We start from the raw sequence: 112,589 nt of genomic DNA, 5'->3' as shown, positions 1-112,589 counted from the left end.
TTCGCCGCCAGCGCGCCGGGGATCTTGGTGCCGCCGCCATTCGGCTTCATCCACTTCCAGAAATGGATGTGGTTGAAGTGCTGGCCGGCATTGTTGAAGAGGCCGGCATTCTTGCCGAAGCTCTCCTTCACCACATCCTCGAGCGACTTGCCCTCAAGGCCGGAGTCCTTCAGCAGGTTGTTGCCGTTGGTCACATAGGCCTGATGGTGCTTGTCGTGGTGATACTCGAGCGTCTCGGCGGACATGTAGGGGCCAAGCGCGTCGTAGGCGTAGGGCAGGTCCGGGAGTTCAAAAGCCATGAAGTCGTCCTCCGGGTGGGGGGCGCAGGGGATGGAACCGGCGAAGGAGACGACGGCCGGGCGGGAAATGCCCGGTGTCGCCGTTGCCGCGATCGCCCGCGCGGTTGTAGGGCACATGTCCGGCAGCCTCGTGACAGCCGGTCATTCTGTCGGCACCGCGCGGCCGAGAGCCGTCGGCGCCTGTCACAAAAGGCAAAATAGGCACGCGATCTTCAATCGGCAACGGGCTGGCGGGCGATTTCCCCTCAAAGCGCCGCCCGCACCCGCGTTTCGATGCGGGGCGCGGCGAGCATGCGGCCGCCCGATCCGACGGTCAGGTTCAGGCGAGCGCCAGCAGCCCCTCCAGATCGGCAAGCACGGCAACCGGCGGCAGGTCGGCATATTCATCGGCAGCGCCGGCCCGGTTGATCCACACGCTGCGGAAGCCGAAGGCGGTGGCGCCGGCAATGTCCCAGCGGTTGGACGACTGGAAGGAGACCGCTTCGGGATAGATGCGGAAATGGTTGGTGACCAGTTCGTAGACATCCTGCCGCGTCTTGTAGGTCTTCAAAAGGTCGGTGGAGAAGACCTCGTCGAGCAGGTCGTCGATGCCGGCGGCGCGCGCGGCCGACTCCAGCATGGCCGGCGAGCCGTTGGACAGGATCGCCACCCGGTTGCCGTCGTCCTTCAGCCGCTTGAGGACCGTCGGCACCTCCTGGTAGCAGTCGAGCTTCCAGTAAGCGTCGAGAAGGCGCTGGCGAAGGCCGGCATCGGTCTTGCCGGTGATCGCCATCGCCGTGTCGAGTGCCTGCTCGGTCAGGGTCCAGAAGTCGAGGTAGCGGCCCATCAGCGCCCGCGTCCACGAATATTCGAGCTGCTTCTCGCGCCAGAGCGCCGAAAGCCGCGTTGCCTCGGCGCCAAGATCGCCGGCGTGCCGGCGTACGGCCGCATGCACGTCGAACAAGGTGCCGTAGGCGTCAAAGACATAGGCGGAGACGGGCTTGGAGCTGGACAGCGACATGGGAAGGCCTTCTCGGAACTGCCGTTTTTTTATTCACCTGCCAAGCAAACAGCCATAACACCTCAAGGTCAATGTTTTTGTGCAGCGCACAAGAAGCGGCCCGTTGGAGCTCTCCGGCAATTCGCCGGCCAGCCGGCAAGAACGGCCGCCTTCCCGCCGCCGTCCTGCTTGCCGCGTTCACGCCCCGGGCGGCGGCAGCACCATCCGGCCCGTCTCGTCGAGCGGCCAGCCGGGATTGTGGGCGAGTTCCAGCAGGTGACCGCCCGGAATGCGCACATAGCCCGAATAGCCGCCCCAGAAGGCTTCCTCCGGCGGCTTGACCGGCTCGGCACCGGCGGCAACCGCCCGGGCAAAGGCCGCGTCCACCTCCGCGCGCGTGCGTCCGTTCCATGCAACCGACGTCGCCGGGAAGGCGCCGCCATCGTCGGCGACACCCGCGTCATGGGCCAGGGCTCCGCGCCCGAACAGGCCGAGCGCACAGGTTCCGCAATCGAAGAAGGCAACTTCGTCGCTGTCGAATTCCGCCGCCCGCCAGCCGAGCCCGTCCTCGAAAAACCGGCGCGCCGCCGCCACGTCCGGAACGCCAAGCGTCACCAGTGTCAGTCTCTGTTCCATTGCGTCTTCTCCATCGTGTTGTCCGCCGCGTGGTTTTCCGGTGCTTGGTTTTCCGGTGCTTGGTTTTCCGCCGCGTGGGTTTCCAGCAAAGGTCCGCAGGCAAACATCGCCCCTTGCCGCCGCCGCCCGGCCCTTTCAGCCTCATGCAAGAAAAGAACATAAAGTGAACATCATGTCAGCCGAAATTTTCTGCCCGCGAATCCTTCGCGGTCGCGCCCGCGAAAGAAAAATTCCAAAAATCCGCGACTTGCAACCGAACGGCATCGGCAAACAAGGCTTTGCAGAACAATCCGGTCCTTTTGACGCGCATGCCGGCCAAGGTCTTGACCTTCGGGAGCGAAGGGCGTTCGATCCGGTCAATTCGCGCATAACGCCGGACACGCAAAAGGATCGGGGAGATCGACATGGCCGAGTGGTCGCAGACCTGGAACTGGATCGAGGGGGAATGGATCGAGGGCAACGCCCCGATCATGGGCACGCGCAGCCACGCGGCCTGGCTCGGCTCTTCCGTCTTCGACGGCGCGCGTGCCTTCGAGGGCGTCACCCCCGATCTCGACCTGCATTGCCAGCGGCTCAACGATTCGGCGCTTGCCCTCGGCCTCAAGCCGGTGATGAAGGCCGGCGAGATGATGGAGCTGACGCAGGACGGCCTGTCGCGGTTCGCCCCCGGAACCCCCGTCTACATCAAGCCGATGTATTGGGGCGAGGGCGAGGGCATCGGCACCATCGCTCCCGATCCGGAAACGACGCGCTTCGCGCTCTGCCTGTTCGAGGCGGGGCTGGCGCCGAAGGACGCGGCGATCACGCTGACGCTCTCCCCCTTCCGCCGCCCGACGCTGGAGACCATGCCGGTCAACGCCAAGGCCGGCTGCCTTTATCCCAACAACGCGCGTGCCATCGTCGAGGCCAAGTCGCGCGGCTTCGACAACGCCATCGTGCTCGACATGCTCGGCAATGTCGCCGAACTGACGACGGCCAACGTCTTCATGGTCAAGGACGGCGCGGTGCACACGCCCGCCTGGAACGGCACGTTCCTCAACGGCATCACCCGCCAGCGCATCATCAGGCTGCTGCGCGATGCCGGCACCGAGGTCCATGAGCGCACGCTCGGCTATGGCGACTTCCTCGACGCCGACGAGATCTTTTCCTCGGGCAACTACAACAAGGTGGTGCCGGTGAAGCGGATCGAGGACCGTGAATTGCAGCCGGGCCCGGTCGCCGCCCGCGCCCGCGATCTCTACTGGGCCTATGCCCACGGCTGAGGCCCACGGCTGAACCGGGGTTTCGCCCGATTGCGAAAGAGCCACGAACCGGAGACCGGTTCGCGGCTCTTTTCATGGCGTGGCGCCGCCCTCGTCCCGCCCCGCGAAAAGCCCGACCAGCAGGGCGGCGGCGACAAGCAGGGCGGCGGCGGCCATCGAGGGCCAGTAGAAACTGCCCGTGGCATCGGCGATCAGCCCGGCCAGCGTCGGGCCAACCATCTGGCCGAGACCGAAACACGCCGTCATCAGCGCCAGCACCTTGCGCGGATCGCCGCCGGACAGCCGCCGCGCCTCGATCAGGCCGAGCGAGGTGATGCCCATGAAGGTGCCGCCAAGCAGCACGGCGGCAAGGCCGAGCCCGGCCATGCCGGTGAAGGTGACGCTCGCCGCCACGCCGACCGCCTCGAGCGCGCAGGCAAGCGCGAAAGCCCTGGCGCCGCCGATCCGCGCCGCGACACGGCTCCACAGCCAGACCGAGACCGCCGCCGAAAGGCCCACCGCCGCCCAGGCCGGCGCCTCGAAGGGGGCCAGCCGTTCGGAGGCGCGCAGGATGCTGGTCAGGAAGGTCGCCGTCACCACATAGCCGATGCCGAAGAGCGCGTAGGCAATGGCAAGGCGTACCAAGGCCGGCGACAGGCCGGCGCGGCGCCGGGAGGGGCTTGCGGGAGGGTTCGAGGTGGCAGGGTTCGAGGTGGAAGCGGCAGCCCCCGCCCCTGCCCGCGTGCCGCTCGGGCGCACGAGAAGAGCGGCCCCGGCGCAGAGCAGGGCCGAAACAATGCCGCAGGCAAGCCAGAGCCCCTGCCAGCTGCTGCCCTCGCGCGCCAGCCAGCCGACGGTCAGGGCGGAGAGGGCAATGCCGATGCCGACACCGGAAAAATGCAGGCTGGCAAGCCCGCCGCGCCCGGCCTTTGCCAGACGCTCCAGCACCAGGGTCGAGGAAAAGACCAGCACGCCGGCACTCGCCACGCCGCCGGCGAAGCGCACCAGCGCCAGCCAGGCAAGGCCGCCGTCGATGGCCATCGCGGCGGAGGTCGCGGCGCTCGCCGCAAGCGCGGCGAGAAAGCCTGAAGCCAGCCGCGACGGCGGCAGGGCGGCCGCGCCCAGCGCGCCAACCAGATAGCCGAGGAAATTGGCCGAGGCGATCAGCCCGCCCTCGGAGGCGCTCAAGGGGATCGCCTCGCTCATGTAGGGCAGCACGGGGGTCAGGGCGAAACGGCCGATCCCCATGGCGGCGGCAAGCGCCAGCAACCCGCCCAGCGCCAGCGCCAGCGGCCGTTCGGTGGCGGGCGCGCTCATGTCCGCTCCCCGCCCGGGCCGGCGGATCGCGCCAGTTGCCGTGTCGGTTGCCGTGTCAGGAACAGTGGCGGGCAGCAGCGCTTCACGCAAGGTGGCGGGCATGTTCGGGCGGAGAAATCCGGCATCGGCGGGCAGGTCCTTGCCGGCAGGGCGGAGGGCATCCGCTCCCGGCCGGCGGCAACAGGCGGGCGGGTTTTCGGGGCGAGCTTAGCGCGGCCGGGCAATGCGCGGGAGGGCAAAACGGCAGGCCCCGCGACAAAGACGTGACCAGGCGGTAACCCGGACAATGCGCATGCCGCCCGCACTTCAGCGAATCTCGTAGGGGATCAGCCGGCGGTCGTTGCTGTCGATGGAGATCGCCCGGTTGAGCGGCGGCACCGAGCGCTGCGGGCAGGTCAGCCGCTCGCAGATGCGGCAGGACACGCCGATCGGCTCGAAGGCGGCCTCGCGGGCAAGGTCGAGATCGTCGCAATAGACGATGTCGCGGGCATGGGCGATCTCGGTGCCGAGCGCGATGGCATAGTGCAGCACCGGCCCGCTATGACCGCCGGACTTCTTGATCACATGGGCGGCGAGCGAGATGTAGCGCGAGCCGTCCGGCGTTTCGGCAAGCTGGCGGATGATCGTGCCGTGGCTCTCGAAGGCGCGATGCACGTTCCACAAGGGACAGGCGGCGCCGAAGCGGGCGAATTGCAGCTTGGTCGCCGAATGCCGCTTGGTGATGTTTCCGGCCCGGTCGACCCGGGCGAAGAAGAAGGGAATGCCCTTCAGCCGCGGCCGTTGCAGGGTCGACAGCCGGTGCGCCACCTGCTCGAGGCTCGCGCCGAAGCGGTCCGCGATCAGGTCGAGGTCGTGGCGGGTCTCCTGGGCGGTCGTCAGAAAGGCGCGATAGGGCAGGACCAGCGCACCGGCAAAGGCATTGGCAAGGCCGATGCGGGCGACCTGCGCCCCGTCGGCGGACTGGAAGCGGGCCCGCGCCAGCACCGCGTCGGCGATGTCGCCCGCCTCCATCAGCGCGACCTGGTGGGCGAGCTGGAAGACGATGGTCGATTCCGGCAGGGCCTCGTTCAGCGCCAGCCGCCGGGTGGCGGGATCGTAGCGGCGGATCACCCCTGCGCCGGCCTCGCCGCGCCGCCGCTCGACGGTGATGCCGTGGCGCTCCTCCAGATGCTGGGCAAGATCCCGGGCGAAGAGCCGGCCGGTTCGCGAGAGGCGCACCGACAGCTCCTCGGCGGCCAGGTCGAGATCGTGGACATAGTTGTTCTCGAAGTGAAAGAAGTCGCGGACTTCCTCGTAGGGGGTCGGCCGCGCCAGTCCCTCGTCGCGCACCAGCCGGTCGTCGAACCGGGCAAGCTGCTCGCCCATCTGCCGGTAGGCCTGATGCAGGCGCACCAGGGCGTGGGCGAAATCCGGGGCGTTCTGGCTGACCATCTTGAAATCCTGCAGGCCCGGCCGCGACCCGGCGAAAACCGGGTCGGCGAAAACCTCCTGCAAGGCGGCGATCAGCCGGTCATTGTCGTCCACCGACAGGGAGGCAAGGTCGAGGCCGAAATGCTCGCCGAGCGACAGGAGCACCGGCGCGGAGACCGGCCGCTGGTTGTTCTCCAGCTGGTTGACATAGCTGGTCGACAGGCCGAGCCGCTCCGCGAAATCGCGTTGCGTCAGTTGCGCGTTCTCGCGCAAACTGCGGATCTGGCGTCCGAGAAACAGCTTCTTCATGCCGGTCCGCTTCCGGTAGCGTGGGAAAGTTTGCAAATTTGCAAAAACGAATTTGCAAATAGATTAAATTCGCTTTGCGGCTTTTTCAACACTCCCGTGATGGCGGGAAAAGGAGTAGCCAACAGGCTGGCATTGCAGCGCAACATGACGCGCTGGCGAAACAAGACGTTCAGGAGGAACCGCCATGTTCGACACGGCCACCGCATCCACCCCCGCCCGCCGCCTTGCGCGCGGCCTCGCGCTCGCCTTCGCCGGCTCGCTGCTGCTGACGGCCTCCGCCAAGGTCAGCGTGCCGTTCTATCCGGTGCCGATGACGCTGCAGACGCTGGCGCTGCTGGTGCTCGGCTTCACGCTCGGCCCGCGTCTCGGCGCGCTTTCCGTCATCCTGTACCTGGCGCAGGGCGCCGCCGGCCTGCCGGTCTTCGCCGACACGCCCGCCAAGGGCATCGGCCTTGCCTACATGACGGGCCCGACGGGCGGCTACCTCCTCGGCTTCATCGCCTCGGCCTGGCTTGCAGGCATCTTCGCCGCGCGCGGCTGGACCCGCAGCCTGTGGCGCGCCCTGCCCGCCTCGCTTCTCGCCCAGGCCGTCGTCTTCGTCCCCGGCCTTCTCTGGCTCGGCGCCGTCATCGGCTTCGACAAGCCGGTCCTTGCCCTGGGGCTTTATCCCTTCATCATTGGCGGTATCGTGAAGTCGGCGCTCGCCGCGGCCATCGCCGTTGCGCTGGTGCGCGCCCGCGCCCGCTGATCGCGACACGACGAAAACGTCACCAGAGCCTGAAAGGCCGGCCATGCAGGAAATTTTGCAGGAACTGGAAAACCGCCGTGCCGCCGCGCGCCTGGCCGGCGGCACCCGCCGCATCGAGGCCCAGCATGCCAAGGGCAAGCTGACGGCCCGCGAACGCGTCGAGGTCTTCCTCGACGAGGGATCGTTCGAGGAATACGACATGTTTGTCACGCATCGCTGCGTGGATTTCGGCATGCAGGACACCTCGATGCCGGGCGACGGCGTGATCACCGGCTGGGGCACGGTGAACGGGCGCATGGTCTATGTGTTCTCGCAGGACTTCACCGTCTTCGGCGGCTCGCTGTCCGAGACTCATGCCCAGAAGATCTGCAAGATCATGGACATGGCGATGAAGAACGGCGCCCCCGTGATCGGCCTCAACGACAGTGGCGGCGCCCGCATCCAGGAAGGCGTCGCCTCGCTCGCCGGCTATGCGGACGTTTTCCAGCGCAACATCATGGCCTCGGGCGTGGTGCCGCAGATCTCGATGATCATGGGCCCTTGCGCGGGCGGCGCGGTCTATTCGCCGGCGATGACCGACTTCATCTTCATGGTCCGCGACACGTCCTACATGTTCGTCACCGGCCCGGATGTGGTGAAGACGGTGACCAACGAGGTGGTGACGGCCGAGGAGCTCGGCGGCGCCAAGACCCATACCAGCAAGTCCTCGGTCGCGGACGGGGCCTTCGACAATGACGTGGAAGCGCTGATCGCGCTGCGCCGCTTCATCGACTTCCTGCCCGCCAACAACCGCGAGAAACCTCCGGTGCGGCCGTTCTTCGACGACCCGGCCCGCGTCGACAACTCGCTCGACACGCTGATCCCGGACAATCCGAACAAGCCCTACGACATGAAGGAGCTGATCGCGAAGATCGCCGACGAGGGCGACTTCTTCGAGATCCAGGAGGCCTATGCCGGCAACATCGTCACCGGCTTCATCCGCATCGAGGGCCAGAGCGTCGGCGTCGTCGCCAACCAGCCGATGGTGCTGGCCGGCGTGCTCGACATCAATTCCTCGCGCAAGGCCGCGCGCTTCGTGCGCTTCTGCGATTGCTTCAACATCCCGATCCTGACCCTCGTCGACGTGCCCGGCTTCCTGCCCGGCACGACCCAGGAATATGGCGGCGTCATCAAGCACGGCGCCAAGCTGCTCTTCGCCTATGGCGAGGCGACCGTGCCGAAGGTCACCGTCATCACCCGCAAGGCCTATGGCGGCGCCTATGACGTGATGTCGTCGAAGCATATCCGCGGCGACATCAACTACGCCTGGCCGACGGCCGAGATCGCGGTGATGGGCGCCAAGGGGGCGACCGAGATCCTCTATCGCTCCGAGCTTGGCGATGCGGAGAAGATCGCGGCGCGCACGAAAGAGTACGAGGACCGCTTCGCCAACCCGTTCGTCGCGGCGGAAAAGGGCTTCATCGACGACGTGATCATGCCGCACTCGACCAGGCGGCGGGTCGCACGGGCACTGGCGACGCTGCGCAACAAGCAGCTCTCCAATCCCTGGAAGAAGCACGACAACATTCCGCTGTAACGGCGGCGCCGGCGCAAGGGGGAGCGACACCGGTCGGCATTTCTGGAGGCGTGGGATGACCACTTTGGACATTGACGAAAAGCAGCTTCAGGTCGCCGATGTCGACGTCACCGAGGCAACGATCGTCTTCAGGATGGCCGACGGGCGCCGCATCGAGGCGCCGCTGTGGTGGTATCCAAGGCTTCATGCCGCAACGCCGGAGCAGCGCCGCAACTGGCAGATCCTGCCCTTCGGCGATGCGGTCGGCTGGGAAGAGATTGACGAATATATCAGCGCCAAGGCCCTGATCATTGGCGGGGCCGCCCCCGGCGCCAGACCTCCTGCGGAGGCGGCGGAGTGAAGGCCTACTGCTCCCTTCCCATTCTCACCATTCTCCTTCCGGCCATCAGAGCTGCGTAGCAAGACGCCACGAACAGGACCGACAGAAACAATGATCAAGAAAATCCTGATCGCCAATCGCGGCGAGATCGCCTGCCGGGTCATCAAGACGGCGAAGAAGATGGGCATCGCCACGGTTGCCGTCTATTCCGACGCCGACCGGGACGCGCTGCATGTGAAGATGGCCGACGAGGCGATCCATATCGGCCCGCCGCCGGCCAACCAGTCCTACATCGTCATCGACAGGATCATGGACGCGATCCGCGCATCCGGCGCCGATGCGGTGCATCCGGGCTACGGTTTCCTCTCCGAGCGCGCCGAGTTCGCCGAACGGCTTGCAAAGGAAGGCGTCGCCTTCATCGGCCCGCCGGCCTCGGCCATCGAGGCGATGGGCGACAAGATCACCTCGAAGAAGCTGGCGGCGGAAGCCGGCGTTTCCACCGTGCCGGGCTACATGGGCCTGATCGCCGATGCGGACGAGGCGGTGAAGATCGCGGCGGAAGTCGGCTATCCGGTGATGATCAAGGCCTCCGCCGGCGGCGGCGGCAAGGGCATGCGCATCGCCTGGAACGAGGCGGAGACGCGCGAGGGCTTCCAGTCGTCGAAGAACGAGGCGAAATCCTCCTTCGGCGATGATCGCATCTTCATCGAGAAGTTCGTCACCCAGCCGCGCCATATCGAGATCCAGGTGCTGGCCGACAGCCACGGCAACGCGATTTATCTCGGCGAGCGCGAATGCTCGATCCAGCGCCGCAACCAGAAGGTCATCGAGGAGGCGCCCTCGCCCTTCCTCGACGCGGCGACCCGCAAGGCCATGGGCGAGCAGGCCGTGGCGCTGTCGAAGGCCGTCAACTACGCCTCCGCCGGCACGGTCGAGTTCATCGTCGATGGCGACCGCAATTTCTACTTCCTGGAGATGAACACCCGCCTGCAGGTGGAGCATCCCGTGACCGAGCTGATCACCGGCATCGACCTCGTCGAGCAGATGATCCGCGTCGCCGCCGGCGAGACGCTGTCGATCGCGCAGGACGACGTGAAGCTGAACGGCTGGGCGATGGAAAGCCGTCTCTATGCCGAGGATCCCTATCGCAACTTCCTGCCCTCCATCGGCCGCCTGACCCGCTACCGGCCGCCGCAGGAGGGGACGAATGCCGACGGCATCGTCGTGCGCAACGACACCGGCGTCTTCGAGGGCGGCGAGATCTCGATGTTCTACGACCCGATGATCGCCAAGCTGTGCACCTGGGCGCCGGAGCGCATTGAGGCCATCGACGCCATGGCCGATGCGCTCGACCGGTTCGAGGTGGAAGGCATCGGCCACAACCTGCCGTTCCTTTCCGCCGTGATGGACCATGCCCGCTTCCGCAGCGGCGCCATCACCACGGCCTTCATCGCCGAGGAATATCCGGACGGTTTCGCCGGCGTGATGCCGGACGGTGCGGATCTGGAGGCGCTGGTCGCGGTGGCTGCCGCCTGCACCCATTTCTCCGAGACGCGCGCGACCCATATATCGGGAGCGATGGACAATCACCGCCGTGTCGTCGGCGCCGACTGGACCGTGCTTGTCGACAAGGCCGAATATCCGGTCAGCGTCGAGCGGCAAGGCGAGGACAGCTATGTCGTCGGCCCGCGCGCGGCGGAAGGCGGGCTGGCGCTTTCCGGCGGGCTTGACGTTTCGCTCGGCGGCTGGCGGCCCGGTGCGGCCCTGATCGAGGCAACCGTCGGCGGACGCCCGGTGGCGATCAAGATCGAGCGCACCAACAAGGGCTACCGCATGCGCCGCCGGGGCGCCGACGTGACGCTCTCCTGCCTCACCCCGCGCCAGGCGATGGCGGCACGGCTGATGCCGGAGAAGATCCCGGCCGACACCTCGAAGATGCTGCTCTGCCCGATGCCGGGCCTCGTCGTCTCCATCGCGGTGGAGGAAGGCCAGACCGTCGAGGCGGGCCAGACGCTCGCCACCGTCGAGGCGATGAAGATGGAGAACGTGCTGAAGGCCGAGCGCAAGGGCGTGGTCAGGACCATCGCCGCCAAGCCGGGCGACAGCCTCGCCGTCGACGAGATCATCATGGAATTCGAATAGGGAGCGGGATCATGGCCGAGAAGAACACCGTTCGCGACTGGATGGACCTTGCCTCGAAGGAGCTGAAGGGCACCGACCCCGAGGCACTCGTCTGGCAGACGCCGGAGGGCATCCCGGTCAAGCCGCTCTACACCGAGAAGGATCTTGAGGGGATCGGTCACCTGGGCACGCTGCCCGGCTTCGAGCCGTTCCTGCGCGGCCCGCGCGCGACCATGTATACCGGCCGCCCCTGGACGATCCGCCAGTATGCGGGCTTCTCCACGGCCGAGGCCTCCAACGCCTTTTATCGCAAGGCGCTCGCCGCCGGCCAGCAGGGCGTCTCGGTCGCCTTCGACCTTGCCACCCATCGCGGCTATGACAGCGACCACCCGCGCGTCGAGGGCGATGTCGGCAAGGCGGGCGTCGCCATCGACAGCGTCGAGGACATGAAGATCCTGTTCGACGGCATCCCGCTGGAAAAGATCTCCGTCTCCATGACCATGAACGGCGCGGTGATCCCGATCCTCGCCAATTTCATCGTCGCCGGCGAGGAACAGGGCGTGCCGCGCGCGCAGCTGTCCGGGACCATCCAGAACGACATCCTCAAGGAGTTCATGGTCCGCAACACCTATATCTACCCGCCCGAGCCCTCGATGCGGATCATCGCCGACATCATCGAGTACACGGCGACGGAGATGCCGAAGTTCAACTCCATCTCGATCTCCGGCTATCACATGCAGGAGGCCGGCGCGACGCTGGTGCAGGAGCTCGCCTTCACGCTGGCGGACGGGCGCGAATATGTGCGCGCCGCGCTGAACAAGGGGCTCGATGTCGACGCCTTCGCCGGCCGCCTCTCCTTCTTCTTCGCCATCGGCATGAACTTCTTCATGGAGGCCGCCAAGCTGCGCGCCGCGCGTCTCCTGTGGTCGCGGATCATGAAGGAGTTCGAGCCGAAGAAGGCCTCCTCCCTGATGCTGCGCACCCATTGCCAGACCTCCGGCGTGTCGCTGGCCGAGCAGGATCCCTACAACAACATCGTGCGCACCGCCTTCGAGGCAATGTCGGCGGCGCTCGGCGGCACCCAGTCGCTGCACACCAACTCCTTCGACGAGGCGATCGCCCTGCCGACCGAGTTCTCCGCCCGCATCGCCCGCAACACCCAGCTGATCCTGCAGCACGAGACCGGCGTCACCCGCGTCGTCGACCCGCTCGCCGGCTCCTATTATGTGGAGAGCCTGACCAACGAGCTTGCCGAGAAGGCCTGGGCGCTGATCGGGGAAGTCGAGGCGATGGGCGGCATGACCAAGGCCGTCAATGACGGCCTGCCCAAGCGCCTCATCGAGGAGGCGGCCACCCGCCGGCAGGCCGCCGTCGACCGGGCCGACGAGGTCATTGTCGGCGTCAACAAGTACCGGCTGGAGACCGAGGACGACATCGACATCCTCGACATCGACAACAAGGCCGTGCGCCTGTCCCAGATCGCCCGCATCGAGCGGACCCGGCGCCAGCGCGACCCGCAGCGGACGGAAGAGACGCTGGCCGCGCTTCGCGAGGTCGCCCGCACGGGCCAGGGCAACATCCTGGAGGCGGCGGTGGAGGCGGCGCGCGCGCGCGCCACGCTCGGCGAGATTTCCGACGCCCTGCGCGAGGCCTTTGGCGACCATGCCGCCGTTCCGGAAGTGGTCAGCGACGTCTACGGGCCGGCCTACGAGGGCGAGCCGGAATACGAGACGCTGGTCCAGCGTCTCGACGATTTTGCCCGTTCCATCGGCGAGACGCCGCGCCTTCTGGTCGCCAAGCTCGGCCAGGACGGCCATGACCGGGGCGCCAAGGTGATCGCCTCCGCCTTCGGCGATATCGGCTTCGACGTGATCGCCGGGCCGCTGTTCCAGACGCCGGAGGAGGCGGCCGAGCTTGCGGTGAAGAACAAGGTGCATGTCATCGGCATGTCCTCGCTCGCCGCCGGCCACAAGACGCTCGCCCCGCAGCTGGTCGAAGCGCTGAAGGCGCGCGGCGCCTCCGACATCATCGTCATCGTCGGCGGCGTCATCCCGCGCCAGGACTACCAGTTCCTCAAGGATGCCGGCGTCGCGGCGGTGTTCGGTCCGGGCTCCAACGTGCTCGACGCCGCCCGCTCGGTGCTGGACCTCATCGCCGGCCGCCGCCGCAACGTGGCGTGAGGGGGGTGACAGCCTGCGTGCGGGCAGCGGCCTGAGGCCAAGGTGACGGCTGCGAGCCGTGGTCAGGAGCGAACCGACCGCCCGAGGGTGGAGGGTGACCGAGTGTCGGCCACGCCGCAACCCGCCCTGATTCTTCAGCACCACCGGCAACACGCCGGCCTTGCCTTCTTCTCGGACGTCATCCCGGCCGGAGCGAAGCGGAGAGCCGGGAACCATTGGCAACCCCGGCAGGCGCGACGGCTCTCAGCGGTCGCGGCAGGCGCGGAGCCCTTTGCCGCCCGTGCGTCGGAGTGCTGTGCAGCCTCCCGCGATCCTCACCGCCCCCGCTCTGGCGACGAATGGGCCTCGGGTCGCGCGATGCTTGCCCGGGGTGGCGACCGAGTGTCGGGTCCAGGCCGCACAGGCGACATCCGAAGCCTGCGGCGGTCGAGACGCGCCCCTCGCCTACCCCACCTCCGCGAAACGCACTTGGCCCCCGTTGAGGAAACAGGTCTTGCTGAACAAGGAAAGGTCGAGCGGGTTGGGAAGGCGGATGTCGGACAGGGCCGGCAGCGGCTTCACGGCCGGATCGTAGGAGCGGTCGATCTGCGAGACGAAGACGAGGATCGCGCCCGAGCGGCGCGCGAAGGATGCCAGTTCACGCATCTGCGTCTCGAGGTCGGGCGTGTCGCGGCGCTGGTCGAGGATCTGCAGGTAGTCGATCACCGCCAGCGTGCCGGACGGCATCGTCGCCAGCCGGGCAATGACATGCGCCGCGCAGATGCCGTCCGAGGCGTCGAGTTCGAAGCGCCCGCCAAAGCTGCCCGCGTCGGCGCCGATGGCGCTGAACCGCGCGGCGACGTCACGCTCGACATATTCCAGCGTGAAGAGGACGCTGCGCCCGCCCGCCTTCATTGCCTCGACGCCAAGTTCCAGCGCCAGCAGGGTCTTGCCCTCGCCGGGCCGCGCACCGACCAGCAACATGTCGCCGGGCGAAAGGCGGGGAAAGAGCCGCGCGGCCGGCGAGACGGACGCCGCCTGGCGCGCCAGCAGGCTCCAGCTTCGAAAGCCCTCGCGCGCGGCGATCCGGTCGAGCGCCGTGTGAAGGGGAATGTCCTGCTGCCGGGAGAGAAGCCGGGCCTCGCGCTTCAGGCGATAGAGAGGGGCGGACAGATGCATGTCGAAACCTCCTGTCACGAGCGGATCGCGCAGTCCCTCCTTGTGCCGTCACTCGTACAGTCGGTTGACATGTGAAGTCGCGCGCGCCCCGCATGCATGATGCTTCCCCGTCTGGAGGGAGGAGGCGCGGGCCACGCCGGAATCGCAGTCTAGCGCAGGAAGGCCTGCGCCCGGAAGCGCCATCGCCGTCTTCCCCTGAAAACACGAAGGGCGCGGGCCGCTCTCGCCGCCCGCGCCCGTTCTGGTGTTCCCGGCCGGCCTTGTCCGGCGGCCCCGCGCCCTGCCGGGCACAGGGCGGCTCGACCTAGAGCCGGATCTGGCCGTAGCGCAGCGCCTCGACCACCGTGTGGGTCTTGTTCGAGGCATTGAGCTTGGCGCTGGCGTTCTGCAGATGCGCATGCACGGTGCGCTGCGAGATCTCCAGCAGGCCGGCAATGTCGCTGGCCGTCTTGCCGAGCGCGGTCAGTTCCAGCACCCGGCGCTCGCGCGCCGACAGGTCGCCCGGACGCTGCACCGACAAGACGCCAAGCTCGATCAGCCGGCGGAAGGCGGTGTTGCAGATCAGCTCCAGATTGGACAGATCCACCGAGCTTGCCTCCAGATGCACGCCGCCGCCAAGCACCAAAGCCTGGAAGGGATGCGTCTCGGTCACCGGCGCGACGACGACGCGGGTGTCGGCGCCAAGCGAGGCAAACAGCTCGGAATGGCCGATATCGCCCGCCGTGACATCCCACAGGAACGCCCGGTTGCGCATCAGGCCGAGCATCAGGGCGCTGTCCTCGACGTCGATCTCGGCGCGCTCGATCCCGCCGGCGCGGTCGTCGGCCCAGCGGAAGCGATGCACGAGACCGTTGATCGGCCGGTTCGGCATCGGCAGGCCGGTGACGAGAATATGTGTCGCGCCCAGTCGCCTGAGCTGTGCCTCGACAATGTCGAGTACATGCTTGCTCGTCTGCGCTTCGGCGATCGCCGAAGCCTTAGACTGCATCTCCATCGGGTCGGCCATCTGTCCTGCCTTTCGTCCTGCCCGGCACCCAACCTCGGTCGGCTCGCCATCTTCGGTTGTCGTATCGTCCGCAACTTTCGCGACACCCGGGATGCCATTCGCGAAACCGGCCGAAACCGGCTTTCACGATCATGCAAAAACCCGGATGCACTCCTGCGTACGCGGTGCCCCCACCCCTGTTGAAAACCGTTAGGTCGCGCGCTTCAGTGATGCGCCGACCCACCGGCCTCCCTTTGCCGACCGTACGGTTTCACTCACCAATCGTTCGAATTCCGCCGATTCAGGCAAGCGCCGCAAAGCCGTCCCCCCGCAATCTCACCACGGAAGACATGACTTCTGCAACCCTCTGTTACCAATAGTTTTTACTGCAACGAAACAAAATGGGGGACAGAACGCGAATTCAGTGCCGTCCAGACGTTTCTTCAGTCGCTGCGCGACACAACGGGAGGACAATCCGCCTAAATCTCAGGTTGTCCTTGATTGGTATTATAGTCACGGTTCCAATTGACAGTAGAAATGATTCACAGCGCGCGCGCCGCGCCTTGCCGGGATTTGCCTCGCGGGCTTTCTCCCCCGTCGCAGGAATGCTATTGCGCTCAACGCAAGGTGCCGCGCCCGGCTGTTCGGCGCGGCTGTTCGGCCGCCAAGGGACCCAGAGACAAGATGACAGTGCACGCACGCCTCCTCCCCTCCCTGTTTGTCGCCGCCATGGTCGCCGCGTCCTGCTCGCCGACCGTCGATGGCGGCCCGGTGGCGGCGGTGCGCACCTCCAACGTGACGCTGGTGCAGATCACCGAGAGCGGCGCCGGCGGGCTAGGCGACGACACGCCCTATTCGGAAAAGGCCGTCGTGGCGGCACTTCCCGGCTTTACCGCCGAGGGCTTCCAGGCGGCGACCGAGGACAGGACGGAATGGGCGATCGGCGCCTTCAACTCCGACGGCTTCCAGGTGCTGCATGTCTACAAGGGCGACAGCGGCCGTATCCGCGAGGTGCACGGCGTCACCCATCACCTGCAGGGTCCCAATGGCGAGCGCATCGGCATGACCTTCGCCGAGATCGGCACGGCCCGCGGCGACTGCCGCGTCGGCCGCAACCTGTGGCGCGGCATGGCGATCTGCAAGGCACGCGGCAGCGAGCGCGTGACGCTGGTCTACGCGGTCTCGCAGTATCAGGGTCCGTTCGACCGCCTGCCGCCGGACGACCAGCTGCGCAAGGCGTCCATCCAGCGGATCATCTGGAAAGCCTCCTGAACCGCCTCTCCCCGACACCCGCCTGAGCCGGCACCGCCGTCCCGTTTCGGGACACAGGCGCCGGCATGCCCTTTGCGTTCCCCTCCTGATCGGGAGAGTGGATGGGCATGAAACGGGACTGGCAAACGTCGAAACTGATCCTGCCGGCGGCGCGGCGGCTGACACGCCGGGCGCTGTTCGGCGGAGGTCTGGCCAGTGGCGGCCTGGCGCTTGCCGGTCTCGTTTCCTCCCCACTCGGCCTTCGTCCCGCCGCCGCGGCCGTGCGCGTCGCCGACCTGCGCGGCACGATCGACGCGGCCGAGTTCGGCATCCGCCCGGGTGCCGCCGACGACCAGAGCAGCCTCATGCAGCAGGCGATCGACGCGGCCGCAAGCCGCGGACGGGCGCTGTTCCTGCCGGGCGGACGCTATACGGTCGCCAATCTCCGCCTGCCGTCGGGCGCAAGGCTTGTCGGCCTGCCGGGGCAGACCCGCTTCGACTACCAGGGCGGCGGCCATCTGGTCTTCTCCGAGGGCGCCAAGTCGGTCGGCATGGAGGGCATCATTTCGACGGCGACAACAAGCTGCTTGGCGAGTACACCCCGGCGCTGATGCATTTCGCCGATGTCGACGACCTCCTGATCGAGGGCTGTACCATTTCGGGCAGTTCCAAGACGGGACTGGCGCTCGACCGCTGCGCCGGCCGGATCACCGGCAACATCATCTCCGGCGCGCGCGGCGCGGGCCTGCGTTCCATCGAGGCGCGCGGCCTTTCCCTCACCGACAATCACGTGCGCGACTGCGCCAATGCCGGCATTCTCGTCTATCGCTGGTCGGAGGGCGAGGACGGCACCATCGTCACCGGCAACCGGGTCGAGCGGATCGCCGCGCGTGACGGCGGCACGGGTCAGAACGGCAACGGCATCAACATTTTCCGCGCCCATGGCGTCGTCGTGCGCGGCAACCGCATCGCCGATTGCGCGTTCTCGGCCATCCGCTCCAACTCCGGCTCTAACATCGTCATCGAAGGCAACTCGTGCCTGCGCTCCGGCGAGACGGCGATCTACTCGGAATTCGCCTTCCAGGGCGCGGTGATCGCCGGCAACCTTGTCGACGGCGGCGCCATCGGCATCTCGATCGCCAATTTCCTCGATGGCGGGCGGCTCGCGACCTGTTCAGGCAACGTGGTGCGCAATATCGCCGACACCGGCCCCTACCCGGCCGAGGTGCAGGGTTTCGGCATCGGCATCGCGGTCGAGGCCGACACGGCGCTCACCGGCAATGTGGTGGAAAAGGCCGCGCGCATCGGGCTGCACATGGGCTGGGGACCCTATCTGCGCGATGTCGCGGCGACCTCCAACGTCATCCGTGATTGCCCGATCGGCACCGCCGTGACGGTTGTCGAGGGGGCGGGGCCGGCGCTGATTTCCGGCAATCTTTATTCCGGCGCGACGCGCGGGGCCATTGTCGGCCACCGCTGGAAGGAGGCAGCCACCGGCGACCTGACGGCGCCGGGCGCGGCCGAGGCCTTCTCCCATCTCGCCATTCAGGGAAACATGGTGCGGTAGGGCAAGACCGAAGCCTCAGCCGGCAATGCCCCGCAGGGGCGCGAAGGCATCCGCGACGGCGCGGATGTCGCCGACATGGCGGCCTGTCCAGTTGCTCAGACGCGGCGCCAGCCAGGGTGCGAGGCCGGCGGTCTCGTCCTCGTCCTTGTCGATCAGCGCGTCGATGAGCGCCGCCATCATGGTTTCGGCCGCACGGGTCGCCCCGTCCTCGCATTTCAGCGCGATGCCGATGCCCTTTTCCGGGATCGAACAGGTGAAGACGCCCTCGGCCCCGGTCTTGACGAAGACGCGTCCCCGGAAGGTCCGCATCACCTCGGTGCAGAAGCGCTCGCTGCCGGCGACCATGAAGGCGTTGTCGACACAGGCATTGTAGAGGCGTTCAACCGCCTCGGCCCGCAGCGGGGAAAGGCCCTCGCCGGTGCCAAGCCGGGCAAAGGCAAGGGCTGCCGCCTCCAGCGGCATCGCATAGGTGGGGATCGAGCAGCCGTCGGTGCCGCGCGCCATGTCCTTCAGCGAGACGCCGGCCATTTCCTCGATGGCGGCCCTCACCTCGATCTGCACCGGATGGTCGGGCTCGACATAGCCGCGCGTCGGCGCACCAAGGGTCCGGGCAAGGCCCAGAAAACCGGCATGCTTGCCGGAGCAGTTGTTGTGCAGCGGGCACGGGGTGGCATCAGTCCGGTGAATGGCGGCGACATCCTGCATGCGCGCGGGCCACTGGCTGCCGCATTCCAGCGCGTCTTCCTCCAGCCCCGCCTTCAGCAGCATCACCCGCGCGGCGTTGACATGGATTTCCTCGCCATTGTGCGAGGCGCAGGCCAGCGCCAGCTCGGCCGGGTCGAGATCAAGCGCGTCGGCGGCGCCCGATTCGACCAGCGGCAGCGCCTGCAGGGCCTTGATCGCCGAGCGCGGAAAGACCGGACGGGCGGTGTCGCCCAGACCCGCGACCTTGCGGCCCGCGGCATCGACGATGGCGATGGCGCCGCGATGACGGCTCTCGACCGCATCGCCGCGCAGCACCTCGACCAGAACCGGATTGTCCATGGTCAGGCTCCTTCCGCCACGGCCTGGAGGGCAGGCCGGCGCGCGGCGATGAAGGCGGCAAGCCGCTCCAGCGCCACGTCAAGCACCTCGTCCTTCTTGCAGAAGCAGAAGCGGACGAAATTGGTCGGCGCATCAGTGACATAGAAGGCGGAGACGGGAACGGCGGCGACGCCCGCCTCCTCGACAAGCTGCCGGCAGATGTCGGCATCGGTGCCTTCGAGCCCCAGCGTGGAAACATCGCAGGTGAGGAAGTAGGTGCCCTCGCAGGGCAGCACGCCGAAGCCCAGCGCCGCCAGCCCGCCGGCGAAGCGGTCGCGCTTGGCCTGCATCTCGTCGCGCAGGCCGGCGAAATAGCCGTCGTCCTTGCCGAGCCCGTAGGCAACCGCCTTCTGCAGGTTCGGCGGGGTGGTGAAGGTGACGAACTGGTGCGCCTTGGCGATCGGGTCGAGCAGGTTCGGCGCCGCCGTGACATAGCCGACCTTCCAGCCGGTCAGCGAAAAGGTCTTGCCGGCCGAACCGATGCGCACCGCACGCTCGCGCATGCCGGGGAACGCGATCAGCGGCATGTGCCGGCGGCCGTCGAACAAAAGGTGCTCGTAGACCTCGTCGCAGATCGCATAGACGCCGTGCTCGTTGCACAGCCGCGCGATCGCCGCGAGTTCCTCTTCCTGGAACACCTTGCCGGCCGGGTTCATCGGATTGTTGATGAGGATCGCCTTGGTGTTCTCGGTAAAGGCGTCGGCAAGCGCGTTGAGGTCGAGCCGCCATTGCGGCGGCGTCACGCGCAGGCGCACCGGAATGCCGCCGGCGCGCTTCACCAGCGGCAGGTAGCAGTCGTAGAGCGGCTCGATGAGGATCACCTCGTCGCCGGGCTCAAGCAGGGCCAGCAGCACGTCGGCGAGCGCTTCCGTCGCCCCCGAGGTGACCATCACCTCGCTCTGCCAGTCGACGTCCAGATCGTAGAAGCGCTTGGCCGAGGCGGCCACCGCCTGGCGCAGTTCCGGCAGGCCGAGCATCGGCGGATACTGGTTGGGACCCGCCATCAGCGCATCGGCCGCCACCTGGCGCACATCCGAGGGCCCGTCCACGTCCGGAAAGCCCTGGCCGAGATTGATCGCCCCGCGGGCGATGGCCAGCCGCGACATGGTCTCGAAGATGGTGGTCGGAAGACCGGTAAAAACGGGATTGGTCGGCTTCATGATCTTCGTGCGTCCCCACATCACGGCAATTCTCCGGCCTTAGTATCTATTCCCTGACGCTGCGTCGAGTGCGGAAGCGCCCCCGCCCTCCCGAAGGGCTGAACCACGGGCGGGCGGAGGCGCATCGTCAATGCAGCCGACATCGGACGCGTTCCGGATTCACCGCACCAGGATGTTGCGGAACTGCCAGGGATCGCTTTCGTCGAGATCCTCGGCAAAGAAGCCCGGCCGCCCGTCAAGCGGCGTCCAGTCGGTGTAGTAGCCCTTCACCGGACCGAGATAGGGCCGCTGCACCTCGAGGCAGCGGCGATAATCCATCTCGTCGGCCTCGACGATGCCCTCGGCCGGGTTCTCGAGAGCCCAGACCATGCCGGCCAGCACGGCCGAGGTCACCTGCAGGCCGGTGGCGTTCTGGTAGGGCGCGATCTCGCGGGTTTCCTCGACGGAGAGCTGCGAGCCGAACCAGTAGGCGTTCTTCTCGTGGCCGTAGAGCAGCACGCCGAGCTCGTCGATGCCGTCGATGATCTCGTCCTCGGCCAGCACATGCAGGGTCTCCTGCATCTTGCCGGCGGCGCCGAACAGCTCGTGCAGCGACAGCACGGCGTCATTGGCCGGGTGGTAGGCGTAGTGGCAGGTCGGCCGGTAGACGACCTTGCCGTCCTCCTTCACCGTGAAATAGTCGGCGATGGAGATGGACTCGTTGTGGGTGACGAGGAAACCGTACTGGGCGCCCGGCGTCGGGCACCAGGTGCGCACGCGGGTGTTGGCGCCCGGCTGCTCCAGGTAGATCGCCGCCTTGCAGCCCTTCTTGTGCTTGCGGGCGTTCTTCGGCATCCACTTCTCGTGCGTGCCCCAGCCGAGCTCGGACGGCTGGAAGCCCTCGGAGAGGAAGCCCTCGACCGACCAGGTGTTCCAGAAGGCGCCCATGGGCTTCGGCTTCCTGGCGCGCTGGGTGTCGCGCTCGGCGATATGGACGCCCTTGACGCCGACCTTCTTCATCAGCTTGGCCCAGCCCTTGCGGCTGTTCGGCTCCTCGAACTTCGTGCCCGTGTCGCGGGCGATGTCGACCAGCCCCTGCTTGACGAACCAGGAGACCATGCCGGGATTGGCGCCGCAGCAGGAAACCGCCGTCGTGCCGCCCGGGTTCTTCTTCTTCTCCCGGCGCACGGTCTCGCGCAGCGCGTAGTTGGTGCGCGAGGCGCTGTCGGCGTCCTCGTCGAAATAGAAGCCCAGCCACGGCTCGACGACCGTGTCGATGTAGAGCACGCCCAGTTCGCGGCAGAGCTTCATCAGGTCCAGCGAGGACGTGTCGACGGAAAGGTTGACGCAGAAGCCCTGCCCCTCGCCCTCGGTCAGCAGCGGAGACAGCACCTCGCGGTAGTTGTCCGGGGTGATCGCGACCTTCTCGAACCTGTAGCCGCGATCATCGACGAGCTTGCGGTCGGCATCGACCGGGTCGATGACGGTGACGCGGGAGGCGTCGAAGCGGAAATGCCGCTCGATCAAGGGCAGCGTGCCCTTGCCGATGGAGCCGAAGCCGATCATCACGATGGGGCCGGAGATCGTGCCGTGCACGGGCCAGGACTTGGCGGCGGCGGCCGGAGCCGGAGCGGCGGCCGGCGCGGCGGCGGCCTTGGCCCTTGTGGTCTTCTTGCGTGCCGCCGGCGTCTTCGCTTCGGTCATGGCGGATGTCCTTCTGTCTGGGAAAAGCCTGCATGGGCGCGCTCGATGACGGGCCCACGCGAGAGCATAACGCCGGCCGGCCGCTTTCGCGACCGGCCGGCCCGGTTTCTATCTATGGGCGATCGGGGATGACCGTCAGATGACGTAGGAGCGCAGCGGCTCGAAGCCGTTGAACGCGACCGCCGAATAGGTGGTCGTGTAGGCGCCGCAGGCCTCGATCAGCACCTTGTCGCCGATCGACAGGCTGACGGGCAGCTCGTAGGGAGCCTTCTCGTAGAGCACGTCGACGCTGTCGCAGGTCGGGCCGGCGAGCACGCAAGGGGTCTTGCGGTCATCGTCCTTGTCCGTGCGGATCGGGTAGCGGATCGCCTCGTCCATGGTCTCGGCCAGGCCGTTGAACTTGCCGATGTCGAGGTAAACCCAGCGGATCTCGTCCTCGGCATCCGACTTCTTCGAGATCAGGACGACTTCCGCCTCGATCATGCCGGCATCGCCGACCATGCCGCGGCCCGGCTCGATGATGGTCTGCGGGATGCGGTTGCCGAAATGCTTGGACAGCCCGCGCAGGATCGCCTCGCCGTAGCGCGGCACGCCCGGAACGTCCTTGAGGTAGCGTGCCGGGAAGCCGCCGCCGAGGTTGACCATCGCGAGGTTGATGCCGCGCTCGGCCATCTCGCGGAAGATCCACGCGGCCGAGGCGAGCGCAATGTCCCAAGCCTCGACATTGGCCTGCTGCGAACCGACATGGAACGACACGCCATGGGCGACAAGGCCGAGGCGATGGCCGTGCTCGAGCACGCGCGGCGCCATTTCCGGCGCGCAGCCGAACTTGCGCGACAGCGGCCAGTCGGCGCCGGCGCCGTCGCACAGGATGCGACAGAAGATCTGGGCGCCCGGCGCGGCGCGGCCGACCTTCTCGACCTCCGCCTCGCAGTCGACCGCGAACAGGCGAACGCCGAGCTCGAAGGCCCGCGCGATGTCGCGCTCCTTCTTGATCGTGTTGCCGAAGGAAATGCGCTCCGGGCCGGCGCCGGCAGCCAGCGCCATCTCGACTTCGGCCACGGAGGCGCAGTCGAAGGAGGAGCCGAGGCTGGCGAGCAGGGCCAGCACTTCAGGAGCCGGATTGGCCTTCACCGCGTAGAAGACGCGGGTGTCCGGCAATGCCCGCTCGAAGGCGAGATAGTTATCCTGGACGATGTCCAGATCGACGACAACGCAAGGCCCGTCGCCTCGTCGCTGGCGGAGAAAGTTCTTGATACGCTCCGTCATGGCAGTCACCCGATGTTCCGAATTCCGGTCGCAAGCTTGCAGATGCGGAAACGCGTCCCACCCGCTTTGGAGACGGGAGAATGCGGACTGCATATGCAACGGTCGGGCATCGGACCCCCGTAGAATACGGGTCGTCGTTCGCCGTTCCGCGATTGCTGCCTTGGATTGGATCGGGGACCCCGAACCGCACGGCCGGCAATGATGTAACAAGTGCCTCTTCAGTGACCCCGGGACTTGGAAACCCGGCAGAGACCAAAAAAGCCCTCTTACGTCGTTGCTTTAAGCCGTCCGTTTTGCCGCTCTATTCCGGACTAGTCCGGGCCCTATTGAGCGGCTGCCACCTTTCGGTTGGACGACCACGGGCACGTGCGAATTTGGGCAAGCGACATATGAATCAAGCCGCCATCATAATCAAGAGAAAATTCGCATCCGGGAGCGCATTTTTTGCGCCTTGACGCGCATGCCCCCTTTTCGCCTCGCAAGTTCTGCCGATTGCGGCCGGCCTCACGGAACGATGATCGCATTTTTGTGAGGAAAGCCGGACGGCGGGACAAAAGGTCCCGCCGTCCGGCCTGCCAGGGCAATGAGGTCGATGCGGGGAAGCCGCGCCTCAGTTGCTGTCGTTGCCGCGCTTGCCGTGCTCGCCGCGACCTTCACCGCGCTCACCGCGATTCTTCTGGCCGTGCCAGCGCTTGCCGTCATGGCCGCCCATGCCGCGGCGCGGGCGGTCCTCGACCGACAGCGCGCCGTCCTTGTTGCGGTCCATGCGGGCGACGAGGCCGGCGAGCGGACGGGTTGCCTCGTCCTTCGTCACGGCGAGATCGCCGTCACGGTCGAGGCGCTGGAAGCCGCGCACCATGCGCGTGTCGGCGCGTTCCGCCCAGATCGTGGCGAACTCCTCGAGCGTCAGCGCCTTGTCGCCATCCGCGTCGGCGGCCGCGAAACTCGCGGCACGGCCCTGGCGGACCTCGTCGGCCGTGACGTTGCCGTCGCCGTCGGCATCGAAGCGCTCCATCATCCGGCCATGGCCCCGGCGACCGCCGCGGCGCTTGTCGCTGTCGTCATCACCGGCCCGCTCCATGCGTTCCAGCATGCGCTCGGCGCGGCGGTTGAACTCGTCTTCCGTCACCTTGCCGTCGCCATCGCGGTCGAGGCGCTGGAACCCGCGCACCCGCCGCTCGGAGAACTCCGTCGCATAGGCGACCTTGAATTCCTCCAGCGTGACGCTGCCATTGCCGTCGGCATCGGCGCCGGTGAACATGGCGTCCGCCTTGGCGTCGATCTCTTCCTGGGTCACCTTGCCGTCGCGGTCGGTGTCGAAGCGCTCCATGAACATGCGCACCATCTGGCCGCGACGCCCGTGATGGCCGCCGCGCTTGCCGGCATGCTTGCCCCAGTGCCCGCCCTGGGACGCCTGGTGCCAGCCGTGCTTGCCGCCACCTTCTCCGCGACCGCCACGATCGGCGAAGGCCGGCATTGCGGTGGTGCCGACGAGCGTTGCGGCAAGGGCGGCAAGGGCAATCTTCTTCAACATGGTCATCGCCAGGTCTCCTCTTGGGTTCAAATGCGATGACACCGAAATAGGGATCGCTTGTCGCAGAACTATGCCGGCCCGGGGGTGTTTGTGTCGCAAGCTGTGGCGGGCTCGCGACCGGTTACACCTCGATACAATTGCCGTTTCCGGTTCCGGCGCGCGGGCGATAAGACAGAATGAGGCTGAGCTGAAGGACCGGGCGGAACCCATGAGCGAGAACGGGGCACATATTCTTGTCGTCGACGATCACCGCGACATTCGCGAATCGCTGGCGCGCTACCTGCGCAAGAACGGGCTGCGCTCGTCCGTCGCCGATAGCGCCGCGCAGGCGCGCAAGTTCCTCAAGGCGGCGGCCGTCGACCTCATCGTCCTCGACATCATGATGCCGGGCGAGGACGGGTTGTCGCTCTGCCGGTCGCTGGTGGAAAGCGGCACCGTGCCGGTGATCCTGCTCACCGCCATGGCCGAGGACACCGACCGCATCGTCGGCCTGGAGATCGGCGCCGACGACTATGTGACCAAGCCTTTCAACCCGCGCGAGTTGCTGGCGCGCATCCGCGCCGTGCTGCGCCGCTCCTCGCAGGTGCCCAGGGACCGCGATCCGGTGGAGGCGGAAACGCTCGGCTTTTCCGGATGGCGGCTCGACGTGCCCAAGCGCCTGCTCACCGGCGCCGACGGCGTGGCGGTGCCGCTGTCGACCGGCGAGTTCCAGTTGCTCATCGCCTTCCTGAAGCGCCCGCGCATGGTCCTGTCGCGCGACCAGCTTCTCGATCTGACGTCGGGACGCAGTCCCGGTGTTTTCGACCGCTCCATCGACAACCAGGTCAGCCGGCTGAGGCGCAAGATCGAACCCGATCCCAAGTCGCCGGAACTCATCAAGACGGTCTGGGGCGGCGGCTACACCTTCACCGCCGAGGTTGAGGGCAACGACGCATGAACCGCTTCCGCCTTTGGCCGCACTCGCTCGCCGGCCAGCTCATCGCGCTGCTGCTGATCGCGCTCGTGGTCGCGCAGGTGCTGACCCTGTGGCTCTTCGCCGGCGAACGCCGGGTGGCCTTGGTCGAACTTGCCCGCAACACCATCGTGTCGCGCACCGTCTCGCTCGTGCGCCTGGTCGAGGACGCAACCGAGACCCAGCGCCCGGAAATGCTGCGCGCCATATCGAGCCGCTTCCTGTGGTTCTGGATCGATGAAACCCCGGCCCTTGGCAACACCGGCAAGGGCAAGACAGACAGGCGCATCGCCGGAATGCTGGCCGAGGAACTTGGGGCGGAGCGCGAGATTCGCGTCGACGTCTCCCATCGCCCGCCGGTGCGCGAGGCCCCGTCGCGGCGGCGCATCGATGTCGGCGAGCGCGACGGTGACGAAGACAGCCGGGCGGAGGACGGGCGGACGGATGAGGGGCGGCGGCACGGACGTGACCGCTGGCGCGATGCGCCGGTGTCGCTGACCTTGTCCGTGGGCCTTTCCGACGGTCTGTGGCTCAACGCTTCGAGCCGCTTCCGCGTGCCGCGCAACACGCTGCTGCCGGTGCTTGTCGCGGTGGCGCTGATGGCGGCGGCGATCATCGCCATCATCGCGCTGACCGTGCGACGCCTGACGCGCCCCTTGCGCGAGCTTGCCGCGGCAGCCGACCGGCTCGGCCGGGGCGAGGATGTCGAAGCACTGGCCGAGACCGGTCCGTCGGAGGTGCGCGGCACCATCCACGCCTTCAATGTCATGCAGGACCGCCTCACCCGCTTCGTGCGCGACCGGACCCGCATGCTCGGCGCGATCAGCCACGACCTCAGGACGCCGATCACCTCGCTGCGAATTCGTGCCGAGTTCATCGACGACGAGGAAAACCGCGAGAAGATGATCGAGACCCTCGACGAGATGCAGGGCATGGTCGAGGCGACCCTCGCCTTCGCCCGTGACGAGGCGTCCCGCGAGGACGCCGCGCGCACCGATCTGGGCGGCTTCATCGACGCCATCGCCGAGGATTACCGCGACATGGGCCGGCCAGTCGCCTTCGATCCGCCCGCGGAGCGCATCGTCGTGTCATGCCGCCCGCTCAGCCTGAAGCGGGCCCTGCGCAACCTCATCGACAACGCGGTGCGCTATGGCGGCGAGGCCGAGCTCTCGCTCCATGCCGGCGCCGGCTCGGTGCGCATCGCCGTTGCCGATCATGGTCCGGGCATTCCCGAGGATCGCCTCAAGGACGTGTTCGAACCGTTCGTGCGGATCGAGGAATCGCGCTCGGAGGAGACCGGCGGCATCGGCCTCGGCCTGTCGATCGCCCGCTCCATCGTCCATGCCCATGGCGGCACGCTGGATCTCGTCAACCGGCCGCAAGGCGGGTTGGAGGCGCGAATCACGCTCCCCGCCGACCGTCCGGCGCAGGCCTGATCCCCTCACGCCCGGTCCCGGGACATCGCTCCCAGGCAAGACCGACCTGCCGCTAGGGCAGTTCGCACGTTTTTCCAATGGAAAACCCAAAAAAAGCCTCGCCCGCGCCCGCAATGACGTTGCCTTCCTCAGGGTCCGGTCCCCATCATTGGAAACTGGCAAGGTTTTCCATGTTACATTTGCCGATACGTGAAGGATAGAACTCTCGACTGGCTCCGGGGAGGAGTGTTTTCGACTGAGTGAAAGCAGGAGACACAGGAGGTGGTCACCCTGTCGTCAAGAAACCGCTATATGTCCGCATCCGCAACACAGCGGGAGCGGCGCAGGACACCACGGGCGCAAGGCTCGATACCCGTCATGGTGGTGACCATGCGCGGTCCGATGCCCGCGAAGCTGACGGATCTGAGCCTCACGGGCTGCCGCATCCTGTGCTCGGACCTGCCGAAATTCGCGCTCAGCGTGCGGATTTCGGTCACCGCCTACGGACTGGAGTTGCGGGCAGAACAGCGCTGGCGGCGCGGCGAGGAGAGCGGCTGGCGTTTCATCTACAACGACCCCGAGCAGGAACGGCTCAAGGACATGATCTTCAGCGAGATCGAGAAACGCCAGACCGCCGAGACGATCGAGCAGCCCTACCGGCCCGGAGGCCGATAGGGGTCTTTCCCTTGGGCACCCTTGCAGGCGATCAGGCCCCGGCGAGCGCCTTCGCCTCGAGCCGGCGGGCATGCAGGACCGGCTCGGTGTAACCGGACGGCTGCTCGCGCCCCTTGAACACCAGGTCGCAGGCGGCCTGGAAGGCGACCGAGGCGTCGAAATCCGCGGCCATCGGGCGGTAGAGCGGATCCCCGGCATTCTGCCCGTCGACCACCCCCGCCATGCGCTTCATCGTCTCCATCACCTGGGCGTCCGTGCAGACGCCGTGGCGCAGCCAGTTGGCGATGTGCTGCGAGGAAATCCGCAGCGTCGCCCGGTCCTCCATCAGGCCGACATCGTTGATGTCCGGCACCTTGGAGCAGCCGACGCCCTGGTCGACCCAGCGCACCACATAGCCCAGGATCCCTTGCGCGTTGTTGTCGAGTTCGGCCTGGATCTCGTCGGCCGACCAGTTCGGCCGCCCGGCGACCGGGATCGACAGGATATCGTCGAGGCTGGCGCGGCCGCGCGCCTTCAGCTCCTGCTGGCGGGCGGCGACATCGACCGCATGATAGTGCATTGCGTGCAGCGTCGCGGCGGTCGGCGAGGGCACCCAGGCGGTCGTCGCGCCGGCCTTGGGATGGCCGATCTTCTGCTCCAGCATCGCCTGCATCAGATCGGGCATCGCCCACATGCCCTTGCCGATCTGGGCGTGGCCCGGCAGGCCGCATTCCAGGCCCACGTCGACGTTCCAGTTCTCATAGGCGGCGATCCAGGGGGCCTGCTTCATGTCGCCCTTGCGGATCATCGGGCCGGCTTCCATCGAGGTGTGCATCTCGTCGCCGGTGCGGTCGAGGAAGCCGGTGTTGATGAAGCACACACGGGAGGACGCCGCGCGGATGCATTCCTTGAGGTTGACGGTGGTGCGCCGCTCCTCGTCCATGATGCCCATCTTCAGCGTGTCGGGCGCAAGGCCCAGCGCCGCTTCGACACGTCCGAAAAGCCTGTCGGCGAAGGCGACCTCGTCGGGGCCGTGCATCTTCGGCTTGACGATGTAGAGGGAGCCGGCGCGGGAGTTCATCCGCCGGCCGCCGCCATTGGCGCCGCCGGTGCCGATGTCATGCATGGCGATCAGCGCCGTCATCATGCCGTCGAGAATGCCTTCCGGAACCTCGTTGCCGTCGCGGTCGAGGATGGCCGGGTTGGTCATCAGGTGCCCGACATTGCGCACCAGCATCAGCGAGCGGCACTTGACGACCAGCGGCGCGCCATCCGGCGCCGTATACGTGAAATCGCTGTAAAGCTTGCGCTCGACTGTCTCGCCGCCCTTCCGGAACGTCTCCTTCAGGTCTCCCTTCATGAGGCCGAGCCAGTTGCGATAGGCAACGACCTTGTCCTCGGCATCGACGGCGGCGACCGAATCCTCGCAGTCCATGATGGTCGACACCGCCGCCTCGAGATTGACGCTGGCAATGCCGGCCGGGTCGGTCTTGCCTGACCCGTAGTCGCGGTTGAGAAGGATCTCGATGCCGAGGCCATTGTTCTTCAGGAGCACGTGGCGCCAGCCGCCCTCGCCTTCGGCATGGCCGGCATACTGGTCCGGGCGCTTGAGACGGACCGGGCCCGACGCCGTCGACAGCTTGAGCTCCGTGCCGGCCTCGACATCGGTCAAGTCGGCCCATCGCGCGCCGTCGAGGGGCGCGGCCTCGTCAAGGAAGGCTTTTGCCCGGGCGATCACCTCGCCGCCGCGCGCCGGATCGTAGCCGCCGCCCCCCGGCCGGCTGCCCATCGCATCCGTTCCGTAGAGCGCGTCATAGAGCGAGCCCCAGCGGGCATTGGCCGCGTTCAGCGCATAGCGGGCATTGGTGATCGGCACGACCAGCTGCGGACCGGAGATCGAGGCAATTTCCGGATCGACATTGGCCGTGGTCACGGCAAAGGCACCGCCCTCCTCGACCAGGTAGCCGATCTCCTTCAGGAACGCCTTGTAGGCGGGCAGGTCGACCGGGCCGGGGTGGGCGCGATGCCAGACATCGATCTTCGCCTGCAGCGCGTCGCGCTTTTCCAAAAGCGCGCGGTTTTCCGGCGCCAGGTCGTGAACGATGCCGGACAGTCCCTGCCAGAAGGCATCGGCCGAGACCCCGGTGCCCGGCAACGCCTCCTGCTCGACGAAATCCCGCAGTTCCGTGGCGATCTTCAGGCCGGCAATCTCGATACGCTCCATGGCGTCAGCGCTCCTTCGTTCAATCCTGGCGAGAGGACGGGCGGCATGTCGCCGCCACCATCCTGAACCTTTTTGCGAAAACCGGCCGGATCGTCATGGAGATCGCAGGCCGGATCGGGTCGTCCCATCAAAGCGAAGCCCCTCCACCCGGTCAATCTGTCACAAATCGAAAAGACTTGATCCTTGAGGGAGACAATCGGGATCGTCCTTTGACAGGATGTCCGCCAGCAGGCGCGCCACGTAGCGCAACCCGGCGTCGCCGTCGCGGCGGCGATGCCAGGCAACATGCATGGGGAAACCCGGTACGGGCACGGGCGGCGCGAAGGTCGCCAGGCCGGCCGCCGCCGGCACGCAGCGCGACGGCAGCATCGCGATCAGGTCGGAACGGGCGAGCAGGTCAGGCACCATCTGGAAAGTCGGCACGACAACGCCGATCCGCCGGCGCAGCCCGTGCCCGGCCAGCACGGCGTCGAGCGGCCCGCGCGTATCGCCGCGTCCGGAGACGAGCACATGCGGATGGGCAAGCCAGGCCTCCAGGCTGAAATCCCGTGCCGCCGGGTGATCCGGGCGCATCGCCACCACATAGCGTTCGTTGAGCAGTTCCCGCCGCTGCAACTCGTCTTCAGCCGGCGGAAACACAGAGAGCGCCAGGTCGCTCGTGCCCGCGACCAGCCCGGCGCGCGCCGCATCCGCCCCCTGCCAGGGCTGCAGCACGAGATCGATGCCCGGCGCGGTGCGGCCCAGATGTTCCATCAGCGGCGGCATCAGCTGGACCGCCGGATAGTCGGCCATAACGATCCTCAGCGTCTGGCACAGATCGGCTAGCGGTGTCGGCGGCGGATCGACCAGCCGGGTGATCCCGGCAAGCAGGGTCTTCAACGGCGCTCGCAAGGCCTCCGCCCGCTCGGTACGGCGCATGGTGCCGCGCCCGCGCTCAAGCAGTTCGTCGGCGAACAGCCCCCGGCATCTTTGCAGCGCCGCAGAGACGGCAGGCTGCGTCAGGCCGAGCCGCTCCGCGGCGCGGCTGACATGGGCCTCGTCGAGCAAGGCGTCGAGGATCACCAGCAGGTTGAGGTCGATGCTTCGCAAATTCATACGATTTATAATAAGCTATATCTCTTATCGATTGGAGTAATTTCTCGAGCGCCCTCACCTTCCTTGCCATCGCAATGGAGGCGAAGATGACCCAGACACTGATCCTGCTCTTTCACCCCGACCTGTCGCGTTCTCGCGCCAACGCCGCGCTTGCCCGGGCAGCGCAAGCCGTGCCCGGCACCGACGTGATCGACATGCAGGCCCGCTTTCCCGCCGGGCTCGACATGGCGCGCGACGGAAAGGCCGAGGCCGCACGGCTGATTGCCGCCGAGCGGCTCGTCCTGCAGTTCCCTCTCCACTGGTACGCACCGCCGCCGCTCGTGCAGTCCTGGCAGGCCACCGTTCTCACCCGCATGATGTATCTGCTGCCGGATTCGGAAGGGGCGTGCCTTGCCGGCAAGCCGTTCAGGCTCGCCATCACGACGGGTGGCGCAGCCGATGCCTATCGCAACGGCGGCCGCAACCTGTTCCCGATCCCCGAGATGCTGGCACCCTTGCGCGCCACCGCCAACCGCTGCGGCCTCGCCTGGTCGAACCCCTTCGTTCTGCACGACGCCGACACCCTCTCGGAGGAGCAGCTGGAGGCCGCCGCGCGGACCTACGCGGCGGACCTTGTTGCCTGGCAGGCGGCATCCGTTCCCGTGCTCGCGGAGGCCTGAACCATGACCGACACCGTCCACGACACCCTGACCGACCTCGCGCGCGGCACGCCCGTCTGGTTCACCTTGTCCGGCCGGCTTCTGCCCGCCGCCCTTCTCGCCCAGTTCCTCACGGCCGGGCTCGCCCTGTTCGGCGAAACCGGCGACTGGACCGTGCATGCGGGCCTCGGGTCGGCCATCTCCCTGCCGGTCCTTTGCCTTGCCGGCGGCGCGCTCGCGATACCGCGGCTGCGCGGCTTCGGCTGGTGGGCCGGACTTGCCGCCCTGCTCTACCTGGTGCAGGTGGCGCTCGCCGCCGGCGAGGCCTCCCGCTTCCTCGCCTTTCACCCGGCCAACGGCGCGCTGCTCTTGAGCGTCAGCCTCGTGCTGCTCGCCAAGATCGAGCGGCGGCGGGCGCGGGTCCGCAAAGCGGCGACCTGATCCCGCACGACACTCCCCGCGGCGCCAGCCCTGCGCCACGCGCAATCCCCTTGCGCGCGGGCACGGCTTGCATCCGTTTGCACTATTGGTCATACGATAGGGCCAGCCATTCCCGTCGATGAACCGGCGCTCCAAACGCGCCGCGAACCGAGACCCCCAGCAAGACCGGACAGCGACCCGAACCGGCATCGGCCGCCGGAAATCGTCCTCGCCCGGCAGGTGAACCGACCGCCCCATGTCGCAACCAGGCTCCACCCTCGCCGCGCGGTTCTATGCACGGCCGATCCTGCTGCTGGTGCTGACCACGCTGTTCTGGGCGGGCAACACCATCGCCGGCCGGCTCGCCATCGGGGAGGTGTCGCCGCTCGCCGTCGTGTTCCTGCGCTGGGTCTTCGTCTCGGCGCTGATGGTGGCGCTCTACGGCCGCCAGGTCAGGGCCGAATGGCCGATGCTGAGGAAGCACCTGCCGATGATGGCGCTGATGGGCACCATCGGGCTGACCGCCTTCAACGCGCTCTTCTACATCGCCGCGCACAGCACCACCGCGCTCAACATGGGCATCCTGCAGGGTTCGATGCCGATGTTCGTGCTGCTCGGCGCGTTGATCATCCTGCGCACTCCGGTCCGGCCCTTGCAGGCGCTCGGCGTGCTGGTCACCATGACCGGCGTCGTCTTCATCGCCAGCCAGGGCGATTTCGCCCGCCTCGCCGAGCTCAAGGTCAATCCCGGCGACGGGCTGATGATCGCCGCCTGCATCCTCTACTCGCTCTACGCGGTGCTGCTGCGCAACCGGCCGGCGGTTTCCGGCATGGTCTTCTTCACCGTGCTGTCGGTGATCGCGGCGATCGTTTCCGTGCCGGTCTTCGCCTTCGAGTTCGTGCAGGGCACCGTGCAATGGCCGACCCCGAAGGGTTGGCTGGTCGTCGCCTATATCTCGATCTTTCCCTCGTTCCTGTCGCAGATCTTCTTCATGCGCGGCGTCGAGCTGATCGGACCCGGCCGGGCCGGCGTCTTCATCAACCTGGTGCCGATCTTTTCCTCGCTGCTCGCCGTCATGCTGCTCGGCGAACCCTTCCATCTCTATCACGCGCTCGCGCTCGCGCTGGTGCTGGTCGGCATCGCGCTTTCCGAGCGCAAATCGCGGACCGCGGCGCCCGTTACCTGAGGCGCCGCGCCGCCTCGCCCCGGCAACGTCACGTAATCAACACCGAATATCGGCGAAGTGCCGCAAGGCCGTCGCGCATTTGCCGAAATGTGGCAAGATAGACGAGCCATGCAAGCGCCCCTGTTCATAGCCGCGATCGCCGGCCTGCTCGTCGTCATCTCCCTGATCCAGCCGCTGGCGCGGCGGCTCAGGGTGACCTCCTCCGTGCTGCTGGCCCTTGTCGGCATCGGCATCGGCGTGCTCGCCTCGTGGCTGCTCTACACGCCGCGCACCGACGCGTTCAACGACATCGCCGCCGTCTTCGTGAACCTGCCGCTGAACTCGCAGGGCATTCTCCACCTGTTCCTGCCGGTGCTCCTGTTCCAGACGACGCTGACCCTCGACATCCGCCGCATGGCCGACGATGCCGGCGTCATCTTCGTCATGGCGGTGGTCGCCGTGCTGGTCGCCACCGCCTTTATCGGGCTGGCGCTGCAGCCCTTCGCCGGCGTGTCGCTGATCGCCTGCCTGCTGCTCGGCGCGATCGTCGCCACCACCGATCCGGTCGCCGTCGTCGCCATCTTCCGCGACATCGGCGCGCCGGCCCGCCTCGGCCGCCTGGTCGAAGGGGAAAGCCTGCTCAACGACGCCGCCGCGATCGCCCTCTTCGTCATCCTGCTGGATGCGCTGACCGGCGGCGAGGCGCCGACGCTCATCGGCGGCGTCGAGCTGTTCCTGTGGAGCTTTTCCGGCGGGATGGCGCTCGGCTATCTCGGCGGCCAGGCGATGGTCCGCCTGCTGCCGCTGGTGCGCGACTTCCGCCTCGCCCAGGTGACGCTGTCCGTCGCCATGCCCTATCTCGTCTATATCGTGGCGGAGAATTTCGTCGACGTCTCCGGCGTCGTCGCGGTGGTCTCCGCCGGCATCCTGATCAATCTCGCCGGCCCCTCCCGGGTGACGCCGGACGGCTGGACGTATCTCAACGACGTGTGGGAACAGATCGCCTTCTGGGCCTCGTCGCTGATCTTCGTGCTCGCCTCGATCCTGATCCCCAAGCTGCTGGTGGATGTCGGCTGGGAAGATCTCGGGCTGCTCGCCATCGTCGTCGTGGCGGCGCTGGTCGCCCGCGCCGTGGTGCTGTTCGGCGCGCTGCCCCTGATGAGCCTCTTGCGCCTGTCGCAGCCCGTCAGCACCCCGTTCAAGACCGTCATCCTGTGGGGCGGCATGCGCGGCGCGATCACCCTGACGCTTGCCCTCGGCGTCACCGAGAACGCCGCGATCGACCCGCAGGTGCAGCGCTTCGTCGCCGTGCTCGCCACCGGCTTCGTGCTGTTCACGCTGCTTGTCTACGGCACCACCCTGAAACCGCTGATCAAGGTGTTCGGGCTCGACAGGCTGACACCGCTCGACAATGCGATGCGCTCGCAGGTGCTGGCGCTGGCGCTGGCCAAGGTGCGCGAAGGCGTCGCCCGGGTGGCGGCGAACTACAACATCGCCCCGGCGGCGGCGGAGGAAACCGACCGGCGCTACCGGGACCGGCAGACGATCGCCTCGGGCGCCGCAAGCGCCTCGCAGGAGATCCTCGACCGGGACCGGGTCACGGTCGGCCTCGTCTCGATCTCCAACCGCGAGCGCGAGATCGTGCTGCGCCATCTTCGCGAGCGCACCGCCTCGATCCACACCGCCGAGGATCTTCTGGCCAAGATCGGCCGCATCGGCGACCGGGCGCGCGCCGGCGGGCGGCTCGAGTACAACCGTGCGGCGCGCGAATCGCTCGCCTTTCCGCGCACCATGCGGCTGGCGCAATGGTGCCAGCGCCGCCTCAAATACGAGGGCTGGCTCGCCCGCCTTCTGGCCGACCGCTACGAGATGCTGCTGCTGGGCCGCATCGTCATCGACGAGCTGGTCGCCTTCACCGACGACAAGATCGAGCCGCTGCTCGGCAACCGCGTCGCCGAGATCCTCACCGAGATCCTTCTGCTGCGGCGCGAATCCACCACCACGGCGCTGGAAGCGCTGCGCCTGCAATATCCCGACTATGCCGACAGTCTCGACCAGCGGTTCCTGCTGAAGGCGGCGCTGCGGCTCGAGGAAGACGGCTACCGGGCGCTGCAGGCACAGAACCTGATCGGCTCGGAGCTCTATTCGAACCTTGCCCAGGAGGTCCATGCCGGCCGCGACGAGGCGGACCGGCGCCCGCATCTCGACATGGGCATGCGCACCGAGGAACTGACCGCCCAGCTGCCCCTCTTCCGCGACCTGCCCGAGGACCGGATCCGCGCCATCGCGCGGCTCATGCGGCCGCGTTTCGCCGTGCCCGGCGACAGCCTCATCCGCAAGGGCGAACGCGGCGACACCGCCTATTTCATCTCCTCGGGTGCTGTCGAGGTGTCCACCGACACGATGCGCATCCGGCTCGGCCGCGGCGACGTGTTCGGCGAGATCGCGCTGGTCACCGGCGAACCGCGCACGGCGGATGTGCGGGCGCTCGGCTATTGCAACCTTCTCGTCCTGTCGCGCTCGGAGTTCAGGAGCCTGATGGACAAGGACCCGGCGCTGGAGGCCCATATCGCGGAGGTCGCGCACGCGCGTCAGCGCATGAATGCGGAGGCCGAACCGGAACGCGACGCGCCGACCGGCCGGCTGGCAGGCACCGGACAGGAGCACGGCTGACCAAGCCTTGCCCGGCACCTTGCGCCAGGCCGCGTTGCCTCCCGCAGGGACAACCGCCCTACCGTTCGGAGAACGGCCCCTCGTCCGGCGGTGCATCGCCGCGCCCGCCCGCCGGAGCCCTGCCCTGTCCGTTCCAGGACTGCAGCCGCCGGTAAAGGGTCGAGGGGCTGACCTTCAGCGCCTGGGCGGCACGCGGGATGTTGCCGCCGCAGAGCGAGATCGCGCTCTCGATCGCCTCGCGGATCACCGTGTCGAGGGGCCGGATGTCCGGCCCCGCCTCGCCGCGCATGGCCGCGCCGTTGCCGGCCTGCGCATCGGCCGGGATCCCCGTCACTCCGACGCCCGCAGGGGATACCGCCGGAACGGGCACCGGCGGCGGGATATCGGCCTGGCCCTGCGGTTGCGCCGGCAGCATTCCCGCCTCCATCAACTCGCCGTCGTTGAGCACCACGGCACGGCGGATGGCGTTCTGGAGCTGCCGGATATTGCCCGGCCACGCGCAGGCTGCCAGCGCGCGCTCGCAATCGGCCGTGAAATCGCGGAACCGCTTGCCGTCCTCCTCGGCGAACTGGCGCAGGAAATGGCGGGCGATCAGCACCGCGTCGCCGCCGCGCGCGCGCAGCGGCGGCAGTTCGACCGGCATGACATGCAGCCGGTAGTAGAGATCCTCGCGGAAGCGGCCGGCGGCGACCTCCGCTTCCGGATCTCGATTGGTGGCGCACACGATGCGCACGTCGACGGGCCGCATGTGATCCTCGCCAACCCGGCGCACCGCCTTTTCCTGCAGGACGCGCAGCATCCGGGTCTGCAGGTCGGGGTCCATCTCGCAGACCTCGTCGAGAAACAGCGTGCCGCCATCGGCGGACAGCATCGCGCCCTTGCGCTCGCTCACGGCGCCGGTGAAGGCGCCGCGGGCGTGGCCGAAGATCTCGCTTTCCTGCATGCCGCGCGGGATCGCGGCGCAGTTGATGGAAACGAGCGGCCCCGCCGCGCGCTTGCTCAACGCATGGATCGCATGGGCGCAAAGTTCCTTGCCCGTGCCGCTTTCGCCGGAAATGAAGACAGTGGCGCTGGTGGGAGCGGCGCTGCCGATCAGGCGGTAGACGGCCTGCATCGCCGGCGAACGGCCGATCATGCCCTCGAAGCCGTCCGCGCCGATCTCGCCGCCCAGTTCCTCCAGCCGGCTGGCCAGTTGCAGCCGGTCGAGCGCGTTGCGCACCGTCACCCGCAACCGGTCGGCGGTGAAGGGCTTCATGACAAAGTCGAAAGCCCCCTCGCGCATCGCCTCGACCGCGATGTTGACGGATGCCTTGCCGGTGATCAGCACGACCTCGCAGGGCGCACCGCGCGCCTTGATTCGCTTGAGTACATCGAGACCGTTGCCGTCCGGCAGGTTCACATCGAGCACCACCACGCCGGGCGCATGCGCTGCCACGTGCTCCATCGCCTCCGCGCCGGTCGTGACAACATGGACCTCAAGGTCCTGCGGTGCGAGATAGGCCCTGTAGGTCTCGGCAAGCGCGCGCGCGTCCTCGACCAGCAGGACACTGGGCTTATTCCCGGTCATGCGTGCCAGCAACCACCCCTTCTGGCGCGCCGCGCAGGTCTGGCCTTCGCCAGCACCGGGCGACGCGATCATGGCCGGCGGCAGGTTTCCAGCATCCGGCCCTGGCGGCTCCGACATCCAGCGGTCAGCAATGGTGCGCATGCCTTTCCACACGCACCCCGACATCGCAGCCAGACGCCAGATTACGGCATCCGGTGCTTGCGTAAAACCGGAAGATGCGCCCCTCTTCCCCAACCTTCGGACGGGCGGTGCGGCCCGGCAAAATCTTCCGTTGAGTTACTTTCGCGGCTCCCGGTGCCCGAAAGCCCCAATCTAGTACTTTCCCGCAGTATCGAACGGCTCCCACCTGCTCCGGGTATCGTGAATTGTATTTAGGTTGTATTTTCGAATTTATACAAATAGCCGGTTGACGCTTTGCCCGGTCAATCTTCTAATTCACATGCTGGGAATCTTTTCGTTCACGGCTTTTGGGCGCCGAACACTGCCACTCGCCGTCGAGGCCGGTGGGTGGCGGGCAGTGCGGATTACATGACGGGGCTCCGGCAAGAGGCCGGAGGGCGTTCATGCGGCGCGTCTTCTTCTCAAACCGGTACGGGGCAAAACATGACTGACGAACTGGCAAAAATCGACATCCACGATCACAAGGCACTGGGACAGCTAGTGGCAGACTACGCCACGGGCACAAAACCCTGGCCGGAGACGCTTGCCGCACTGAAGAGCGAACTGGCGGGAATTGCCACCGTCCCCGATCACCTCAAGGCGCTGCAGGTGATCCAGCCCTCTGAAGAGGTCCTGCTGCTGAGATTGCCGCCGCGTCGCATGATCGAACAGTCGCTTGAGAACTACTCGACCGGCGACGGGGCCACCGGTCCCTATCCGCTGCCCGGATTCTACGACGATGGCGACACGCTTTCCAACAGCGACTTCCTGCTCCACAGGGTTGCCGACTATACGATCGCCGTGTGCACCTGAAACGACGGCTTGCCGGCGGGTCCCTGGCCCGCCGGTCTTTCAGTGCGGCGTGTCCGGCGGCGGCGCCAGGTCGTCCGGAAGGGGAATTCCGGCAAGGGAAAGCCCGTGACGCACGTCGTCCCAGGTGCGCCGTGAACTGATCGGAAAGCAGTTTCCGATCCAGCGGCCGATCTGCGCATCGTCCGGCTTGTCCGGCAGGATCCAGCGCTCGACGATACGCTGCTTGAGATGTTCGGCCTGGGCCTGCGCCTCCTCGACCTCGCCAGTCAGGGCCAGCGCGGTCACATACCAGGCCTCCACCCCCAGATAGCCGTCGCTCAGATAGCGGAATGCGGAAATCGACGCCCGGTGATCGCCGCAAAGGCACATGATCCCGACGAAGTAGCTCCAGTGCAGCGGCGAGGTCAGCAGGCCGCTGTCGCGGTGGCGATAGGCAATCCCGGCCGCCTCCTCCCGGTAGCCGTAATAGGCAAGGCCGTGCGCCGCCGACAGGGCCGTCCAGGGATCGTTGGAATTCAGCTCGAGCGCCTGCCGGTGCTGCGCCTCCGCCTGCTCGAAGCGCCGCTGCAGGGCCAGTGTCCAGGCGGAGCACAGATAGGCCCGCGAATCGAACGGATCGAGCGTCAGCGCGCTGCGCGCCAGCCCGGCCGAACGCTCCAGCATTTCGGGGGTCTGCACCTGACCGGGAAAGACGATGTGGCGCGAGTTGATGATCTGCGCCAGGCTTGAATAGGCCGGGCCGAAACGCGGGTTGTCCTCGATCAGTCCCGACAGGATCTCCTCCGCGCGGTGCGTGTTCTCGATCTTCCATGTGTAGTGCAGCCGCTGGCCCATCAGCAGGCGGTCATACTGGTCGAGCGAGGCATCGGGCATCCGCGACATGTTGGCGAGGCGCTCGGCGGAAATGTTGACGTTCATCGCCAGCGCGATCTCCGCCACCAGCAGCGACTGGCGCGAGAACAGTTCGGAGATGCCGACATCCGAATTGCGCCCCCAGACATAGGCGTTGGTGCGCGAGTTCTTCACCGTCACCGAGTAGGACACCGCGTGCTGCGAGCGCATGGCGCTGATCGAGACGCGGTAGATCGGTGCCGCCGAGCGCGACAGTTCCTCGGTCACGTCGTCGGCGACCGACCATTCCCGGAACCTGACGAGGCGGGAGATCAGGTCATGACGGAACACCTTGGCCAGGCGCACGTCGTCATCGGCCTCGGTGATCTGCAGGATCTGGTCGACCACGATCACGGGGTTCACGGGCCGAACGGCCGGTTCCGCCTTCGCCTCGCCACGCGCGTCGCCCGCGGCCCGCACCTTCCCCTCCGCGCCCGCCCCGTCGGCAAGACGGGTCTGCTCGCGTTTCAGCCACTCGGAGAAATTGCCGAGCTTGATGTCGACAATGAGCGACTGGGTCTCGCTCGAGGGCTGGGTGTCGAACTCCTCCTCCAGGATGTTCCAGAGATCCTCGTAGGCCCTGAGCGCGGCGGTGAAATCGCCGCTCACCGCCCGCGAGGTCATGAAGGCGCGGCAGGCGGGTTCGTGCGTCGGGTCGAGGTTGAGCAACGCCAGCGCCGCTTCCTCAATCGACCGCCAGTCGCCCGCGCCAAGCCGAATCATCGGCTCTAGGATGCCGCGCAGCTGGTCGTGGAGCTGTTGCCGGCGCACCCGAAGCCAGGCGGTGAACGGCTCGGCCAGCATCTCGCCGCCCTCGAACAGGCGCTCGGACAACCGCTTCTCGCGCAGCAGCCGCCGGGCGACGGTGCCGCCGGGCGCCAGCAACGCCTCCACATCCGTTTCCACGCGGGAGAGATCGAGGCTGATATTGATCTTGTCGCTGTCCAGTCCGTCGAAGCCGGCAGCCTCCAGATTGCGGCGCAGAATCAACAAGGTCTGCCGCAGGGAGGAGCGGGCGTGATGCTCGGAACTGTCTTCCCAGAAGAGGTTCGCCGCCATCTCGCGCGACAGGCGGCCATCGCCCGTCAGGCACAACCGGGCAAGAAGGCCCTCCGCCTTGCGCGAGCGGAACGAAACCGGCCGGCCGCCGACCTCGAAGCGGGGAACCCCGAGAATCGAGGCGTGCAGGCGCGCCCGCGAGGCGGGGTCGGCCGGCCCGGAGCCGAACCTGTCCTGGTTCCCGATATCGTCCACCTTGCCCCAACCCCCTTGCGCATCAAGACCTTAGCCGGCCAGTCCCTCTTGCCCCAGAAGAAAAGATTTGCGTCTCAAAGGGTTTGTAAAAAAAATCAGTAGAGAGGCGGGTGTGTCCGCCCGCCCCGGACCGTATCATGCGCGGCGCATTGGCGCGCGAGCCTTGCTGTGATGATACGACCCGGATCGGGTTGCAAGCCCGGAACGAGTACCCGCGCCACGTTTATTCCCAGATTGGCACGGGTGAGATCGATTGACAGTACGGGGAACCCCGCATGGAGCAGGGCCGCGAGCGGATCCGCGCCCGCGTCTTCCCGCTCCCCCGCGTGCGTCGCGTCCGCTGTTTCGGCGGCGATTCCGGCCGGTTGCAGGATCGGCCAGTCATGCCGCACGTGCGCGCGCCTTGCCAGATGGATCCGGTCCGTGTCGTTGAGCGCGGCCTCCCCGGCCTCCGCCCGCTTGGCATCGACCAGCCTGTCGGCCAGTTCGATCTGCATCAGTTCCTGCAAGGCCGCGGACAGGGCTCTTGCGCGCGTGCCCCGCGCCGCGAAGCCGTAGGCAAAGCCGCCGCCGGAGGCATCCACCGAGAGGGCCGCGGCCACGGGAATGCCGATATCGGTGGTCAGGTCGAGGAACCATGTCCGTCGCTGCGTGCGGCCGCAGCGCCAGGCCGTCAGGCATCCTGAGATCGCGGCTTCGGCCAGCGTCTCCTGCGCAAAGCCGCGCGCGCGCCGGCCACCGCGCCACCACAGCGCGACCGCATCCCGCTCGATCCACTCGAACAGCGCATGCCGGCGCGCCGACGCCGCGTCGCGGCCGGCGGCGACGCCAAGCCCGGGCGCGAAGGGGACGGCGCTCGCCGGACCGCTGTCGCGGCGCCGCCAGACAAGGCTTGCGGGCAGCCTCACATCGACATCGCGCGCAAGGTCGCGGGCAACCGCCTCCCCCTCCGGCGCCCGATCCGCCTCGCCGGCCGGTGCCTCCCCGACCAGTCCGGCGAGCAGTGCCGCCGGCAGCGCGGCTTCCGCACCGTTCGCGCTTCGGGCCCGCGTCTCGTCCTCGCATTCGAACTGGCTGGCGAATTCGGCCGCTTCCGCCACGCAGGCACGGAAGGCGGCAAGCCGCGTTTCGCCCATGCCGGAAACGGACCCGCGCGCCGGCGCCAGCGCGCCGAAGGCGGACGCGGTCGCCTGGGCGCCAAAACAGAACAGGCCGGGCGCATCGGGCACCGGCAGCTCGAACAGCCGGTCGAGCCGGGCGGCGGCGGACAACAGGGCGGCGAGATCGGGATCGCCCACGGGCACTCCGCCCGCCCCCTCGCCCAGATAGGCGAGGAAGGCACCCACCCGCCCGTCGCGGTCCGCGGACAGCCCGCCAGAGGCCACCGCATCGCCTGCCAGCCGCAAGGTCTGTCGCGTCTCCTCGCGCATCCGCATCCTTCCCCCGAGCCGCCTCCCGCTCATTCCCCGTTCCGCTGCGGCACTGCCGCGATCCCCGGCAATAACGCCCTGCCCAAAAGATGAGCGGAAAAATCACGGACAGATAACGCTAGCTGGTGTTGTATCGGAAAATCAAACGGATGGGGGACACGGCACGCTTGCCAGGCACGAGATCGCGTGCCCGAAGCATGACGGAGCAGGTTTGATCTCCCCCGGCTGACGAGCGGATGTTCGATGGACGATCCGTACCGGTTTCCCGGCGTGAACCCGTTTCACGCCGCGCGCACGGGGTGCGCGGCAGGCGTTTCAGGAGTGCCCTCGCGGCACCTTTTCGAACGGCATCGCCGTATCGAACCGGAGGTTCGCCCCTCCGGACAGGTGATGCGAGACACATGCGGACCATCCAGGCTTGTTTTCAGGCTTCGGATCGCACGTGACCCAACTGGGCCGGGTCCTAACCCGATCCGGCCCATTTTTCGGCGAGCGCTTCGCCGGACGCGCGGTTGGCGGCCTCTGGACGGATCTGCGACAGTCTTTCGGCCGATCGCCGCATTCGCGATCGCGCCCAACGGTTTTTCGGCGCCTCGGCGTCAAAATCATAGGCCTGGCGGCAGCAGGAAATTGATACAGGCATAGTCCAGAGGGTTTCACACTGAAACGCCGCCCATTCGCGCCTGCACGCGGATGGGCGGTTTTTCTTTGTCCGCGACCCGGCTCCCGCGTCCGAAGTCAAAAGAAAGGCCGGAGCCTTTCCGGCGCCGGCCTTGAGTGGATGGAGATGGTGCAGTCCCGGATGTGCCTCCGGGCTTTCCGCCGGAGCGGCGCCATGACCGCCGGCGGGGCGCCGGCCGGACGCCGGGGTACTCCGAAACGAACGAAAGGCCGGGAACCGGATCAGGCCTGCTTGCGTCGTTCCTGCGCGCAGGTGCGGATCTCGGCGAAGAAGTCCCGCACCTGTTCGGAAATCTGGGAGGACTGGCTGCGCAGCGATCCCGACACCTGGAGGAAGTCCTCGGCGGCGTGCTCGGTCTTCTCGATGGCCTCGTTGACGCCGCTCACATTGCGGGTCAGCGTCAGCGTGCCCTGGGCCGCGTGCTGGACGTTCATGGAGATCTCGCGCGTCGCCGCGCCCTGCTCCTCCACCGCGGCGGCGATGGCCGCAGTCAGCGTGTCGATCTCGCCGACCGTCGAGGCGATGGAGCCGATCGTGTCCACCGCCCGGGTGGTCGCCCCCTGAACCTCGGCAATCTGCTTGGCGATGTCCTCTGTCGCCTTCGACGTCTGGCTGGCGAGCTGCTTCACCTCCTGGGCGACGATCGCGAAGCCGCGGCCGGCATCGCCCGCGCGGGCCGCCTCGATGGTCGCGTTCAGCGCCAGGAGGTTGGTCTGCTCGGCAATCGCCTGGATCAGGCCGATCACGTCGCCGATCTTCTGGGCGTTGGTGGACAGTTGCCCGACTTCCCTGGAAACGCTTTCGGTGACCACGTTGGCCCGGCGTGCGACGTCCGAGGCGCCGGTAATCTGCCGGCCGATCTCCTCGATCGAGGAAGACAGCTCCTCCGCCGCCGAGGCAACCGTCTGGACGCTGACCGAGGTCTGCTCGGATGCGGCAGAGGCGGAGACCGCCTCCTGGGACGCCGCGCTCGCCACCGACGACAGGGTGCCGGCCTGCGACTGCATCTTGTCGGCCGTCGTGTCCACCGTCTGCAGCGACACCTCGACCTTCGTCTTGAACCGGTCGATGGCATCGCTCAGGCCGCGTGTCTGCGCCTCCTGGGCTTCCATCAGGATCTGCTGGTAGGTGGAGATGGCAAAGTCGAGATCGAGCAGCACCGCCTTGTTCAGCGCCTGGATGGCCGCGGTCGCCTTGGCCGGCGACAGCCGGTAGCGGCGAATGACGACGTCGACCAACTCGTTGAGGACGTACTGATAGCCGGCGATATACCAGCGCGGCTCCAGGCCGATGCGGCTATGGGCGCGGCCGATGCGGTCGATGCTGCTGACATAGTCATCGTCGAACGTGGCGGCGAACAGGCGCTTCCAGTGCTTCTTCTGCGCCGATTCCAGTGACGACTGGCGATCTCCGAGCAGGGCCTTAAGCGTCGGCTGGCCGGCCAGATGCACGTAGAACCGCGACAGGATGCGATCCAGTTCAGGTTCGACGATTGCCCACAGCGCGCGCAACTGCACCCGGGTTCCGTCCTCGATCCTGGCAAAGGCCAGCCGTTCCATAGTGTGTGCTGAATCCGTACCCGACACCGGTGCCACCCTCGTTGCATGACGTTACGTCGACGCTGGGCGGAGTCGGTTTCCAAAGTACTAACGGTAATATTGTTTTTAAGAACAACATGATTCCGAAGATCAGGAAAGATAAATATTAGTCAGGCGAAATAATACGTATTTATAACCATAGTGTAGCGCGCAAAATCAAATGGCACAGCGCGCAAGATCAAATGGCAACAGAAATGGCTGCATATATGGGTGCCCAGGCGTCACCGGGCACGCCTAGTCGATGATCCCCTCCGCGTGCAGGATCTTCCTCGTAAGGGAGCAATGTGCGCTGCCGGGCTGGTGACGGATCATCGACCCCAATCGTACCTGTTTGTCGATTGCTCCGAACGCAACAGGTTCAAGCGCTCCATGTAACCGGTAGTAGTCTCGAAGGCGCGGTGTTTCGATCTTGATCCGACAATGATCAGCTGACCCGAGATAGAACGCCACCGTCTCCAGTCGCTTCATCGTTGAGGCATCGGGCATCGCCCATGCGGTGCCTGCGACCAGCAGGCTGGCCAGAGCGGATATGGTCCAGGCTCGGCAATTCATTGTGTTCCCAATCCTCGGCTGAACAGTACGTCGCTTGCAATGGCGTCACAGTGCACGCGGCGGCCCGAGCGTTCAACCCTAGAGAAAGTTCGAAGGCGGTTCACGGCGCCTTCGAAAGGCGGTCGCAGGCGATCCTGTAATAAGCCCCTTCGCGCTCGCATCCAACGAACCGCCGGCCGCTCCTGACTGCCGCCACGCCTGTCGTGCCGGAGCCCGCGAACGGATCGAAGACGGTGCCGGAGGGGCACACCTTCACCAGCGCATCCATCAGCGGCAAGGGCTTGCCTGTCGTGTGCAGCTTGGGACCGCCCGCGTTGACAGCGACCCGGTAGACGCCGGGATGCGTCGGCCCGTCATTGTCGTGCCACGGCCCCTTCGACCCCCAGATCACGAACTCGGACTGCTGCCGGAACCGGCCCTTCTGCGGACGGTTCGCTTCCGTCTTGTCCCAGGCGACGACGCCGCGCCAGACGAAGCCTGCGGCTTGAAGCGCCGTCGTCATGGTCGGCAACTGCCGCCAGTCGGAAAAGAGCAGCACCGGAGCGCCCGGCCGCAAGACGCGGTGGGCTTCCGTCAGCCAGAGCGTCGACCAGCGCAGATAGGAGTACTGGTCGCGGTTTTCGCCCGCGAACTCCGGATAGCGCGCAGGCGTGTTCAGATACTTGTTGTTCGCGCTGTCCTTCACCCGGTCTTTCGTGTGCAGACCGCCGGAGGAGTATGGCGGGTCGGTGACCAGCGCATCGAACTCGGCCGAGGCCTGTTCAGTCAGCCAGGAAAGCGCGTCGACATTGTGCATCTGCCAAAGCATCAAGAGCCTCATGTCTCGACGCTCGACGGGCGCTCGGGTTGGGGCTCGATAGGCCTCAATGAATTGATCGTGCCGCAACGCGGGCATTTGATCTCGACGGTGCCACAGATGGCTCTGGCCGCCGTCCGCATCAAGAGGCGCCGGCAGCTTGTGCAGCGGATGGACTCCACTCTCTACCTCAAATAGAACCGGCCCGCTGCCGATCTATCCGGTCAGCAGAAGCGGCGGGCCGTTGTAAGTCGTATTCCAACGGGTGGGGGTTCGGTTGGCGCCATGTCCCCACGGGCGGGAAATCGCATTCCCGTCCCCCGCTCCTCGCCAGCGATTGCACGAGTGCGGGGCAGTCCTAGTCCTTCTTCCCTCCTTCCGGTGCCTCCAGTTCGATGGTGGTTGTGTAGGTGGTGTCGAACCGGTGCTCGACGCTGGCGGCGCGCCAGCGGCCGTTGATCTCGGCGCGGAAGCCGGTCAGCACGACGTTGGCCTCGGCTTGCGCTTCCGGCAGGCCCGCGAGCGTGATGGAACCCGACCCGGTTGCTCTCGAAAGTCGCTCGCCCTCGGCCGAGGCTGCCTTCTTCGCTTCCTCCCGCGATGACAGAACATGGCGCAGCCGGCGATCCGGTCCCGTCTGGCCGGTCTCTGCCTTCTCGATCTCGACCTTGCCCGTCTTGCGGTCGTACCATTTGGCAGAGGTCGCCCCGTAGCGCGGGCGCGGGTCACCTTCGATCTGCCAATCGCTCACCTGCGAACGATCGATGGTGAGTGCCGGCAGCGCCTTACCGGAGGCCGAGCCGGAACCGCGCTTGACCAGCACCATCTTGCCGCCCTTGACCGAGAAGAGCCCGCCGAAGCGGTCGGCGATCCGTGTCCCGAAGTCGAGCGTCGACTGGTCCATGCGCGCGATGTAGGGGAGCGGCTCACTGGCAAGCTCCGGGCTCACCTGTGCCTGAAGCCCGTGACGGGCGGCAAGCTGCTGGATCACGCCGCCCACCGTCTCGTTGTCGAAGTGCTCGGAGAGCGGCTCCTTCAGGTCGGAGCGCATGTCGGCCGATCGGCCGGAGACGGTCATGGTCTCGCCTTGCGGCCCGCCTTCGAAGGCGATGCGTTCAACGGTGTAGAGGCCCATGACCCAGGCACCGACGTCACGATAGCCGAACCGCACGAGCAGCTTCGCGCCCTCGCGGGGTGCCGCTAATGTGTTGCCGGCATCGTCAAGCGTCAGCTCGCATGTGTCCGCGTCCTGGCCCGTCGCATCGCTCAAGGTGGCGGAGACAAGACGCGAGTAGAAGACGCCCGCAACCGGCTGGCCGTCGACCATGACCTCGATGAACGGGCGATCGCGCATCAGTCCCAAAGCCTCGTCTGCTCCACCTGGTTCGATACACGCCACTCGGGCAGGTTCACTTCGGTGCCGAGTGGCAGGACAAGACCCTCTGCAGCTATGCCCCGGTTGGCCTCGATGGCCGCTTCGACATAACCGGCAAGGCGAGCGGCCTTGCCGGCATTGCCGAGGATCTCCAGCGCATATTCGAAGCAAAGCTGTTCAAGGCTCGCATCCTCGCGTGTCACGCGGATCTTGGCGGCTGGCAGGGTCGTCTCGGTCATCGGAAGATCCCCAGGTTGCCGCCGGCGCTGTCGCCGTGCGGGGCGACGTCGACCGTGTACTCAAGACGCCGGCCCTGGCCGCTTGCCGAGATGATCGACTGCGTATCGGAGACCGACAGGATGACCACCTTGCCGAAGACGCGGCCGGCGGTGCCGGCGGCCGCCCAGCCGACCATCATCACCGGCAGCGCGGCGGCCTGCGTGGCGCGAATTGCCTCGAACTCGTTTCGGCCTCCGAACTCCTCGGGATAAAGGAGGCCGGAGATCGTCACCGGGTTCTCGCCATAGCCGGTGAACTGGCGGCCGGGCGCATTGCCGAAGCGCGGCACGGCCGGCCACATCGCCTCGGTCTGGCGGTCGAGCGCCTGGAAGTTGAGCGGGGCGATCTCGAAGACATGCGGCCCCAACGCCAGCAGCGGAACGGCCATTACTCGGTTCCCCCGTGCATGGCGCCGGTCTTGGCGCGGCGCACCGCATCCGTGATGCCGCGATTGGCGGCATTGGCGGCTGCGACCGGATCGGTCACGCCGGTGATGGACTGCGAGACATTGACGGTGACCTGCGGCAGACGCTTGTCGATGACCTCCGCCTTGATTTTCTGTTCGACCTTGGGCGCGTCAACGAGACCGCGTTCCCGCGCATAGCTCTCCAGCGGCGGGATGGAATTGTCGTTCTCTGCCGGGAATGGCGAGTTCGGTCGGCTTGTCGCGCCGGCGCCTGGCGGAAGTAGCTCGCCCCGGATCTGATTGTGGCTTCCTTGCCCACCCCCAAACGTGAACCCGAAATCCAGCAGCCCCTTGAGGGCGGCCACGTTGGCTTCGAACCACGCGGTCAGGGTTCCCCACGCGCCTTCGAGCCCTGAAATAATCGCCTCGACGATCGCCGTTCCGAAGCCCGTGAAGGCGCGCAGCGTGTCGCGAATGGCATTGCCGATACGCTCGCCGATGCGTCGGCCGGCGGCCGAGATTTCGCCGGCCTCGGTTTCGCTCAACTGCTCGGCCGTGAAGAAGCTGGCGAAGAAGTTGGCGACCGCCTGTTTCGCCTCCTTGAGGCTCGCGATCACCCCGGAGAGGTCGAACATGCGGGCGAACGCGGCCCGCACCGCATCGACATTGATGCCGAGAGAAGCGGCGATCTCGCCGGCCCGCGCCGCAACGCTGTCTACAAAGCTCGACCATGCTTGCTTGACCGCTTCGATCTCGGGCGCGAAGGCCGAAGCGAGGCCGTCGAAGAAACCGCCGACCGCCGCTTTCAGTCGGTCCCAGTATTTCCAGACGCTGAAGGCGGCGGCGGCGATCGCCGCAAGCACCACGGTCACCGGCCAGCCGGCCGCCGCGATTGCCGAAAGCGCGGCGGTGGCGGCCGTCTTCAGTCCGGCAAAGGCGGCGGCAATCACACCGCCCTTCATGACGGTCGAAAGCATTGCCAAGCCGGCAAGCGCGGACTTGATCCGTCGCGGGCCGAAAGACGCGAGGAACAGCCCGACAGACGCAGCCGCGCGGCCAAGGCCGCCGCTCGCCGCTCGCAACCCGCGCAAGGCACGCGCCACAAGGGAGATGTTCCGGCCGCTGGCGGCGAACCGCCAGAACAGCGATGCCAGCCGGATCAACGGGCCGGCCATCAGGGCGTAGGCGTAGGAGACCACGCGGCTTGCCACGCCGAAGGCAAGAAGCGCGGCGGCCCCTTCGACCAGTTGCGCGGTGAGTTCCGGGTTGGCCTCTGCGAACGCCGCGAACCGGGCGACGAGGCCGCTTGTCGTCTCCATCAGTTCATTGATGGTGGGCAACAGAACATCGCCAAGCATGATGGCGAGGCTGGCGATCTGGTTTTTGAAGAGCGCAAACCGGTTGAGCGTGGTCTGCGCCCGCTTGTTGTACTCGTCCGTCGCCGATCCGGCATATTCGGCTTCCTCCGCGACCAGCCGGAAGGCCTGTGCCAGGAGGTCCGGGTTGTTGAGGAGCTTGGAGAAGTCGTCGGAAAAGTCCTGGCCGACCAGATCGATCAGCGCCTTCATGCCATCGGGTGACTTCGAAAGGCGTTCGAAGAGGTCCTGAAGCGCGGCAGGCGCATCCGCATCGAGCGATGCCATGAACCCCTTGTAGGTGAGACCGGCCATCTTCAGGGCGCCGCGCGCCTTGGCACCGCCCTGCGCCAGGCGGTTGGCCAGTGCCGACACGCCGCGCGCGGCGGTCTCCGGCGCGATCCCGGCCGCGACCATGGCAGCGCCGACCGCATTCATCTGGACGGCCGTCAGCTTCAGGGTTCGCTGTGCACCGGCTGCCCGGTTGGCAAAGTCCGTGATCTCGGCCGCCGTCGCGGCCATGTTGTTGGAAAGGTGGTTGGCCGCGTCGGCAAACAGCTCAAGCCCTTCCTGACCCAGCCGATAGACGTTGCGCAGCTTGGCAAAGCGCGTGCCGATCTGTTCGGCCGCCATGTCGAAGGCGACTGCCGCGCGTGCCGTGAAGGCGGTGAAGCGCTCCAGCTGCTCGGTTGGAATGCCGCCTTGTGCTGCGGCGGCCATGATCGTCGTCAGGCCCGTGGCAGACATGGCGATGTTTCGGCTCATGCCGAGCAGGCCCTTGCGGATCTCGCCAAGCTTGCGCACCGGCACGTCCAGGACCTTCTCAAGGTCGGCGAAGGCGTCCTCGAACTGCGCGGCCGCGCGGATCGGCGCGGCGAGAGCCACCGCCATGCCAAGGGCGTCGGTCAGCCGGCCGCGCGCGCGGGAAAGCCGCTGCTCCGCATTGGCAAGGGCCGTGTCGATGTTGGTGGTTGAAAAGCCCTGGCGGATCGCGCCGGAAAATCCCTCGCGCAGATCCTTCGCGCCCTTCCGGATGCCGGCGACGTCCTGGCGAACCTTCTCCGCTCCCTTGGTCAGGAAGGAGATCAGGAGCGAGACATTCATGTCGGCCATGATCGCCCTCGCTTACGGGAGTTGGCCAAGCGCCTTGAGGACGCGCGGCAGGTCACGGCGGAATGCCAGAAACTCCTGCCAGTCGAGGGCCTCAAGTTCCGATGGCTGCCAATGGTAGGCAGCCGCCAAATCGCTCATCAGTTCGAAAACGCGGTGCCAAGGTCCGGAAAAAAACCGAACATCGCCTGACCCGCCTTGAACAGGTCGACCGGGTCGAGATCGTCGATCACGGCCGGTGACACGCCGCACAGGTCGGCAAGGATCTCGGTCAACCCGTCGAGACACTCGGGAGTTGTCAGGCGCGCAAGAGCTTCGCCTGCAGCGACATTGCCGCCGGGAGACTGCTCGGCAGCGGCGAGCAGCTTTTCCAGGAAGTCCGCCCCAAGCAGAACCACCACGCGCTTGATATGGCGGGCGCGTGGCCGGCGCATCGTCAGGGACGAATGGGACTTGCGGTCGGTGTCCCCGCCTTCTTCGGCCGGCACGGTCAGGGTGATGGTTTCGGTGAGCTTGGGGGTGGTCATGGGACGGGTCCGATTGCGAGAACGGGAGGCGAGGATCAGCCGAAAAGGACGCGGCGCCGGCCTTCGTTGACCGCCACGCCATTGCGCACCGCCCAGCCGCCCTGGGTGAAGTTGAAGCGGTGCAGCACCTTGCCGTCGGCCATGTAGGAATACTGGGTGATCGACCCGATCTTGTGGTCGTAGCCGGACGCCTTGCCGCCGCTCATTTCCTCCTCGGCGACGGAAATCAGCCGGCCGGTGATGTCGATGGCGTGCTCGTGCTCCGTGCCGTCGAGTTCGTCGACGATGAACTTCTTGCCGGTGAAGGTCTGGCGGATACCCGGCGCGCCGCCGAACAGGCCTGCAACGGCCGGCGCATGCGACTTGAGCTTGAACGGGGCTTCCAGCGCCTTCACACCGAGGCCGGCGACCTGGATCTGAAGATCGCTGCCGCCTGGCTGGAAATCCTCGGTGATCTCCTCGAGGCCGGGCAACTGCATGCTCTCGATCTGGATGACGAGGTTCATGTCGTCGTTCACGATCAGCGTGAACCCGCGCAGGATGGGAAGGGACATGGAAAGCTCCTTTCGAAGGGTCGGGCTTACGCGGCCTCGCCGACGCGCTCGAAGCTGACGGAGATGCGGCGGTTGATCTCGTCGGCGAGCAGGTCGAAATAGACCTCGTTGCGACGCGAGCCGAACGTCAGGTCCTCAAGCGGCGGGGCTTCCTCCGCATCGAATTCGATGCGCAGCTTGCCCGACCGCAAGGCCGCATTGGTGTTGACGTCCCGGTCCCAATAGACATCGCCGCCTAGGATCGCTCCGACCGCCTTCAGCTCGTCCAGGAACTGCTGCAGCGAGCGCATGATCGCGATGACGAGCTGCGGCGACAGGTTTTGGTCGTTGGCCCAGCGGAAAGAGCGCGAGATCGTCTTTTCGATCAGGGCGCGGGTGCGCACGACATTGACGAACTGCCAGAGCGGGTCGGTCGAGGTGGTGCGGTTGCCCCACAGGATGCGGCCATTGGCGGCGAAGGTGCCGCCGGCGCCCTGGACGAGGCGGGCCGGGATGAAGGTCGCGATGCCGGCCTCGTTGAGGAGGTTGGCCTCGTGGTCGATCTCCCCGTCATAGTAGGAAACCGGCCGGGCGATGCCGAGGATGCCGCCACAGTCCTGGTTGGAGGGCGACCAGTAGGGGCCGCCCTTTTCCTTGTCGCGTTTGATGAAGAGGCCGGCCGCATAGGCGGCGGCCGGCTTGGCGACGGGTCCGCCCTCAGAGGCGACACGCACCATGGGATCGACCAGGTAGGCGAAGCGGTCGGAGAAGTCGGCCCGATAGGCAAGGCTCGCGTCTTTCGTCGGACCGCCGGTGTCGAAGATGGAGATCGCCTGCAGCTTCTTCGCCACCTGCTCGACCGCGTCGGCGACCGGGTTCTTGGCATCGGAAATGCGGGTCGCCGCATAACCCGGTGCGATCAGGAGATCGGGCTCCACGCCGACATGGCCGAGGGCATAGGCGAAGGCATGCGCGCCGGTCTGCGAGGCGGCCGACCCTACCATGTTGGAACGGGTGGCATCCGCGTCGACACCTTCGGCGGCGCGCACCATGACAATGGAAGCTTCGATCCCTTGCGCCTTGACGGCATTGATCACGTCAAGCGCTGTTCCGGTCGCCCCGAGCAGCGCGATCTTCTCGGTCTCGTGGGTGTAAATATGGACGGGCTCGTCCATGGGAAAGGCGGTGTTGTCGGCGTCCGGCGCGGTGACGAGCGCGCCGAGGGTGGAAACGTCCGAAACCGCGATCGGGCGCGGCTCGTCGCCGAGCCGCAGGACACGGTTGCCGTGATTGAAGGGGGCGACGGGCATGCGCTGATCCTCGTTTGCAGGGTCAGCGCAACACTATGTGGGGGATGCCTTTGCCCGCGCCCCTGACAGTGTCAGGTCACCTGTCGGTGGAACGCGGGCTCAGCTGGCGGCAAGAGGAAAAGTCAGCTTCAAACAGGTCTCACGCTGCCATGAAACCGCGTCCCTTGGCAACGCGCAGCTTAAAGATCCGCCGCCGCGAGCCAGAGCGTGTCGACCTGGAGCGTCGGCAGCTCGAAGGCTGCCGCCATCTGGTCGATGAGCGCATGGTGGCGGTCATAGGTCGAGGCGTATTCCCATTCGATCAGCGCGCAGGCCCGCTCGGTCTCGTCGGCGATCGCGGCGATCTCGGCCTCGACCATCGCCGGGGTAATGCCGATGTTGATGAGCATCAACCGGCACTGTCGGGCGGTGATCGGCGGCAGGATCGGTGCGGGCTCCTGCCATTCCTCGGTGTTGAAGTCCCAGACCGCACGGCCGTCCGCGGGCGGCCCCGGCACCTCGATCCCGCCAGACGGTGGGACGAGTTCGGGCGTGACTGTCTCGACCAGAGGCGGCTGCTCGACGGGCTCGCCGGTTTCCGGGTCAGGGACCGGCTGCTGCGGAGTGCGGACGGTGTAGGCCGGGGCGGACGTGACCGGGCCGAGATAGTTGCCCTCGGCGTCGACGAAATACCTGGTGATCATGCGAAGGCCCTCACAACCAAGCGCCAGTTGGCATCGGTCAGATTGACGTGGATACCGGTGTCTTTGTGGCCTGCCTTGAAGACGGTTGGGCCGTAGGGGTAGCTATAGCGGCCCACGACATCCGTGGCGGTCCACGCGAGCTGAACACCGTTGCCCCCGATGCCATCGATCCACTGCGCGGGGATCGTCTCGCCGACGAGAAACCCGTGCTCAGCCGTCTTGCAGATCAGTTCCGCCGCGACGACCTGCGGCTCTACTCCAAGGCCATGAGCAAGCGTGAACGGGCCGCCCGGCGTGATGACCTGCTCCGGGCTCTTGTAGGGCGGGCGGCGCAGCGGCGCGTTGCCCTCATGAAGGAACTTGTGCACCCCGGCGCCTGTGTAGAGTTCGCCGTCGAGCCCCATGCGGAAGGCGTCGACATAGTCCGTGCCGTTGTGCCTGGCGAAGGTCAGGTTGTAGCCACCGGTCTTGAGCATCCAGCGCGCTTCCTGGACGCCATCGCCGATGACGATATGCGCCTGGCCGATCTCGGTGCCGATCGTGCCGACCTCGAAGACGCCGGTCGCATAGTTGCCCCGGAACACCCGGGCCAGAGGGTTTCCGGCAGCATCGAAACGATGGAGGAAGAAGTTGCCGTCCGTGTCGGTGCCGAACTCCCAGCGACGAATGCCCGCCTCGTTGGAGATCCGGTAGATCCGGAACCCGCCATCGGCGCCGCGCACGTCCAGCGTGTCCTTGACCGCCAGCGGCCCGGACAAGACGCCGCCGGCCAGCGGGAGCAACGCCGCAAGGGCCGCCACGAGACCGGTGACATTGGAGATCTCGTGCGCGTGCTCCTTTGGTGCGGGCTCGCCGCCGATGCCAATTTGGCCGCCGGCCTGCGTCGTCAGCGGCCGGCCGACCGGAGCCCCGGCGATCGAGACATCCGACAGGCCGGCAAGCGTGTGGTTGTGTGCAACCGCCGCCTTGCCGTCGAGGGCGGTTGCAAGGCCGGTGATGTCGGCGATCGCGTGTCCGTGCCCCACCGCCGCCTTGGTCGCCAGGGCGGCGAGGAGCGCGGCGACATCGCCGTCGATCGCCGCGAAGGCGTCGATCAACCGCTGCACATCCTCGTTCACCTTGTTGGCGGCGTCCGGCAGCGGGTAGTTCCGGTTCAGGGTCGTGTTGGCGACCATGTGCGTTTCCTCAGATGGTTGCGACGCGAAGGTCCGCCAGGGACGGACGCGCGGCCGGCCCGCCGGTGAGCGTCAGACGGACGCGGGTCTCGAAACCCCATGCCGGCTGCGGATCGAGCGGGTCGATCTCGTGGCTCCGGTCCACCCAGCCGCCGGCTTCGAGCACCTCGGTGGCACGCAGCGGGATCACCTCCCAGCCTTCATCGCCGCGTTGCAGCTCGACCGTCAGACCCGAGCCGGACGGCAGGAGCGACTTGAGACGAGCCGGCACGCGCCCGGCCCCGGCGACGGTAAAGGCGCGGGAGACGTAGGTGGCGGTGTCGCGAAGACTGCCCGCGATGAGCTGGACGCCGGGAAACAGCGTCGGCGAAGCCGTCGCCGTGCCGGTGAGGACGGCGAAGACGACGACCGTCTCTGTGACCCGTTCGGTCAGTTCGAGCACCTGACCCGGCGCCACGCGCCAGATGCCACCGCCCGGACGCTCGATCTCAAAGACGACCGAACAGTCGGCCGTCGGCAGATCGACAACGGCCCGGACGATGAGATCGGTGCAGTCGACAAGGTCGACCTGGCCGAGCGAGATCCGCTTCGTCGTCGGCGCGAAGCGCGCCGCCCGCAGCTCGAATGTGAGGTCCTCGTCCTGATGCGCGGTCCAGGTGCGACCGTTGCTTGAGGAGATCATCACCCCGACCGGGTACGGCTGCGCGGTCACCCAGGACTGCGCCACCGCATCGAAGGCCCCGACTTTCGCCGAGCTGATCGAATGGCCGGCATCATCGCTCTTGACGATGAAGCAATATTCCTGGCCCGCCGCCTGCCAGAGCGGCTCGGGCAGGTCGATCACGGTCGGCTGGCCGATCACGACGCCGCTCATCTCGACATAGACCTGTGACAGCACCTGGTGCGTAGGCCAAGTGTGAGCGACCGGGCGGATCTCGAGCAAAAGCGGATTGGCCGGATCGCCGATCGCGCAGACCCGCAGCGTGACACTCGCCAGATGCCGGCCGGCATTCCCGGGTGGCAGGATGAACGTTTGTCCGAGAGGATCCGCTCCGCCACCGCCTGGCGGCTCGGATCCGCCAACGCCAACGGAGATCGGGGGATCGCTCCAGCGCGTGACGGTGGTCACCTGGCGCATGACCGTCACCTCGATCCGGCCTTCGCCAACGAAGAGTGCCGACGCTTCGGTGCCCGAGGCGCCGACGGCGCGCACGAGCTTGCGGCCGGCCGGGTAAGTCTCGGCGGCAATCGCGATGGTGCCGGACACTTCGCCATTGCCATCAGCGACGACGCCCGCCGGCGTTACGTCGGCACCGTCGAAGGTGAGTTCTTCAAGCGCCTCGCCGGCGCCGAAGCCACGGATCGTGTAGGCGACATTGATCGCGCGCAGGAACTCGGCGAGTTCCTGCCGCTCGTCGACGATATCCGTCGTCGTGGTGGTGCGGGTCTGGTTGCCAGCGCCAAATTGGGCCGTCTGCGCCGACGCCCATTCGGTGCGCGTCTCGACCCACTGGTCAATCGCCGGATCGAGCACAAGCTCGGCCGGGATCGGCAGGAAGTTGGCGTAGGGATTAACCAGCCGGCAATGGGTGACGAGGCCTTGCGAGATCACCGGTTCGGAGGTCCAGTCGAGCAGCACCGGACGGACAGGTCCAAGCCCGTGGATCGTCGGGTCGATGGCGAGCTGACACGAGCCGCCGAACAGGGCGGCATCCTGGGCGATGCCGGCGTCCCTCCAGCGATCGGAGGTGAACGGATCGACGAAGACACCGCGCTTGGCGACGGGCTCGCGCGAGTCGATGTCGCGGCGCAGGCGCTCCAGCGCAACCAGGTCGTAGAGGTCGACCATCCGCTTGTAGATGTGGTCGACATCCGCCATGCCATAGGCGCGCACGCCGCTGTTGACGATCGCCGGAGCGCCGCCCCAGGTGTTGCGGACCTCGGCAAGCGGCAGATGGGCGGCAGGCGCCGCCGGCGGTACGGGACGCGACCGGCTGGACAGGCCCTCGATGTAGACAGCGCGGCCTTCCTGATCGAGGCAGATCAGATCGGTGCGCGGCAACTTGTAATCGTAGGTCAGTAGCACCTCGCCGCCGGTGACGCCGCCGGAAAGAGTCACAGTGCCGTCTGTGGTCGCGACGGCCGCGACTGCATCGCGGTAGCGATAGGTCACCTGATAGCTGGAGCCCGGAGCCGGCTCGGCGCCGCCCGGCGTCCAGTCGACCCGGTCGGCGTTGAGGATGTAGTCGGTGCCGGCCGTGTAGACCGTCCCGCCCTGGCGCACCTCGACCAGTGCCGTGACACTGTCCTGCGACAGGAGATTCATGGAGCCCGCGCTCGGCCCGTGCGTCACCGCCTCGGTCGTTTCCTTGGTGACAAGAGCCGTGATGAGGTTTGCGAGCGGCGGGAAGCGCAGGGGGAGCACCGCCGTTCCCGTGCCACCGTCCGCAAAGCTGTGCTGTTCCGCATCGATCCGGCCGACATCGAAGGTCTCGGGCACGGCCAGGCGCAAGCTGGCCGAGCGCGTGCGCTTGAAACCGTTGACGTTGGCGACGCCCTGCTCGATGACGAAGACTTGGTCGCCCTCGATGCGGCCGAGCGCGGCGACACGGCACCCGGAGACCACGTAGCTGCCGTTGGCGTCCCGGTCATAGCCAGCGATCGCCTGGAGCGTCACGGACAGCTCGACCGGCGCTGTTTGGTCGAGCGCCACGCCGTCCTTGAGGAGGTAGACCGGGTAGAGGTCGCCGGGCTGGCCATCGCCGGCCCGGCCCCAGGAAAGGCTTTCCTCGATCCGCGCCGCGCCGGCCTCGCCTTCCGAAGCAGTACCTGGAGCAAGCCCAAGGAGATCGGGGTCCTGCTCGTGGGTGACCACCTGACGGACAAGCCGCACGCCGATCGTGACTTCACCAGCCATCGGCACGCCTGCCAGCGTTGCCGCCGCGACCGGGCGCACGTCGCCGGATGCATAGATCCTGCCGGCCTCGAGGATCACGCTGCCGGCATCCGTGTCGACGACGATGCCGGCACCGGAGATGCGGTCGCCATCGCGGGCGGACAGGCCGCCGGCACGAGCGATGCGACCGCGCAGGATCGACTGCGCTTCGTTCAGCTCCGCGCCCTGGAGGAAGTTGCCCTCGACAAAGACCACATCCGTCATCTCGGGCTTGGCGGCCGAGCGGTCATAGGCGCCGCCGATCAAGGAGTGTTCGAAGGTCATTTGAACCTCATGTGAAGCGGACGAGAAGCCCGACGCGCTCGCGCACGGTCTCCCCAAAGATGATGTCGACGGGTGCGCGGCCGACGGCCACGTAAGGCGTGTGGATCTCGCCCGGGCCGAGCCAGAGCTTGCCGGGCGTTGCGGGATCGAGCGGGGCCGCGCCGACAAGCAGGCCGACCTCGATGGCGCGGCTATTGATGCCCGCGCCGTCACCATCGCTGAAATCCGTCAGGGCGATTGCGGCGAGAACCTCGCCGTCCTCGCCGGGAGACCAGCCCTGACCGAGCAGGGTGTAGAGGCCGGCCGCGCCAGCCGGCTCCACTTGCGCGAAGGTGCGGCAGCGGCGGCCGCCGATCAGCGCGCCACCCGAATTGTAGAAGCCGAGATAGGCGCCCATGCCGCCGAGCGCCGCCGCCATCTGGCGGACACGCGCGCCGGCCGAGCCCAACTCCGCCCAGGTGTCGTTGACCGTTGACCAGGCGACCGGCAGATCCGCCCAGGTGAGAGACCCGGACCCGTCGTCGGCGATCCAGATGCCCAGCGCTTCAAGCTCGGCCTGGGTGAGCGTCACTTCCGCCTCGTGGGTGCGCCCGTAAGACCACTTCGGGCCGGAGAGACTACCGGTTGCCTCGACATGCACGCCGCTGTCGTCGCCGACGATGGACCCGGAAAGCCGCGTCCAGGAGCATTCGGCGGCCGGCATATCGTAGCCATGGACGCCGCGCCGGAACTTCGAGCGCGCCGGCTGCGAGAGCTGCGCAATGCCGGCGATCCGCACGAGATCCGCCTCGCTGTCCCGGACCCGGCCGAACGTGAGCTGATAGTCGGCCCATGCGATCCGGCGTGCGGGCGGGTCGATGAGTTCGGCCGAGTAGCCGACAAAGCCGAGGCCCATTGCCATGCCGGCATGCGTGCCACGCAACCGCTCCCAGGCGATGCCGTCCTCGAGCAACTCGAAGACATTCGCCACGAAGGGCGACAGCGCGCCGAGGCCGTATTCATAGACCAGCCACGGGGCAAGGTTCGGTTGCGGGTTGACCAGCTTCCAGCCGACGATCGCATCAACACCTGGCGCGATCCGGTCGGCGATGTCCGCGCCGGTCAGGTCGAGCGCGCGCTCAAGCGGCGTCGAATTTATGGGGAGGAGCGAGGTCACCGGCCGCGCCCCCCGTCGATGATCTCGATCCCGCCAAGCCCGATCGCTTCATGCGGCTGCGCCACCAGATCCTCGTCCGGCCAGGTGACGGTGACGCGCGTCACACCGGGGATCATCGCCTTGGAAATCAGCCAGGAGGTGGTGAGGTCGAGGCCGAGCAGGCTTTCCGTCTCCCAGGCGGCGCGGAGGGCCGTCGCGACATCCGCAAAGAGGGAGGCCGGCGCATCGGGCGCCAACCGCACGGTCAGGGCGACATCCGTCACGGTGCGGATCGCGGAGACGACATCGAACCTGTCGGAGACAACGCGGACCTCCGGCGCTTCTAGTGCCGCCCGCACCGTGTCGAGAAGCTCCGAAGGCTTTGGAGCGAGATCGTCGGTCAGCACCGCGACGCGCACGGTCGGGTCGCGCCCCTCCCGCCAGATCGCGACATCGCGAACCTGCGCCGAGGCCGCCATCGCGACGGCCTTGTAGCGCTCCAGCGGCCCGCCGGCCGAGCGGCCAAGGATGGTGAGCCAGACCCGCTCGCGCAGCCGCGCGTCGGGCTCGTCGAGTAGTCGCGTGACATCGTAAAAGGCCGCGAGATGGTCGAGGTCCGACGTGCCGGCAAAGGCCAGCAGATTGGCGCGGGCGGCATCGTTGACCCGTGCCCGGAGCAGCAACTCGCGATAGGCGAAGGCCTGGCACAGGATCATCACCGGGTCGGTTTCCAGCGTACCCACATCCCAGGCGATGCCCACCGCCGCAAGCCGCGCCTGTGCATCCGCAACGATCGCGGCAAGCAGCGCCTCGAAACCGAGCTCCTCAAGAATGGCGGGGGGCGGAAGATCGGGACGGGTCATGACGCGGCCTCGAGTAGTACGAGACGGTCGCCGCTGCCGACCGCGAGATCCGCGACACGGGATTGGCGCTGCGAGTAGTCGCCGAGGTGGCCGCGCGGGTAGAAGTCGCCCTCAAGAATGAAGACGAAGCGACCCGACCGCCCGCCGGCGGCAAGATCAATCGTCCGCAACCGGAAGGCCGGCTCTCCATTGACCGGGTCCTCGACCGCCTCGGCGATCGCCACATACAGTTCCAGCAGCGTGCGCTCGTTTGCGTTGGCGTCCTGAAGGTCGGGCACCCGCGACCCGAAATCCCGGCGCATGACGCGGCTGTTGAACCGCGTCGTCAGGATCTTGGCCAGCGACTGGACGCAGTGGTCCCAGCCGGTCAGCACTTTGCCTGTTGTCGCCGAGATGCCGGTGCGCATGGCTTACTTGCCGCCGTCCCTGGCGGACTTCGCGGCTGCGGGCCTGGCCGGCTCGGCCTTGGCGGCGTCCGTCTTCGCGGCGGGCTCGATCTCGCCGGAGATCAGCGCATAGTGCGCCTGGTCCTCGGTCAGGCGCACGGCTTCGCCCTGGCCGGGGTTGCGGATGCCGGCCACGAACGGGCCGGCCTTTTCGGTAACGCGGTAGGCTTTCAGCATGGGGTTTCTCCTTCAGACAAGAACGTCATCGGCACCGTCGAGCGCGCGGTCGCCCGCATCGTCCAGGCCGTCGACGTAGTGAACCTTGCGGGTGCCGTTGTTGAGCCGGGTGCGAACCGTGGTGAGGATCTCCTCGGCCGAGATCTTCACGGCGGCAGCGCCGACGCCGAGCTCGATCCCGTCGGCGTCCATCACAAGGCGCGTCTCGCCATGTTTGATGACCAGGCGCTTGTCCTCGTCGGTCGGTCTCGGGTTGTCGCCGGTGTAGCCGTCGCGGACGGCCAGCGATTGCGGGCCGAGCTCGCCATGGGGCGACAGAAGGCGCATGGTCTCGCCAACGGTCACCGGAACATGGGTGGAATAACCGCCGACCCCGTCGCCCGCACTTTCCTGCATCTGAACCCAGGGCGAGAGGAACGGCTTGCCGGTGCGACTGTCGGGCGGCATCAGCTCAAGGCGGACCTTGTCGCCCTTGATCTCGACCACCTTGCCGGTCATGTGCGAGGCCGCGAGCCGCCGGTGCAGCCCGTCGACCTCCTTGTAGAGCGTGCGAAGTTCGCGAGAGATGGTCGGGATCATGGCGTCGGCTCCACGTCGAACGGTTCGCCGTTGACCTCGATCTCCAGTTCGATCGGCCCGCCGTCTTCGAAGACGCCCACCGTCACCTCGCGCAGTGCCTGTTTCCATTCGAGCGCAACGACGGACACGCCGCGACGGTCCAACTGCCCGGTCAGAAGCGGTGAAATGCGCAGATCACCCGGCGCGCCGATGGACGGCAGACCGAAGCGCTGTCGCGGCGACAGAACGGCAAGCGCGGCTTCCGCGATCTTCCAGGCATCGGCGTCCCGGTTTTCCCCCTTGCCGTCCGTCACGGCGAAGGCCGCGCATTCCAGAGCGGCGTCATAGGAACCGCCGGCATTGATCATGACCGGTGCGCGCAGGATCGCGACGCGCAGTGCCGGCGCCTTGATCATGTTGCGCTGCAGTTCGTCCAGGTCGAAGCGGCCGAACTGCGCCTCGCAGCTTCGAAGCTGCGGCAGCGCCGCCGCGAACGTCGCTTCAAGGGCCGTTCGAAAGGCGTTGATCCGGCTCATGGGAGGATGCTCCCGAGCCAGTCGATGACGGCACCTTCGATGTCGCTACGGTTCTCGTCGGACAGGCCCAGCCACTCGCGTTGCGGCAAGGTCACCGTGCGGGCGAAGACCGCCGCATCGCCGACCATGAAGCGCAGCGCCTTGGCGTCCTTCGGCTTGATCGTCGCGCCCTTTTGATGGGGACGGGCGTAGATGAGGCCCGAACCGACCAGCACGCCGGAGCCGGACGTCACATAGTCGACCGAGCGCGACAGATGACCTTCCGCGTAGAGCGTCGACGTGCCGGCCCGGTTCGCCTTCCAGGGCGTGCCGTCCGGCGCGGTCTTTTCGCTTTCGATGCGCCGGCGCGTCTGCTCCTGGACAAGCCGGCCGATCCCGTCGCGCAGATCGTCCTGGGGTGCATCGACAAGCCCCTCGATCTTCACAAGGCGTGCCGCAAGGTCCGTGTCGTCGACGCGAATGGCGATGCCGGTCATGGCTGCCTCCGGCCCCAGACGCGCGGTTCGGCGAAGAAGGCCGCGCCGCTGTCACTCGCCGCGCCATCGATGGCAATCACCGGCTCGCTGCTGCCCAGCCCGGCCTTGCCTTCGGCGATCCGTTTCAGCAGCTCGACCGCCTGCTTGTACCGCTCCTCGATTGTCATCGTGAGCGAGGCGTGCTGGTTGGCCGCGACATAGACGGCGATGTTGGCGGCAGGCGCGATCAGGATCTCGGGCAGGTCGGCAAGCGGCAGCTCGTAGCGGGCCGACAGATGCGCGTCGATCTCGGCCGAGGCAAAGCGCAATGCGGTCGCGATCGCCGCGTCAACGTCGACATCCTCCGGCAGGAGGTCGGACAGGAAGTCCGTCCCCCACAAGGTTTCGATGTCGGCTTTGCTGGCATAGGCCACGGCGGTTCCTCGGCAGGTGGTGGCGGTTGCGCCGCTTAAGGTCGCTCGGCACGCACGGACAGGAGGCGATCGCTCTCGATCGCCAGGAGCTGGTCCTCGGTGAGGTCATCGACCGGAATGCGCACCGGATCGGGACCGAAGGCGATCCCGGCACGACGGCGGGCGCGCGGCGCGGTGATGACGAGGACGACGCCGGACGCAATCGGCCCCTCGGCCCCTTCCTGCGCTTCTTCCGCCGCTGCCTGGTCTTCGGGCGCGGCATCGGCGATCGACGTATCCGTCGCCGTCTCTTCGGCCACCGCGACCGGCTCCTGATCCGGCTGAGTGCCGGCAACCGTGACCGCATCGGGAGTGGCCGTGTCGTGCTCTGTCGTGGAAGTCGTCTCCTTGTCGGCCGGCGCGGTCGCCTTGCCTTCGGGCTCGGCGACCGGTTCCTGTTCAGGCTGAGCGACGGAAACCGTCGCCGCATCGGGAGTGGCCGTGTCGTGCTCGGTCGTGGAAGTCGTCTCCTTGTCGGCCGGCGCGGTCGCCTTGCCGGAGGTCCGGGACGTGGTCTTGCGGGTGGACATGAGAAACTCCGGGGCTTGGGGAAGAATGGCCCGCGCCGGGAGGATGGCGCGGGCCGGTCTGCCGGATCAGTCGAGGAACGGGATCTCGATGATCTGCAGCAGATTGCGGTCGGTGTTGGTCTCGCCGTTCGCAAGGCGCTCGGCCAGGAGCAGGTCGCGGGCCGTGTCGCCGTGGGTGCTGCCGACGACGAGCACATTCGGCTTGACGCCGAGCGGCCGGCCCGCCTCGTTCTTCAGGTCCATCATGGCGCGGCGTGCCGCGCGCAGATTGTCCTTGCTCAGGTCCGCCTTGGAGGCGAACGCCATCTGCCAGAAGCCGAAGCCGGCCGCCCCGCGTCCGTCGACGCCATAGGTGAACTTGTCCTGGTCGAACACGCGATCGGAGGTCTTGGGATCGTCCTTGCGCACGAAGCGATAGTCGCGGCGCTTCTGGAAGATCAGCGGCTTCAGGGCGCGGGTGGTGTCCATCAGGTACCAGGGCACGCCGCCACCGGCCTGCATGTTGGCAACGGACACTTCCTTGCGCGTCTCCGGGTTCATCACCGGGTGATCGGTGTCGAAGAACGGCTGGCCGTCGTAGCATTCCGTGTCGAAAGCCTGGCCGAGCATCTCGAACACCAGCTCGTCGGGATGCGCGGCGGCCGAGCGGCCCATCTCGGTGAAGAGCGGCGAGTAAATCCCGACCTGGTCGTCGGAGATGTCGTCGGCATCGACCTCGACCGTGCCCTCGAACTTGCGGTTCACGACCGTGTAGCGGTGCGTCTTCATCGTCTCGTAAACGCGCGAGCCGATCCATTCGCGAAGCTTCGGGAACTTGCCGAGCCAGGCATAGGAGTTCTCGCGTGTCGACGACGTGATCATGGTCGCGACCTGCTGCCAGTGCGGCTTCACCTCGGCAAAGCCGTTCTGGTAGGCACGGGAAAACCCGCGAAAGAGATCGTCGAGCGATGTCTGGTTGATGATCATGGGAAAGATCCTTGTTGGACGGCGGCGCTCGCGGCCGAGTTAGAATTCGACCCAGACGCCGGACGGATCGACATCCGCCACCCGGCCGGCGGGTGACCGCGTGCCGGTGCCGTCGGTCTTGGCGACGGTCTCGTCATCGACCACGAAGCAAGGCTTGCCGACGTCGGCGAGCGCGACCGGATCGGCCTCCAGGTTGGAAAAGAGGAACGTGCGCTTGCGCAGGATCTCGACGCGCTTTTCGCCGGCCGCGCCGTTCGTGTTGTCGACGGTGCGCTCCGCACGGCCCAGGGACACAAGGCCGGTGGCCGTGTGACCGGGCTTGGCAAGCCCCGCGTCGAGCACGACGAGTGAACCGGCCTGGATCTTTGTGGCTCCCGCGACCGGGTGGCTTTCGCGGTCGGGAAGCCGCATCGGGGTCTGGCGTTCTTTGGCAAGGGGCATGGGATGTCTCCGAGACGGGCAGGTCGGGGGATCAGAGCGACTTGGCGTAATCTTCTTCCGAGAGCCCCATCATCGAGGCGATCGAGCGCTGCTGTTCGCTGAGACCGGAAGGGCGCGTGGGATCGCGGTCGTCGAGATCGGACGGCGTGCCGATCACCGGCATCGTTCCGACGAGCTTCTTGAAGTTCTCCAACCCGCCTTCGACGGCACAGAGCGCCCGGTAGTGATCGCGGGAGGCAGGGGCGATCTTGCCCGCCTTCACCGCGTCCTCGATCGCCGCACTGATCTCGCCTGTCTGGCGCTCGGTCTGCATGGCGGCCAGATCGGTTTCGGCCGTGTCGGCGCGGGCAATCGCCTGGTCGTAGTCGGCGCGCGGGACGAACCGCTCCATGGCCGGGGCTTCGGCGGCTGCAAGCGCGGTGCGGTGTTCGCCCTGAAGCCGCTCCACGGCTGCAAGAATGTTCTCGACCGAAGCGCCGGCATCGAGGCCGAGCGCGCGGCAAAGGGCTGTGAGGTCCATGTCAGTCTCCGTTGTGTGAGGGGCAGTCGGATCGTCGGCGCGCGAGAGCGCGGTCATACGCAAGGCGGGTCGGTTGACCAGGCCCGCGCCGACGACGAGGAAAACCTCGCCGGCCTTCGTGTGGTAGAACTCCGGCGACAGGAACCGGTACTCCCGTGCCGCAATCATCGCGGCCGCCTTGTCGGTCCATTCGGCACGCGCCCAGATGGTGCCCTCGCGGATCTCCATCGCGGTGATCCAGCCGGCTGCCGGCGCGGTCTCGCCTTTTGGCGCGCGGTGCGCCTGGCCGTGCTCGTAGTCGATGGGGATGGGTGCGCCGTTCGCCTCGAAAGCAGCAATCACCGCCTGCGGATCGGACAGGCGCCAGCTCCGCCCGTCACGGGCGACCAGTTGCGGCCCGGCCGGAAACAGTTGGACCCATTCGGGCGCGGCCGCCCCCTCGCTGGAGGCGATGGCAGTTGTCGCAAAAAGGGCGGTTGCAGATCCTGTCGTCATAGGCGACAAAGTGCGTGTCGCTCGCACCACGCGCGCCCCTGACACTGTCAGGCGGAGACACTCTGACCTGCTCCCCCAAGCCGACATCGCCGCCAGCTGCAACATGCGACCGCGCATCGCGCGCAGCTTCGCCGTTAAAGGGGTTTCAAAGGGGGTAGGACGCGCGTTTGGGGAAACAGCGAGGCATCATTGGGCTGGAACCGAATTGGCAGCTATAGGTGACGGATTGACAATGGTGGTTGTTCGGCCCGCTCACGAATGGACGTCAACTTCAGGTGCCGCCAGCGAACCGATAGTGTTGCATTCCACACTCACAGTTGTGATCGCTTCATTTGCTGAGCTTCTGATGTCGTTTCTCGACTGCCTCAATCATCTCATGTGGTCGGGATACATCCAGAACAACGACCGTGAGCCTATCCCTCATTTGAAGCGGAAGATCATCAATGAGCATCACCTCGAGCGCCTCGGCACTCTTCGGACTGTCGGTGCCACCGTCTCTCTTCGGAGTTTTGAACTCAGTGCCGAACCAGAAGACGAGATAGATCCCGAAACCGCAGGCGTCTGGATCAGCAGCATAACCTGCAAGTTGGGTCGATGCTGCGGTCCAAAGTGCGTCGTTGTAGTGGCGCTTTGCCTCGATAGGCAGGTTCTTGCCCGCGTGGCTCAACATTAAAATATCGGTTCTTGTGTTTTCGCCGCGACGTGCCTCAGGCGCGCTCGCTGCGATCCCATATCTTTCGAACCGCGGTCGAAGCAGTTCCAGAAGGCGGTCCCTGTCTTCGTTCTCGATTTGGGGGTCGGTCGCTGCCCCGTAAGCGTCGGTATTCCAGAACCGCTTCCATGGCGTCTCGCTACCAGTTCTCAGCGTGCTCTTGTACCTCTCGACTTCTTCGAGAACGATAGCCGCGAGGTCCGATGGGTTTGCCGGGGGACCGTCTGCAAGCGAACTCATCAATTGGTTTACCGACGGAGATGCGAATTGCTGGTCCCGCAGCTTGCGGGCATGTTCAGCGATCGCATGAGCGATGTGCGGTGCCCAAGTCGTATCGACTCTTGGCACTAGCTCTTTCAGGCGCTCACCCGCATCAGGCGCGTTGGAGGCGCCGAGCCTCTGGATCGCCGCTCTGATAATGTTACTCACCTCACCAGAGTGCCGCCAGTCATCGTCACGGGCAGCATTCTTTTTCCCTAGAACGCCAATCCTGATGCAGTTCAACAGATCGATGTCCGGACACAGTTCGTTGAATGCCTTCGCAAGATCGCCGTTTGGTGCCAACAAAGCTGCTTCCTGTTCGTCTTCCGATAACCGGTTGGCAAATTCCTGGGGCATCAGCGCTAGGCTAGCGAAAGACCAAATCTCTCGTTGTTTCTGACCGAGATCATCGCGATCAACGGTACGTCGGACGAGCTCAACCAGTTCGCTGCGGTTTAAAGTTGCCGCGCATGCGCCTATCGCCTGCTTCAGGGCTAGATCAGGCAGTGCCGGTCTGTCGCCAAGCAGATCGATCATACACAGGGAAGTTAGCTCCGGTTTGTCTGCACTCGTAAGGTGATGGATTGCGTCGAGGTCGCCATCGCCCGCATCGAGAGCAGCATTCCAATATCGCAGTATCGTGTCCGCGCCTTGCCGGGGATCGCGGGCCAACCGGCCAACTGCCCAGGCAGCGATAGAGGGATCATCGTTGCGGCTAAAATAGGCTTGCCGAAGCCCAACTAAAGCGATGGTCAGCGACGAAGCGTCGATATCTTTTTCCCGGCCATGCAATAGCGCTTGGTGTAGCCCCGCGGCCACGACATACTCTTGTCGGTAGGATCCGTTGGTTGCTTCGGCTTTGCCGAGATCTTCGATGCTGACCACAATGTCAGTGCGAATCGCAAACTGGACGAAGCCTTCGGCGATTGCGGCGGCGATCTCCTCATTTGTATACTTGATCACATTTTCCAGCGGCTGCTGAATCTTGTCGATCATGCCGCTCCGGTAGCGCTCGGCAGCCCAACTCAAAACGCCATATTGATCAGGTGAGCCGCTGGAAAGGATATCGATAGCCGGCATTAGCTCGGCGATGTTCCTTTTCCGCGAGTTTGCTGTTTTCTTTTCCTGGCTGGCCTTTCGCTTCGCCTGCTGTTTTTTCCATCGCGCATTGGGATCGAAGCAGAGAGATTTGACGAAGCCCTTGAAACCGCCTTCTTGCTCCAGTAGCGACACGATCGGCTCTTGCCATTTCGGCCAGTGTGTTTCACTGCGGGCCGCATACGCGGCAATCTGAAACATTCGTTTTCTAGCTTTGCGTTCATTCGTCGCTTGAGCGATATCCAACAACCCTCGGATCAATGCGTCGGAGGGTAGCCTTCTTGCGGTCGAGATATATTCGTTGCACACCACCCACGGGCCTTCGTCGGGGGAGCTTTGGTCTTCGACGGCGAGGAACAACTCCAATTCCCGACGATCCGAATCGTGGTCAATCCACCTTCCAATGGCCTCAGCAACATCGCTGTCGAGCATGTCCCATCGATGTTCTCGGAGATTGCCGAGCCACGATAGAAGTCGGACGGCGGGAATGTCCGAGTTGGCTTCAAGTGTGGCGACGAACGCGCGATCGAGGAGCGACCGGACTTCCGATTTGTGTCGACGCTCAGCATCGCTTCTTCCAATACCCTTGTCGAAGAAATCCGGCCGCGGAGATCGCGCAATCGCTATGCTCAGGGAGACCAACGAACCAGCGTCGTCGTTGTCCTCCTCATCACGGGTTTTCACAGGCAAGCTGTCGAAATCCTCAAGCAGCGCGTGGAGATCGGAAAAACGAACATCCTGCGTTGATCCGCTCGACAGGATGCGCGCACGGATCGCCAATTGGCCCCGGTCCGCCGTCATGCCGGCCAGATCGTCTAAGAGGCGCCGTTGCATTCCAATGCTGTCGCTTGCTTTTGAGACGAGAACTCCAGCCGCTCTTTCCCGCATCCACAGAGGTCGCGTAGCATCAAGCACGATCTCCCGTAGCTTTTCCGACATGCTTTCAACAGGCGGGCCGTCCGCAAGCGCCTGAAGGACGGTGACCTGCAAGTGACTTCGGACCTCGGCATCGAGAATGGCTTTGAAATCGTCAGCGAGATCATCGCCAGCAAGCCCGCCCACGACAGTCGCGTCATCCTGCGAAGACAGGAAGAACGGGTCATCACGATCGAGGTGATAGAGGATTTCTCGTTGGCCAGCCGTATCGAACGCTGCGGCGTCGCCATAAGCCAGCACCGTTGCCGCATCATGCTGAATGAGCCGTCTTGCCCCACCGGGATCTCCTGACGATTGCAGATGGGCGGCAAACCACGCGTATAGCCCCCTGAGCTCGCTCGGGGCCTTCTGATCGCTCCCGGTGATGAGGGCAATCGCTCGCCGCAACGGAAAGGCGGGTGTTTCCCTAGCACCCACGACCCTTCTTGCCAGAAAACGCCCCGCCAGAAACTCGGCGACCGTTCGGTGAAACGGTGCAAACGCGTGTCCTTCACCCCTGAACAGCGCGGTATCCAGGGCTGCTTCGAGAATGCGCGCCTCGAGTCCCAAGGAATGGGTAGCCACATACTCGCCGTCTGTTGCATCAGGGGGCAACGCATTTGAGCGCCAGAGTGCTTTCGCCTTAGAGGCGAGAAGGTAGAAGCTCATGGCGCTAGCCGCGGCGAGGATTTCTTCCGCCCCCGGTCGTGAATCTGTTTCGCGCTCCGGGTCGTATTCGTGGGCAAGCGCCCTTGTCGCCTTCTCGAACAAATCAAAGCGGGAGGTCGGCCATACGCCGTTCGAAACGATAACCGAGTGAAGCAGTCTCAGACTGAGCGGATTTTCCAGAAATGCATCGGCACCTCGGTTCCGCGCGTCACCGACAAACCGCTCTGGATCGAGTTCTCCCAGAGACGCCAAGACCAATTGTGCCTCTTCGTCATTCAGCGGTAGGAGATGTGCCACAATGATGGGCTCGTTGTTTGCCGCACGTCGCATCGCGTTAATGTCGGCGGTCGCGCGCCAGTCCTCAGCGCGGCAGGTGAGTCGCCACCTGAGAATGTTATTGTCCGAAATCGCGTTGGCGAGGAGCAGAAGCTTGTCTTTGCCACTGCCGCCCGAACGATACTCATCGAGCGCATCAAGATAGGCCGTTCCAGATACGCCGAACGGTGAGCCGGTCATTACTTCCCGGCAGGTCACAATCTCGCCACCCTCGGTGCCCGCTTCGTATTCCAGCGCGGTTGATTTTCCGGCGCCCGGCTCGCCCAGCAACACAACATATGGCTCGTGCCGCAACTGGCTCAGGGGTTGAACCACGGTCTCAGCTTGAGCCTGGGTGGCGACTCGCCTGTCTAGGGGGGCACTTTCCATCGCAGCAGGATAGGAGCAAACCATCTTCAGGAAAATAGTGTGAAGTCGCAGCCACATACTTTAGTGACGCCTTCGGCCGAGTCTCCGTCATCAAGTAAAAAGCTGGTCCGGGCTTACGAGCGTTTCACGCTCCTCACAACGCAGGCCCTAGGATTTTGTTGACTACTCGGAAGGTTTTGCAACCTGTTCCGCTGGCGAGTATACTCGGTTTTGCACACGGGCAAATCAAGCCTTCGGGCGCGCTCGGCCACCTCGTGCTGGCGAAGGGTTTGCGACCTTCTGCCCGTGTGCCCTTCACTCCACATCCGTTCCGGGCTGCTTCTCGAAGTAACGTTCCCGGCCGCGCGGACGGTAGAGCGTGCGCAGGCGCCAGTGCCGGCCGAGCGGATCTAGCACCATGAACAGGCCTGTCTTCGGATCGAAGGCACGCGTGGTGCCGGCAAGGTCGTGGCGCAGCCGCGCGCGTTTCAGGATCTCGCCGAAGTCCGGCCAGGCGGAGACATCGACCACCCGCCGATGATCGGCGGCGTGGCCGATCGTCGCCGCGTCGATCATCACGGGCAGATAGTCGTCGCCAAAGCGACCCGGCGCGATCGCCACCGGAAACCGCGTCAGTGCGAAAGGCGCCTCGGCCTGAAGTCGACCGGCCAATGCCTGTCCTGATACCCCTTCCGCCTTGAGCGACGGCGCCCGCGCGGCGCGCCTTAGGCCGACGTCGATCGCGTCCTGGACGAAGACCTTGAAGGCGGGCGACGCCGTAAAGTCGGCGATAGCCGCGCGCCTGGCCATCGTCGAGAGATCGCCCAAGCGGCCGGACAGCAGTTCGGCGACGTTCCGACCTCGCGTCTTCCCGGGATTGTGGTCCCAGCCCGGATCGATGCCGACCGGCACGTTGACCGTCTGTCCGGTGCGCTTGTTTCGCCAGGGCCGCATGACGATCTGCGGGCCGCCGGCTTTTGGGTCGTAGCCAAGGCGTTCAGCCTCGCGCCGGGCAATCTGGCGCACGCCGCATTTGCAGCCCCAGCCGTTGGGCGGATAGTGGGTGTTCCAGAACGGATCATCAACGGGCAGGATGATCCCGACCCAGCCGCGGTGTTCCGGCCGGCGGCGCTCGGCAAGCGAAAGCGTGTAAACGAGATACGGCAAGAACCGCTTGGTGCGCTGGGTCCGCTCCCATTCGCCGGCCGCATGCGCCGTGCGGATGTTCGCCCAATAGATCGTGCGCAGCCGACGCGGACTGCCGAGCTGCACGAGTTTTGTCTCGCCGTCGGCCGGGTCCCTGGCAAAGCGCTTGCCCCACCATCCCTTGCCCTGAAGCACAGGCGTCAGCCGTTCGCGGAAAGCTTCGAAGGGCACACGGTTGACGATCGCGTCATCAACGGCCTTGCGCAGATCGTCGAGCACGTCGAAGCCGGCCGACTTCGCCACCGTGAAGGCATAGGCGTGTTCGACCGGTGCAATATCGCGCCAGTCAAAGGTCGGCCGCGATCCCTTTTCCCGGAAATAACGGGTGACCTCCGGCGAGGCGGTCAGGAACTCAACGGGCAGGTCAGCCGGCATCGCCCAGCCCGCGCGCGATCATGGCAAGATCGGCAAGCCGGCGTGCCAGCGGGCCGACATCGAGGGCGCCGGACAGCCGGTCGAGGCGGGCACGCAGATCCTCATAGGATGTTGCGGCCGAGAACTCTGCCTGAAGCTGATCGAGCACCGGGGCGAGATCAGTGCCCCATTCCTCCAGGGCTTCCTCAAGGAGCGCATCAAGCTCGTCTGTCTCCTCGCCGGCCCGCGCGGTCGCATGATAGCCGCCGCAGCTCGGGCAGGCTCGGGCCGTTGCCGGCTCGGCTGTCGGATCGTCCGGCTCGGCCTCGGCTTGACCAGGGTCGGACACGACCGGCTTTGCGGCGGTCGGTGCGCGCAGGATATCGGCACCGTCTTCCGGCTCGCTCAGCCCGATCTTTTCGCGCACCTCGGAACCGGCAACCTTGAGCCCGAGCGGGACAAGTGTGTTGAGCGCTTCGGACAGCGTCTTGATGTCCTCGGCCTCGGCGACGGGTAGGTCGACAGTGGGATACCGCTCCTGCGGGCCGAAGTTGAAGGCGATGAAGGGATGGATCAGATCCCGGTTGAGCGTTGTCGACACCTGCCGGCCGTCCGCCCGGAGGATGTCGTAGCGAACGTTCTCGTGCACCTGCGCCTGGGCGAGCGACGAGCCGTCGTCCGTGGTCATGGTCTGACCAAGAACCGCCTTGGAGATCTGCGCGTCCAGGTATTCGGCCATGGCGCCGAAGACGGCATTGCCCGAACCGCCCTTGGCTTCGATGAACTCGATCTCCATGCCGGACGGGATGATCGCCGCCGCGTCGGCGGCAAGGTCGCGCACCGCGCGCAGCAGGACACGCTTCTCGTCGGGCGTGGCGCTGCGGTTGTAGCGCCCGACACGCAGCGGCATGCCGAAGACGTCCAGAAAGGCGGCCCAGTCCTTGAGCGTGTAGGACTTCAACAGGAACGCCCAGGCGGCAAGCCGGGCCAAACCGCCCCGGATCGGCAGGCCCGATTTCAGCTTCGGGATATGCCGGATGAAGGAATAGCGGGAAAGCTCGCGGCCCTCGGTCGAACCATCCTCGCGCAGGCGCAACTCGCGGCCGGTCCTGCGGTCGAACTGGAAATGGCGCGGATCGCGCCAGACATACTCGCGCGGGTACCAGGTCGCCTGATAGTCCCAGAGGATCTCGACAACGGAAAAGCCCTTGCCGAGCCCGTCGAGCACGTCAATCAGCATGTCCTCGAAGATCGGAGCCTCGACCAGGTCGCGCACGGCGTCGAGGATCTTGTCGTCCACCGTGCCGTTCTTCGGCTGGTTGACCACGGGCTCGATCGCCAGAACAGCGCGCTTGCGGGTGCCCAGCACCGACGCATAGTGGAGATCCCGTTCCTCCATCTCCTCGGCAAGCGCCAGATATTCGCCCGGCTCGCCCTCGACGGCATCACGAAGGATGCGCGCAAGCCTGGCCGGCGTGAGGCCCGAGGCGACCGGCTCGCCCCAGATCGAACGCACCCCGGTCAGGGTCGGTGCGGCTTCTTCCTTCAGGAGCGACGTGGAGGAGACGGGCCGCCCGTGCGGATCGACAAGCTGATAGGTGCTCACCACAAGCCTCCTGAATGTCCGGGATTGATCCCGCCGATGCGGGCGAAGTCGTCGTCATCGAGATCGAGCGGAGGTCCGCCGTTGTGACCGAATTGCGCGAGCGGTGAGTGCCGTGCGGCCGTGTAGTCGTATTCGGGCAGGTCGAGGCGGCTCACATGCCAGGCGAGCGCGGAGGCGATCGCGCTGTCGCCGTGGCGTTTCATGCCGTCCGCGCCGTTGACGCTGTGATCGTCGGGCACCTTGATGATGCCGTCGACGTATTGAAGCGCCTGATGATCGCGCAGGATGTCATCGTCTCTCGGCAACACGACCGTGCGATCCGAGAACGCCTCGATATAGGCGGGCATCTCCGCGAGATACCAGGCGCGTGACAGGCTGACCTCGACAATCGACGGACCGTATTTCTGCGCCGCGACTTCGGCGAGATAGGCACCGTTACCGGTGGCATCGAGCGCACCACCCGACATGCGCGGCAAACGGTCGACGACATAAAACAGGATGTCGCGCTGTTGGTCGAACGGCACGTTGCGCAGCTCGACGATCAGTCCCGACCGACGCACGAGCGACCGCGTGATCGCCATGACGTTGATCACGGTCAGGTCGCCCTTGCGCGCGAAGTCCTCCCCGAAGACATGGGACAGGAGCGGGTCGAGCTTCTCCAGGTGAGGTTTCAGCTCGCGTTCGCAGAAGTCGAGCGTGTCGGCCTTGCGGATGTGTTCCGGCGCGTTCTTGAAATCATCGGTGCAGGCCCATCGAACGATGGGAATGCCGGGCTCCATGCAGGCTTCGATCTGCACGCGTGTCAGTGCAGAGCCTTCGGCTTCAGCCGGGATGGCGTCGAGCTCCTGGCGCATCGCCGCCTGGCGCGCGCCATAAGCGCCCCGGATCTTCGCTTCCCACTCCGCTTCGCCCTCGCTCGTCCACTCGATCCCCTTGATCAGGCAGACGCGCTTGTAGAGGCCGTTTGCAACGGCGGTGGCGAAAGGGATGTGGTGGACCGAGAACGGGACCTTGCCGGCGCGCGCTTCGCGGATCAACTCGTTGAACGGGTTCAAGACGCCGTTATGGGTTGAGATCACCCGGATCTTGCCGCCCCAGATCAGCAGCGCGTTGACCGCGTCGAGCACGCCGCGCACGTCCTGATGGAACGCCGCCTCGTCGATCACGACGATGCCCTGAAGGCCGCGGATGTTTTCCGGGCGCGACGACAAGGCCTCGATCCGGTAGCCGCTTGCGAAGCGGATGCGGAAAGCGGAGATCATCCGCGTCGAGCCGTCCGCCTTTTGATCCTCGAACAGGAATTCCTCGATCGCCGCCAGATCTTCGCCGATCGCTTTCGCGAACTTTGAGACGTAGCCGATGAACTCGCGGCCCTTGTCCTTGGTGTCGCCGATGTAGAAGACATTGTCGCCGCCCGCCGAGCGTTTGGAGGCGGCGGTCAGCGTGTCGTCGAGTGCCTCGCCGAATGTGATGCCGGTGCGGCGGCCCTTTTCGGCAAGCTTCAAATCGGATCTATCCGCGATCCAGTCGACCTGGTGCTGCATCAGGATCCCGTCCGCAAGTGGATCGAGATCATCCGGCACCTGCGCGCCGCGAGGCAACTCGCCGGGCAGTTCGTCGGTCTTGCGCGAAAGGAGCGGCGGTCCGGCGAAGATGTCGTGTGACGGATCTGGCGTGGTCATGTCCGCACGCCCAGGAAGTCCCGGCGAAGCTGAGCGACACGCTCGCCCGACAGACCGGCTTCCTTGCCGACCGTGTCGACGACCTCTTCGAACTTCTCCGCAATCTCGGCCTCGACCTTCTGGCGACGGGAGGTGGAAACAGATTGCGCGGCAGCGGCAGCGCGCAGCGCGTTGGCGAGTTCCTGCGCGCCCTTGGTCGACAGCCCGCCTTCGCCGGCCGACTGCAGGATTTCGAAGATCAGCGTCTTGATGGCTTCCGCCGCGATGACGGTCAGGTCATCGGACGCCCCGGCATCCAGACGGTCACTCAAGGCGGTGGCGATGTTGCGCGTCTCTTCGATCCGCCGGGCCATCGCCGCGAGCTTGACGCTGTAGCGATTGAACGAAGAGAACGACGGCACGTCGAAACTCGCGCCCGTCTCGCCCTGGACAGCGATCAGCTTCTCGCGGAACTCGGCATAGATCTCGGTCTGGGTGCGGTCGCGGCCGGTCAGCTCCTGCGCTGCCCAGGTGACGGCGGCGTCGCATTCCTCCGGCAGGATGTCGATCGCCGACAGACGGCCGCGTCCTTTGGGGCGAGCCATGTCAGGCCTCCGGCGATGGAGCGCCCACGCCTTCGAGCAGGGCCCGGCGCTGGACGTGGTCGAGCCCGGCGCGGCGCAGCGTCGCGACGAGGATCGAACCCGCCTCGGTCAGGCGGACGGCGTCGAGATCCTCAAGGCGGCGCAGCTGCGTCCGCACATAGTCGCGGCTCTTGCGATGGCCGAAGGTTTCGAGGATCGCGAGAAGGATCGTTTCGTTGAGCTGCTGATCCGTCTCCTCGGCAAGTGCCCGCAAGATGATCAGGCGGCAGTTGGCCGCGACATATTCGGCGTAGCTCATGCCTTGCCCCCGGATTTGAGAAGGTAATCGCTGATGCGTTCGGTTGCTCGCTGAACCGCTCTCAAAGTGTCTTCAACGGCTCCAAAGCGAACGCCCATGCCCTCTATTTGCTTGTCCAGGCGGTGCAGATCGTCCCGGTCGGGTAACGCATCGAGCTTGGTTTCCACCCGGTCGAGCCGGGTTTCCTGATGCTCCATGTCCGCCTTGAGCTCGGCGATGGCCTCGGTGTTCTTCCGGCTCCCGCTCGTCAGCCAGGTGTAGAAGGCCGAAGAGAACGCGATGAGCAGTGCGACGACGCCAAGGAATGCGTCCAGGGTCCTCCAGTCAAACCACATGGGCACCTACCGGAGCGTTCGCAGGGCAGCGACACCGCCACCGACATAGAAGAGCCATTGGATCATCTGGCCGCCCCAGGCTTCCAGAATGGGGACCGTCGCAACGCCCCAACCAAAGCGAAAGATGCTGTCGGCGATGACGGCCGCCCACCATGCGCCCAAGGGCAGGACGAAGAGGCCGGCGAAGCACCAGAATGCGGCGTGTTCGAGCTTCGCCGTGTTGAAGGCGGCAAGCTCCTTCGTTTCGGCAACGGCCGCGCGAATGGCTTCGATCTCGACCTGTGTTCGCAGCTTCTCGCGGCCCGTCTCCTCGGCGTGGCGCCGCTCGAGATAGGAGAGCGTGCGCTCGACCAGGCCGGAGGATGCAAAGCGCAGGACAACGGACAGGAGCCAGCTCATTCGCCACCCCCGATCGGTGTGCGCGTGATCCGGCGCAGGAAGATGTTGAGGAGGCCGACGATCAGCATCGCCCAGAGCGCGTCACGCGGTTCCAGGTACCAGGTCCAGTCGAAGCCTTCGAGCCAGCGCAGCACCTCCGCCACGATGGGAAGTAGCGCAATCAGCGCGTTGACGATCAGCGTGCGCCATCCCCTCATGCCGACGCCCTCCGCGAGAACAGGCCGGACAGGCGATGACGGATCTCGTCGCGATAGCGCCAGGCGAACACCGCGCCGGCAACGACCGCCAGGGAGAGCGCGCCGCCGGCCGCCCAAAGGACCCATTCGGGCGCACCGCCCTGGGCGGCGGCGGCACCGGCGCCGGAGACGAGGAGCCCGACACCCGTCGTCGTACCGGCCTCGCCGGCCGACACCGCGCGCTCCAGCGCTGCCGCCGTCGCAGGGGCAAGCACACCGTCCGTCTTGAGATGCGGGTGGTCCTTCTGGAACGCGCGCACGGCCTTGGTCGTCTTCGGCCCGGCAAGGCCGTCCAGTGCACCGTCATAGTGGCCGAGTTTGGCGAGGATGCCCTGATAGTGGCGCAGTTCCTCGGAAGCGGTCGAGGCCTTGGCGACCGTGTCGCGCGGCTCGACGCGGATCGCGCCGGACGTTGCGTAGACGCCGCGCTGGATCAGCAGCGCTTCGGCCTGCCGGCGCTTGACGAGGCCCGGCAGGCGACGACCGCCGGCCGTGGTGCCGGTCTTGCGCAGCAGCGCTGCTGACTTCGCAGCATCGCCAGCGGCAAGCGCCTTCGCCCACTTCCACTTCGCCGCACCGGGGCCGAGGTTGAAACAGACGCTGGCCGCGCCGTCATAATGGTGCTGGCGGGTCGGCCGGATGTGCCGCACGACGGCCGCGCCGTATTCCTCGTTGACGATCTTCGGAAGGATCTTCAGGCATTCCTCGCGCGTGATCGTGTCGCCGGGTTTCAGTGGCCGACCGCGTGTCGAGATCCAGTAGTTCCGGAAGACCTTCGAGCGGTTGGTGTAGCCGGTGCCGATCGTCAGCACGCCGACCGGATCGCGATAGGCACGGCTGACAAAGCCTTCATGCGCGACGACATCGCGCGCCCCGTGCGGGCTCAAGTTGGTGATGATCTGCATATGATCGTCCCGGCCTCTGTGGAGAGTTGCCGACACGTTGGCGGATCGCGGGTTGTGTGGTGAGACTGACAGTGTCAGGCGGATGAGGAACCGGCCGTCAGAACAAGTCGCCCTGGCGCGGGTCTTTCGACTTGAGACGGGCACGGGTGCGGAAGGCCGTTCGCTCGTGAAGCCCGCTTGCGGCGGCAGCTTGGCGCGCGGACGCGCCGTTTTCAAGTGCCTTCACAAGAGCGCGGCGCGCGCTCGCCTCGCGGGCGATCGGTATCAGGAACCGGCCGCCCGTGTTCCTGACGCGGTAGAGCTCGCATATGGCGGCAGCGGCTTCCCGGCCGACCGTATCGGTCAGCCAGTGCCCGTCATCCGCATGGCTTGGAATGTAAACCGTCTGGCCACCCTTTTCGGCGGCAAGCTTCAGGGCAGCGTCCAGGCCGGCGACCTCCGCAATCTCGGCCAGTATGCCGGGAAGATATGAGAGATCGTCGGCCACGGGATCAGGCCTCGGCCTTGGGCTTGTTGATCGCTGCGCGCAGGCATCGACCAAGCACGTTCATGAGGTCGATCCAGTCGTCTTTCGTCAGATCGCCATACCCTTTGCCGGGAACCGTCCGCCCGAGCCAGGCGTCAAGCGTGGTGGCCGGTGCCGCGCCCAGACTGGTCAGGCGCGCCCATTGCGTCAGCAGGATCTGAAAACGGAAATCGTTGAGCAGCGGCGGCTGGTTCCGATCCCGGCGGTACAGTCCATCGTTGCCCGTGGCGCGGCGGACCCATCCCTTGATGGCTTCGATTGCCTTCTCGGCATCTTCAGCCACCCGCAGGAACCGCGCATGGGAAAGGCCCGTCTGGCGGGTGACAAAGGCCATCATCGCCTCGTCGGTGCCGTTCCGAACGACCCCGAGATTGTATGCGGCGATCCAAAGGGCCTGAAGCTTGCCAGCGAAGGGGCCGGTGGCGCGCTTGGCGGGACCGGTCTTCAAACCGCGTTTGAAGCCGAGGCGCTCGAGTTCGCCCACCACCGCCTGATGCTGGGGCGGCGACATGGCGCGCAGTGACCGCGCGCCGGTGACCCGTTCGTACAGGTCGCGGGCATCGTCGCCGCCGATGCCGAGTTGCTTCAGGCCGACGTGAATGATTGCATGTGAGCCGCTCATCACGACGCCCTCGCCAGATCGATGGTGACCGGCAGCCAAGGCCCGTCGGCCGAGGCGCGCTCGTAGAAGCGCAGGTAGGTCTTGGACCCGACAACACGCATTGCCTCGCGGATCGCATCCATGGCGCGACGCCATCGCTCGTCCTCGATATCGAGCCGGAGCAGCATGAAGATTTCCGATTTGTTGATGCAGCCGGCCTTGTCCGTGTTGAAGGCGCGGGTCACGATGGCGCGGATCTCCGGCCGGCTTTCCGCCGACCACTCGTTGAGGCACTCGTCAATCAGCGTCTTGGCGATCTGGAGCTCCGGGCCGAAGTCGATGAAATCCGAGACCTTCACCTCGACCTTCATCCGGCCGTCGAAGCTGAGCAGCGTCTTGTTGCCTTTCCGGCCGCCGATCGTGGCGTCGTACTCCTGGGCGAGCAGCGCTTCGAGAGACCCGATGTCCTCGAATGTGTGACCGCGAAAGCGGCCGATCTGGGCGCTCAAATCGCGGGCATACCCCATCACCTTGCGCACCAGTTCGTCCTGCAGCTTGTCCATCGGTTTGATCACCTCAAGCGGAACGAGCGAGCCTTTCGCATCGGTCATGTACGGCTTGCCGTTGACGTCCAGGACGCCGTCGTTGGTTGCCTTGATATCGGTCATTGCGTGCCTCCATTGCGTTGGTCGAGCGCCGAGCGGCCCGGTGCCGGGTCGCCCATGAGGGATGCTGTGCGGTCGGATTGGCGGTCGACCATCAGGTCGAGCAGAGGATTGACCCGCCATGGGCGCATGATCGTTGAGGCCGGCGGTGCACGTCGCTGCGAGGGCATGGGATCGCGGGCGCAGCGGGCACGGATCGCCCGCGCCTCGGCCTCCCACTTGAGCTCCTCTCGGTGGCGCAGCTCGGCATTGACCGCGATGATCAACCGCGCGATCGAACTGACAAATTCCGCCCGGCTCGTCTCTTTGTTGAGGAACCGCTCCGCGATCGTCGAAGACGACGGCAAGGATGTCTTCGACAAGTGTTTCGAGGGCTTCGCTCATGCCGCCGACCCTCCATCATCGGAGGGTGCCGGCCGTGCGATCACCGGCAGACGCTCGACCTTGCCGGAGGCAAGATCCGCGTCCGTGATTGTTGACGGGCCGGCGATCCGGCTCGCCTCCATGCTTGATGAGCGTTTCAACAGGTTGAGGAAGGCAATCTTCATGAGGTGCGTGAGCATGGGGGACAGGACGAGGCCGCCGCTGTCTGTGGTGTGATCGTCGACCCACTTGCGCAGAGCTCGGATGTCATCAGACAGCATCGCCGCCTCCTTTCACGCGGGAGTGGGGGCAACCGGCCCGGCAGGCCCGGAACATGCGGACACGGTGAGCCGAGGTCGGTGCATAGGGCTTCTTTTGCCAGTCAAGGCACTGGTCCCGGCTGAGGTCGCCAACGACAGGGCAATCGACCAACAAGCCCATCAAGGCCCCGCGCACGCGCTCCTCGACCTTGGCCAGGTCGCCGAGATACTTCCCGTTGATCACCTGGCTTGTGGTTGCCGGCGAGTAGCCGATCCGTGCGGCGGCACCATTCAGGCCGTCGCGATCCGCCAGACCGGCCAGTTCGCGCACCCAATCGGGCGCTTCGCCCCATCCGGTGGTGGCCTTGTCGACCATGGAGACCGGCGTCATGGTGCGACCTCCTCGGCGACGGGTTGCCCGTGAAAGGCATTCGTGTTGGGGTCGTAAACCGTGTGCGCGCGAAGGATCTTGGGTGGCCTCGGCCCTGTGTTCATGGACGGCTTGAGACGCCATTTTCCGAGATGCCTTCCCCGACCGGGTTCAAGGCAATGCAGATATCCCGCATCCGCAAGGCGCTTGACGTAGCTCACTGCGGTCACTTGGGGCACAGTCGTTTCGTCGGTTGACGCAAAGGCGGCGAGATCACGCGCCGTGAACCCGTCGCGCAGCAGGTGCCGCATGGTGTTCCAAAGGAGTTGGTTGATCATCGCGGGTGCGGGCGACCCGTCACGGCGCAGACGTGGCGCCTCTTGATGGCGTTGGACCAACCGATAGATCCGGCGCCCGCGTCTCCGGCCGATGGCAGGCTCGAAGCCGACTTCTTCAAGGATGCCGGCCCGCAGCAGCCGGCGCAGATAGTCGGTGACGGTGGTGTCGCCGGGATCGCAACTTCGCTGGTCGACGTCGTGTCTGGTGAAGGCCGCGCCGTCCCGGGTCAGGTCGAGGATCACGGACCAGATGTGCTCGTATCCGCGCAGAACCGGCCGACCCTTGATCGTCTGGAGTTTCAGGACCGCCGACATCAGCCGCGCCCTCCCGCTCGGCGTCGGATCGGTGTCTCGCCCGTGAAGATCCGTCCCTCGTAGCTGGAGCGATCAACGGCCTTGAGGCCGTGGTTGCGGGCAAATTGCCGGACCTCATGAAGGGTGGTGGCAATGCGCCGAGCCTTGCCGGCCGTCCGCGTCCTGATGTCCGCAAGCAGGTCCGCCGCAATTTCGATCTCAGGGCACAGGAAACGGGCGAGAACGGCCGTGTCTTCCTCGTCGCAGGGCTGTGCCAGTTGAAAGTCCAGAACGCGGTTGTGCACGCGCTCATGCGCTTCCAGCTTCTTTGGCAGCAGCTCTTCGCCGATCAGAATGACGGGGACCTGCGTCGTTTCATGAATGTCCCGGATGAACTCGATCATCTTGCCGTCAACGAGCTTGTCAGCCTCGTCGATGATCAAGGGCCGATCGGGTGCATCGCCCAGCCGATGGATGATGTCGCCCATCATGGAAGCGATGGTGCCGCGCGAACGATGCTGCCCGAGCTCCGCAAGCAAGGCCTCGCAAAACGTCTTCTTCGCCCAATAGTGGCGGACCTCGACATAGACCGCGCCGGTCTTGTTCATCGCGTATTGCGCTGCAACGCTCTTGCCGTATCCGCTATCGCCACTGAACACGCCGATCCCCGGCAACCCGACAGCGCGGGTGCGCAGGGCTTCAATCATCATGAGCAGGGCAGCGACATTCTTGAGCGGAGCGATTGACCCGCGTGGTGCCTTGACCGTGTTCTCGTTTGCAGCCATGTTTTCGTCCTTCGAAATGCCTTTGGGGGGCTCCGGTTTGCCGGGGCTCCTTTTTTCTTGGGCGGACCTATCCGCCGAAATCCTCGTGCAGCGCATGCAGAGCGCGGTACTCCGACCCGTCCCGATAACTGCCGAGCCACAGCGCTTCGTCAGTCGTGATGTCCTCGCCGGCCGCAAGCCGGTCCATCAGCTCGAGCGCCCGGCGAAACCGGAGCTGTGGAGGTTCCTGGCGGCGGATCGGTGTGACGGACGGGGCCGGTGCTGCCGGTGCGGCCATTTCCTTCCGCATCTCTTCCAGGAGCTCGGCCGCGCGCTTCGGCTGCGCCGGAGCCTCGGCCGGTGTCACCGCGTCGAGTGCGGCAGCGATGGCGGGCGTTTCGTGACGTTCCTCGCGTTTCGGCAGAGCGAGGACGTTCGGCAGATCGCGACGGGCGGTTTCGAGCACCCGCTCGATCAGCGGCCGGCCTTTGGTGATCTCGCGGATCTTGGAGCGTGCCTGCCGGGTCGCCGCGTCCAGGGTCTCGGCCTGCGCTTCGCGCTTGGCGGCGAGAAGCGTGGACGGATGGATGCCCGCCAGTTCCGCGCAGATCGCGTCGCCAAGATAGGAACCATCGCCGGCAGCAAAGGCGACGGCGCGGCCTGCGTCGTTCGGGTCCATTCGGACAAAGACCTGGGCACCGGGAAGCGCGGCATTGATCACGTAGTGGAAGTGATCGATCCGGATACCGGTCTTGGTGACGGTTCTGAGCCCGTCCTGACCGGCGACCGGCATAAGGAGCACGTCGAGGGCGCGCGGATCGACAGTGCGAATTGAAGCGGTCGAGACCAGTGCAGCCTCGGCCGGCGTTTTGCCCTTGAGCCCCGCATGCGGGCGGTGCTGGTAGCGCAATTCGACCCACTCATCGACGTAGCGCTGCAGCTCCGGTCCAGTCATCGAGACGCCGAACAGCTCGGCAGTATCCGCACCAAGGCGCGCCGCGAAGGTTTTGCGGTCCTCAATCGCCTTTCGGTCTGCGACCGAGTGACCGACGAAGCCCGGCAACAAGGTGGCGCAATCGTGCTGGAAAGTGCGAATGACGCGCTCGACATGACCCTTTTGCTCCGGGCTGTAGGCGTCGGAAACGTCCGCCTCGATATCGAGCGCGGCGAACAGGCGCTTTGTGTCGCGGGCAACGAAGTCCGAGCCGTTGTCGGTCGTGATGACGTCCGGCACGCCCCAGGCGAGGATCGCTCGGCGCAGAAGCATCGCGACGGCGGCCGCGCGTGGCGTCTTGGAGACGTAGAACAGCGTCCTGCGTGTCGCGATATCGATGCAGGCATAGATCGCATGCCGGCCATCGGTGCACAGCGCATCGACCGGCGAGGCGTCGATCTGCCACAAGGCATTCGGTTCCCGGATATGACGGAGCGCGCCCACACCGGCTGGCGCCATGGTCGAGCGGTATCGATCGGGGTTCGAAAGTTTCGTCAGGGCGACCTTTTCGGTCTCCTTCAAACGCTTGATGAAGTGCTGGAACGTGCGAACCGGTGGCATCTCGACCGAGACGCTCCGCCCTTGTCGTTCGACGGTGAGCGCGTCGCCGAACTCGTCGCGGCATGTCATCCGAACGAGATCGGCCGACAGGTGCGGTTGGTGGGCCACGAGCGCAAAGATGAAGGCCCGCACGGTGCCGCCATTGGCGCTGTCAAGGACGCCTTTGCCCTTGCGAGCGGCCGAGCGGTCGACTGCCAGCCGGTCGGCGCCACCGGACCGCTTGGCCGAACGCCAACGCTGCAAGGAGCGCTTGGAAAGGTGCGGAACCGTCTCCCTGATCCAGGCCTCGACTGGCAGGCTCCCCACATTGTAGCGGTCGCAAAAGATCTGGAGGCTGGATGCAAGTCCGAGCGACAAGCCAGACCGGAACTGTTCGAAAACGCTGAGGATCGCAAGGCGCGCGTCCCGCTCGCGGCGTGCGCTGTCGCTGCCTTTGAAGGTGATTTGAACGTCGCCGTTTTCAGAGCGCAGCACTTCCTTGCGCACGGCCAGAACGCGACGGGTGAACTCCAATTGGGCTTCCGTCGGAAGCAGGCGGAAATGGTACTCGCGACCACCGCCGCCTTCCGCTCCCTTGCGGTCACGGGCGAGGAACGGGTGTGTGGTCCAGCTTTCCCGGTCGGAAAGCACGCGTACCCCTCGTTCGCTTCCCGGAACTCCCGGCAAATCGAGTTCGGCGATCTCGCGGGCGGTGAACCACTCCTTCATCGCCGCGACCTCCCGACAGCTTGGATGCGGGCGGACATGGGTGCAGCTTTCGCGCGAACGCTGGTATGATGATGGGGCCGGCGCGTGGTCACGCGCGCACCGGCCCCTGGCATCCCCTTATGAAGCGACCACAAGGAGACGATCCGAATGACGAAGAAGAAGGAAACGCGTGCCTTCGGAGTGACTCGCCCTGGCATGAGCATGGCGATCAATTCCATGGGCGTGCGACAACCCAACATGCAGTTGTCAACCGACCGCCCCACGCCCCAGCAGAGCCCCGGGGTCAGACAACCGGTGAAGCCACCGAAAGGAAAGTGACGATGACTCCCGACCGCGACAACATCCGGTTCAATGTCCTGCGTAACGCGCTCTATCACACGGCACGGCGCATGCATTTCGAAAGGCTGAACCGTATGTTCAACTTCGCGGTCGTGATCCTGGGCGCAGGCGCGATGGGCGACGTCTTTGCCCGAATTGGCGTCGACCTGATCTGGATCGGCGCGGCGATCGCGGCTATCGGCGCGCTCCAACTCGTGCTCGACTTTGGCCGCATGGCCCGCGATCACCAGCAGCTCCAGCGCGACTACTACCATTTGCTTGCGGAGATCGAGAGCGCGGCCAGCGATGACCCGAAACTCTGCGCGGAATGGTATGCACAGATGATCCGCATCACGGCGGACGAACCGCCTGTGCTCCGCGCTCTCGATGCCAAGGCCTTCAACGACGCTCTCGATGCGACCGAGATCTACCCGCGCAGTGAGCGGCTGGTTCTGAAACCGCGCCACATGCTGCTCGGATGGCTGTTCGCCTTTGAGGGAAGCGATTTTTCCAAGAACAGTGAGGTTGCCACAGCCAAGAAGAGCTGATCGGGTCATCGTCGCGACCTCCATTTGGCTTCCACGGCGGCGCGCCGCGCGGCAACCTCCTGCGCGTGTTCTTCGATCAAGTGCAATTCGATGAGGTCGGCATAGCGGGCGGGCACCACGACGAAGCCGAAGCGCTCGACGACCGCGCCGAGCACGCCATTGCAGCCTGTGGCCTCGACCAGCGCGATGAAGGCGTCGAGCGGGATGCGATGCTCTTCCGACGCTTCACTTGCCCACTTGTCGAGCGTGGCCTCGGAGACTGTGCGGCCCACCGTTGCCGAAATCTGCCGGGCAATCTCCGCCCGTGATGATCCGTCCTCGCGCGCCTCGCGAAGGGCGCGCGACACCATTCGCGCAATCTGGTTGTCGAGCGCGCCGCGACCCGGGGCCTCGTCTCCAAGGCTGACGGTCACCTTGGGCGGCTCCCAGGAGAACAGGTCTGGAGTGAGAGGGTCGCGGCGGCGGGACATGGTTTAGCCTCGCTCCGCCAGCCAGAGTTCGACGGCCTCGCGATGCGCTTCGAAGAAGCGATGTTGTTCCGTCTTCTTCAGCCGCGAGAACGTGTCCGACAGCTTTTCCCATGCACCGGATTTCCGGGGCGCAGGCGTCTTGTCGAGGACGGCGATCGCCGCATCGACGGTCGCGGCCATCGGAGGCTCGGCGAGCAGCAGACCGACGATCTGTGCTTGGCGCTCGGGTGACTGGTCGGCGAGCTTGAGAAGTTCCGATTGATTGTTGGCAAGGGCGCTTTCGGCAATCCGATCCCGGATATTTTCCGGAACGGTGGCGATCTTGAGAGCCAGATAGATCGCTCGCCCGCTCAGTCCGAATGCGGCCTGGGCAGCGTCGGAAAAACAAAGTGCAAACTTTGCACTTTGATCGTCGAGATTTCCGGCGGGCTGCAATTCTGCAATGTTTGCACTATTTCCCTCCGCCGCCTTTTTCGCCTTGCGACCGGGCTTCACCTGGCCGTTCGCAGCCTCGTAGATGTCCCGCCAGGCGGCGATCGCCACGGCCCGCTCCAGCGCGTTCAGCTCGAACCGCATCAGGTTCTCGCGGATTTCTCGCAGGCGTTCCTGCGCTTCGTCGGCAAAGGTATCGGGCGCGTGCACGGCAGCCGGAATGCTGTCCCAGCCGAGCAGCTTGACCGCCGCCAGGCGGTGCGCCCCGTACACCAACCGGTAGCCGCCGCCTTCGAGTGGACCGACCACCTCGACCGGCGTCAACAACCCGCGTTGGTCGAAGTCCTCGGCGAGCGCCTCGGCGCGAGCCGGTAGCACCTTGCGTAGGCGATTGCTGGCATCGATTTTTGCGAGTGGAAGCTGTTCTGGTGCAGTCACGCCTGCACCTCGTCAGCCTGCCAATCCGCTCCGCCGATACCGCGCCCTTTCAACCAGTCGACTTCGGCTTGCGCCTCGGCCAGATCGGCAAACCGGTGCGCATCGCCATCGAAAAAACTCGTTTCCGCGACGATGGCGGAACCGCCACCGTCGACGCTGATCACGTGGTTGCGGCCTGTGTGGTAGTAGCGCCGGCCTGATGCCGACACCTTGGTCAGAATGGCTTTCATGGGAGGCTCCAGCATGGAGAAGGTTGGGAGTTGGCCTGTCAGCCGACGTCGTTCGTGCTGACGCAGACAACGGATGTCAGACGCCGAACTGTCAGCTCGGACGGTCCGGAATTTCCTGTTCCGGACGATCGTCGGCCTCCTAGGATCGTCAGCAGGGACGAGCCGAGGGGAAAGACCGATGATCGAGACGAGATGGATGGATGAGCACCGAGAGAATGTCCGAGACGTGATCCAGCGATGCATGACCGCCTGCCTGGAGGAGTTGAGGCCCGGTTTTACCGCCGTGGTCCGTGAGGCAGCCGAACGGACGCTGTTGGATTGGCCCGACAACACACCGCCCGCCGTACGTGCATTCGGCGACGAAGAGACGCGGCGGATCATCGGCTTGATCCTTCCGCACGAAGCTCCTCAAGGACCTCCGGCAGAACCTCGCGCACCGCATCGCGGACAGCGGCCCTGAAATGCGCTGCCATCTGAGCTCGTGCCGCCGGCAGTACTCTGGAAAGCACGTGTTCCTGGGCTTCTCTCTTGGCTGCGAGGACCTCGGAAGGGGAAGCACTCATGCTGCCGCGCGGTCCTGGCCGCGATTGGCACTGGTGGCCTTCGGCTCATACCTGCTAGAAAGAATGCGGGTTTTCGTGATCGGATACCGATCGGGAAAGAGCTGCTCGACGGGCACCTCAAGGAACTGGGCGATAGCCGCCTCGGCCTTGCGGTTCGTTCGTTTCCAGACATGGCCGAAGGAATTCGGCTTCATGTCGATGCTCTCGGCCAGGGCCGAAAGCGTCATGCCGCGTCGGTGCAGCTCGGCCTTGATGGAGTGTTGGTCCCATGCGGGACGCTTTCCAGGCTTCATGGGCTACCCCTTGCGAAACCGGCCTGCGGCAACAGGCCGGTTTCTTTGAACGGTTGATGTGAAACAACGGCCCCAAATCACGGGCCGTTAAAACAGGAATAAAACCATATCTCCCTTTTGTAAAGGGTAATCTGGTTTTATTGGGGTGAGCTGTTGGCTAGACCAGAAGTCGAGCCCAAAACGCCGCTTGGCCGACGGCTAAGAGACGTTCGAAAGGCATTGGGCGATCAGGACCGCGCGGAATTCTCTGAACGGGCGGGTTTGAACAAGAGCACCCTCGCCAACTATGAACGCGGTGAAGCGGAACCTCCGGCATCGGCCTTATCCGCCTATGTTCGCCTAGGTGTCAGCTTGGAGTGGCTTGTCACCGGAGAAGGGGAGATGTTTGCCGTACCGCTAAAGGCACCAGGTCTGCTTGGGCCGCGTGGAATCGACCCTGCGCTGTTTCGCCAAGTCGGCCGGCTCGTTGGACGGGTGCATAAGGAAGAAGGCGTCAAGCTGCCGCCCGATGCGGCACTGGACGAGCAGGCGGAGGCGTACAACGCGCTGTTGGCACGCGCTGAAGATCCTGCCGATGCGGCGGAACTGGAAAGCCTGCTGCCATGGCTGGAAGCGCGTCTGCGCAAAAAATTGCAAACGGCTGCTGCCGAGCCTGGAACCGGTAAACGTCAGGCTTGATGCTTCTAGAATTTTGAATGATCGTATTAATTGCTGCTCAATAGAGTTTGCAACTCGGTTTTGCACGTATTTCGCGAGTGAAGTTGCATCGCTCATCAGTTGTGCTTGGCTGAGGCGCTCCCGTCAGCCACAGGCCGGATCTCAGGCGGTATTTTCAGAAGATCGCGAGTTCCGACCTCTATCCCGGAGAATGGCGGTACTCCGCCAATTCAGGGTCGGAACCCGAGTTCCGACCTTAGAGTGCTGTTTGGCGCTTTTCCGCCGCTTCCGATTTTTGGAACGCGGTCCTGACAGCCGTTTTGTGCCATTTGATCTTGCGCGGACGGTTTCGGGTTTTCCCGTTGCGCTGTCACGGCAAACCGCAGATTTCCGGGCTCTTTCGGCTGTTTTCGCCTATTCCCACCTAATCCCGGTTCTGTGCCATGTGTTCTTGCGCGTTACACATAGAGAAAGCGAAACGCTTGCCGTTGCGGCCGCAATTTTCTGAAAGCCGGGCCCGCATCCGCCATTTGTGCAGGATCTCCCGGCGACAAAACGGGACGCTTTTTGGCAGGGAGAAATCAGGCGGCCATACGCAAGGGGCCGACATGCCGAGCCAGCCCGATCGGGCGGGCTGGCTGGGGCGGCAGGATTCGAACCTGCGAATGGCGGCACCAAAAGCCGCTGCCTTACCACTTGGCGACGCCCCAATTTGCTGGCGGCCTGTATAGCGAGAGCGCCCGCGCTGCGCAAGCGGGGCGTTGTCCTTCGAAGGCCCTTGCGAGGCTCCCTGTGAACACCCCCGTTCCGGCGAACGGGCGGCGCCTGCCCGCCGGACGGGCAAAGGTCGCCGGGGAGATCGGCGCAGCGCGGCAAGCTCATCCACAGGCACGTGAAAATGCGATGCGATGACAGGGTTGCGGAGCCCCCATCGTGGTGATATGAACCCGCCACGCCATCGACGAGCGCCGGACACCCGACCCGGTCAAACGCTCGCCGCCACCGCCTCGCGGTCTTCCGGCGCATGGATTCGGAGTGTAGCGCAGCCTGGTAGCGCACCTCGTTCGGGACGAGGGGGTCGCAGGTTCAAATCCTGCCACTCCGACCATTTAAATCCAGACACCTAGCTGCGCCGGCACCGTCCCTTTCGGGGTAACAATCGTCGCAAGGGGCGCGACCCGCCTGCCTGCATCCAAGTCTGCCTGCATCCAGGCCTGCGTGCATCCAAGAGGCGTCGGGCAAGCCTCATCGACGGCCGGGCGGAGCATCGCGGAGACATTTCGAACCCGCTGGGTTCGCAAGGCCAAGGGCCGTCCGAGCTTATGCGAGGTCCTGACCGGAGCGAAGCCCGAAGGGCGACAGCGCGAAGTCAGAACATGGCGGAGCCTTCAGGCTTCGAACGCAGCCAGCACGGCCGCCAACGAGCTTCCCTCGCGCCATTCGGCCGCGTACCAGCCCGCAGCTTGCGCCGCGACGACGTTCGCCGACGTATCGTCGATCAAAAGCAGGTGCTCGGCCGGAAGGCCCGAACGGGCGGCGGCTTTTTCGAAGAACGCCGCCTCCGGCTTGCGGCACCCCATCGCCGCCGAGTAACAGATACCGTCGCAACGACCGGCCAAGGCGAGAACATCCATCAGGTATGCCGCCCTGAGATGCTCCTGGTTGGTGGCCAGCCAGACCGGCATCCCGGCGCTGCGCTGACGATCCAGTTCTTCGAGCAACTCGATGTTCAGCCGCGCATCGTTCTCGAACCAGTAGCCAATGAACTCATCGCAGGAAAGATGCGGCGCGATCCTGGCGAGAACAGGTTCCAGACGGTCCGGCAGCTCGGCCTGCCCGATCACGATCTCGCTCCAGTGGGGCCTGAAAAACTCGCACTGCAGGTCCTCCAGCGAAATGCCGAGGTCTTCCGGAAGAGCCGAGGCCCACGACTGCCCATCCGAAGGTCGGCCGCAAACCAGGACGCCGTCCACGTCAACCATCAGCCCCTTGATCATTCCCACTCGCTCTCCGTTGCGCGGGGCGAGACTAGCACGACGAGCGGACGGGTGAAGCACGCCCTGCGCGTTCGCCAGACGGCGGGCCTGCCGCACTTCTCACTCCCGACGGAGCGGGAAACATGGACGGGCAATGCGCCAATGTGCTGAGATCCGAACTCAGGTGGAACAAGGAAACACGATGCAAAGACCGGGAATGGCACTCGCCGCGCTGGCGCTCACGATAGGCGCGGCCAGCGCGCAGACAGGCGGCACCGCGAGCGCGGAATGGGAGATCCACGGCGGGCCGAACCAGACCGAGACCCTGATCACGTCAGGAGTGCTATGGAGCAAGCCTGAAAGCGGCGAGCGCACGATATTCGCCATGGCCTGTATTATGGACAGGCTAAGTTTGTGGATCGGGCGCGATAGAATTTTCAACGCAGATGCCGCCGAACTGACGTACCGGATCGACGGGGGCCCGCCTCACTCCGTGTCCATGCCCGCCCATGAAAACAAGCGTACTTTCGAGCTCCCGGATGCCGACACAGCCAAGCCCTTCCTGGATCAGATTGTCGGGGGCCAGACGCTTGACGTGGTCATGCGCGACAAGGACGCCGTCCTCATCGAGGCATCGTTCGACATCTCGCGCATGAGAGAGGCTTACGACATCGTCGTCCAACCCTGCGGCAAGCAAGACGTTCAGCCCTGACACATTCGAAAGTGCGGGCTCGGCCCGCGCGCCAGCGCAGAGCCGGGACCCAGAGGTGCCCTCAGCGGGCGTGAGGCGGGATGCCTCTCGTTGCCTCTTCCCGGACGAGGCCGAAGGCCGAAGATCCGGGACCGGAGAGGCAGGACGGTCGTGGCATGGATATGGAGCACGCCTCATAGGCCCTCGGCTCTCCGGTCCCGCATCGCCGCTGCGCTTCGTGCGGGATGACGAAAGGAGAGGCCTCGATACAAAACCGGCGCAGGGGCGGTGGCCGCTGCGCCGGTGGGTCTTGGGATGCTGCAGCTTGGGAGAGGTACCGACCCGCTTCAGATCCGGGTCGGCCCACTCCAGCTTCCAGACGCCGCGCCGTTACTTCAGCCGCAGCATCAGCCCGGCGATGAGCCTGGCGCGCTCCACGAGGCTGTCGACCTCGATATGCTCAGTGAGCGTATGCAGGCCCGCGCCGCGCACGCCGATGGAATCGAGCGTCGGGATGCCGAGCGCGCCGGTGAAGTTGCCGTCCGAACCGCCACCGGCGCTGCAATGGGTGAGGTCGAAGCCGATCTCCCCGGCGATGCCGCGCGCCGTCTCGTAGACCGCAAGCGTGCCCTCGTCCGGCTCCCAGACCGGCCGCGTCACGCCGCGCGTCACCTCGATGACGACGTCGTTCTCCTCGCCGCTCAGCGCCAGCATGCGCTTGACGCCCTCGTCGAGGTCGTGCTGGCGCTTGGCCATGGACAGCACCTCCGCGTCGCAGAAGGACGAAACGCAGTTGACCCACTGGCCGGCATGGATGACGCCGACGGAGAAGGTGCAGTCCTCGGTGGTCATCGCCTCGATCTCGAGGATCTTGCGGGCCATGGCGGCAATCGCCGAGCGGCCGTCCTTCAGCGCCCAGCCGGCATGGCTCGGACGCCCGGAGGTGCGGATGTTGAAGCGGGCGATGGCAAAGCGCCCGGTGACGGCGGAGCCGTCGTGATGGGCCGGCTCGGGCACCAGCACGATCTTGTTCTTGCGCGCCTCCATCTCGATCAGTTCGCGCGTCGAAGGCGTGCCGACCTCCTCGTCGGGGGTGAACAGCACGGTGACCGGCAGCGGCGTCTCGATGCCGGCAAGCGTCAGCTGGCGCAGCACCTCGACGGTGACGAAGTTGCCGCCCTTCATGTCCTGGATGCCGGGGCCGTAGCAGCGCCCGTCCTCGATCCGCCAGGGGTTCTTCGCCAGGGTGCCGATCGGGTGCACCGTGTCGAGATGGCCGGAGACGAGAATGCCCGGCTTGCCGAAATCCCTGTGCGGCAGGCGGGCGCGCAGCGAGCCGCCGAAGCCCATGCGGCCGGGGATGCGCTCGATCTCGGCGCCAACGGCGGCAAGGTCATAGGCGGCAAGATCCATCATCCGGTCGACGGCGGCGGCGTCGAAGGTCGGGCTCTCGCACTCGACCCAGGGCTTCAGCCCGGCCAGCATCGTATCGGTGTCAAACGGCAGGTCGAGATAGCTCATGGCGTGGGGGTTCCTGAAAGGTGCTTCGCGAAATTCGGGGCGGCGTCAAAGGGACAGGCACTAAAGGGACAGGCGCTTCTCGGCGATGCGCGCCATGATGCTGGCGCCGACCGGCAGCATGTCGTCGTCGAGCAGGAAACCGGGATTGTGCACCGGCACGTCGCCCTTGTGGCCGAGCGTGCAATAGGCGCCGGGGACGACCTTGAGCATGTCGGCGAAGTCCTCGCTGCCGGTGACCAGTTCCTCCGTCACCGTCGCCTTCTCCGCGCCGACGATGTCGCCGGCGGCCTCCCGGTAGGCTTCGGCAAGGTCGGCATCGTTCATCAGCACGTCGAAGATCGGGCGCAGGTCGGGCACGATCTCCACCTCATAGGACTGGGCAAGGCCGGCGCACAGCTTCTCGACGCGGTGGTGGATGAGGTCGCGGACATCATCGGAGAAATAGCGGATCGTGCCGGAAATCACCGCCTTGTCCGGGACGACATTGTAGGCGGAGCCGGAATGGACCTGGGTGACCGACAGCACCGCCGGCTCGGTCGCCGGCACGTTGCGGCTGATCACCGTCTGCAGGTTCTGCACCAGCGCGGTGGCGATGACGATCGGATCGCGCGCATGGTGCGGCATCGCCCCGTGGCTGCCGACGCCGTTGATGGTGATGTCGAAGAAGGTGGCGCCGGCCATCGCCGGGCCGGGCTTGACGCCGAAGGTCTCCGGCGGGGCGAGCGGGTTGTTGTGCATGCCGTAGATCTCGTCGCAGGGGAACTTCTCGAACAGCCCCTCCTCCAGCATGGCGCGGGCGCCGCCCAGGCCTTCCTCGGCCGGCTGGAAGATCAGCACGACGCGGCCGGCGAAGTCGCGGGTCTCGGCAAGGTAGCGCGCCGCGCCGAGCAGCATCGTGGTGTGGCTGTCATGGCCGCAGCCGTGGAAGGCGCCCGGGTTCTTCGAGGCATAGGGCAGGTTGGTCAGCTCGTCCATCGGCAGCGCGTCCATGTCGGCGCGCAGGCCGACGGAGCGCGATCCCTCGCGCTTGCCCTTGACGATGCCGACGACGCCGGTCTTGCCGATGCCGGTATGGACCTCGTCGACGCCCCACTTGCGCAGCAGTTCGGCGACGATGCCGGAGGTGCGCACCTCCTCGAAGCCGATCTCCGGGTTCTCGTGGAAGTCGCGGCGAATGTCGGTCAGTTCGCTGGCGTAGGCGGCGATCTGCGGCAGGACGGGCATGGGTTTTCTCCAGATGCGAAAAGAAGTGAAAGGGTTATGCGGTCGTCAGTTCCCGGAAATTGGCGAAGTCCCAGGACCGGCCCGGCGCCGCCTCGATGAGAGCGCGGGTATAGGCGTGCCGGGGGCTGGCGAGGACGGCGGCGGCGGCATCGTGCTCGACGACGCGGCCATGCTGCATCACCACCACCTCGTCGCAGATCTGCGCGGCGACGCGCAGGTCGTGGGTGATGAACAGGATGGCGATGCCGAGTTTTTCCTGCAGCTCATCAAGAAGCTGCAGCACCTGCGCCTGCACGGAGACGTCGAGCGCGGAGACCGCCTCGTCGGCGACGAGCACGTCCGGTTCCATGGCGATCGCCCGGGCAATGGCGATGCGCTGGCGCTGGCCGCCGGAAAACTGGTGCGGGTAGCGGTCGAGCGCGTCGTCCGGCAAACCCACCAGGGCGAGCAGCTCGGCCGCCCGTTTCAGCGCCGCCCGTTTGTCGGTGCCGCTGTTGAGCGGTCCCTCGATCAGGCTGCGCCCGACGGTCCAGCGCGGATTGAGCGAGCGGAACGGATCCTGGAAGACGATCTGCACATGCTTGCGGTGCGGCCTGAGCTCGCGCCGGGACAGGCGCGCGATGTCGATGCCGGCCACCTTGACGTCGCCGCCGGTCGGGTCGATCAGCCGCATGATGCAGCGGGCGACGGTCGACTTTCCCGAGCCGCTCTCGCCGACGATGCCGAGCGTGCGGCCGCGCGGGATCTCGAAACTGACCTCGCTCGCCGCCCGTGTCGGCTCGCGCCGCTTGAAAACGCCGTGCCCGCCATAGACCTTTTCCAGCGACGAGACGGTGAGCACCGCCCCGCCATCGGGGTCGGGGCGCGCGGCGCGCGGCGTCAGGCTCGGCACGGAGCGCAAGAGGTCGCGGGTGTAGTCCTCGCGCGGTTCGCGCAGCAGCGTCTCCACCGGCGCCTGCTCGACGATCCGCCCGAGCTTCATCACATGCACGGTGTCGGCGATCTCCGCCACCACGCCCATGTCGTGGGTGATGAACAGCACCGCCGTGCCGTGCTTTTCCTGCATCTCGGAAATGAGGCTCAGGATCTGCTGCTGGGTGGTGACGTCGAGCGCCGTGGTCGGCTCGTCGGCGATCAGGAGTTGCGGTTCCAGGATCAGCGCCATGGCGATCATGATGCGCTGGCGCTGGCCGCCGGAGAGCTGGTGCGGATAGGAGCGGTAGATGCGCTCGACATCCGGCAGGTGCACCTGCTCCATGATGTCTAGGACGCGGGCCCTCTTCTCGCGCGCCGGGAGCTTCGCGTGGGTGTCGAGCACTTCCTCGATCTGGTCGCCGACCCGCATCACCGGATTGAGCGCGGTCATCGGCTCCTGGAAGATCATCGAGATCTTGCTGGCGCGCAGGTCGCGCATCGCATTGGGGCCGAGTTCCAGCAGGTTGCGGCCCTCCAGCGCGATGCGCCCGCCCGTCACCTCCAGCGCGCCTTTCGGCAAGAGCCCCATGACGGACAGCGAGGTCACGGACTTGCCGGAGCCGCTTTCGCCGACAAGGCACACCGTCTCGCCCTGGCGGATGGTGAGCGAGATGCGGTCGAGGACGGGATCGGCGCTGGCATTGCCGGAAAGACGGACGCTGAGGTCGGTGATTTCCAGGACGCCGGCGACGTCGTCGAATGTGCGGGACTTGAATTTCATGGTCATCCCTCCCGCTTCTTCAGGCGCGGATCGAGCAGGTCGCGGGCCGTGTCGCCAAGCAGGTTGATCGACAGGATGCACAGCGACAGAAGCAGACCCGGCCAGAAGATCAGCGACGGCTTCAATTGGAAGTAGACCCGGCCCTCGGCCATGATGTTGCCCCAGGTCGGGATCTCGGTCGAAACGCCGGCGCCGAGGAAGGACAGGATCGCCTCCGTCAGGATCGCCGAGGCGCAGATATAGGTGCCCTGCACCGTGAGCGGCGCCAGCGTGTTGGGCATCAGGTGCTGCCAGAGGATCTTCGGCATGGAGGAGCCGAGCGCGATCGCCGCCTCCACATAGGGCTCCTCGCGCGCCGACAGCACGACCGAGCGTACCAGCCGCACCACGCGCGGGATCTCGGGAATGGTGATCGCCGCCATCACCGACCAGATGCTCGGGCCGTTGAGCGCGACAAGCGCGATGGCGAGCAGGATCGAGGGGATCGCCATCAGGCTGTCCATGATCCGCATGATGATCGCGTCGGCCATGCGGAAGAAGCCCGAGACAAGGCCGATGACGAGACCGATCAGCACGCTGACCACCGCCGCGCCGATGCCGATGAAGAGCGACACCTGGCCGCCCGTCACGACGCGGGAGAGCACGTCGCGGCCATAGGCGTCGGTGCCCAGCGGATACATCTCGCTCGGCCCCTTGAGGCGCTGCACCGCATCCATCGTCATCGGGTCGTGCGGCACGATGAGCGGGGCGAGCAGCGCCGCGACGACGATCACCGCCAGCACGATGGCGGCCAGCATCGGGCCGGTGCCGAGCCGCCAGTTGGCCGGCAGCGCGACGGCGCCGAAAAGCCATTGCAGGCGGGAGGCGGGTTGAATGTCAGAGCGCATGGGCGGCCCTCCCGCTGGCGGCGCGCGGACCGGGTCGGATCGGATACGGGCTGGTCATCAGTAGCGGATCCTCGGGTCGAACAGCGTGTAGGACAGGTCGATGAGCAGGTTGATGAAGACGTAGAGGCCGCTGGTCAGCAGGATCATGCCCTGGATGACGGGATAGTCGCGGGCCAGGATCGCGTCGACGGTCAACCGCCCGATGCCGGGAATGTTGAAGACGCTCTCGGTGACGACGACGCCGCCGATCAGCAGCGCGAAGCCGGTGCCGATGATGGTCAGGATCGGCACCGCCGCGTTGCGCAGCGCATGGCGGAAGAGAACGACCTTCTCCTTCACGCCCTTGGCCCGGGCGGTGCGGATATAGTCCTCGCCGAGCACTTCCAGCATCGAGGCGCGGGTCATGCGGGCGATCAGCGCCACATAGATCGTCGCCAGCGTCAGGCAGGGCAGGATGGCGCGGGCCAGGAACTTGCCGAAATCCTGCGAGGGCGCCGTGTAGCCCTGCACCGGCAGCCAGCGCAGCTCGATGGAGAAGACCTGGATGAAGATGTAGCCGATGACGAAGACCGGGATCGAGAAGCCGAGCACGGAGAAGCTCATCACCGCGTAGTCGGCCCAGGTGCGGTGCCGCCAGGCGGCGAGCACGCCCATCGGCACGGCGATCAGCACCGACAGCACGATGGTCATGACGGCGATGTTGACCGTCGGCCAGATGCGCTGGCCGATCATCTGGGTCACCGGCGTGTTGGAGATCAGCGAGGTGCCGAGCTCCCCCTTCATCAACAGCCCGACCCAGGTGAGAAACTGCACATGCAAGGGATCGGAAAGGCCGAGCGACTGGCGGATGCGTTCCAGCTGCGCCGGCGTCGCCATGTCGCCGGCGATGATGGCGGCCGGATCTCCCGGCGTCAGCCGCAGCAGCAGGAAGACGAAGACGGCGACGATGATCATCACCGGAATGACGGCGAGAACTCGCCTGAGGATATAGCCTAGCATCGGATCGCGCTGTCCTTTGAGGCGTTGCGGGCCGTTTGAGGCCCGAGCCCCGTTCGGGGCCTCTTCTCGGTGTCGCCGCTGCCCGCGGGGCGGCGGCCGCAGTGCCCGGCGGGCACGCGGCACCGGCCGGCGAACCCGCCGGTGCCGCAAGGGCGCGTCGCGCCCCGCCCTTTCATCCGGGCATGTCCCGTCCGGCGCGAAACCGGACGGGACATGTCATGACGCGTCTCAGTCGGCCTTCTCGACGTTCCAGAAGACCGGAACCGGCGAGGAGAGCATGCCCGTCAGCTTGTTGCTGCGCGCCTGCGGCGAGGCATACTGGCCGAGCGGGATGTAGAGCACGTTGTCGAGCGTGTGCTTCTGGATCCGCGAGGCCACTTCCTTCTGCTTCTCCGGCGTGTCGGCGGCGATGAACTCGGCCTTCAGAGCCTCCATCGTCTCGTCCGTCGGCCAGCCGAACCAGGCCGCGTCGCCGCGGCCGTTGAGCATCGGGCTGATCAGCGGCGAGTTGATCTCCGGCACCAGCCAGTTGGTGAAGAAGATGTTCCAGCCGCCCTCGGAGGGCTTCGCCTGGCTGGCGCGACGCGTCACCAGCGTCTGCCAGTCCATCGGCTGCATGTCGACGTTGAAGCCGGCATTGCGCATGGCCTGGGCGGCCACCACCGGCTGTGCCGTCAAGCTGACGACGTCGGTCGGCTGCATCAGCACGATCGGGGTTCCGTCATAGCCGGATTCCGCCAGCAGCTTCTTGGCGCCCTCGACGTCGCCGCCGGAGATCAGCGTCTCCGCGCCGGTTTCGTCGGCGAGCGGCGTGCCGCAACCGAAGATCGCGCCGCAAACCGTGTAGTAGTCGGCGTTGCCGATCAGCGTGCCGAGGACGTCAGCCTGGCTGAGCGCCATCTGGGCGGCCTGGCGGACCTTCTTGTTGTCGAAGGGCGGATGCTTGAAGTTCATCCGGCCGATGGTCTGGTAACCGAGATCGTCGCGGGTCTCGACGGTGACGTCCTCGCTGCTGGCGAGGATCGGCAAGAGGTCGATCTGCACCTGCTCGATATAGTCGATCTCGCCCGACATGATCGCGTTGATCGCGGTCTGGGCGTCCGGCATGGTCACCCACTTGACCTCGTCGACCTTGACCACCTTGCCGCCGGCCATCCAGCTCGCCGGCTCGTCGCGCGGGACATAGTCCTCGTTCTTGCGGTAGGTGACCGAAACGCCCGGCTGGTACTCTTCCTCGACGAAGATGAAGGGACCGGAGCCGGTGTAGTCGGTGACCGCCTGGTCGGCGGAACCGCTGGCGACGCGCTCGGGCATGATGAAGGGCGGCAGCGCCGACTGCTTGCCGACCGTGTCGAGCAGCGCCGGGAACGGGCTCTTCAGCGTCCAGGCGAAGGTCTTGTCGTCCTTGGCCTCAAGGCTCTCGGTGATGTCGAAGAGCAACTGGCCGCCGGAATCGCGCTTGCCCCAGCGCGTCAGCGAGGCGATGGCGTCGGCGGAGGTGACCGGCGCGCCGTCATGGAACTTGAGGCCGTCGCGCAGGGTGAAGGTGTAGACGAGACCGTCGTCGGAAACGGTCCAGTCGGCCATCTGCGGCTGCGGCTTGAAGTTCTCGTCAACGGCGACGAGCACGTCGTAGATCATGTAGGCGTGGTTGCGCGAGATATGCGCGGTGGTGATGATCGGGTCGAGGACGCGCAGGCCCGAATGCATCACGGCGGTGATCGTCTTGCCCTCGGCCACGGCCGGCGAGACCATGCCGGTACCCGCCAGCAGCGCGGCGGCGAGCATGCCGGCAATCGCGGTGCGGGCGCGGCCCGACCACGACCGGGCGGTCCTGGTGTCGTGTCGAATGTCTTCAAGATGCAGCATCGTGCTTCCCTTTTCTGGTTAAGGCAGTCGGTTCTTTTCTTTCTTGGCCGGATCGTTGCCCGGCTTTCAGTACACGCCTCGGGGATCTCCGCTGCCTCGCGGGTCAGCCCTCCAGGACATGCAGTTCGGATGGCGTTGCCGGCGCTCCAGCCGGATCGCCGAAAACGGGACCGCCGGGCGACAGGCGCATGCCCGGCCGTAGCCGCGTCCAGGCAAGGCTCGCCGGATCGAGCGGCATCGGGCCGGGCGCGGTGCACACCAGCACCGTCTCGGCGATCGGGTCGAAGTCGGCGCGAAAATGCACCGAGCTCTTGTTGACGAGGATCGCCATTTCCGTCGGCTCGATGCCGACGAAGCGATACATGGCAAGATCCGCCATCTGTGCCTTGTGGCTGGCGACGGCGATCCTGACGCCGTCGATGGCAAGGCAGGCGGACGGGCCGACATTCATGCGGGTGCCGCCATAGTAGGGGCCGGTCGCGTGCAGGTCGCCGTTCGACAGCGCCTCGACGCGGAAAGTCCCCTCGAACGGCGCGTCGCCGGGCACGTTCGACTGTCCGCCGAGCGCGATGGCGATCTCGCCGCCCTCGCCGGCCTCGTGGGCTGCACGGGCGGCGGCCGGATCGACCATCAGGCCGAGCGCGGCGTTCCTCGCACCGTTGCGCAGCAGCGCCCGCAGCATGCCGGTCGTGTTGGAATCGCCGCCGGCGCCCGGGTTGTCCTGGGTGTCCGCGATGACGACGGGCCGGTTTGCTGAGGCGGCGATGCGCATCGCCTCGGCAACACCCTCGTCGGGTGAGAAGGCGCGCCCGGCAAAGGCGCTCTCGCTTTCCATGACCCGCGCCACCAGCCGGTCGGCAGCGGCATCGGCGGCCGCCTGCGTCTCGCCATAGGCAAGCACGCTCTGGCCGCACTCGGCAATGTCGGCAGCCGGAAAGCCCATCCAGTAGGACAGGCTCGCGACCTCGCCGCCCTCGAGTGCCCCGAGTTCGGCATAGAGGCTCCTGGCCGGCTCGATGAAGGTGCACTGCCAGGGGATCGGGATCAGGAAGGGCAACTGGCGGAAGGCTTTTTCGAAGGGCCGTCCCCGCGCCATGATCCGGTCGAGCCCTTCGGCCGCGCGCCGGCCCGTCTCGGCCATGTCGACATGCGGGTAGGTGCGGAAGGCGACGAGGAAATCGGCAGCGCCGACCATCTGCCGCGTCGTGTTGCCATGCAGGTCGAGGCTGACGGCGATCGGCACATCCGGTCCGACGACCGCGCGCACCCGGGCGATCAGCTCGCCCTCGCCGTCCTCCAGATGCTCGGCCACCATCGCCCCGTGCAGGTCGAGGCAGACGCCGTCGAGCGGCGCGGCGCGGTGGGCGGCGGCGATGCCCCCGACGATTTCGCCGGCGATCCGTTCATAGGCATCGCGCGTCACATGGGCTGAAGGGATCGCGCCCGTCCACAGCACCGGGACCATGTCCCAGCCGGCCTTGCGGGCATGCGCGACAGCACCCGAGATGCCGAGATTGACGTCGCCGCAGCGTTCCAGGATTTCGGTTCCGCGCGAGATCGGCAGATAACCGCCGCCCTGCTCGAACTGCGCCATGGTCGCGAGAGAAGGAGCGAACGTATTGGTTTCGTGGAGAAAACCGGCAAGGGCAACGCGGCGGGTCATGACCGGCGCCCCACGCCCGAGGGGGCGAGCGAGCCGGCGCGAAGGCGCGGCGCGCGGTCGGTACTCGCAAACCGTGTCGCCGGCCAGCCCGGCCTGCGGGAGGATGCAACTCTACGAATGACCAATGCCGACCCCTCGTGTATTATATTGCAATACATTCGTATTATTATTTACGATAAGGTTCAGCGAGACGGCGAGTCAATGCCGTTTAATGAGCATGTCGAGAGCTGGGGAACGCGAATGACAGGTTGGTGGCCGCGGGCCAGGCCGGATGCCGGCACGCCGGAGGAGCAGATGAGCGATCCCCTATTCGTCCGCTCGGTCGCCCGCGCCATGCAGGTGCTGTCCGCGTTCCACCAGGCCGACGCCCCGATGACGCTGACGGAAATCGCCGCGGCCGGGAAGATGGACAAGAGCGCTGCCCAGCGATTCGTCCATACCCTGCGCAAGCTGGGCTATATCGAGCGCGACGCGACGGATCGCGGCTTCGTGCCGGGCCTGCGCCTGCTCGACCATTCGCTCGACTATCTGCGCCTCAATCCGCTGGTCGAGCGGGCAACGCCGGTGCTGCAGGAAATGCGGCGCCATGTGCACGAGCGTGTCGATCTCAGCCTGTTCGACGACCTGCGCGTGGTCTATGCGGCGCGCAACCAGAGCAAGCGGGAGACCTTCTTCGCGGCACTTATCGGGCACGCCGTGCCGACATTTTGTGCAAGCGGGGGACGGGCCATCCTGGCGCTTCTGTCCGATGCGGAAGTCGACGGCATCCTCGCCCGTTCCGACCTCAGGCCAATCACGATGCGCACCATCACCGATCCGCAAGCGATCCGGGACAAGGTGCACGAGGCACGCCAGGTCGGCTATGCCTGCGCGCTGGAGGAGGTGGTGCCGGGCGAGATCGCGCTCGGCGTCGCCATCACCGGGCCGGACGGGCGCCCGGTCGCCGCGATCCATGTCGCCGGCTCGCTGTCGGAATGGCAGCCGGAGGAGTTCTGCCAGAAATTCGCGCCCCTCGCCCAGTCGACCGCCCGCGCGCTCAGCCGGGCGTGAGAGGCCGAGGAGGCGCTGCCACCCTCTCCCGTCATTCCGGACGGCCGGCAGCGCAGCTGCATGGCCAGAGCAGGAATCCAGCGAATGAGAAGCGCCGCAGGCGCGCTTCCCATGCTTCCAGCGACTTGCCGATGGTGTTGCCGCGTGGCAGCCCCGCCCCCGGGCCGTCATCCCACAACAGCGAGGACGGTTCTCAATCGCCACCTCATACTCGGCTGTCACCCCGGACGAGCATCGCGAGATCCGGGGCCCATTCGTTCCCAGAGCGGAGGCGACAGGAGCGCGGCATCCGCGTGCCGGTCCCGTCCGCTAGCGGCGACGACCGCGTTCCCGCCCGCGAGCGGCAAAGGGCTCCACGCCCGCCGCAACCGGCTGAGACCACCACATCCGCCGGGGTTGCCAATGGATCCCCGCTCGGGGGCGGGGATGACGTCCGAGAGAGGGCAAAGGCCGACGTGTCGATGGCCGCGCGGAGGGATGACGGCCTGAGAGGGGGGCAAGGGCCAGCGTGTCGCCAGCAGCATGAGACGGCAGGATTGGTTGGTGCCCGCTCCCCCCTCTGTCCCCTTTTCGGGGACATCTCCCCCTCAAGGGGGGAGAGGGGTGCGTGTGGCGATGCTCACACTCCCGCATCACGCGGCGCAGTCGGCACTCTGCCGCCCTCGCCCCATCCTCATGCCGTCACCCCGGGCAAGGCGAAGCCGCGACCCGGGGCCCATTCGTTCCCAGAGCGGAGGCGACAGGAGCGCGGCATCCGCGTGCCGGTCCGCCGACATCAGCAGCCCGGCAGCCCGCCCTATTCCGCCGGCTGGGTGCTTGCGCCGCCGCCCGCGCGGATCTTCGCCCGGTCGCGGGAGAACAGCGTGTAGGCGGTCGGCACGACGAACAGCGTCAGCACCGTGCCGAAGCTCATGCCGCCGACGATGACCCAGCCGATCGCCTGTCGGCTCTCGCCGCCCGCCCCGCCGGCCAGCGCCAGCGGCACCGCGCCGAACACCATCGCGCCGGTGGTCATCAGGATCGGGCGCAGGCGCAGCGCCGCGGCCTCGATCACCGCCTCGCGCCTGCCCTGCCCCGCCTCCTGGAGCTGGTTGGCGAACTGGACGATGAGGATGCCGTGCTTGGTGATCAGGCCGATCAGGGTCACCAGCCCGATCTGGCTGTAGATGTTCAGCGTCCCGCCCGTGTAGTGCATCGCGGCAAGCGCGCCGAGCATGGAGAGCGGCACCGTCAGCATGATGATGAAGGGATCGACGAAGCTCTCGAACTGGGCGGAAAGCACCAGATAGATGAAGCCGAGCGCCAGCACGAAGATGAAGGCCAGGCTCGAACCCGTCTGGCGGAACTCGCGCGACACCCCGCCATAATCCGTGCGCGCGCTCGACGGCAGCACGGTGGCCGCCGTCGCCTCCAGATAGTCGAGTGCCTCGCCGAGCGAATAGCCGGGCGCCAGGTTGCCGGAGATCTTGGCGGCGCGCAGCTGGTTGAAGCGGTTCAGCTCCTTCGGCGACACGCTCTCGCGCACGCTGATCAGGTTGGAGAGCTGCACCATCGCGCCGCCCTGGCCGCGCACGTAGATGTCCTGCAGGTCGCCCGGCGTGCGGCGGTCGGACGGATCGACCTGGACGATCACGTCATACTGCTCGCCGTTCATGTTGAAGCGGGTGACCTTGCGCCCGCCGAGCAGCGTCTCCATCGTCCGCCCGACGGTCAGCACTCCCGCGCCCACGTCGGCGACCCGGTCGCGGTCGAGCTCGACCTCGATCTGCGGCTTGTTGAGGCTGAGATCACTGTTGATGTTGACGAGATCGGGGTTCTGGGAGATCGCGTCGAGGAAGGAATTGACCATCTCGTCGAGCCGCTCGTAGGGCTCGGAGGTGAGGATCATGAACTCGATCGGGCGCGAGCGCGGGCTGACGCCGAAGGAGCCGGGATTGTTGACCGAGGCGCGCAGGCCCGCGACCCGGCGGATCTGCGGCTGCAGCTCGGCACCGATCTCGATCTGGCTGCGCGTGCGGGTCTCCCAGGGTGCCAGCTGCGAGAAGGAGGTGATGTCGTTGACCTCCGGCGAGCCGGCGATGACGAAGAAGGAATTCACCTCCGGCACCGCGCCGATGATCTCCTCGACCTGCAAGCCGTAGCGGCTGGTGAAGTCGATGGTCGCGCCTTCGGGAGCGGAGCCGCTCAGGAACAGCACGCCCCGGTCCTCGAGCGGGGCGAGTTCCGATTTCAGCGTCGTCAGCAGCATCCAGGACCCGCCGGCGACCGCGAAGACGAGCAGAACCACCAGCCAGCGGACCTTGAGCGACAGCACCAGCGCCCGCCGGTAGGCCTCGTTGACCGCGTCGAGACCGCGCTCCAGCGCGGCGGAAAGACGGCCGGGCTTCTCGTGCTCGCGCAGCAGCTTGGCGCACATCATCGGCGAGAGCGTCAGCGCCACCAGGCCGGACATCAGCACCGCGGCGGCGAGCGTCAGGGCAAACTCGGTGAACAGCTTGCCCGTCCGGCCGGCCGCGAAGGCGACGGGCGCATAGACGGCGGCAAGCGTCAGCGTCATCGCGACGACGGCACCGGAGATCTCCTGGATGCCGGTGATCGCGGCGCGCACCGGTTTCATGCCGTTCTCGATGTGCCGGTGGATGTTCTCCAGCACCACGATGGCGTCATCGACGACAAGGCCGATGGCCAGCACCATGGCGAGCAGGGTCAGCGTGTTGATGGAAAAGCCGAGCGCGTAGATCACCGTGCAGGCGCCGATCAGCGAGACCGGGATGGTGACCAGCGGGATCAGCGTGGCGCGCAGCGAGCGCAGGAAGAAGAAGATCACCAGCACGACCAGCACCACCGCCTCCGCGATGGTCATGAACACCGCCTCGATCGAACGGTCGATGAAGATCGACTTGTCATAGGCGATGTCGGCGTTCATGCCGGCCGGCAGGTCGCGGCGAATGTCGGGCATCGCCTCGTTCATCGCCCCCGACACGTCGAGCGGATTGGCCGTCGCCTGCTTGACCACGCCCAGGATGACCGCATTGTCGCCCTTGTAGCGTGTCGTCCGGCGCTCGTCCTCCGGCCCCACCGCCACCCGCGCGACGTCGCCGAGGCGGACGGAGAAGCCGTTCGCGTCCTTGACGACGATCCGGCGGAACTGCTCGCTGGTGGTCAGCCCGGTGCGCGAAAGCACCGTGAACTCGCGGTCGAAACTCTCGATCCGCCCCGAGGGCACCTCGACATTCTGCTGGCGCAGGGCAAGCTCGACATCCTGGACGGTCAGGTCGTAGGCGGCCAGCCTCGTGCGGTCGACCCACACCCGCATCGCGTATCGGCGCTCGCCGAAGATGCGCACCTCGGCAACGCCCGGCAGGTTCTGCAACCGGTCCTTGATGTAGCGGTCGGCGTAGTCGGACACCTCGATGGGGGTGTTGCGGTCGCTGGTCAGGGCGATGAAGATAATCGACTGGGCATCCGCCTCGACCTTGGAGACGACCGGTTCGGAGACCTCGTCGGGCAGGCGCCCGCGCACCCGGCTGACCCGGTCGCGCACGTCGTTGGCCGCCTCGTCCGGATCGACGGAGAGCAGGAAGCGCACGGTGATGCGGCTCGATTCCGGGCGCGAGCGGCTTTCCAGGATCTCGACGCCGCCGATGCCGGCGATGGAGCCCTCGAGCACTTGGGTGACCTGGGATTCGATGATCTGCGCGCTGGCGCCGGGATAGTCGGTGCGCACGGAGACGACCGGCGGGTCGATGTTGGGGTACTCGCGCAGCGACAGCCGCGAGAAGGAGACCAGCCCGAGCAGCACGATCATCAGGCTGACGACGGAGGCGAAGACCGGCTTGCGGACGAAGAACTCGAGCAGGCCCATCTCAGGAGCCCTTCGGTCCGTCGACGATGTCGACCGTGGCTCCGTCCCGCAACAGCAGCTGTCCGGCGGTGACCACCACCGCCTCGCGCTTCAGCCCCCCGGTGATCTCCACGTCGCCCGGCCGGCGCAGGCCGATCTCCACCGGCGTCTTGACGGCGCGCCCCTCCTCGATGCGGTAGACATAAAGCCGCCCGCCATCCTGGAAGATCGCCGCCTCGGGCACCAGCAGCGCCTCGGGCCGTTCCTCGATGACAATGCGGATGCGGGCGAACAGGCCCGGCGACAGGCGGCCGTCCGGGTTCGGTACCTCGGCGCGCAGGCGGATGGCGCGCCCCGAAACGTCGACGACGGGATCGATGGCGGTGATCTTGCCGGCGATCTCCTCGCCGGGGCGCGCGTCGACGGAGACCTGCACGGAGAGCCCCTTGCCGAGCTTCGCCAGGTGGGTTTCCGACACCCGGAACTCGACCTTCAGCGGGTCGGTGCTGGCCAGTTCGACGATCCGGTCACCCGGGCTGAGATAGGCGCCGGCGCTGATCGTGCGGAAGCCGACCGTGCCGGCGAACGGCGCCTCGATGGAGGTCTTGGCCAGGCGCGCCTCGGCCAGCGACAGGTTGGCCTGCGCGGCGATGCGGGCCTGGGCCGTCTCGTCGCGGGCGCGCAGCGTGCCGCTGCCCTGCTCGGCGAGCTTGCGGGCCCGTTCGAAATTGGCCTCGGCGAGCGACACCTCGGAACGGGCCTTGTCGAGCTCGGCCTTGAGGATTTCGGCATCCAGCTCCACCAGCACGTCGCCGGCTTTGACCTGCTGCCCCTCGGTAAAGGCGAGGCGCGCGACGCGGCCGGCGATCTCCGGCGAGATGACGACGGATTCATTGGCGACGAGCGTGCCGAAGGCGCGAATGTCCTCGACGATATCGTGGACGTTCACGGGCGCGGTCTCGACGGCGACCGCAGGCCGGCGCTTCTCGCCGCCCTGCCCGCGCGCAGGCTCCGTCGAGGCGGAGGCCGGCAGCAGCGAGGCGATCGAGACCGGACCCTCGGACCGGCTCAGATAGGTGACGCCCCCGGCCAGGACGAGGGCAAGGCCGGCAGTGCCAAGGGCAGGCAAATTCCACAAACGCATTGTCGGGCAACCTCGGCGCCGGCCGGCCGCGGTTCGCGGCAGGGCCTGTTCAGCGGCTTGCCGCCTGGCGCTCCTCGCCCCGGTGCGCTGTCTGCGTCCGGACGGTTGCCGCGCATGCGTGAAACCACGTGGCAAGAATAGATAGCAGCGTCAGTACTGACAAGGCGAAAGACCGGGCAGCGGGAGCCCGGCGTTTCGCGCTACGGCCTGTAGAAGACGAGGCCCGCACCGGCCGCGATCAGCGTGAAGCCGGCGAAATGGGTCCAGCGCAATTCCTCGCCCAGATAGGCAACGGAGAAAACGGCGAAGACGCCAAGGGTGATCACTTCCTGGATGGTCTTCAGTTCGGCGGCCGAGAACACCCCGTGACCGATACGGTTGGCCGGCACCTGCAACAGATACTCGAAGAAGGCGATGCCCCAGCTCGCCAGGATCACCACGACGAGCGGCGCCGTCTTGAACTTCAGGTGCCCGTACCAGGCGAAGGTCATGAAGACATTGGACGCGATGAGCAGTCCGATCGTCGCGAGCGGCACCAGCGGGCCGGCGGCAGGCAGGGCGGTCAAGCGGGGATCTCCGGAACAGGACGCTGATCACGGCATTTGACACGAGCCGCGATCTGGCGCGAGCGGAAAAATCGCAGGCCCGGCGCCGGTTCATTCGCCCGGCGAGCACTCAGCCGGCGGCGCGGGAACCGGGCGCGGCCGTCTGGCAGTCGAGGTCGGTCAGCGTGACGATGCGGTTGCCGCGCAGGTCGTTGACGCAGACCAGCACGCCCTGCTCCTCCATATGGGTCAGCAGCCAGCGCGCCCGCCCCGGCGAGCGGGTGCCGTAGGCGCGCGCGATCTCCGCGTCGGGCGGGCAGACCCGCCCCTCCAGCGCCGCCTTGGCGATCAGCAGGTAGACGCCGCGCATCTCCTCCGGAAGGCTGGCGGCGACCGTCTCCGCCGCCGACCAGACGGCCGGATCGACGTCGCTCGGTTCGACGCCGGCACGGGCAAGCGCCACGCGCTGGCGGAACTCGGCCAGTTCCGGCGGACGGCCCGGCAGGCGGGCGATGCGGCAGCGTACGAGAAAGTCCTGGTAGAGCGCGGCAACCGGCTGGAACGCCGCCTCGCCGTCGCCAAGCAGTTCCGCGATCAGTGCGGCAACCGACTTTTCATGCGTCTCGCGGTCGAGCGGCTCGGCCTCGACGGCCGCCTCGCGCGCCGCCGCCTGCCGCGTCAGCCGCTCCAGAACCTCGGAGGCCGGCACCACCTGCGGCGTCGGCGGACGCTCGGCCGCGCTGCGCTCGCCGCTGCTGGCCGGCTGGAACAGGAGATCCTGCAATTCCTCGGGCCGCGCCTGCGGCAGCGGCGTCAGCTTCGGACCGCCGCCGCGCCCGGTGGTTTCCACCGCGCCGATGCGCACCGTCATCGGACGGCGCGAGACGGCCGGGCCGAGCGCCACGAAATGCCCCCGGTCGAGATTGCGGAAGGCCTCCGCCTGGCGCTTCTCCATGCCGAGCAGGTCGGCGGCGCGCGCCATGTCGATGTCGAGGAACGTCCGGCCCATCAGGAAGTTGGAGGCTTCCGCGGCGACGTTCTTGGCAAGCTTCGCCAGGCGCTGGGTGGCGATCACCCCTGCCAGGCCGCGCTTGCGGCCACGGCACATCAGGTTGGTCATGGCGCCGAGCGCAACGCGGCGCGCCTCCTCGCCGGTGTCGCCGGAGGCGGCGGGCGCGAAGAGCTGTGCCTCGTCGACGACGACAAGCACCGGGTACCAGTGATCGCGCTCGGCCTCGAACAGCGCGTTCAAAAACACCGCCGCCGCCTTCATCTGGCGGTCGGGCTCCAGCCCTTCCAGGTTGAGCACGACGGAAACGCGGTGCGCGCGCACCCGTGTGGCGATCACCGCGAGATCCCGCTCGCTTCCCGCCGCGTCGACCACCACATGGCCGAAACGGTCCGACAGGGTGACGAAGTCGCCTTCCGGGTCGACGATCACCTGCTGCACCCAGGGCGCGCTCTGTTCGAGCAGCCGGCGCAGCAGATGCGATTTTCCCGACCCGGAATTGCCCTGGACCAGAAGCCGGGTGGCAAGCAGTTCCTCAAGGTCGAAGGTGCAGGGCGCGGACGCCCCCACGCCCCTCACCTCGCCCATGTCGATACTGACTGTCATTCTGGCAATGGTCTCGTGTGGTCGGAACAGGACGGCCCGGACGCCATAACGGCGTCGCGCGCGCGCCGCGCGCAGGCGGGCCATCCGCAGGGTCGCTTTTCAGCACTATCGGCGATTCGCCCCTCCGGCCAAAGCCGGTGTGGCGCAAACGGACGGAAACAGGGGACAGTTCCGGGCGCCGCGACGGCAAGCCCCCCAAAACATTCATTGATCGAGAACTGTTAGCGCCTTGTTTACCCGGCGCGCCGAAACGTGACCCCACACACGCGCCTGCCTCCCCCCAAGGAACGACGATGAGCCCAGTTGCACGCAAAGCCGACCCCGCGCCGAAACAGGAACGTCTCAGCCAGGAGATCGCCCGCTTCGTCGGCGCGGACCATTTCGATGTCGAGCAGGCCCGCGCGCTCTGGCGCAACCTGAAGCCTGCGATGCCGGACATTCTCGATGCCTTCTATGCATCGATCGGCGACACTCCCGAGCTCGCCGAAAAGCTCGGCCGTTCCGGCAACCAGGTGGCCCGTCTCAAGGGAGCCCAGATGGGCCACTGGGACCATATCTTCAACAATCCGCCCGATGGCGAGTTCGAGGCCCGCGCCAAGCGCATCGGCGAGGCGCATGTGCGCATCGGGCTGGAGCCGAAGTGGTATCTCGCCTCCTATGGCCGGCTGCTGGTCGAGGCGATCCCGGCCGTGACCCGCCACCACCGCCTCAGTCCGGGCCGGCTCGCCGAGGCGCTGCAGACGCTTGTCAGCCGTGCCTTCCTCGACATGATCGTCTCCTATGACGCCTACGAGACGGGCGTGCTGGGCCAGCGCGCCGAGGAGAACCGGCGCGACACCGAACTGGCCTCGCTGACAAGCCTGGCCGGCACCGTTTCCGACATCAACGACGTCGCGGTCAGCATGGCGACCCTGTCGCGCAACACGCGAAGGGCACGCGAGGGCGGACAGGCAATCTCGGCGGCGGCGGCGGAGCTGGTGACCTCGGTGGAACAGATCGCCGAGAACAGCGACGGCGCGGCGCGGATGGCGGATGCCACCAACGAGGCCGTGGCGGAGGGCCTGCGCGCCATGCGGGACGTCTCCGGCCGGATGGCCGATATCGCCTCCGCCTCCCAGGAAAGCGCGCAGAACCTCGCCGACCTGCAGACGGCGTCCGAGCAGATCGGCGAGTTCCTGTCGGTGATCGAGAGCATCGCCAACCAGACCAACCTCCTGGCGCTCAACGCGACGATCGAGGCCGCCCGCGCGGGCGAGGCCGGCAAGGGCTTTGCCGTCGTCGCCAGCGAGGTGAAGAACCTCGCCACCCAGGCGGCGCGCGCGACGGACGACATCACCCGGCGCATCGCCGCCCTGCAGGCCGGCATGGTGACGACCCAGCAGTCTATCGCCGGATCGCGGGAGGCGGTGGAGCGCGGCCAGCAGACCATCGAGGGCGCCAACGAGCGCATGGTCTCGATCGGCACGCAGATCGCCGAGGTGTCGGGGCGCATGCAGGATATTTCCGCGATCCTGCAGCAGCAGAAGGACGCCAGCCAGGAGATCGCGGAGAGCATCGCCGGCGTCGCCGACCTCGCCGTCGAGAACGACAGCCAGCTCCTGTCGATGAGCACCACCCTGGAGACCAGCAACAAGCGCTTCGAGGCCAATGCCCGCAGCTGGTTCGACGAGGGCTCGCACCGCTCCCTGTGCGAGATGGCGAAGATCGACCACGTCCTGTTCAAGAAGCGGGTCGTCGACACGATCCTGGGCCGCGACACGTGGACGGCGCAGGCCGTGCCCGACCACCACGGCTGCCGGCTCGGCCGCTGGTACGACGCCGTCACCGACGAGCGCATCCGCGCCCATCCCGCCTATGCCGCCATCAGGGAGCCGCATCGGAAGGTCCACGACGCCGCCCGCGCGGCGCTCGAGGCGCATGCCGCCGGCGATGCCGGCACCACGGCGACGCGGCTCGGCGAGCTCGAGACAGCAAGCAACCAGGTGCTGTCGGCCCTCGACAGCTTCGCCGGCGTTCTCGCCGATGACCTGAAGGACGCGGAGCGTCACGCCGGCAAGCCCGCCGCCGCCTGCCGGCATCACGGCTGAAAGGCGTGCCACGGCCGGGGCAGCTGCTCCGGTCGCCAGGGGCACGCGCGAGGCCTGCAAGAACGCTTGCTTTTCCCGCTCACATTCGAAATCATGCATGTGTAACGAGAGGCTGCTGATGGCGGCCCATCCGGGAGGATATCGAATGCGCCTGTTGACCGCCCTGTTGACCGCCCTGTGTGCCGCCGGCCTTGCCGCCGCACCGCTTCCGCTCCTTGCCGCCGAGGATCTGCAGATCGGGCCCGACGTCACCTCGGTGACGGTCGAGACCGAGGACGGCCCGGTGGAGATCACCCGGCAGAAGAACGAGGTGCAGCTGATCGGCGGGGTGCTGCAGCCGATGATCCCGGTGCCGGGCGTCCATGCGGCGGGCGAGCTTGAGGTGCTGGCCGCGCTGCAGGACGAGAGCGCCCGTGTCGTCGACATGCGCACGACGGAATGGCGGGTGAAATCCACCATCCCCGGGTCGATCCACATTCCCTATACCGAGGTCGCCATGCGCCTCGACGAACTCGGCTGCGAGGGCACCCAGGGCAGCTGGGACTGTTCGGCCGCGCTCGACGTCTTCGCCTTCTGCAACGGCCCGGCCTGCGGCCAGAGCCGCAGGCGATCAAGGCGATGGTGCGCGAGGGCTTCCCGGCGACGAAGATCCACTACTATCGCGGCGGCATGCAGGACTGGACGGTGCTCGGCCTGACCACGGTCGAGAACCTGTTCTGAGGCGGGTGCACCGCCACCCCATCCTCAGGCCGTCACCCCACAACAGCGAGGACGGTTCTCAACCGCCGCCCCACCCTCAGGCCGTCACCCCGGGCAAGCATCGCGCGACCCGGGGCCCATTCGTTCCCAGAGCGGCGGTGACGGGGACGCGGCGGTCGCACACCGATCCGACCCATTGGCAGCGCAGACCCAAGCCTGCCGCGACCGGCGGGAGTGATCACGCCCGCCGGGGTTGCCAATGGATCCCGGATCAGGTCCGGGATGACGTCCGTGGGGAGGCAAGCGCTCGCGCTTTTCTCCCGCCGGGGGTCAATCGGTTCCGGCTCTCCACCGACACCCCATCCTCAGGCCGTCACCCCGGGCAAGGCGAAGCCGCGACCCGGGGCCCATTCGTTCCCAGAGCGGCGGTGACGGGGACGCGGCGGTCGCACACCGATCCGACCCATTGGCAGCGCAGACCCAAGCCTGCCGCGACCGGCGGGAGTGATCACGCCCTCCGGGGTTGCCAATGGATCCCGGATCAAGTCCGGGATGACGTCCGTGGGGAGGCAAGCGCTCGCGCTTTTCTCCCGCCGGGGGCAATCGGTTCCGGCTCTCCAGCGGCACCCCACGCTCAGGCCGTCACCCCACAACAGCGAGGACGGTTCACAACCGCCACCCCATCCTCGGCCGTCACCCCGGGCAAGCGCAGCGCGACCCGGGGCCCATTCGTTCCCAGAGAGGCTGCGGTAAAGCCGCAAATGCTACGCAACGGTCCTGCCGCATCCGGAGGAAGCCGGGCCGGTTGCCGGGGCGCGACGCGATTGCCCGCCCCGCCCATAGCCCTCAGCCGAACGTGTCCTTGTACATGTCGCGCAGCACGTTCTTCTGGATCTTGCCCATCGTGTTGCGCGGCAGTTCGGGAAGCACGTAGACGCGCTTGGGCTGCTTGAACTTCGCCAGCTTGTCCGCCAGCGGCGCGATCACCGCCTCGGGATCGAGCGAGACGCCCTTGTGGGGGGCGACCACTGCGACGACGCCCTCGCCGAAATCCGCATGCGGCACGCCGATCACCGCGCTTTCGGCAACGCCCCCGATCTCGTCGATGACCGCCTCGACCTCGGCCGGATAGACGTTGAAGCCGCCGGTGATGATCAGGTCCTTGGAGCGGCCGACGATGGCGACATAGCCGCGCTCGTCGACCAGCCCCATGTCGCCGGTGATGAAGAAGCCGTCGGCGCGGAATTCGGACGCGGTCTTTTCCGGCATCTGCCAGTAGCCCTGGAAGACGTTCGGCCCCCTCACCTCGATGACGCCGACCTCGCCTTGCGCCAGCACCGTGCCGCTGTCGGGATCGGCGATGCGCAGTTC

104 protein-coding genes and 2 tRNA genes (2 of these 106 cut by a window edge) are annotated in these 112,589 nt (G+C 66.5%); 26 read left to right on the top strand and 80 right to left on the bottom strand.

The window, feature by feature from the left end; translation table 11 throughout:
* The 4 genes from ACQY46_RS10885 to ACQY46_RS10870 all read right to left on the bottom strand — a co-directional run.
* Nucleotides 1–299: the 5' portion of a superoxide dismutase gene (locus ACQY46_RS10885; RefSeq protein ID WP_428700253.1), read on the bottom strand. Its footprint begins 301 nt before the window's first position; only the first 299 of its 600 coding nucleotides appear in the window; the start codon lies at nucleotides 297–299; its stop codon lies beyond the left edge, outside the window.
* Between the two features lie 319 nt (nucleotides 300–618).
* Nucleotides 619–1,299: a haloacid dehalogenase type II gene (locus ACQY46_RS10880; protein ID WP_428700252.1), complete on the bottom strand. Its 681-nt coding sequence runs from the start codon at nucleotides 1,297–1,299 to the stop codon at nucleotides 619–621.
* A gap of 177 nt (nucleotides 1,300–1,476) precedes the next feature.
* Entirely contained in the window at nucleotides 1,477–1,914 is a 438-nt protein-coding gene (locus ACQY46_RS10875; protein ID WP_428700251.1) for a VOC family protein, read from the bottom strand.
* A 175-nt stretch (nucleotides 1,915–2,089) separates the two neighbouring features.
* Nucleotides 2,090–2,320 (bottom strand): hypothetical protein, encoded by a 231-nt coding sequence (locus ACQY46_RS10870; protein ID WP_428700250.1) that lies wholly within the window; start codon nucleotides 2,318–2,320, stop codon nucleotides 2,090–2,092.
* On the opposite strand from ACQY46_RS10870, the gene ACQY46_RS10865 reads away from it, so the two are divergent.
* Entirely contained in the window at nucleotides 2,319–3,176 is an 858-nt protein-coding gene (locus tag ACQY46_RS10865; protein WP_428700249.1) for a branched-chain amino acid aminotransferase, read from the top strand. The genes ACQY46_RS10870 and ACQY46_RS10865 overlap by 2 nt on opposite strands.
* A gap of 72 nt (nucleotides 3,177–3,248) precedes the next feature.
* Here ACQY46_RS10865 and ACQY46_RS10860 read toward each other — a convergent pair whose 3' ends face one another.
* The gene (locus ACQY46_RS10860; RefSeq protein ID WP_428700248.1) at nucleotides 3,249–4,472 is read right to left on the bottom strand and encodes a YbfB/YjiJ family MFS transporter; all 1,224 of its coding nucleotides are present in this window, start codon (nucleotides 4,470–4,472) and stop codon (nucleotides 3,249–3,251) included.
* Nucleotides 4,473–4,778: 306 nt separating this feature from the next.
* Entirely contained in the window at nucleotides 4,779–6,191 is a 1,413-nt protein-coding gene (locus tag ACQY46_RS10855) for a helix-turn-helix domain-containing protein (protein WP_428700247.1), read from the bottom strand.
* Nucleotides 6,192–6,375: 184 nt separating this feature from the next.
* Between ACQY46_RS10855 and ACQY46_RS10850 the strand changes: the two genes are divergently transcribed.
* The 5 genes from ACQY46_RS10850 to scpA all read left to right on the top strand — a co-directional run bounded on the left by ACQY46_RS10850 (nucleotide 6,376) and on the right by scpA (nucleotide 13,135).
* A complete protein-coding gene (locus tag ACQY46_RS10850; protein WP_428700246.1) occupies nucleotides 6,376–6,939 on the top strand; it encodes a biotin transporter BioY in 564 nt (187 codons plus the stop codon).
* Between the two features lie 43 nt (nucleotides 6,940–6,982).
* Nucleotides 6,983–8,515: an acyl-CoA carboxylase subunit beta gene (locus ACQY46_RS10845; RefSeq protein ID WP_428700245.1), complete on the top strand. Its 1,533-nt coding sequence runs from the start codon at nucleotides 6,983–6,985 to the stop codon at nucleotides 8,513–8,515.
* A gap of 55 nt (nucleotides 8,516–8,570) precedes the next feature.
* The gene (locus ACQY46_RS10840) at nucleotides 8,571–8,855 is read left to right on the top strand and encodes a DUF2442 domain-containing protein (protein ID WP_428700244.1); all 285 of its coding nucleotides are present in this window, start codon (nucleotides 8,571–8,573) and stop codon (nucleotides 8,853–8,855) included.
* A 90-nt stretch (nucleotides 8,856–8,945) separates the two neighbouring features.
* Complete coding sequence (locus ACQY46_RS10835; protein ID WP_428700243.1) at nucleotides 8,946–10,976, top strand: acetyl-CoA carboxylase biotin carboxylase subunit; 2,031 nt, start codon at nucleotides 8,946–8,948, stop codon at nucleotides 10,974–10,976.
* A gap of 11 nt (nucleotides 10,977–10,987) precedes the next feature.
* The gene (gene scpA, locus ACQY46_RS10830) at nucleotides 10,988–13,135 is read left to right on the top strand and encodes a methylmalonyl-CoA mutase (RefSeq protein WP_428700242.1); all 2,148 of its coding nucleotides are present in this window, start codon (nucleotides 10,988–10,990) and stop codon (nucleotides 13,133–13,135) included.
* A gap of 444 nt (nucleotides 13,136–13,579) precedes the next feature.
* Here scpA and ACQY46_RS10825 read toward each other — a convergent pair whose 3' ends face one another.
* Together ACQY46_RS10825 and ACQY46_RS10820 are read right to left on the bottom strand one after the other, a co-directional pair.
* On the bottom strand, nucleotides 13,580–14,293 hold the full coding sequence (locus ACQY46_RS10825) for a DNA helicase (protein WP_428700241.1): 714 nt from the start codon (nucleotides 14,291–14,293) through the stop codon (nucleotides 13,580–13,582).
* Between the two features lie 304 nt (nucleotides 14,294–14,597).
* Nucleotides 14,598–15,299, bottom strand: a complete 702-nt coding sequence (locus ACQY46_RS10820) for a LuxR C-terminal-related transcriptional regulator (protein WP_428700240.1) — start codon at nucleotides 15,297–15,299, stop codon at nucleotides 14,598–14,600.
* A 663-nt stretch (nucleotides 15,300–15,962) separates the two neighbouring features.
* On the opposite strand from ACQY46_RS10820, the gene ACQY46_RS10815 reads away from it, so the two are divergent.
* From ACQY46_RS10815 to ACQY46_RS10805, 3 genes are all read left to right on the top strand, one after another.
* Nucleotides 15,963–16,550 carry a DUF1131 family protein gene (locus tag ACQY46_RS10815; protein ID WP_428700239.1) on the top strand — a complete coding sequence of 196 codons (588 nt, stop codon included), beginning with the start codon at nucleotides 15,963–15,965 and terminating at the stop codon, nucleotides 16,548–16,550.
* A gap of 101 nt (nucleotides 16,551–16,651) precedes the next feature.
* Nucleotides 16,652–17,140 (top strand): hypothetical protein, encoded by a 489-nt coding sequence (locus ACQY46_RS10810; protein ID WP_428700238.1) that lies wholly within the window; start codon nucleotides 16,652–16,654, stop codon nucleotides 17,138–17,140.
* Entirely contained in the window at nucleotides 17,140–18,096 is a 957-nt protein-coding gene (locus tag ACQY46_RS10805) for a TIGR03808 family TAT-translocated repetitive protein (RefSeq protein WP_428700237.1), read from the top strand. The genes ACQY46_RS10810 and ACQY46_RS10805 overlap by 1 nt, the downstream gene beginning before the upstream one ends.
* 15 nt (nucleotides 18,097–18,111) lie before the next feature.
* Here ACQY46_RS10805 and ACQY46_RS10800 read toward each other — a convergent pair whose 3' ends face one another.
* The 5 genes from ACQY46_RS10800 to ACQY46_RS10780 all read right to left on the bottom strand — a co-directional run bounded on the left by ACQY46_RS10800 (nucleotide 18,112) and on the right by ACQY46_RS10780 (nucleotide 24,831).
* Nucleotides 18,112–19,140, bottom strand: coding sequence for an asparaginase (locus ACQY46_RS10800; RefSeq protein WP_428700236.1), 1,029 nt, complete (start codon nucleotides 19,138–19,140; stop codon nucleotides 18,112–18,114).
* Nucleotides 19,141–19,142: 2 nt separating this feature from the next.
* Entirely contained in the window at nucleotides 19,143–20,339 is a 1,197-nt protein-coding gene (locus ACQY46_RS10795) for an aminotransferase (RefSeq protein WP_428700470.1), read from the bottom strand.
* A 159-nt stretch (nucleotides 20,340–20,498) separates the two neighbouring features.
* Nucleotides 20,499–21,884, bottom strand: coding sequence for a homospermidine synthase (locus ACQY46_RS10790; protein WP_428700469.1), 1,386 nt, complete (start codon nucleotides 21,882–21,884; stop codon nucleotides 20,499–20,501).
* Between the two features lie 273 nt (nucleotides 21,885–22,157).
* Nucleotides 22,158–23,291, bottom strand: a complete 1,134-nt coding sequence (locus tag ACQY46_RS10785) for a type III PLP-dependent enzyme (RefSeq protein WP_428700235.1) — start codon at nucleotides 23,289–23,291, stop codon at nucleotides 22,158–22,160.
* 610 nt (nucleotides 23,292–23,901) lie between these two features.
* Nucleotides 23,902–24,831: an EF-hand domain-containing protein gene (locus ACQY46_RS10780; RefSeq protein ID WP_428700234.1), complete on the bottom strand. Its 930-nt coding sequence runs from the start codon at nucleotides 24,829–24,831 to the stop codon at nucleotides 23,902–23,904.
* A 202-nt stretch (nucleotides 24,832–25,033) separates the two neighbouring features.
* Between ACQY46_RS10780 and ACQY46_RS10775 the strand changes: the two genes are divergently transcribed.
* The 3 genes from ACQY46_RS10775 (at nucleotide 25,034) to ACQY46_RS10765 (ending at nucleotide 27,867) form a co-directional block, all read left to right on the top strand.
* On the top strand, nucleotides 25,034–25,762 hold the full coding sequence (locus tag ACQY46_RS10775; RefSeq protein ID WP_428700233.1) for a response regulator: 729 nt from the start codon (nucleotides 25,034–25,036) through the stop codon (nucleotides 25,760–25,762).
* Nucleotides 25,759–27,213: an ATP-binding protein gene (locus ACQY46_RS10770; RefSeq protein WP_428700232.1), complete on the top strand. Its 1,455-nt coding sequence runs from the start codon at nucleotides 25,759–25,761 to the stop codon at nucleotides 27,211–27,213. Before ACQY46_RS10775 ends, ACQY46_RS10770 begins: the two co-directional genes overlap by 4 nt.
* A gap of 291 nt (nucleotides 27,214–27,504) precedes the next feature.
* A complete protein-coding gene (locus ACQY46_RS10765) occupies nucleotides 27,505–27,867 on the top strand; it encodes a PilZ domain-containing protein (RefSeq protein WP_428700231.1) in 363 nt (120 codons plus the stop codon).
* A 31-nt stretch (nucleotides 27,868–27,898) separates the two neighbouring features.
* Here ACQY46_RS10765 and ACQY46_RS10760 read toward each other — a convergent pair whose 3' ends face one another.
* A complete protein-coding gene (locus ACQY46_RS10760; protein WP_428700230.1) occupies nucleotides 27,899–30,070 on the bottom strand; it encodes a malate synthase G in 2,172 nt (723 codons plus the stop codon).
* 159 nt (nucleotides 30,071–30,229) lie between these two features.
* Entirely contained in the window at nucleotides 30,230–31,165 is a 936-nt protein-coding gene (locus ACQY46_RS10755; RefSeq protein WP_428700229.1) for a LysR substrate-binding domain-containing protein, read from the bottom strand.
* An 86-nt stretch (nucleotides 31,166–31,251) separates the two neighbouring features.
* Between ACQY46_RS10755 and ACQY46_RS10750 the strand changes: the two genes are divergently transcribed.
* The 4 genes from ACQY46_RS10750 (at nucleotide 31,252) to ACQY46_RS10735 (ending at nucleotide 36,061) form a co-directional block, all read left to right on the top strand.
* Nucleotides 31,252–31,824, top strand: coding sequence for an NAD(P)H-dependent oxidoreductase (locus tag ACQY46_RS10750; RefSeq protein WP_428700228.1), 573 nt, complete (start codon nucleotides 31,252–31,254; stop codon nucleotides 31,822–31,824).
* Between the two features lie 3 nt (nucleotides 31,825–31,827).
* Nucleotides 31,828–32,244 (top strand): DUF6220 domain-containing protein, encoded by a 417-nt coding sequence (locus ACQY46_RS10745; RefSeq protein ID WP_428700227.1) that lies wholly within the window; start codon nucleotides 31,828–31,830, stop codon nucleotides 32,242–32,244.
* A gap of 235 nt (nucleotides 32,245–32,479) precedes the next feature.
* A complete protein-coding gene (locus ACQY46_RS10740) occupies nucleotides 32,480–33,409 on the top strand; it encodes a DMT family transporter (RefSeq protein WP_428700226.1) in 930 nt (309 codons plus the stop codon).
* Nucleotides 33,410–33,517: 108 nt separating this feature from the next.
* Nucleotides 33,518–36,061 carry a cation:proton antiporter gene (locus tag ACQY46_RS10735; RefSeq protein WP_428700225.1) on the top strand — a complete coding sequence of 848 codons (2,544 nt, stop codon included), beginning with the start codon at nucleotides 33,518–33,520 and terminating at the stop codon, nucleotides 36,059–36,061.
* Between the two features lie 58 nt (nucleotides 36,062–36,119).
* Here ACQY46_RS10735 and ACQY46_RS10730 read toward each other — a convergent pair whose 3' ends face one another.
* The gene (locus ACQY46_RS10730; protein ID WP_428700224.1) at nucleotides 36,120–37,769 is read right to left on the bottom strand and encodes a sigma-54-dependent transcriptional regulator; all 1,650 of its coding nucleotides are present in this window, start codon (nucleotides 37,767–37,769) and stop codon (nucleotides 36,120–36,122) included.
* Between the two features lie 462 nt (nucleotides 37,770–38,231).
* Between ACQY46_RS10730 and ACQY46_RS10725 the strand changes: the two genes are divergently transcribed.
* Nucleotides 38,232–38,600: a hypothetical protein gene (locus ACQY46_RS10725; RefSeq protein ID WP_428700223.1), complete on the top strand. Its 369-nt coding sequence runs from the start codon at nucleotides 38,232–38,234 to the stop codon at nucleotides 38,598–38,600.
* A gap of 39 nt (nucleotides 38,601–38,639) precedes the next feature.
* Here the strand turns inward: ACQY46_RS10725 and ACQY46_RS10720 are convergent, their stop codons facing one another.
* The 46 genes from ACQY46_RS10720 to ACQY46_RS10495 form a co-directional block, all read right to left on the bottom strand.
* A complete protein-coding gene (locus ACQY46_RS10720; protein ID WP_428700222.1) occupies nucleotides 38,640–40,745 on the bottom strand; it encodes a BTAD domain-containing putative transcriptional regulator in 2,106 nt (701 codons plus the stop codon).
* A gap of 95 nt (nucleotides 40,746–40,840) precedes the next feature.
* Complete coding sequence (locus ACQY46_RS10715; protein WP_428700221.1) at nucleotides 40,841–42,175, bottom strand: YcaO-like family protein; 1,335 nt, start codon at nucleotides 42,173–42,175, stop codon at nucleotides 40,841–40,843.
* Nucleotides 42,176–43,078: 903 nt separating this feature from the next.
* A complete protein-coding gene (locus tag ACQY46_RS10710; protein WP_428700220.1) occupies nucleotides 43,079–44,416 on the bottom strand; it encodes a protoglobin domain-containing protein in 1,338 nt (445 codons plus the stop codon).
* A 691-nt stretch (nucleotides 44,417–45,107) separates the two neighbouring features.
* The gene (locus tag ACQY46_RS10705; protein ID WP_428700219.1) at nucleotides 45,108–45,815 is read right to left on the bottom strand and encodes a DNA-methyltransferase; all 708 of its coding nucleotides are present in this window, start codon (nucleotides 45,813–45,815) and stop codon (nucleotides 45,108–45,110) included.
* Between the two features lie 8 nt (nucleotides 45,816–45,823).
* A complete protein-coding gene (locus tag ACQY46_RS10700) occupies nucleotides 45,824–45,946 on the bottom strand; it encodes a Com family DNA-binding transcriptional regulator (protein WP_428700218.1) in 123 nt (40 codons plus the stop codon).
* 215 nt (nucleotides 45,947–46,161) lie between these two features.
* The gene (locus ACQY46_RS10695) at nucleotides 46,162–47,157 is read right to left on the bottom strand and encodes a phage late control D family protein (protein ID WP_428700217.1); all 996 of its coding nucleotides are present in this window, start codon (nucleotides 47,155–47,157) and stop codon (nucleotides 46,162–46,164) included.
* A complete protein-coding gene (locus ACQY46_RS10690) occupies nucleotides 47,157–47,417 on the bottom strand; it encodes a tail protein X (RefSeq protein ID WP_417766709.1) in 261 nt (86 codons plus the stop codon). The genes ACQY46_RS10695 and ACQY46_RS10690 overlap by 1 nt, the downstream gene beginning before the upstream one ends.
* On the bottom strand, nucleotides 47,414–47,845 hold the full coding sequence (locus tag ACQY46_RS10685; RefSeq protein WP_417766710.1) for a phage tail protein: 432 nt from the start codon (nucleotides 47,843–47,845) through the stop codon (nucleotides 47,414–47,416). Before ACQY46_RS10685 ends, ACQY46_RS10690 begins: the two co-directional genes overlap by 4 nt.
* Nucleotides 47,845–50,331, bottom strand: coding sequence for a phage tail tape measure protein (locus ACQY46_RS10680; protein ID WP_428700216.1), 2,487 nt, complete (start codon nucleotides 50,329–50,331; stop codon nucleotides 47,845–47,847). The genes ACQY46_RS10685 and ACQY46_RS10680 overlap by 1 nt, the downstream gene beginning before the upstream one ends.
* Nucleotides 50,332–50,468: 137 nt before the next feature.
* Nucleotides 50,469–50,855 carry a phage tail assembly protein gene (locus tag ACQY46_RS10675; protein ID WP_428700215.1) on the bottom strand — a complete coding sequence of 129 codons (387 nt, stop codon included), beginning with the start codon at nucleotides 50,853–50,855 and terminating at the stop codon, nucleotides 50,469–50,471.
* 35 nt (nucleotides 50,856–50,890) lie between these two features.
* Nucleotides 50,891–51,409 (bottom strand): phage major tail tube protein, encoded by a 519-nt coding sequence (locus tag ACQY46_RS10670; protein WP_428700214.1) that lies wholly within the window; start codon nucleotides 51,407–51,409, stop codon nucleotides 50,891–50,893.
* Nucleotides 51,410–51,435: 26 nt separating this feature from the next.
* Nucleotides 51,436–52,698, bottom strand: a complete 1,263-nt coding sequence (locus ACQY46_RS10665) for a phage tail sheath C-terminal domain-containing protein (RefSeq protein ID WP_428700213.1) — start codon at nucleotides 52,696–52,698, stop codon at nucleotides 51,436–51,438.
* A 179-nt stretch (nucleotides 52,699–52,877) separates the two neighbouring features.
* Entirely contained in the window at nucleotides 52,878–53,381 is a 504-nt protein-coding gene (locus ACQY46_RS10660; RefSeq protein ID WP_428700212.1) for a hypothetical protein, read from the bottom strand.
* Complete coding sequence (locus tag ACQY46_RS10655; RefSeq protein WP_428700211.1) at nucleotides 53,378–54,556, bottom strand: hypothetical protein; 1,179 nt, start codon at nucleotides 54,554–54,556, stop codon at nucleotides 53,378–53,380. The genes ACQY46_RS10660 and ACQY46_RS10655 overlap by 4 nt, the downstream gene beginning before the upstream one ends.
* Nucleotides 54,557–54,566: 10 nt before the next feature.
* Nucleotides 54,567–57,776 (bottom strand): DUF4815 domain-containing protein, encoded by a 3,210-nt coding sequence (locus ACQY46_RS10650; RefSeq protein ID WP_428700210.1) that lies wholly within the window; start codon nucleotides 57,774–57,776, stop codon nucleotides 54,567–54,569.
* A 7-nt stretch (nucleotides 57,777–57,783) separates the two neighbouring features.
* A complete protein-coding gene (locus ACQY46_RS10645; RefSeq protein ID WP_428700209.1) occupies nucleotides 57,784–58,932 on the bottom strand; it encodes a phage tail protein in 1,149 nt (382 codons plus the stop codon).
* Nucleotides 58,929–59,774 carry a baseplate J/gp47 family protein gene (locus tag ACQY46_RS10640; RefSeq protein WP_428700208.1) on the bottom strand — a complete coding sequence of 282 codons (846 nt, stop codon included), beginning with the start codon at nucleotides 59,772–59,774 and terminating at the stop codon, nucleotides 58,929–58,931. Before ACQY46_RS10640 ends, ACQY46_RS10645 begins: the two co-directional genes overlap by 4 nt.
* A complete protein-coding gene (locus ACQY46_RS10635; RefSeq protein WP_428700207.1) occupies nucleotides 59,771–60,181 on the bottom strand; it encodes a GPW/gp25 family protein in 411 nt (136 codons plus the stop codon). The genes ACQY46_RS10640 and ACQY46_RS10635 overlap by 4 nt, the downstream gene beginning before the upstream one ends.
* 3 nt (nucleotides 60,182–60,184) lie before the next feature.
* Complete coding sequence (locus ACQY46_RS10630; RefSeq protein WP_428700206.1) at nucleotides 60,185–60,397, bottom strand: hypothetical protein; 213 nt, start codon at nucleotides 60,395–60,397, stop codon at nucleotides 60,185–60,187.
* 12 nt (nucleotides 60,398–60,409) lie between these two features.
* Complete coding sequence (locus ACQY46_RS10625) at nucleotides 60,410–60,976, bottom strand: hypothetical protein (protein WP_428700205.1); 567 nt, start codon at nucleotides 60,974–60,976, stop codon at nucleotides 60,410–60,412.
* Nucleotides 60,973–61,491 (bottom strand): hypothetical protein, encoded by a 519-nt coding sequence (locus tag ACQY46_RS10620; protein WP_428700204.1) that lies wholly within the window; start codon nucleotides 61,489–61,491, stop codon nucleotides 60,973–60,975. Before ACQY46_RS10620 ends, ACQY46_RS10625 begins: the two co-directional genes overlap by 4 nt.
* Nucleotides 61,488–61,967, bottom strand: a complete 480-nt coding sequence (locus ACQY46_RS10615) for a phage virion morphogenesis protein (protein ID WP_428700203.1) — start codon at nucleotides 61,965–61,967, stop codon at nucleotides 61,488–61,490. The genes ACQY46_RS10620 and ACQY46_RS10615 overlap by 4 nt, the downstream gene beginning before the upstream one ends.
* The gene (locus ACQY46_RS10610) at nucleotides 61,964–62,380 is read right to left on the bottom strand and encodes a gp436 family protein (RefSeq protein WP_428700202.1); all 417 of its coding nucleotides are present in this window, start codon (nucleotides 62,378–62,380) and stop codon (nucleotides 61,964–61,966) included. Before ACQY46_RS10610 ends, ACQY46_RS10615 begins: the two co-directional genes overlap by 4 nt.
* A gap of 35 nt (nucleotides 62,381–62,415) precedes the next feature.
* Nucleotides 62,416–62,949 carry a hypothetical protein gene (locus tag ACQY46_RS10605; RefSeq protein ID WP_428700201.1) on the bottom strand — a complete coding sequence of 178 codons (534 nt, stop codon included), beginning with the start codon at nucleotides 62,947–62,949 and terminating at the stop codon, nucleotides 62,416–62,418.
* Between the two features lie 66 nt (nucleotides 62,950–63,015).
* Complete coding sequence (locus ACQY46_RS10600; protein WP_428700200.1) at nucleotides 63,016–63,915, bottom strand: Mu-like prophage major head subunit gpT family protein; 900 nt, start codon at nucleotides 63,913–63,915, stop codon at nucleotides 63,016–63,018.
* A gap of 39 nt (nucleotides 63,916–63,954) precedes the next feature.
* Complete coding sequence (locus ACQY46_RS10595; protein WP_428700199.1) at nucleotides 63,955–64,356, bottom strand: hypothetical protein; 402 nt, start codon at nucleotides 64,354–64,356, stop codon at nucleotides 63,955–63,957.
* Nucleotides 64,357–64,387: 31 nt separating this feature from the next.
* Entirely contained in the window at nucleotides 64,388–65,371 is a 984-nt protein-coding gene (locus tag ACQY46_RS10590; RefSeq protein ID WP_428700198.1) for a phage protease, read from the bottom strand.
* 328 nt (nucleotides 65,372–65,699) lie between these two features.
* The gene (locus tag ACQY46_RS10585; protein ID WP_428700197.1) at nucleotides 65,700–69,788 is read right to left on the bottom strand and encodes an NACHT domain-containing protein; all 4,089 of its coding nucleotides are present in this window, start codon (nucleotides 69,786–69,788) and stop codon (nucleotides 65,700–65,702) included.
* Between the two features lie 237 nt (nucleotides 69,789–70,025).
* Nucleotides 70,026–71,291, bottom strand: coding sequence for a phage minor head protein (locus ACQY46_RS10580; protein WP_428700196.1), 1,266 nt, complete (start codon nucleotides 71,289–71,291; stop codon nucleotides 70,026–70,028).
* Nucleotides 71,281–72,876, bottom strand: coding sequence for a DUF935 domain-containing protein (locus tag ACQY46_RS10575; protein ID WP_428700195.1), 1,596 nt, complete (start codon nucleotides 72,874–72,876; stop codon nucleotides 71,281–71,283). The genes ACQY46_RS10580 and ACQY46_RS10575 overlap by 11 nt, the downstream gene beginning before the upstream one ends.
* Entirely contained in the window at nucleotides 72,873–74,558 is a 1,686-nt protein-coding gene (locus tag ACQY46_RS10570; RefSeq protein ID WP_428700194.1) for a hypothetical protein, read from the bottom strand. Before ACQY46_RS10570 ends, ACQY46_RS10575 begins: the two co-directional genes overlap by 4 nt.
* Nucleotides 74,555–75,142: a DUF3486 family protein gene (locus tag ACQY46_RS10565; RefSeq protein WP_428700193.1), complete on the bottom strand. Its 588-nt coding sequence runs from the start codon at nucleotides 75,140–75,142 to the stop codon at nucleotides 74,555–74,557. The genes ACQY46_RS10570 and ACQY46_RS10565 overlap by 4 nt, the downstream gene beginning before the upstream one ends.
* Before the next feature lies 1 nt (nucleotide 75,143).
* Complete coding sequence (locus tag ACQY46_RS10560) at nucleotides 75,144–75,440, bottom strand: hypothetical protein (protein ID WP_428700192.1); 297 nt, start codon at nucleotides 75,438–75,440, stop codon at nucleotides 75,144–75,146.
* Complete coding sequence (locus tag ACQY46_RS10555) at nucleotides 75,437–75,775, bottom strand: DUF2730 family protein (protein ID WP_428700191.1); 339 nt, start codon at nucleotides 75,773–75,775, stop codon at nucleotides 75,437–75,439. Before ACQY46_RS10555 ends, ACQY46_RS10560 begins: the two co-directional genes overlap by 4 nt.
* A 6-nt stretch (nucleotides 75,776–75,781) precedes the next feature.
* Nucleotides 75,782–76,174: a hypothetical protein gene (locus ACQY46_RS10550; RefSeq protein WP_428700190.1), complete on the bottom strand. Its 393-nt coding sequence runs from the start codon at nucleotides 76,172–76,174 to the stop codon at nucleotides 75,782–75,784.
* Nucleotides 76,171–76,371, bottom strand: a complete 201-nt coding sequence (locus ACQY46_RS10545; RefSeq protein WP_428700189.1) for a hypothetical protein — start codon at nucleotides 76,369–76,371, stop codon at nucleotides 76,171–76,173. Before ACQY46_RS10545 ends, ACQY46_RS10550 begins: the two co-directional genes overlap by 4 nt.
* Nucleotides 76,368–77,315, bottom strand: coding sequence for a glycoside hydrolase family protein (locus ACQY46_RS10540; RefSeq protein WP_428700188.1), 948 nt, complete (start codon nucleotides 77,313–77,315; stop codon nucleotides 76,368–76,370). The genes ACQY46_RS10545 and ACQY46_RS10540 overlap by 4 nt, the downstream gene beginning before the upstream one ends.
* 97 nt (nucleotides 77,316–77,412) lie before the next feature.
* Nucleotides 77,413–77,802, bottom strand: coding sequence for a helix-turn-helix domain-containing protein (locus ACQY46_RS10535; RefSeq protein WP_428700187.1), 390 nt, complete (start codon nucleotides 77,800–77,802; stop codon nucleotides 77,413–77,415).
* 4 nt (nucleotides 77,803–77,806) lie between these two features.
* Complete coding sequence (locus ACQY46_RS10530) at nucleotides 77,807–78,463, bottom strand: regulatory protein GemA (protein WP_428700186.1); 657 nt, start codon at nucleotides 78,461–78,463, stop codon at nucleotides 77,807–77,809.
* A complete protein-coding gene (locus ACQY46_RS10525) occupies nucleotides 78,463–79,110 on the bottom strand; it encodes a DUF3164 family protein (protein WP_428700185.1) in 648 nt (215 codons plus the stop codon). The genes ACQY46_RS10530 and ACQY46_RS10525 overlap by 1 nt, the downstream gene beginning before the upstream one ends.
* Nucleotides 79,107–79,454, bottom strand: coding sequence for a hypothetical protein (locus ACQY46_RS10520; protein ID WP_428700184.1), 348 nt, complete (start codon nucleotides 79,452–79,454; stop codon nucleotides 79,107–79,109). The genes ACQY46_RS10525 and ACQY46_RS10520 overlap by 4 nt, the downstream gene beginning before the upstream one ends.
* 33 nt (nucleotides 79,455–79,487) lie before the next feature.
* Nucleotides 79,488–79,751 (bottom strand): hypothetical protein, encoded by a 264-nt coding sequence (locus ACQY46_RS10515; RefSeq protein ID WP_428700183.1) that lies wholly within the window; start codon nucleotides 79,749–79,751, stop codon nucleotides 79,488–79,490.
* Nucleotides 79,741–80,121, bottom strand: coding sequence for a transcriptional regulator (locus tag ACQY46_RS10510; RefSeq protein WP_428700182.1), 381 nt, complete (start codon nucleotides 80,119–80,121; stop codon nucleotides 79,741–79,743). Before ACQY46_RS10510 ends, ACQY46_RS10515 begins: the two co-directional genes overlap by 11 nt.
* Nucleotides 80,118–80,753, bottom strand: coding sequence for a hypothetical protein (locus tag ACQY46_RS10505; protein ID WP_428700181.1), 636 nt, complete (start codon nucleotides 80,751–80,753; stop codon nucleotides 80,118–80,120). Before ACQY46_RS10505 ends, ACQY46_RS10510 begins: the two co-directional genes overlap by 4 nt.
* Nucleotides 80,753–81,517 carry an AAA family ATPase gene (locus ACQY46_RS10500; RefSeq protein ID WP_428700180.1) on the bottom strand — a complete coding sequence of 255 codons (765 nt, stop codon included), beginning with the start codon at nucleotides 81,515–81,517 and terminating at the stop codon, nucleotides 80,753–80,755. Before ACQY46_RS10500 ends, ACQY46_RS10505 begins: the two co-directional genes overlap by 1 nt.
* Before the next feature lie 67 nt (nucleotides 81,518–81,584).
* On the bottom strand, nucleotides 81,585–83,759 hold the full coding sequence (locus ACQY46_RS10495) for a DDE-type integrase/transposase/recombinase (RefSeq protein WP_428700179.1): 2,175 nt from the start codon (nucleotides 83,757–83,759) through the stop codon (nucleotides 81,585–81,587).
* Nucleotides 83,760–83,906: 147 nt separating this feature from the next.
* Between ACQY46_RS10495 and ACQY46_RS10490 the strand changes: the two genes are divergently transcribed.
* Both ACQY46_RS10490 and ACQY46_RS10485 read left to right on the top strand, forming a co-directional pair.
* On the top strand, nucleotides 83,907–84,077 hold the full coding sequence (locus tag ACQY46_RS10490) for a hypothetical protein (protein ID WP_428700178.1): 171 nt from the start codon (nucleotides 83,907–83,909) through the stop codon (nucleotides 84,075–84,077).
* Between the two features lie 2 nt (nucleotides 84,078–84,079).
* On the top strand, nucleotides 84,080–84,625 hold the full coding sequence (locus tag ACQY46_RS10485; RefSeq protein ID WP_428700177.1) for a hypothetical protein: 546 nt from the start codon (nucleotides 84,080–84,082) through the stop codon (nucleotides 84,623–84,625).
* Between the two features lie 5 nt (nucleotides 84,626–84,630).
* On the opposite strand, the gene ACQY46_RS10480 is transcribed toward ACQY46_RS10485, so the two are convergent.
* Genes ACQY46_RS10480 through ACQY46_RS10470 form a run of 3 tightly spaced genes read right to left on the bottom strand, consistent with a single transcriptional unit; the run spans nucleotide 84,631 to nucleotide 86,195 of the window.
* Nucleotides 84,631–85,038 (bottom strand): hypothetical protein, encoded by a 408-nt coding sequence (locus ACQY46_RS10480; protein ID WP_428700176.1) that lies wholly within the window; start codon nucleotides 85,036–85,038, stop codon nucleotides 84,631–84,633.
* A gap of 60 nt (nucleotides 85,039–85,098) precedes the next feature.
* A complete protein-coding gene (locus ACQY46_RS10475) occupies nucleotides 85,099–85,965 on the bottom strand; it encodes a ParB N-terminal domain-containing protein (protein ID WP_428700175.1) in 867 nt (288 codons plus the stop codon).
* Nucleotides 85,962–86,195 carry a hypothetical protein gene (locus ACQY46_RS10470; RefSeq protein ID WP_428700174.1) on the bottom strand — a complete coding sequence of 78 codons (234 nt, stop codon included), beginning with the start codon at nucleotides 86,193–86,195 and terminating at the stop codon, nucleotides 85,962–85,964. The genes ACQY46_RS10475 and ACQY46_RS10470 overlap by 4 nt, the downstream gene beginning before the upstream one ends.
* Before the next feature lie 178 nt (nucleotides 86,196–86,373).
* On the opposite strand from ACQY46_RS10470, the gene ACQY46_RS10465 reads away from it, so the two are divergent.
* A complete protein-coding gene (locus ACQY46_RS10465) occupies nucleotides 86,374–86,655 on the top strand; it encodes a hypothetical protein (protein WP_428700173.1) in 282 nt (93 codons plus the stop codon).
* Nucleotides 86,656–86,754: 99 nt separating this feature from the next.
* Here the strand turns inward: ACQY46_RS10465 and ACQY46_RS10460 are convergent, their stop codons facing one another.
* The gene (locus ACQY46_RS10460) at nucleotides 86,755–87,051 is read right to left on the bottom strand and encodes a helix-turn-helix domain-containing protein (protein ID WP_417766756.1); all 297 of its coding nucleotides are present in this window, start codon (nucleotides 87,049–87,051) and stop codon (nucleotides 86,755–86,757) included.
* 219 nt (nucleotides 87,052–87,270) lie between these two features.
* Here ACQY46_RS10460 and ACQY46_RS10455 point away from each other — a divergent pair, with 219 nt between their 5' ends.
* Nucleotides 87,271–87,729 (top strand): helix-turn-helix domain-containing protein, encoded by a 459-nt coding sequence (locus ACQY46_RS10455; RefSeq protein ID WP_428700172.1) that lies wholly within the window; start codon nucleotides 87,271–87,273, stop codon nucleotides 87,727–87,729.
* 614 nt (nucleotides 87,730–88,343) lie between these two features.
* Here ACQY46_RS10455 and ACQY46_RS10450 read toward each other — a convergent pair.
* Nucleotides 88,344–88,418 (bottom strand) — tRNA-Gln (locus tag ACQY46_RS10450).
* A gap of 321 nt (nucleotides 88,419–88,739) precedes the next feature.
* On the opposite strand from ACQY46_RS10450, the gene ACQY46_RS10445 reads away from it, so the two are divergent.
* A tRNA-Pro gene (locus tag ACQY46_RS10445) sits at nucleotides 88,740–88,816 on the top strand.
* Nucleotides 88,817–89,096: 280 nt separating this feature from the next.
* Here ACQY46_RS10445 and ACQY46_RS10440 read toward each other — a convergent pair.
* The gene (locus ACQY46_RS10440; protein WP_428700468.1) at nucleotides 89,097–89,702 is read right to left on the bottom strand and encodes an HAD-IA family hydrolase; all 606 of its coding nucleotides are present in this window, start codon (nucleotides 89,700–89,702) and stop codon (nucleotides 89,097–89,099) included.
* Between the two features lie 199 nt (nucleotides 89,703–89,901).
* Between ACQY46_RS10440 and ACQY46_RS10435 the strand changes: the two genes are divergently transcribed.
* Nucleotides 89,902–90,396 (top strand): hypothetical protein, encoded by a 495-nt coding sequence (locus tag ACQY46_RS10435; protein ID WP_428700171.1) that lies wholly within the window; start codon nucleotides 89,902–89,904, stop codon nucleotides 90,394–90,396.
* 369 nt (nucleotides 90,397–90,765) lie between these two features.
* Here ACQY46_RS10435 and ACQY46_RS10430 read toward each other — a convergent pair whose 3' ends face one another.
* The 7 genes from ACQY46_RS10430 to ACQY46_RS10400 all read right to left on the bottom strand — a co-directional run bounded on the left by ACQY46_RS10430 (nucleotide 90,766) and on the right by ACQY46_RS10400 (nucleotide 100,234).
* A complete protein-coding gene (locus ACQY46_RS10430; protein ID WP_428700170.1) occupies nucleotides 90,766–91,896 on the bottom strand; it encodes a M20/M25/M40 family metallo-hydrolase in 1,131 nt (376 codons plus the stop codon).
* Nucleotides 91,897–91,956: 60 nt separating this feature from the next.
* Nucleotides 91,957–93,120, bottom strand: a complete 1,164-nt coding sequence (locus ACQY46_RS10425; RefSeq protein ID WP_428700169.1) for a M20 aminoacylase family protein — start codon at nucleotides 93,118–93,120, stop codon at nucleotides 91,957–91,959.
* A 34-nt stretch (nucleotides 93,121–93,154) separates the two neighbouring features.
* Entirely contained in the window at nucleotides 93,155–94,816 is a 1,662-nt protein-coding gene (locus ACQY46_RS10420) for an ABC transporter ATP-binding protein (protein WP_428700168.1), read from the bottom strand.
* A 2-nt stretch (nucleotides 94,817–94,818) separates the two neighbouring features.
* On the bottom strand, nucleotides 94,819–95,703 hold the full coding sequence (locus ACQY46_RS10415; RefSeq protein WP_428700167.1) for an ABC transporter permease: 885 nt from the start codon (nucleotides 95,701–95,703) through the stop codon (nucleotides 94,819–94,821).
* Between the two features lie 57 nt (nucleotides 95,704–95,760).
* A complete protein-coding gene (locus tag ACQY46_RS10410; protein WP_428700166.1) occupies nucleotides 95,761–96,702 on the bottom strand; it encodes an ABC transporter permease in 942 nt (313 codons plus the stop codon).
* Nucleotides 96,703–96,930: 228 nt separating this feature from the next.
* Nucleotides 96,931–98,490 carry an ABC transporter substrate-binding protein gene (locus ACQY46_RS10405; RefSeq protein ID WP_428700467.1) on the bottom strand — a complete coding sequence of 520 codons (1,560 nt, stop codon included), beginning with the start codon at nucleotides 98,488–98,490 and terminating at the stop codon, nucleotides 96,931–96,933.
* A gap of 184 nt (nucleotides 98,491–98,674) precedes the next feature.
* Nucleotides 98,675–100,234, bottom strand: a complete 1,560-nt coding sequence (locus ACQY46_RS10400; protein WP_428700165.1) for a M81 family metallopeptidase — start codon at nucleotides 100,232–100,234, stop codon at nucleotides 98,675–98,677.
* Nucleotides 100,235–100,528: 294 nt separating this feature from the next.
* Here ACQY46_RS10400 and ACQY46_RS10395 point away from each other — a divergent pair, with 294 nt between their 5' ends.
* Complete coding sequence (locus ACQY46_RS10395) at nucleotides 100,529–101,284, top strand: IclR family transcriptional regulator (RefSeq protein WP_428700164.1); 756 nt, start codon at nucleotides 100,529–100,531, stop codon at nucleotides 101,282–101,284.
* Nucleotides 101,285–102,080: 796 nt separating this feature from the next.
* On the opposite strand, the gene ACQY46_RS10390 is transcribed toward ACQY46_RS10395, so the two are convergent.
* The 4 genes from ACQY46_RS10390 to ACQY46_RS10375 all read right to left on the bottom strand — a co-directional run bounded on the left by ACQY46_RS10390 (nucleotide 102,081) and on the right by ACQY46_RS10375 (nucleotide 108,432).
* Nucleotides 102,081–105,149 (bottom strand): efflux RND transporter permease subunit, encoded by a 3,069-nt coding sequence (locus ACQY46_RS10390; RefSeq protein ID WP_428700163.1) that lies wholly within the window; start codon nucleotides 105,147–105,149, stop codon nucleotides 102,081–102,083.
* A 1-nt stretch (nucleotide 105,150) separates the two neighbouring features.
* Entirely contained in the window at nucleotides 105,151–106,272 is a 1,122-nt protein-coding gene (locus ACQY46_RS10385; RefSeq protein WP_428700162.1) for an efflux RND transporter periplasmic adaptor subunit, read from the bottom strand.
* 200 nt (nucleotides 106,273–106,472) lie between these two features.
* Nucleotides 106,473–106,763: a DMT family protein gene (locus tag ACQY46_RS10380; protein ID WP_428700466.1), complete on the bottom strand. Its 291-nt coding sequence runs from the start codon at nucleotides 106,761–106,763 to the stop codon at nucleotides 106,473–106,475.
* A gap of 184 nt (nucleotides 106,764–106,947) precedes the next feature.
* Nucleotides 106,948–108,432 carry a helicase HerA domain-containing protein gene (locus ACQY46_RS10375; protein ID WP_428700161.1) on the bottom strand — a complete coding sequence of 495 codons (1,485 nt, stop codon included), beginning with the start codon at nucleotides 108,430–108,432 and terminating at the stop codon, nucleotides 106,948–106,950.
* Nucleotides 108,433–108,725: 293 nt separating this feature from the next.
* Here ACQY46_RS10375 and ACQY46_RS10370 point away from each other — a divergent pair, with 293 nt between their 5' ends.
* Together ACQY46_RS10370 and ACQY46_RS10365 are read left to right on the top strand one after the other, a co-directional pair.
* Entirely contained in the window at nucleotides 108,726–110,519 is a 1,794-nt protein-coding gene (locus ACQY46_RS10370; protein ID WP_428700160.1) for a methyl-accepting chemotaxis protein, read from the top strand.
* A gap of 145 nt (nucleotides 110,520–110,664) precedes the next feature.
* Complete coding sequence (locus ACQY46_RS10365) at nucleotides 110,665–111,216, top strand: rhodanese-like domain-containing protein (protein ID WP_428700159.1); 552 nt, start codon at nucleotides 110,665–110,667, stop codon at nucleotides 111,214–111,216.
* Nucleotides 111,217–112,064: 848 nt separating this feature from the next.
* On the opposite strand, the gene ACQY46_RS10360 is transcribed toward ACQY46_RS10365, so the two are convergent.
* Nucleotides 112,065–112,589, bottom strand: the 3' portion of a protein-coding gene (locus tag ACQY46_RS10360; RefSeq protein WP_428700158.1) for a malonate--CoA ligase. 993 nt of this gene lie beyond the right edge of the window; 525 of the gene's 1,518 nt are visible here — the last part of the coding sequence; its start codon lies beyond the right edge, outside the window; it ends in the stop codon at nucleotides 112,065–112,067.

Source organism: Stappia sp., from assembly GCF_965276915.1.
GTDB lineage: Bacteria > Pseudomonadota > Alphaproteobacteria > Rhizobiales > Stappiaceae > Stappia.
The sequence above is the reverse complement of the archived record's forward strand: the minus strand, read 5'-3'. Positions and strand labels throughout refer to the sequence as shown.

Bases quoted from the DNA above. Each gene is read 5' to 3' on its own strand.
- ACQY46_RS10470 (WP_428700174.1), bottom strand. From the start codon at position 86,195: ATGAAAGCCATTCTGACCAAGGTGTCGGCATCAGGCCGGCGCTACTAC.
- ACQY46_RS10820 (WP_428700240.1), bottom strand. From the start codon at position 15,299: ATGGCCGACCCGATGGAGATGCAGTCTAAGGCTTCGGCGATCGCCGAA.
- ACQY46_RS10800 (WP_428700236.1), bottom strand. From the start codon at position 19,140: ATGGACAATCCGGTTCTGGTCGAGGTGCTGCGCGGCGATGCGGTCGAG.
- ACQY46_RS10740 (WP_428700226.1), top strand. From the start codon at position 32,480: ATGTCGCAACCAGGCTCCACCCTCGCCGCGCGGTTCTATGCACGGCCG.
- ACQY46_RS10405 (WP_428700467.1), bottom strand. From the start codon at position 98,490: ATGCTCGCCGCCGCGCTGCTGGCGGGTACCGGCATGGTCTCGCCGGCC.
- ACQY46_RS10795 (WP_428700470.1), bottom strand. From the start codon at position 20,339: ATGAAGCCGACCAATCCCGTTTTTACCGGTCTTCCGACCACCATCTTC.
- ACQY46_RS10700 (WP_428700218.1), bottom strand. From the start codon at position 45,946: ATGCGGACGGCGGCCAGAGCCATCTGTGGCACCGTCGAGATCAAATGC.
- ACQY46_RS10690 (WP_417766709.1), bottom strand. From the start codon at position 47,417: ATGACCGAGACGACCCTGCCAGCCGCCAAGATCCGCGTGACACGCGAG.
- ACQY46_RS10670 (WP_428700214.1), bottom strand. From the start codon at position 51,409: ATGTCCCTTCCCATCCTGCGCGGGTTCACGCTGATCGTGAACGACGAC.
- ACQY46_RS10565 (WP_428700193.1), bottom strand. From the start codon at position 75,142: ATGGCTCGCCCCAAAGGACGCGGCCGTCTGTCGGCGATCGACATCCTG.
- ACQY46_RS10505 (WP_428700181.1), bottom strand. From the start codon at position 80,753: ATGTCGGCGGTCCTGAAACTCCAGACGATCAAGGGTCGGCCGGTTCTG.
- ACQY46_RS10585 (WP_428700197.1), bottom strand. From the start codon at position 69,788: ATGTGGCTGCGACTTCACACTATTTTCCTGAAGATGGTTTGCTCCTAT.
- ACQY46_RS10810 (WP_428700238.1), top strand. From the start codon at position 16,652: ATGGGCATGAAACGGGACTGGCAAACGTCGAAACTGATCCTGCCGGCG.
- ACQY46_RS10855 (WP_428700247.1), bottom strand. From the start codon at position 6,191: ATGAAGAAGCTGTTTCTCGGACGCCAGATCCGCAGTTTGCGCGAGAAC.
- ACQY46_RS10685 (WP_417766710.1), bottom strand. From the start codon at position 47,845: ATGGCCGTTCCGCTGCTGGCGTTGGGGCCGCATGTCTTCGAGATCGCC.
- ACQY46_RS10750 (WP_428700228.1), top strand. From the start codon at position 31,252: ATGACCCAGACACTGATCCTGCTCTTTCACCCCGACCTGTCGCGTTCT.
- ACQY46_RS10420 (WP_428700168.1), bottom strand. From the start codon at position 94,816: ATGAAATTCAAGTCCCGCACATTCGACGACGTCGCCGGCGTCCTGGAA.
- ACQY46_RS10640 (WP_428700208.1), bottom strand. From the start codon at position 59,774: ATGACCCGTCCCGATCTTCCGCCCCCCGCCATTCTTGAGGAGCTCGGT.
- ACQY46_RS10630 (WP_428700206.1), bottom strand. From the start codon at position 60,397: ATGCTGAAAGCCTACCGCGTTACCGAAAAGGCCGGCCCGTTCGTGGCC.
- ACQY46_RS10825 (WP_428700241.1), bottom strand. From the start codon at position 14,293: ATGCATCTGTCCGCCCCTCTCTATCGCCTGAAGCGCGAGGCCCGGCTT.
- ACQY46_RS10770 (WP_428700232.1), top strand. From the start codon at position 25,759: ATGAACCGCTTCCGCCTTTGGCCGCACTCGCTCGCCGGCCAGCTCATC.
- ACQY46_RS10550 (WP_428700190.1), bottom strand. From the start codon at position 76,174: ATGAGCTGGCTCCTGTCCGTTGTCCTGCGCTTTGCATCCTCCGGCCTG.
- scpA (WP_428700242.1), top strand. From the start codon at position 10,988: ATGGCCGAGAAGAACACCGTTCGCGACTGGATGGACCTTGCCTCGAAG.
- ACQY46_RS10410 (WP_428700166.1), bottom strand. From the start codon at position 96,702: ATGCTAGGCTATATCCTCAGGCGAGTTCTCGCCGTCATTCCGGTGATG.
- ACQY46_RS10785 (WP_428700235.1), bottom strand. From the start codon at position 23,291: ATGACGGAGCGTATCAAGAACTTTCTCCGCCAGCGACGAGGCGACGGG.
- ACQY46_RS10725 (WP_428700223.1), top strand. From the start codon at position 38,232: ATGACTGACGAACTGGCAAAAATCGACATCCACGATCACAAGGCACTG.
- ACQY46_RS10665 (WP_428700213.1), bottom strand. From the start codon at position 52,698: ATGCCCGTCGCCCCCTTCAATCACGGCAACCGTGTCCTGCGGCTCGGC.
- ACQY46_RS10775 (WP_428700233.1), top strand. From the start codon at position 25,034: ATGAGCGAGAACGGGGCACATATTCTTGTCGTCGACGATCACCGCGAC.
- ACQY46_RS10625 (WP_428700205.1), bottom strand. From the start codon at position 60,976: ATGATCCCGACCATCTCTCGCGAACTTCGCACGCTCTACAAGGAGGTC.
- ACQY46_RS10400 (WP_428700165.1), bottom strand. From the start codon at position 100,234: ATGACCCGCCGCGTTGCCCTTGCCGGTTTTCTCCACGAAACCAATACG.
- ACQY46_RS10370 (WP_428700160.1), top strand. From the start codon at position 108,726: ATGAGCCCAGTTGCACGCAAAGCCGACCCCGCGCCGAAACAGGAACGT.
- ACQY46_RS10500 (WP_428700180.1), bottom strand. From the start codon at position 81,517: ATGGCTGCAAACGAGAACACGGTCAAGGCACCACGCGGGTCAATCGCT.
- ACQY46_RS10870 (WP_428700250.1), bottom strand. From the start codon at position 2,320: ATGTCGATCTCCCCGATCCTTTTGCGTGTCCGGCGTTATGCGCGAATT.
- ACQY46_RS10365 (WP_428700159.1), top strand. From the start codon at position 110,665: ATGCGCCTGTTGACCGCCCTGTTGACCGCCCTGTGTGCCGCCGGCCTT.
- ACQY46_RS10545 (WP_428700189.1), bottom strand. From the start codon at position 76,371: ATGAGGGGATGGCGCACGCTGATCGTCAACGCGCTGATTGCGCTACTT.
- ACQY46_RS10840 (WP_428700244.1), top strand. From the start codon at position 8,571: ATGACCACTTTGGACATTGACGAAAAGCAGCTTCAGGTCGCCGATGTC.
- ACQY46_RS10715 (WP_428700221.1), bottom strand. From the start codon at position 42,175: ATGCGCGAGGAGACGCGACAGACCTTGCGGCTGGCAGGCGATGCGGTG.
- ACQY46_RS10425 (WP_428700169.1), bottom strand. From the start codon at position 93,120: ATGCCCGTCCTGCCGCAGATCGCCGCCTACGCCAGCGAACTGACCGAC.
- ACQY46_RS10580 (WP_428700196.1), bottom strand. From the start codon at position 71,291: ATGCCGGCTGACCTGCCCGTTGAGTTCCTGACCGCCTCGCCGGAGGTC.
- ACQY46_RS10615 (WP_428700203.1), bottom strand. From the start codon at position 61,967: ATGACCGGCATCGCCATTCGCGTCGACGACACGGACCTTGCGGCACGC.
- ACQY46_RS10390 (WP_428700163.1), bottom strand. From the start codon at position 105,149: ATGGGCCTGCTCGAGTTCTTCGTCCGCAAGCCGGTCTTCGCCTCCGTC.
- ACQY46_RS10780 (WP_428700234.1), bottom strand. From the start codon at position 24,831: ATGACCATGTTGAAGAAGATTGCCCTTGCCGCCCTTGCCGCAACGCTC.
- ACQY46_RS10415 (WP_428700167.1), bottom strand. From the start codon at position 95,703: ATGCGCTCTGACATTCAACCCGCCTCCCGCCTGCAATGGCTTTTCGGC.
- ACQY46_RS10680 (WP_428700216.1), bottom strand. From the start codon at position 50,331: ATGGCCGACATGAATGTCTCGCTCCTGATCTCCTTCCTGACCAAGGGA.
- ACQY46_RS10375 (WP_428700161.1), bottom strand. From the start codon at position 108,432: ATGACAGTCAGTATCGACATGGGCGAGGTGAGGGGCGTGGGGGCGTCC.
- ACQY46_RS10815 (WP_428700239.1), top strand. From the start codon at position 15,963: ATGACAGTGCACGCACGCCTCCTCCCCTCCCTGTTTGTCGCCGCCATG.
- ACQY46_RS10875 (WP_428700251.1), bottom strand. From the start codon at position 1,914: ATGGAACAGAGACTGACACTGGTGACGCTTGGCGTTCCGGACGTGGCG.
- ACQY46_RS10540 (WP_428700188.1), bottom strand. From the start codon at position 77,315: ATGCAGATCATCACCAACTTGAGCCCGCACGGGGCGCGCGATGTCGTC.
- ACQY46_RS10515 (WP_428700183.1), bottom strand. From the start codon at position 79,751: ATGCTGTCTGATGACATCCGAGCTCTGCGCAAGTGGGTCGACGATCAC.
- ACQY46_RS10655 (WP_428700211.1), bottom strand. From the start codon at position 54,556: ATGGTCGCCAACACGACCCTGAACCGGAACTACCCGCTGCCGGACGCC.
- ACQY46_RS10555 (WP_428700191.1), bottom strand. From the start codon at position 75,775: ATGTGGTTTGACTGGAGGACCCTGGACGCATTCCTTGGCGTCGTCGCA.
- ACQY46_RS10880 (WP_428700252.1), bottom strand. From the start codon at position 1,299: ATGTCGCTGTCCAGCTCCAAGCCCGTCTCCGCCTATGTCTTTGACGCC.
- ACQY46_RS10790 (WP_428700469.1), bottom strand. From the start codon at position 21,884: ATGATCGGCTTCGGCTCCATCGGCAAGGGCACGCTGCCCTTGATCGAG.
- ACQY46_RS10620 (WP_428700204.1), bottom strand. From the start codon at position 61,491: ATGAGCCGGATCAACGCCTTTCGAACGGCCCTTGAAGCGACGTTCGCG.
- ACQY46_RS10850 (WP_428700246.1), top strand. From the start codon at position 6,376: ATGTTCGACACGGCCACCGCATCCACCCCCGCCCGCCGCCTTGCGCGC.
- ACQY46_RS10605 (WP_428700201.1), bottom strand. From the start codon at position 62,949: ATGTCCACCCGCAAGACCACGTCCCGGACCTCCGGCAAGGCGACCGCG.
- ACQY46_RS10730 (WP_428700224.1), bottom strand. From the start codon at position 37,769: ATGCGCACCATTGCTGACCGCTGGATGTCGGAGCCGCCAGGGCCGGAT.
- ACQY46_RS10380 (WP_428700466.1), bottom strand. From the start codon at position 106,763: ATGACCTTCGCCTGGTACGGGCACCTGAAGTTCAAGACGGCGCCGCTC.
- ACQY46_RS10430 (WP_428700170.1), bottom strand. From the start codon at position 91,896: ATGAGCTATCTCGACCTGCCGTTTGACACCGATACGATGCTGGCCGGG.
- ACQY46_RS10560 (WP_428700192.1), bottom strand. From the start codon at position 75,440: ATGAGCTACGCCGAATATGTCGCGGCCAACTGCCGCCTGATCATCTTG.
- ACQY46_RS10660 (WP_428700212.1), bottom strand. From the start codon at position 53,381: ATGATCACCAGGTATTTCGTCGACGCCGAGGGCAACTATCTCGGCCCG.
- ACQY46_RS10710 (WP_428700220.1), bottom strand. From the start codon at position 44,416: ATGGAACGGCTGGCCTTTGCCAGGATCGAGGACGGAACCCGGGTGCAG.
- ACQY46_RS10465 (WP_428700173.1), top strand. From the start codon at position 86,374: ATGATCGAGACGAGATGGATGGATGAGCACCGAGAGAATGTCCGAGAC.
- ACQY46_RS10735 (WP_428700225.1), top strand. From the start codon at position 33,518: ATGCAAGCGCCCCTGTTCATAGCCGCGATCGCCGGCCTGCTCGTCGTC.
- ACQY46_RS10490 (WP_428700178.1), top strand. From the start codon at position 83,907: ATGACGAAGAAGAAGGAAACGCGTGCCTTCGGAGTGACTCGCCCTGGC.
- ACQY46_RS10590 (WP_428700198.1), bottom strand. From the start codon at position 65,371: ATGACGACAGGATCTGCAACCGCCCTTTTTGCGACAACTGCCATCGCC.
- ACQY46_RS10650 (WP_428700210.1), bottom strand. From the start codon at position 57,776: ATGACCTTCGAACACTCCTTGATCGGCGGCGCCTATGACCGCTCGGCC.
- ACQY46_RS10755 (WP_428700229.1), bottom strand. From the start codon at position 31,165: ATGAATTTGCGAAGCATCGACCTCAACCTGCTGGTGATCCTCGACGCC.
- ACQY46_RS10760 (WP_428700230.1), bottom strand. From the start codon at position 30,070: ATGGAGCGTATCGAGATTGCCGGCCTGAAGATCGCCACGGAACTGCGG.
- ACQY46_RS10595 (WP_428700199.1), bottom strand. From the start codon at position 64,356: ATGCCCCTTGCCAAAGAACGCCAGACCCCGATGCGGCTTCCCGACCGC.
- ACQY46_RS10570 (WP_428700194.1), bottom strand. From the start codon at position 74,558: ATGACCACGCCAGATCCGTCACACGACATCTTCGCCGGACCGCCGCTC.
- ACQY46_RS10385 (WP_428700162.1), bottom strand. From the start codon at position 106,272: ATGCGTTTGTGGAATTTGCCTGCCCTTGGCACTGCCGGCCTTGCCCTC.
- ACQY46_RS10600 (WP_428700200.1), bottom strand. From the start codon at position 63,915: ATGATCATCAACCAGACATCGCTCGACGATCTCTTTCGCGGGTTTTCC.
- ACQY46_RS10835 (WP_428700243.1), top strand. From the start codon at position 8,946: ATGATCAAGAAAATCCTGATCGCCAATCGCGGCGAGATCGCCTGCCGG.
- ACQY46_RS10705 (WP_428700219.1), bottom strand. From the start codon at position 45,815: ATGCTTTGGCAGATGCACAATGTCGACGCGCTTTCCTGGCTGACTGAA.
- ACQY46_RS10530 (WP_428700186.1), bottom strand. From the start codon at position 78,463: ATGAGCGGCTCACATGCAATCATTCACGTCGGCCTGAAGCAACTCGGC.
- ACQY46_RS10395 (WP_428700164.1), top strand. From the start codon at position 100,529: ATGAGCGATCCCCTATTCGTCCGCTCGGTCGCCCGCGCCATGCAGGTG.
- ACQY46_RS10525 (WP_428700185.1), bottom strand. From the start codon at position 79,110: ATGACCGATATCAAGGCAACCAACGACGGCGTCCTGGACGTCAACGGC.
- ACQY46_RS10435 (WP_428700171.1), top strand. From the start codon at position 89,902: ATGGCACTCGCCGCGCTGGCGCTCACGATAGGCGCGGCCAGCGCGCAG.
- ACQY46_RS10695 (WP_428700217.1), bottom strand. From the start codon at position 47,157: ATGCGCGATCGCCCGTTCATCGAGGTCATGGTCGACGGCCAGCCGGTT.
- ACQY46_RS10865 (WP_428700249.1), top strand. From the start codon at position 2,319: ATGGCCGAGTGGTCGCAGACCTGGAACTGGATCGAGGGGGAATGGATC.
- ACQY46_RS10635 (WP_428700207.1), bottom strand. From the start codon at position 60,181: ATGCGCACCGGCATCTCGGCGACAACAGGCAAAGTGCTGACCGGCTGG.
- ACQY46_RS10765 (WP_428700231.1), top strand. From the start codon at position 27,505: ATGTCCGCATCCGCAACACAGCGGGAGCGGCGCAGGACACCACGGGCG.
- ACQY46_RS10860 (WP_428700248.1), bottom strand. From the start codon at position 4,472: ATGAGCGCGCCCGCCACCGAACGGCCGCTGGCGCTGGCGCTGGGCGGG.
- ACQY46_RS10845 (WP_428700245.1), top strand. From the start codon at position 6,983: ATGCAGGAAATTTTGCAGGAACTGGAAAACCGCCGTGCCGCCGCGCGC.
- ACQY46_RS10805 (WP_428700237.1), top strand. From the start codon at position 17,140: ATGCATTTCGCCGATGTCGACGACCTCCTGATCGAGGGCTGTACCATT.
- ACQY46_RS10510 (WP_428700182.1), bottom strand. From the start codon at position 80,121: ATGACGCCGGTCTCCATGGTCGACAAGGCCACCACCGGATGGGGCGAA.
- ACQY46_RS10485 (WP_428700177.1), top strand. From the start codon at position 84,080: ATGACTCCCGACCGCGACAACATCCGGTTCAATGTCCTGCGTAACGCG.
- ACQY46_RS10675 (WP_428700215.1), bottom strand. From the start codon at position 50,855: ATGACCACCCCCAAGCTCACCGAAACCATCACCCTGACCGTGCCGGCC.
- ACQY46_RS10495 (WP_428700179.1), bottom strand. From the start codon at position 83,759: ATGAAGGAGTGGTTCACCGCCCGCGAGATCGCCGAACTCGATTTGCCG.
- ACQY46_RS10460 (WP_417766756.1), bottom strand. From the start codon at position 87,051: ATGAAGCCTGGAAAGCGTCCCGCATGGGACCAACACTCCATCAAGGCC.
- ACQY46_RS10745 (WP_428700227.1), top strand. From the start codon at position 31,828: ATGACCGACACCGTCCACGACACCCTGACCGACCTCGCGCGCGGCACG.